The organism is Bradyrhizobium sp. CCBAU 45384, from assembly GCF_028128665.1.
Lineage (GTDB): Bacteria > Pseudomonadota > Alphaproteobacteria > Rhizobiales > Xanthobacteraceae > Bradyrhizobium > Bradyrhizobium manausense.
Genome location: NZ_LBIZ01000117.1, coordinates 343,556 through 458,898 on the forward strand (window position 1 = coordinate 343,556; position 115,343 = coordinate 458,898).

The 115,343-nt window shown below is 64.6% G+C and carries 104 protein-coding genes and 1 pseudogene (1 of these 105 cut by a window edge); 52 read left to right on the forward strand and 53 right to left on the reverse strand.

Annotation, left to right across the window (positions count from 1 at the left end):
* Positions 1–676 carry the 5' portion of a LysR family transcriptional regulator gene (locus XH80_RS33080; protein WP_271602221.1) on the reverse strand. 218 nt of this gene lie to the left of the window's left edge, so the window shows 676 of its 894 coding nt (coding positions 1–676); the start codon lies at positions 674–676; its stop codon lies beyond the left edge, outside the window.
* 222 nt (positions 677–898) lie between these two features.
* Between XH80_RS33080 and XH80_RS33085 the strand changes: the two genes are divergently transcribed.
* Genes XH80_RS33085 through XH80_RS33105 form a run of 5 tightly spaced genes read left to right on the forward strand, consistent with a single transcriptional unit; the run spans position 899 to position 6,894 of the window.
* A complete protein-coding gene (locus tag XH80_RS33085) occupies positions 899–1,399 on the forward strand; it encodes a formate dehydrogenase subunit gamma (RefSeq protein ID WP_271602222.1) in 501 nt (166 codons plus the stop codon).
* Entirely contained in the window at positions 1,396–2,952 is a 1,557-nt protein-coding gene (locus XH80_RS33090; RefSeq protein WP_271602223.1) for a formate dehydrogenase beta subunit, read from the forward strand. The genes XH80_RS33085 and XH80_RS33090 overlap by 4 nt, the downstream gene beginning before the upstream one ends.
* Positions 2,953–2,962: 10 nt before the next feature.
* Complete coding sequence (gene fdhF / locus XH80_RS33095; RefSeq protein ID WP_271602224.1) at positions 2,963–5,836, forward strand: formate dehydrogenase subunit alpha; 2,874 nt, start codon at positions 2,963–2,965, stop codon at positions 5,834–5,836.
* A gap of 4 nt (positions 5,837–5,840) precedes the next feature.
* Positions 5,841–6,671, forward strand: coding sequence for a formate dehydrogenase accessory sulfurtransferase FdhD (gene fdhD / locus XH80_RS33100; protein ID WP_271602225.1), 831 nt, complete (start codon positions 5,841–5,843; stop codon positions 6,669–6,671).
* On the forward strand, positions 6,658–6,894 hold the full coding sequence (locus tag XH80_RS33105) for a formate dehydrogenase subunit delta (protein ID WP_271602226.1): 237 nt from the start codon (positions 6,658–6,660) through the stop codon (positions 6,892–6,894). Before fdhD ends, XH80_RS33105 begins: the two co-directional genes overlap by 14 nt.
* Here XH80_RS33105 and XH80_RS33110 read toward each other — a convergent pair.
* The 15 genes from XH80_RS33110 to XH80_RS33180 all read right to left on the reverse strand — a co-directional run bounded on the left by XH80_RS33110 (position 6,860) and on the right by XH80_RS33180 (position 24,596).
* Positions 6,860–9,838, reverse strand: coding sequence for a bifunctional [glutamine synthetase] adenylyltransferase/[glutamine synthetase]-adenylyl-L-tyrosine phosphorylase (locus tag XH80_RS33110; RefSeq protein ID WP_271602227.1), 2,979 nt, complete (start codon positions 9,836–9,838; stop codon positions 6,860–6,862). The genes XH80_RS33105 and XH80_RS33110 overlap by 35 nt on opposite strands.
* On the reverse strand, positions 9,835–11,295 hold the full coding sequence (locus tag XH80_RS33115; protein WP_271602228.1) for a sensor histidine kinase: 1,461 nt from the start codon (positions 11,293–11,295) through the stop codon (positions 9,835–9,837). Before XH80_RS33115 ends, XH80_RS33110 begins: the two co-directional genes overlap by 4 nt.
* A 14-nt stretch (positions 11,296–11,309) precedes the next feature.
* Positions 11,310–11,663 (reverse strand): hypothetical protein, encoded by a 354-nt coding sequence (locus XH80_RS33120; RefSeq protein WP_271602229.1) that lies wholly within the window; start codon positions 11,661–11,663, stop codon positions 11,310–11,312.
* 20 nt (positions 11,664–11,683) lie between these two features.
* Positions 11,684–12,364 (reverse strand): response regulator transcription factor, encoded by a 681-nt coding sequence (locus XH80_RS33125; RefSeq protein WP_057753113.1) that lies wholly within the window; start codon positions 12,362–12,364, stop codon positions 11,684–11,686.
* A 294-nt stretch (positions 12,365–12,658) separates the two neighbouring features.
* Entirely contained in the window at positions 12,659–14,239 is a 1,581-nt protein-coding gene (locus tag XH80_RS33130; protein WP_271602230.1) for a Do family serine endopeptidase, read from the reverse strand.
* A 211-nt stretch (positions 14,240–14,450) separates the two neighbouring features.
* Positions 14,451–15,794 carry a methyl-accepting chemotaxis protein gene (locus tag XH80_RS33135; RefSeq protein WP_271602231.1) on the reverse strand — a complete coding sequence of 448 codons (1,344 nt, stop codon included), beginning with the start codon at positions 15,792–15,794 and terminating at the stop codon, positions 14,451–14,453.
* Positions 15,795–15,903: 109 nt separating this feature from the next.
* The gene (locus XH80_RS33140) at positions 15,904–16,386 is read right to left on the reverse strand and encodes a cytochrome c-type biogenesis protein (protein WP_271602232.1); all 483 of its coding nucleotides are present in this window, start codon (positions 16,384–16,386) and stop codon (positions 15,904–15,906) included.
* A 3-nt stretch (positions 16,387–16,389) separates the two neighbouring features.
* Positions 16,390–18,372 carry a heme lyase CcmF/NrfE family subunit gene (locus XH80_RS33145; protein WP_271602233.1) on the reverse strand — a complete coding sequence of 661 codons (1,983 nt, stop codon included), beginning with the start codon at positions 18,370–18,372 and terminating at the stop codon, positions 16,390–16,392.
* Positions 18,369–18,860 (reverse strand): cytochrome c maturation protein CcmE, encoded by a 492-nt coding sequence (ccmE, locus tag XH80_RS33150; protein ID WP_057753077.1) that lies wholly within the window; start codon positions 18,858–18,860, stop codon positions 18,369–18,371. Before ccmE ends, XH80_RS33145 begins: the two co-directional genes overlap by 4 nt.
* A gap of 37 nt (positions 18,861–18,897) precedes the next feature.
* Complete coding sequence (gene ccmI, locus XH80_RS33155) at positions 18,898–20,013, reverse strand: c-type cytochrome biogenesis protein CcmI (RefSeq protein WP_271602234.1); 1,116 nt, start codon at positions 20,011–20,013, stop codon at positions 18,898–18,900.
* Positions 20,014–20,144: 131 nt separating this feature from the next.
* Positions 20,145–20,414: a hypothetical protein gene (locus XH80_RS33160; protein ID WP_271602235.1), complete on the reverse strand. Its 270-nt coding sequence runs from the start codon at positions 20,412–20,414 to the stop codon at positions 20,145–20,147.
* A gap of 99 nt (positions 20,415–20,513) precedes the next feature.
* Positions 20,514–21,917 carry a hypothetical protein gene (locus tag XH80_RS33165; protein ID WP_271602236.1) on the reverse strand — a complete coding sequence of 468 codons (1,404 nt, stop codon included), beginning with the start codon at positions 21,915–21,917 and terminating at the stop codon, positions 20,514–20,516.
* Between the two features lie 149 nt (positions 21,918–22,066).
* Complete coding sequence (locus XH80_RS33170) at positions 22,067–23,443, reverse strand: sensor histidine kinase (RefSeq protein WP_271602237.1); 1,377 nt, start codon at positions 23,441–23,443, stop codon at positions 22,067–22,069.
* 94 nt (positions 23,444–23,537) lie between these two features.
* Positions 23,538–24,212 (reverse strand): response regulator transcription factor, encoded by a 675-nt coding sequence (locus tag XH80_RS33175; protein ID WP_014496705.1) that lies wholly within the window; start codon positions 24,210–24,212, stop codon positions 23,538–23,540.
* A 228-nt stretch (positions 24,213–24,440) separates the two neighbouring features.
* Positions 24,441–24,596: a hypothetical protein gene (locus XH80_RS33180; RefSeq protein WP_271602238.1), complete on the reverse strand. Its 156-nt coding sequence runs from the start codon at positions 24,594–24,596 to the stop codon at positions 24,441–24,443.
* 234 nt (positions 24,597–24,830) lie between these two features.
* On the opposite strand from XH80_RS33180, the gene ku reads away from it, so the two are divergent.
* From ku to XH80_RS33215, 7 genes are all read left to right on the forward strand, one after another.
* Positions 24,831–25,820 carry a non-homologous end joining protein Ku gene (ku, locus tag XH80_RS33185; protein WP_271602239.1) on the forward strand — a complete coding sequence of 330 codons (990 nt, stop codon included), beginning with the start codon at positions 24,831–24,833 and terminating at the stop codon, positions 25,818–25,820.
* A gap of 58 nt (positions 25,821–25,878) precedes the next feature.
* Positions 25,879–26,115: a hypothetical protein gene (locus XH80_RS33190; protein WP_220003847.1), complete on the forward strand. Its 237-nt coding sequence runs from the start codon at positions 25,879–25,881 to the stop codon at positions 26,113–26,115.
* A gap of 186 nt (positions 26,116–26,301) precedes the next feature.
* Positions 26,302–26,481 carry a hypothetical protein gene (locus tag XH80_RS33195; RefSeq protein ID WP_271602240.1) on the forward strand — a complete coding sequence of 60 codons (180 nt, stop codon included), beginning with the start codon at positions 26,302–26,304 and terminating at the stop codon, positions 26,479–26,481.
* Between the two features lie 180 nt (positions 26,482–26,661).
* A complete protein-coding gene (locus XH80_RS33200) occupies positions 26,662–26,826 on the forward strand; it encodes a Flp family type IVb pilin (RefSeq protein ID WP_057753070.1) in 165 nt (54 codons plus the stop codon).
* Between the two features lie 98 nt (positions 26,827–26,924).
* A complete protein-coding gene (locus tag XH80_RS33205; RefSeq protein WP_271602241.1) occupies positions 26,925–28,466 on the forward strand; it encodes a thymidine phosphorylase family protein in 1,542 nt (513 codons plus the stop codon).
* Positions 28,463–29,395, forward strand: a complete 933-nt coding sequence (locus XH80_RS33210; protein ID WP_271602242.1) for a ribose-phosphate pyrophosphokinase — start codon at positions 28,463–28,465, stop codon at positions 29,393–29,395. The genes XH80_RS33205 and XH80_RS33210 overlap by 4 nt, the downstream gene beginning before the upstream one ends.
* Positions 29,392–30,987 (forward strand): MBL fold metallo-hydrolase RNA specificity domain-containing protein, encoded by a 1,596-nt coding sequence (locus XH80_RS33215; protein WP_271602243.1) that lies wholly within the window; start codon positions 29,392–29,394, stop codon positions 30,985–30,987. Before XH80_RS33210 ends, XH80_RS33215 begins: the two co-directional genes overlap by 4 nt.
* Here the strand turns inward: XH80_RS33215 and XH80_RS33220 are convergent.
* Positions 30,947–33,511, reverse strand: coding sequence for a cation-translocating P-type ATPase (locus XH80_RS33220; protein WP_271602244.1), 2,565 nt, complete (start codon positions 33,509–33,511; stop codon positions 30,947–30,949). The two genes, XH80_RS33215 and XH80_RS33220, sit on opposite strands and share 41 nt — an antisense overlap.
* 406 nt (positions 33,512–33,917) lie before the next feature.
* Here XH80_RS33220 and XH80_RS43770 point away from each other — a divergent pair, with 406 nt between their 5' ends.
* The 5 genes and pseudogenes from XH80_RS43770 (at position 33,918) to XH80_RS33245 (ending at position 40,604) form a co-directional block, all read left to right on the forward strand.
* The gene (locus tag XH80_RS43770) at positions 33,918–34,142 is read left to right on the forward strand and encodes a hypothetical protein (protein ID WP_333968888.1); all 225 of its coding nucleotides are present in this window, start codon (positions 33,918–33,920) and stop codon (positions 34,140–34,142) included.
* 117 nt (positions 34,143–34,259) lie between these two features.
* Positions 34,260–36,005, forward strand: coding sequence for a thiamine pyrophosphate-requiring protein (locus XH80_RS33230; RefSeq protein ID WP_271602246.1), 1,746 nt, complete (start codon positions 34,260–34,262; stop codon positions 36,003–36,005).
* 122 nt (positions 36,006–36,127) lie between these two features.
* Positions 36,128–38,686, forward strand: a pseudogene (locus XH80_RS33235) (GAF domain-containing protein); the annotation flags it as partial.
* Positions 38,569–38,895 carry a response regulator gene (locus tag XH80_RS44140; RefSeq protein ID WP_442869193.1) on the forward strand — a complete coding sequence of 109 codons (327 nt, stop codon included), beginning with the start codon at positions 38,569–38,571 and terminating at the stop codon, positions 38,893–38,895. The pseudogene XH80_RS33235 and the gene XH80_RS44140, both read left to right, overlap by 118 nt.
* A gap of 77 nt (positions 38,896–38,972) precedes the next feature.
* Positions 38,973–40,604 (forward strand): alpha/beta hydrolase, encoded by a 1,632-nt coding sequence (locus XH80_RS33245; protein ID WP_271602350.1) that lies wholly within the window; start codon positions 38,973–38,975, stop codon positions 40,602–40,604.
* Between the two features lie 6 nt (positions 40,605–40,610).
* On the opposite strand, the gene XH80_RS33250 is transcribed toward XH80_RS33245, so the two are convergent.
* Positions 40,611–42,200 (reverse strand): MDR family MFS transporter, encoded by a 1,590-nt coding sequence (locus XH80_RS33250; protein ID WP_271602248.1) that lies wholly within the window; start codon positions 42,198–42,200, stop codon positions 40,611–40,613.
* 161 nt (positions 42,201–42,361) lie between these two features.
* Complete coding sequence (locus XH80_RS33255) at positions 42,362–42,877, reverse strand: YcgN family cysteine cluster protein (protein WP_271602249.1); 516 nt, start codon at positions 42,875–42,877, stop codon at positions 42,362–42,364.
* 295 nt (positions 42,878–43,172) lie between these two features.
* Here XH80_RS33255 and XH80_RS33260 point away from each other — a divergent pair, with 295 nt between their 5' ends.
* From XH80_RS33260 to XH80_RS43775, 7 genes are all read left to right on the forward strand, one after another.
* Complete coding sequence (locus tag XH80_RS33260) at positions 43,173–45,464, forward strand: transglycosylase domain-containing protein (RefSeq protein ID WP_271602250.1); 2,292 nt, start codon at positions 43,173–43,175, stop codon at positions 45,462–45,464.
* A 9-nt stretch (positions 45,465–45,473) separates the two neighbouring features.
* Positions 45,474–46,052 (forward strand): DUF1214 domain-containing protein, encoded by a 579-nt coding sequence (locus XH80_RS33265; protein ID WP_057753060.1) that lies wholly within the window; start codon positions 45,474–45,476, stop codon positions 46,050–46,052.
* Positions 46,049–46,633, forward strand: coding sequence for a DUF1254 domain-containing protein (locus XH80_RS33270; protein WP_271602251.1), 585 nt, complete (start codon positions 46,049–46,051; stop codon positions 46,631–46,633). The genes XH80_RS33265 and XH80_RS33270 overlap by 4 nt, the downstream gene beginning before the upstream one ends.
* Before the next feature lie 387 nt (positions 46,634–47,020).
* The gene (locus XH80_RS33275) at positions 47,021–47,299 is read left to right on the forward strand and encodes a metal-sensing transcriptional repressor (RefSeq protein WP_271602252.1); all 279 of its coding nucleotides are present in this window, start codon (positions 47,021–47,023) and stop codon (positions 47,297–47,299) included.
* Between the two features lie 126 nt (positions 47,300–47,425).
* On the forward strand, positions 47,426–48,478 hold the full coding sequence (locus XH80_RS33280; RefSeq protein ID WP_271602253.1) for an efflux RND transporter periplasmic adaptor subunit: 1,053 nt from the start codon (positions 47,426–47,428) through the stop codon (positions 48,476–48,478).
* 3 nt (positions 48,479–48,481) lie between these two features.
* Positions 48,482–51,730 (forward strand): efflux RND transporter permease subunit, encoded by a 3,249-nt coding sequence (locus XH80_RS33285; RefSeq protein WP_271602254.1) that lies wholly within the window; start codon positions 48,482–48,484, stop codon positions 51,728–51,730.
* A 5-nt stretch (positions 51,731–51,735) separates the two neighbouring features.
* Positions 51,736–52,419: a hypothetical protein gene (locus XH80_RS43775; protein WP_333968889.1), complete on the forward strand. Its 684-nt coding sequence runs from the start codon at positions 51,736–51,738 to the stop codon at positions 52,417–52,419.
* Positions 52,420–52,499: 80 nt separating this feature from the next.
* On the opposite strand, the gene XH80_RS33295 is transcribed toward XH80_RS43775, so the two are convergent.
* The 3 genes from XH80_RS33295 to XH80_RS33305 all read right to left on the reverse strand — a co-directional run bounded on the left by XH80_RS33295 (position 52,500) and on the right by XH80_RS33305 (position 55,500).
* Positions 52,500–53,681, reverse strand: coding sequence for an MFS transporter (locus tag XH80_RS33295; protein ID WP_271602255.1), 1,182 nt, complete (start codon positions 53,679–53,681; stop codon positions 52,500–52,502).
* Positions 53,682–53,765: 84 nt separating this feature from the next.
* Entirely contained in the window at positions 53,766–55,133 is a 1,368-nt protein-coding gene (locus XH80_RS33300; protein ID WP_271602256.1) for an NAD(P)-binding domain-containing protein, read from the reverse strand.
* A gap of 49 nt (positions 55,134–55,182) precedes the next feature.
* A complete protein-coding gene (locus XH80_RS33305; protein WP_057753110.1) occupies positions 55,183–55,500 on the reverse strand; it encodes an ArsR/SmtB family transcription factor in 318 nt (105 codons plus the stop codon).
* Between the two features lie 467 nt (positions 55,501–55,967).
* On the opposite strand from XH80_RS33305, the gene XH80_RS33310 reads away from it, so the two are divergent.
* Both XH80_RS33310 and XH80_RS33315 read left to right on the forward strand, forming a co-directional pair.
* Entirely contained in the window at positions 55,968–56,714 is a 747-nt protein-coding gene (locus XH80_RS33310) for a Crp/Fnr family transcriptional regulator (protein ID WP_271602257.1), read from the forward strand.
* A 243-nt stretch (positions 56,715–56,957) separates the two neighbouring features.
* Positions 56,958–58,415 carry an adenylate/guanylate cyclase domain-containing protein gene (locus XH80_RS33315; RefSeq protein WP_271602258.1) on the forward strand — a complete coding sequence of 486 codons (1,458 nt, stop codon included), beginning with the start codon at positions 56,958–56,960 and terminating at the stop codon, positions 58,413–58,415.
* A 339-nt stretch (positions 58,416–58,754) separates the two neighbouring features.
* Here XH80_RS33315 and XH80_RS33320 read toward each other — a convergent pair whose 3' ends face one another.
* From XH80_RS33320 to XH80_RS33345, 6 genes are all read right to left on the reverse strand, one after another.
* Positions 58,755–59,180, reverse strand: coding sequence for a hypothetical protein (locus tag XH80_RS33320; RefSeq protein WP_271602259.1), 426 nt, complete (start codon positions 59,178–59,180; stop codon positions 58,755–58,757).
* Between the two features lie 135 nt (positions 59,181–59,315).
* Entirely contained in the window at positions 59,316–62,486 is a 3,171-nt protein-coding gene (locus XH80_RS33325; protein WP_271602260.1) for an efflux RND transporter permease subunit, read from the reverse strand.
* On the reverse strand, positions 62,483–63,859 hold the full coding sequence (locus XH80_RS33330; protein WP_271602261.1) for an efflux RND transporter periplasmic adaptor subunit: 1,377 nt from the start codon (positions 63,857–63,859) through the stop codon (positions 62,483–62,485). Before XH80_RS33330 ends, XH80_RS33325 begins: the two co-directional genes overlap by 4 nt.
* Positions 63,860–63,942: 83 nt before the next feature.
* On the reverse strand, positions 63,943–64,335 hold the full coding sequence (locus XH80_RS33335) for a FixH family protein (RefSeq protein ID WP_271602262.1): 393 nt from the start codon (positions 64,333–64,335) through the stop codon (positions 63,943–63,945).
* 110 nt (positions 64,336–64,445) lie between these two features.
* On the reverse strand, positions 64,446–64,811 hold the full coding sequence (locus XH80_RS33340) for a hypothetical protein (RefSeq protein ID WP_271602263.1): 366 nt from the start codon (positions 64,809–64,811) through the stop codon (positions 64,446–64,448).
* Positions 64,812–64,989: 178 nt separating this feature from the next.
* Entirely contained in the window at positions 64,990–65,166 is a 177-nt protein-coding gene (locus tag XH80_RS33345) for a hypothetical protein (RefSeq protein ID WP_237859342.1), read from the reverse strand.
* Positions 65,167–65,312: 146 nt separating this feature from the next.
* On the opposite strand from XH80_RS33345, the gene XH80_RS33350 reads away from it, so the two are divergent.
* Positions 65,313–65,459: a hypothetical protein gene (locus XH80_RS33350; protein ID WP_245317157.1), complete on the forward strand. Its 147-nt coding sequence runs from the start codon at positions 65,313–65,315 to the stop codon at positions 65,457–65,459.
* 47 nt (positions 65,460–65,506) lie between these two features.
* Here the strand turns inward: XH80_RS33350 and XH80_RS33355 are convergent, their stop codons facing one another.
* Entirely contained in the window at positions 65,507–66,133 is a 627-nt protein-coding gene (locus tag XH80_RS33355; RefSeq protein WP_271602264.1) for a LysR family transcriptional regulator, read from the reverse strand.
* A gap of 131 nt (positions 66,134–66,264) precedes the next feature.
* On the opposite strand from XH80_RS33355, the gene XH80_RS33360 reads away from it, so the two are divergent.
* The gene (locus XH80_RS33360) at positions 66,265–66,951 is read left to right on the forward strand and encodes an L-2-amino-thiazoline-4-carboxylic acid hydrolase (protein ID WP_271602265.1); all 687 of its coding nucleotides are present in this window, start codon (positions 66,265–66,267) and stop codon (positions 66,949–66,951) included.
* A gap of 313 nt (positions 66,952–67,264) precedes the next feature.
* Here XH80_RS33360 and XH80_RS33365 read toward each other — a convergent pair whose 3' ends face one another.
* Genes XH80_RS33365 through XH80_RS33380 form a run of 4 tightly spaced genes read right to left on the reverse strand, consistent with a single transcriptional unit; the run spans position 67,265 to position 72,103 of the window.
* On the reverse strand, positions 67,265–68,029 hold the full coding sequence (locus tag XH80_RS33365) for a hypothetical protein (RefSeq protein ID WP_271602266.1): 765 nt from the start codon (positions 68,027–68,029) through the stop codon (positions 67,265–67,267).
* 2 nt (positions 68,030–68,031) lie between these two features.
* Positions 68,032–68,226 (reverse strand): hypothetical protein, encoded by a 195-nt coding sequence (locus XH80_RS33370; protein WP_271602351.1) that lies wholly within the window; start codon positions 68,224–68,226, stop codon positions 68,032–68,034.
* On the reverse strand, positions 68,226–68,669 hold the full coding sequence (locus XH80_RS33375) for a hypothetical protein (protein WP_271602267.1): 444 nt from the start codon (positions 68,667–68,669) through the stop codon (positions 68,226–68,228). Before XH80_RS33375 ends, XH80_RS33370 begins: the two co-directional genes overlap by 1 nt.
* 26 nt (positions 68,670–68,695) lie before the next feature.
* On the reverse strand, positions 68,696–72,103 hold the full coding sequence (locus tag XH80_RS33380; RefSeq protein WP_271602268.1) for a CHAT domain-containing tetratricopeptide repeat protein: 3,408 nt from the start codon (positions 72,101–72,103) through the stop codon (positions 68,696–68,698).
* Between the two features lie 141 nt (positions 72,104–72,244).
* Here XH80_RS33380 and XH80_RS33385 point away from each other — a divergent pair, with 141 nt between their 5' ends.
* Entirely contained in the window at positions 72,245–72,541 is a 297-nt protein-coding gene (locus tag XH80_RS33385) for a hypothetical protein (RefSeq protein ID WP_271602269.1), read from the forward strand.
* 329 nt (positions 72,542–72,870) lie between these two features.
* On the opposite strand, the gene XH80_RS33390 is transcribed toward XH80_RS33385, so the two are convergent.
* The 5 genes from XH80_RS33390 to XH80_RS33410 form a co-directional block, all read right to left on the reverse strand.
* Positions 72,871–73,050 carry a hypothetical protein gene (locus XH80_RS33390; RefSeq protein ID WP_271602270.1) on the reverse strand — a complete coding sequence of 60 codons (180 nt, stop codon included), beginning with the start codon at positions 73,048–73,050 and terminating at the stop codon, positions 72,871–72,873.
* 319 nt (positions 73,051–73,369) lie between these two features.
* The gene (locus XH80_RS33395) at positions 73,370–73,564 is read right to left on the reverse strand and encodes a hypothetical protein (protein WP_271602271.1); all 195 of its coding nucleotides are present in this window, start codon (positions 73,562–73,564) and stop codon (positions 73,370–73,372) included.
* Between the two features lie 332 nt (positions 73,565–73,896).
* Positions 73,897–74,703: a transglutaminase-like domain-containing protein gene (locus XH80_RS33400; protein WP_271602272.1), complete on the reverse strand. Its 807-nt coding sequence runs from the start codon at positions 74,701–74,703 to the stop codon at positions 73,897–73,899.
* A 359-nt stretch (positions 74,704–75,062) separates the two neighbouring features.
* Positions 75,063–75,824: a hypothetical protein gene (locus XH80_RS33405; protein ID WP_271602273.1), complete on the reverse strand. Its 762-nt coding sequence runs from the start codon at positions 75,822–75,824 to the stop codon at positions 75,063–75,065.
* A gap of 15 nt (positions 75,825–75,839) precedes the next feature.
* A complete protein-coding gene (locus tag XH80_RS33410; protein ID WP_057753048.1) occupies positions 75,840–76,028 on the reverse strand; it encodes a hypothetical protein in 189 nt (62 codons plus the stop codon).
* 257 nt (positions 76,029–76,285) lie between these two features.
* Between XH80_RS33410 and XH80_RS33415 the strand changes: the two genes are divergently transcribed.
* Positions 76,286–77,263 carry a DUF2336 domain-containing protein gene (locus tag XH80_RS33415; RefSeq protein ID WP_271602274.1) on the forward strand — a complete coding sequence of 326 codons (978 nt, stop codon included), beginning with the start codon at positions 76,286–76,288 and terminating at the stop codon, positions 77,261–77,263.
* Between the two features lie 148 nt (positions 77,264–77,411).
* Here XH80_RS33415 and XH80_RS33420 read toward each other — a convergent pair whose 3' ends face one another.
* From XH80_RS33420 to XH80_RS33430, 3 genes are all read right to left on the reverse strand, one after another.
* Positions 77,412–77,756 carry a DUF1491 family protein gene (locus tag XH80_RS33420; protein ID WP_271602275.1) on the reverse strand — a complete coding sequence of 115 codons (345 nt, stop codon included), beginning with the start codon at positions 77,754–77,756 and terminating at the stop codon, positions 77,412–77,414.
* 63 nt (positions 77,757–77,819) lie between these two features.
* Positions 77,820–78,545, reverse strand: coding sequence for a peptidoglycan-binding protein (locus tag XH80_RS33425; RefSeq protein WP_271602276.1), 726 nt, complete (start codon positions 78,543–78,545; stop codon positions 77,820–77,822).
* Positions 78,538–80,379 carry a PAS domain-containing sensor histidine kinase gene (locus tag XH80_RS33430; protein ID WP_271602277.1) on the reverse strand — a complete coding sequence of 614 codons (1,842 nt, stop codon included), beginning with the start codon at positions 80,377–80,379 and terminating at the stop codon, positions 78,538–78,540. Before XH80_RS33430 ends, XH80_RS33425 begins: the two co-directional genes overlap by 8 nt.
* A gap of 408 nt (positions 80,380–80,787) precedes the next feature.
* On the opposite strand from XH80_RS33430, the gene XH80_RS33435 reads away from it, so the two are divergent.
* Together XH80_RS33435 and XH80_RS33440 are read left to right on the forward strand one after the other, a co-directional pair.
* Entirely contained in the window at positions 80,788–81,225 is a 438-nt protein-coding gene (locus XH80_RS33435; RefSeq protein WP_271602278.1) for a DUF5330 domain-containing protein, read from the forward strand.
* A gap of 69 nt (positions 81,226–81,294) precedes the next feature.
* Complete coding sequence (locus XH80_RS33440; protein ID WP_057753043.1) at positions 81,295–81,723, forward strand: SufE family protein; 429 nt, start codon at positions 81,295–81,297, stop codon at positions 81,721–81,723.
* Positions 81,724–81,860: 137 nt separating this feature from the next.
* Here XH80_RS33440 and XH80_RS33445 read toward each other — a convergent pair whose 3' ends face one another.
* Positions 81,861–82,277: a MucR family transcriptional regulator gene (locus XH80_RS33445; RefSeq protein ID WP_057753042.1), complete on the reverse strand. Its 417-nt coding sequence runs from the start codon at positions 82,275–82,277 to the stop codon at positions 81,861–81,863.
* Positions 82,278–82,440: 163 nt separating this feature from the next.
* Entirely contained in the window at positions 82,441–83,367 is a 927-nt protein-coding gene (locus XH80_RS33450; protein ID WP_271602279.1) for a DUF308 domain-containing protein, read from the reverse strand.
* Positions 83,368–83,678: 311 nt separating this feature from the next.
* On the opposite strand from XH80_RS33450, the gene XH80_RS33455 reads away from it, so the two are divergent.
* Positions 83,679–85,328: a glycosyltransferase family 39 protein gene (locus XH80_RS33455; RefSeq protein WP_271602280.1), complete on the forward strand. Its 1,650-nt coding sequence runs from the start codon at positions 83,679–83,681 to the stop codon at positions 85,326–85,328.
* A 180-nt stretch (positions 85,329–85,508) separates the two neighbouring features.
* Positions 85,509–86,288 (forward strand): class II aldolase/adducin family protein, encoded by a 780-nt coding sequence (locus XH80_RS33460; protein WP_057753040.1) that lies wholly within the window; start codon positions 85,509–85,511, stop codon positions 86,286–86,288.
* 226 nt (positions 86,289–86,514) lie between these two features.
* Here XH80_RS33460 and XH80_RS33465 read toward each other — a convergent pair whose 3' ends face one another.
* The 3 genes from XH80_RS33465 to XH80_RS33475 form a co-directional block, all read right to left on the reverse strand.
* Positions 86,515–87,909, reverse strand: a complete 1,395-nt coding sequence (locus XH80_RS33465; RefSeq protein WP_271602281.1) for a M20/M25/M40 family metallo-hydrolase — start codon at positions 87,907–87,909, stop codon at positions 86,515–86,517.
* Between the two features lie 26 nt (positions 87,910–87,935).
* Positions 87,936–89,264 (reverse strand): glycosyltransferase family 87 protein, encoded by a 1,329-nt coding sequence (locus XH80_RS33470; protein WP_271602282.1) that lies wholly within the window; start codon positions 89,262–89,264, stop codon positions 87,936–87,938.
* A gap of 135 nt (positions 89,265–89,399) precedes the next feature.
* The gene (locus XH80_RS33475) at positions 89,400–91,019 is read right to left on the reverse strand and encodes a helicase HerA-like domain-containing protein (protein WP_271602283.1); all 1,620 of its coding nucleotides are present in this window, start codon (positions 91,017–91,019) and stop codon (positions 89,400–89,402) included.
* A gap of 356 nt (positions 91,020–91,375) precedes the next feature.
* Between XH80_RS33475 and XH80_RS33480 the strand changes: the two genes are divergently transcribed.
* The 11 genes from XH80_RS33480 to meaB all read left to right on the forward strand — a co-directional run bounded on the left by XH80_RS33480 (position 91,376) and on the right by meaB (position 101,661).
* Positions 91,376–91,741: a hypothetical protein gene (locus tag XH80_RS33480; protein ID WP_057753036.1), complete on the forward strand. Its 366-nt coding sequence runs from the start codon at positions 91,376–91,378 to the stop codon at positions 91,739–91,741.
* A 23-nt stretch (positions 91,742–91,764) separates the two neighbouring features.
* Entirely contained in the window at positions 91,765–92,172 is a 408-nt protein-coding gene (locus tag XH80_RS33485; protein WP_057753035.1) for a DUF4332 domain-containing protein, read from the forward strand.
* Positions 92,173–92,425: 253 nt separating this feature from the next.
* Positions 92,426–93,286 carry a dihydropteroate synthase gene (gene folP / locus XH80_RS33490; protein WP_271602352.1) on the forward strand — a complete coding sequence of 287 codons (861 nt, stop codon included), beginning with the start codon at positions 92,426–92,428 and terminating at the stop codon, positions 93,284–93,286.
* Positions 93,283–93,651 (forward strand): dihydroneopterin aldolase, encoded by a 369-nt coding sequence (folB, locus tag XH80_RS33495; protein ID WP_057753033.1) that lies wholly within the window; start codon positions 93,283–93,285, stop codon positions 93,649–93,651. The genes folP and folB overlap by 4 nt, the downstream gene beginning before the upstream one ends.
* A 1-nt stretch (position 93,652) precedes the next feature.
* The gene (gene folK, locus XH80_RS33500) at positions 93,653–94,144 is read left to right on the forward strand and encodes a 2-amino-4-hydroxy-6-hydroxymethyldihydropteridine diphosphokinase (protein WP_271602284.1); all 492 of its coding nucleotides are present in this window, start codon (positions 93,653–93,655) and stop codon (positions 94,142–94,144) included.
* A gap of 81 nt (positions 94,145–94,225) precedes the next feature.
* Positions 94,226–96,097, forward strand: a complete 1,872-nt coding sequence (locus XH80_RS33505) for a methylmalonyl-CoA mutase subunit beta (protein WP_271602285.1) — start codon at positions 94,226–94,228, stop codon at positions 96,095–96,097.
* Positions 96,094–96,558, forward strand: a complete 465-nt coding sequence (locus XH80_RS33510) for a GFA family protein (RefSeq protein WP_220003799.1) — start codon at positions 96,094–96,096, stop codon at positions 96,556–96,558. Before XH80_RS33505 ends, XH80_RS33510 begins: the two co-directional genes overlap by 4 nt.
* Before the next feature lie 17 nt (positions 96,559–96,575).
* The gene (gene scpA / locus XH80_RS33515; protein WP_271602353.1) at positions 96,576–98,732 is read left to right on the forward strand and encodes a methylmalonyl-CoA mutase; all 2,157 of its coding nucleotides are present in this window, start codon (positions 96,576–96,578) and stop codon (positions 98,730–98,732) included.
* Positions 98,733–98,751: 19 nt separating this feature from the next.
* The gene (locus XH80_RS33520; RefSeq protein WP_271602354.1) at positions 98,752–99,525 is read left to right on the forward strand and encodes an RsiV family protein; all 774 of its coding nucleotides are present in this window, start codon (positions 98,752–98,754) and stop codon (positions 99,523–99,525) included.
* Positions 99,526–99,642: 117 nt separating this feature from the next.
* Positions 99,643–100,629 (forward strand): tripartite tricarboxylate transporter substrate binding protein, encoded by a 987-nt coding sequence (locus tag XH80_RS33525; protein ID WP_271602286.1) that lies wholly within the window; start codon positions 99,643–99,645, stop codon positions 100,627–100,629.
* Positions 100,630–100,671: 42 nt separating this feature from the next.
* Positions 100,672–101,661 (forward strand): methylmalonyl Co-A mutase-associated GTPase MeaB, encoded by a 990-nt coding sequence (meaB, locus tag XH80_RS33530; protein ID WP_271602287.1) that lies wholly within the window; start codon positions 100,672–100,674, stop codon positions 101,659–101,661.
* A gap of 76 nt (positions 101,662–101,737) precedes the next feature.
* Here the strand turns inward: meaB and XH80_RS33535 are convergent, their stop codons facing one another.
* Positions 101,738–102,640 carry a haloalkane dehalogenase gene (locus XH80_RS33535; RefSeq protein ID WP_271602288.1) on the reverse strand — a complete coding sequence of 301 codons (903 nt, stop codon included), beginning with the start codon at positions 102,638–102,640 and terminating at the stop codon, positions 101,738–101,740.
* A 116-nt stretch (positions 102,641–102,756) separates the two neighbouring features.
* Here XH80_RS33535 and XH80_RS33540 point away from each other — a divergent pair, with 116 nt between their 5' ends.
* The 4 genes from XH80_RS33540 to XH80_RS33555 all read left to right on the forward strand — a co-directional run bounded on the left by XH80_RS33540 (position 102,757) and on the right by XH80_RS33555 (position 106,153).
* Positions 102,757–103,335: a CGNR zinc finger domain-containing protein gene (locus XH80_RS33540; RefSeq protein WP_271602289.1), complete on the forward strand. Its 579-nt coding sequence runs from the start codon at positions 102,757–102,759 to the stop codon at positions 103,333–103,335.
* 80 nt (positions 103,336–103,415) lie between these two features.
* The gene (locus tag XH80_RS33545) at positions 103,416–104,072 is read left to right on the forward strand and encodes a pyroglutamyl-peptidase I (protein WP_271602290.1); all 657 of its coding nucleotides are present in this window, start codon (positions 103,416–103,418) and stop codon (positions 104,070–104,072) included.
* A gap of 203 nt (positions 104,073–104,275) precedes the next feature.
* Complete coding sequence (locus XH80_RS33550) at positions 104,276–105,646, forward strand: TIGR03808 family TAT-translocated repetitive protein (RefSeq protein ID WP_271602291.1); 1,371 nt, start codon at positions 104,276–104,278, stop codon at positions 105,644–105,646.
* A 198-nt stretch (positions 105,647–105,844) separates the two neighbouring features.
* The gene (locus tag XH80_RS33555) at positions 105,845–106,153 is read left to right on the forward strand and encodes a GIY-YIG nuclease family protein (protein ID WP_271602355.1); all 309 of its coding nucleotides are present in this window, start codon (positions 105,845–105,847) and stop codon (positions 106,151–106,153) included.
* A gap of 121 nt (positions 106,154–106,274) precedes the next feature.
* On the opposite strand, the gene XH80_RS33560 is transcribed toward XH80_RS33555, so the two are convergent.
* The 4 genes from XH80_RS33560 to XH80_RS33575 form a co-directional block, all read right to left on the reverse strand.
* Entirely contained in the window at positions 106,275–106,964 is a 690-nt protein-coding gene (locus tag XH80_RS33560) for a TIGR03809 family protein (protein ID WP_271602292.1), read from the reverse strand.
* Between the two features lie 478 nt (positions 106,965–107,442).
* Positions 107,443–109,155: a S8 family serine peptidase gene (locus tag XH80_RS33565; protein WP_271602293.1), complete on the reverse strand. Its 1,713-nt coding sequence runs from the start codon at positions 109,153–109,155 to the stop codon at positions 107,443–107,445.
* A gap of 12 nt (positions 109,156–109,167) precedes the next feature.
* On the reverse strand, positions 109,168–109,860 hold the full coding sequence (locus XH80_RS33570; protein WP_271602294.1) for a hypothetical protein: 693 nt from the start codon (positions 109,858–109,860) through the stop codon (positions 109,168–109,170).
* The gene (locus XH80_RS33575; RefSeq protein ID WP_057753025.1) at positions 109,857–110,426 is read right to left on the reverse strand and encodes a sigma-70 family RNA polymerase sigma factor; all 570 of its coding nucleotides are present in this window, start codon (positions 110,424–110,426) and stop codon (positions 109,857–109,859) included. The genes XH80_RS33570 and XH80_RS33575 overlap by 4 nt, the downstream gene beginning before the upstream one ends.
* 437 nt (positions 110,427–110,863) lie before the next feature.
* Between XH80_RS33575 and XH80_RS33580 the strand changes: the two genes are divergently transcribed.
* Together XH80_RS33580 and XH80_RS33585 are read left to right on the forward strand one after the other, a co-directional pair.
* Positions 110,864–112,021 carry a GGDEF domain-containing protein gene (locus XH80_RS33580; protein WP_271602295.1) on the forward strand — a complete coding sequence of 386 codons (1,158 nt, stop codon included), beginning with the start codon at positions 110,864–110,866 and terminating at the stop codon, positions 112,019–112,021.
* A gap of 63 nt (positions 112,022–112,084) precedes the next feature.
* Positions 112,085–113,185, forward strand: a complete 1,101-nt coding sequence (locus XH80_RS33585; RefSeq protein ID WP_271602296.1) for a DUF2336 domain-containing protein — start codon at positions 112,085–112,087, stop codon at positions 113,183–113,185.
* On the opposite strand, the gene XH80_RS33590 is transcribed toward XH80_RS33585, so the two are convergent.
* Together XH80_RS33590 and XH80_RS33595 are read right to left on the reverse strand one after the other, a co-directional pair.
* Positions 113,182–113,820 (reverse strand): NrsF family protein, encoded by a 639-nt coding sequence (locus tag XH80_RS33590; RefSeq protein WP_057753022.1) that lies wholly within the window; start codon positions 113,818–113,820, stop codon positions 113,182–113,184. The two genes, XH80_RS33585 and XH80_RS33590, sit on opposite strands and share 4 nt — an antisense overlap.
* A gap of 2 nt (positions 113,821–113,822) precedes the next feature.
* Positions 113,823–114,368 (reverse strand): sigma-70 family RNA polymerase sigma factor, encoded by a 546-nt coding sequence (locus XH80_RS33595; protein ID WP_057753021.1) that lies wholly within the window; start codon positions 114,366–114,368, stop codon positions 113,823–113,825.
* Between the two features lie 288 nt (positions 114,369–114,656).
* Here XH80_RS33595 and XH80_RS33600 point away from each other — a divergent pair, with 288 nt between their 5' ends.
* Positions 114,657–115,331 (forward strand): hypothetical protein, encoded by a 675-nt coding sequence (locus tag XH80_RS33600; protein ID WP_271602297.1) that lies wholly within the window; start codon positions 114,657–114,659, stop codon positions 115,329–115,331.
* The last annotated feature ends 12 nt before the right edge of the window (positions 115,332–115,343 follow it).

The following is a 115,343-nucleotide window of genomic DNA, read 5'->3' on the forward strand; positions in this document are numbered from 1 at the left end:
GCACCAGCAGCGAATTCGATGTCAGCGTCGGCGTCGCCTCCGCGCCGACCGAGCGCAGCGCGCGGTCGATGATGCGGCGGTTCTGCATGTCAGGCGTCAGCAGGCACAGCGGCACCTGCCCGACCTCCTTCCAGGTCACCATCTCGCGATCGCCGAACATCCCATCGGGCGCGGTGAGCAGGCGATAGCTCTCATTGTAGAGCGGAATGGTGCGCACCTTGCCGATCGGCTCGTTCTCGATATAGGTCAGTCCCGCATCGACCTCGAGATTTTCGAGCAGCCCCAGCACCTCCGACGACGTCGTCGAGCGGATGCTGAAGCGCACCTCGGGATGCCGCGCACGGAACGGCGTCGTCAATGACGCGACCATGCCGAGCACGGTCGGGATCGCCGCAATACGGATCTCGCCGGAGAGCTGATGCTTCAGTCCGTTGATCTCGTCGCGCATCGCACGAGCATCGCCGACGATGCGACGCGCCCAGTCGAGCGCCCGCTCGCCTTCGGGGGTGAAACCCTGGAAACGGGAGCCGCGCTGGACCAGCATCACGCCGAGGATCTCCTCGAGCTGCTTCAGCCCGGTCGACATGGTCGGCTGGGTCACGCCGCAGGCCTCTGCCGCCCGTCCAAAATGCCGCTCCTTGGCCAGCGCCAGCAGCAGTTCAAGCTTGTCGATCAATCGTCCGTCCCTTCGGATTCCAACGTGGCATGCAAGCTATCACGCCGGGGCTGCACCAACACGCAAAAACCGGCAGCCGATACGAGTTTCATTACCTGACCGTATCGGTCGATTGCGCTTTCCAATCGATCCGAATTCGCAATCGCAGCATGAGACAGCTTTATTGATCTTCGAATGATTCCAAATAGTTTGCGGAAGGGACGCTCAATTTGAGAACGAAGAATGACAGTGGTTTTTGAGCCTTCATACGAGCCTTCATGCGAACCTTGGAACGAGATTCGCGGCGCCGAGATCATCGCCGAACATGCCAGCCAGGAAGGCGCAACGCTCGTCATCCTCCACGCGCTCCAGGCGGCGTTCGGCTACGTGCCGGAGGCCGCCATTCCCATGGTGGCGCAGGCGCTGAACCTGTCGCGCGCCGAGGTCCATGGCGTCTTCACCTTCTACCATGATTTCCGCCACAAGCCGGCCGGCCGCCATGTGCTGAAGCTGTGCCGCGCCGAGGCCTGCCAGGCCGCCGGCGGCGATGCGCTGGCGGCGCGCGCCGAGGCGAAGCTCGGCGTTTCGCTTGGCAACACCACTGCGGATGACCGCGTCACGCTGGAGCCGATCTACTGCCTCGGCCTCTGCTCGACCGCGCCGTCGGCGATGCTCGACGGCCGCCTCGTCGGACGGCTCGACGAGAAGCGCCTCGATGCGCTGGTTGCGGAGGCGCAGCGATGAATATGAAGATTTTTGTTCCTCGGGATGCGACGGCAATCGCCGTCGGCGCCGATGACGTCGTCACAGCGCTTGACCAGATCGCGCGGCAGCGCGGCCTGTCGATCGAGATCATCAGGACCGGTTCGCGCGGATTGCACTGGCTGGAGCCGATGGTCGAGGTGGCGACGCCTGCGGGCCGCGTCGCCTACGGGCCGGTGAGCGCCGAGGACGTCGCCTCCGTGCTCGAGTCCATGGCGAGCGACGGACCGCACGCGCTGCGGCTCGGCGTCACGGACGAGATCTCCTGGCTGAAGCGCCAGACCCGCCTCACCTTCGCCCGCTGCGGCGTGATCGATCCGCGTTCGCTCGACGACTATCGCGCCCATGGCGGCTACAAGGGTTTTGAGCGCGCGCTGTCGCTGGGCCCGGACGCGATCCTCGACGAAGTGACGACGTCGGGCCTGCGCGGCCGCGGCGGCGCCGGCTTTCCGACCGGCATCAAGTGGAAGACCGTGGCGCAGGCCAAGGCCGATCGTAAGTTCATCGTCTGCAATGCCGACGAAGGCGACAGCGGCACCTTTGCCGATCGCATGATCATGGAAGGCGATCCCTTCCTGGTCATCGAGGGCATGACCACCGCCGGCATCACTGTGGGGGCGACCAAAGGCTATATCTACATCCGCAGCGAATATCCGCACGCGGTCGAGGCGATGAATGCGGCCATCAAGGCCGCCAGGCGCGGCGGCTATCTCGGCGACAGGATCGGCGGATCGACCCATAGCTTCGACATGGACGTGCGCGTCGGCGCCGGCGCCTATGTCTGTGGCGAGGAGACCTCGCTGCTGGAAAGCCTCGAAGGGCGCCGCGGCCTGGTGCGCGCAAAACCGCCGCTGCCGGCGCATCATGGCCTGTTCGGCAAGCCGACCGTCATCAACAACGTGCTGTCGTTTGCCGCCATCCCCTTCATCCTCGCAGAGGGCGCCAAGGCCTATGCCGATTTCGGCATGGGCCGTTCGCGCGGCACCATGCCGATCCAGCTCGCCGGCAACATCCGCCATGGCGGCCTGTTCGAAACCGCGTTCGGCGTGACGCTGGGCGAGCTCGTCGACGACATCGGCGGCGGCACGTTCACGGGACGCCCGGTGCGCGCGGTGCAGGTCGGCGGCCCGCTCGGCGCCTACTTCCCCCGCGCCCTGTTCGACACGCCGTTCGACTATGAGGCCTTCGCCGCACGTGACGGCCTGATCGGCCATGGCGGCATCGTCGTGTTCGACGACAGCGTCGATATGCGCAAGCAGGCGCGCTTCGCCATGGAGTTCTGCGCCATCGAATCCTGCGGCAAGTGCACGCCCTGCCGCATCGGCTCGACCCGCGGCGTCGAGACCATCGAGAAGATCATCCGCGGCGAACGCGTTGCCGAAAATCTCGCGCTGGTCGAAGACCTCTGCAACACCATGAAATTCGGCTCGCTGTGCGCACTCGGCGGCTTCACGCCCTACCCCGTGCTCAGCGCATTGAAGCACTTCCGGGAAGATTTTGTCCCGGCCCCGACCACGCTTCAGGCCGCGGAATAGGAGAACGACAATGTCTCTGATCGAGGAAGTCGACTTCGGCACGCCGCGCTCCAAATCATCAACGATGGTCACGCTGACCATCGACGGCAAAGAGGTCACGGTGCCCGAGGGCACCTCGATCATGCGCGCCGCGATGGACGCCGGCCACCAGATCCCAAAACTGTGCGCGACCGACATGGTCGATGCCTTCGGCTCCTGCCGCCTCTGCGTCGTCGAGATCGAGGGCCGCGCCGGCACGCCGGCCTCCTGCACCACGCCCGTGATGAACGGTCTCGTGGTCCACACCCAGAGCGAGCGGCTGAAGCAGCTGCGCAAGGGCGTGATGGAGCTCTACATCTCCGACCACCCGCTCGACTGTCTCACCTGCGGCGCCAATGGCGATTGCGAATTGCAGGACATGGCCGGCGCCGTGGGCCTGCGCGAAGTCCGCTACGGCTATGAGGGCGAGAACCACGTCTTCGCGAAATCCAACGGCGAGGTCAACGCCGCCTGGATGCCGAAGGACGAGTCCAACCCCTATTTCACCTACGATCCCTCCAAGTGCATCGTCTGCTCGCGCTGCGTCCGCGCCTGCGAGGAGGTGCAAGGCACCTTCGCGCTGACCATCTCCGGCCGCGGCTTCGACAGCCGAGTCTCGCCGGGCATGAGCGAGAGCTTCCTCGGCTCCGAATGTGTCTCCTGCGGTGCCTGCGTGCAGGCCTGCCCGACCGCGACGTTGACGGAAAAATCCGTGATCGAGATCGGACAGCCCGAGCACTCCGTCGTTACCACCTGTGCCTATTGTGGCGTCGGCTGCGCCTTCAAGGCGGAAATGCGCGGCGAGGAAGTGGTGCGCATGGTGCCCTATAAGGACGGCAAGGCCAATCGCGGCCATTCCTGCGTCAAGGGCCGCTTCGCCTGGGGCTACACCAACCACAAGGAGCGCATTCTTAAACCCATGATCCGCGAGCGGATCGAGGACCCGTGGAAGGAAGTGTCCTGGGACGAGGCGTTCTCCTTTGCCGCCGCCAGGATGCGCGGCATCCAGAAGAAATACGGCCGCGATGCCATCGGCGGCATCACCTCGTCCCGCTGCACCAATGAAGAGACCTATCTGGTGCAGAAGCTGATCCGCGCCGGCTTCGGCAACAACAATGTCGACACCTGCGCCCGCGTCTGCCATTCGCCAACCGGCTATGGCCTGTCGCAGACTTTCGGCACCTCGGCCGGCACGCAGGATTTCGACTCGGTCGAGGACACCGACGTCGCCGTCATCATCGGTGCCAACCCCGCCTCGGCTCACCCGGTGTTCGCCTCGCGACTGAAGAAGCGGCTGCGCCAGGGCGCGAAGCTGATCGTGATCGATCCGCGCCGCACCGAGATGGTGGAATCGCCGCATGTGAAGGCGCTGCACCTGCCCTTGATGCCCGGCACCAACGTCGCGGTCGTCACGGCGCTGGCGCATGTCATCGTCACCGAGGGCCTGGTCAACGAAGCCTTCGTGCGCGAGCGCTGCGACTGGAGCGAATTCGAGGAATGGGCCGCCTTCGTCGCGCAAGCAAAGCACAGCCCGGAAGCCACCGCGATCCTCACCGGTGTCGATCCGAAGGTGCTGCGCGAAGCCGCCCGCCTCTACGCCACCGGCGGCAATGGCGCGATCTATTACGGCCTCGGCGTCACCGAGCACAGCCAGGGCTCGACCACCGTGATCGCGATCGCCAATCTCGCGATGGCAACAGGCAATATCGGCCGTCCCGGCGTCGGTGTGAATCCGCTGCGCGGCCAGAACAACGTTCAAGGCTCCTGCGACATGGGCTCGTTCCCGCACGAGTTGCCCGGCTATCGCCACATCTCGGGTGATGCCGTGCGCGACCAGTTCGAGGCGCTGTGGAACGTCAAGCTCAACCCGGAGCCGGGCCTGCGCATTCCCAACATGTTCGATGCCGCCATCGAAGGCACGTTCATGGGCCTGTACGTGCAGGGCGAGGACATTCTCCAGTCCGATCCCAATACCAAGCATGTGGTGGCGGCGCTGTCGGCGATGGAATGCGTCATCGTTCACGACCTCTTCCTGAACGAGACCGCGAACTACGCCCATGTCTTCCTGCCCGGCTCGAGCTTCCTCGAGAAGGACGGCACCTTTACCAATGCCGAGCGCCGCATCCAGCGCGTGCGCAAGGTGATGTCACCGAAGAACGGCATGGCCGACTGGGAGGTCACCATCGGCCTTGCCAAGGCGATGGGCTTCGAGATGAACTACAGCCACCCCTCGGAGATCATGGACGAGATCGCGGCGCTGACGCCGACTTTCACCGGCGTCTCCTATGCCAAGCTCGACGAGCTCGGCTCGGTGCAGTGGCCCTGCAACGAGAAGGCGCCCGAGGGCACGCCGGTGATGCACATCGACGGCTTCGTCCGCGGCAAGGGCAAGTTCATCGTCACCGAATATGTCGCGACCGATGAGCGCACCGGCCCCCGCTTCCCGCTGCTGCTCACCACGGGCCGCATCCTCAGCCAGTACAATGTCGGCGCGCAGACAAGGCGCACCGAGAACGTGGTCTGGCATGCCGAGGACCGGCTGGAGATCCACCCCCACGACGCCGAGCAGCGCGGTGTGCGCGACGGTGACTGGGTGCGGCTGGCGAGCCGGGCCGGCGAGACCACGCTGCGCGCCGAAATCACCGACCGCGTGTCGCCGGGCGTGGTCTACACCACCTTCCATCATCCGGACACGCAGGCCAACGTGATCACCACAGACTATTCGGACTGGGCAACCAATTGTCCGGAATACAAGGTCACGGCGGTGCAGATCTCGCCCTCGAACGGGCCGTCCGACTGGCAGAAGAGCTACGACTCGCAGGCGCGGCACTCCCGCCGCATCGCGCCGGCCGAGGCCGCGGAGTAACCGCATGCACGTACCGGTCCAGGCCATCGACCGCGAGATCTGGCGTTACGCTGTCGCGTCGGCAGGACCGCGGCTGATCCCCGAGGAGACCCCGCTGGCGCTGACCTATAATGGCGGCACCTATGCCGTCATGATGGGGACGCCGCAGAACCTGGAAGATTTCGCCGTCGGTTTCAGCCTGGACGAAGGCATCATCAGGTCCGTCGACGACATCAAATCGCTCGATGTTATCAGGCTCGACGACGGCATCGAGCTGCGCATGTGGTTGGAGTCAGAGGACGCCGCGCGCATCAGCGAGCGCCGCCGCCATATCGCAGGTCCCACCGGCTGCGGCATCTGCGGCATCGAGTCCATCGCCGAGGCTATCAGGCCCGCGGCGATCGTGCCGCAGGGTCAGATCTTCACGCCGCAACAGATCATGACGGCGATGCAGGCGATCGCTCCCCTGCAATCGATCAACATGCAGACCCGCGCGGTGCACGCCGCCGCCTTCTGGTCGCCGTCGCACGGCATCGTCGCCTTGCGCGAGGACGTCGGCCGCCACAACGCGCTCGACAAGCTCGCGGGCTCGCTCGCGCGCAGCCGGACGAGCGCAAGCAACGGCATGGTGCTGCTGACGAGCCGCGTCTCCGTCGAGATGGTGCAGAAGACGGCTGCAATTGGTGCGCCCGTGATGGTCGCGGTCTCCGCGCCGACCGCACTTGCAGTACGTACCGCGGAGGCTGCCGGCATCACCCTGATCGCGATTGCCCGCAACGACGGGTTTGAAGTGTTCACGCACCACGGCCGCGTCACGGCTCATTGTGAACAGGAGATCATCGATGTCGTCGCCTGACCGCCTCGTCTACATGGCCAACCAGATCGGCACTTTCTTCCGCAGTCAGGGCCACGACAGGGCCGTGCCGGGGATCGCCGACCACATCAAGAAGTTCTGGGATCCCCGGATGAAGCGCGCAATCTTCGCGCATCTCGACGCGGGCGGCGCAGGGCTGGAGCCGAACGTGCTCGAAGCCATCACCTCGCTCAAGCTGGCGACTTCCCTTCCAGCAGCGCGCTGAACACGCGCCGCACCTCGCTTTGCGTCTCCTTCACGCGTGCCTCCAGCGAGGAGAAATCCGGCGCATCGCCGGCGCGCGCCATCACCCGCTGCAGATCGGTGCCCGCGGTTTCCGGCTTGAAGCGGTCGCTGACGCAGAGCCGCAGGATCTGCGTCAGATCATGATAGAGCCGCGCGGCGGCGCGCAGGATTTCGGTTTCAGGTTGCCCGATCACACCGAGCCTGCATGCATTATCCAGCACCTGCAACGTGCTGACATCGAGAATCTCGGGCTTGTCGTGGGCGTGCACAAGTTGGAGGTATTGGGCGATAAAATCGATGTCGACCATGCCGCCTGAGGCGTATTTCAGGTCCCAATGGTCGGTCTCGCCCTTCTCTTGCGCGATGGCGCGGCGCATGTCGGCGACGTCGTTGGCGATGGTGGCCCGGTCGCGGCGGCGGGTCAGGACCTCGCGGATAATCTGCTCGATGCGCGCGGTGAATTCGCGCGACGCCGACACCACGCGCGCGCGCGTCAACGCCATGTGCTCCCAGGTCCAGGCCTCATTGGCCTGGTAGTCCGCAAAGGAGACAAGGCTCGACGCCACGGGACCCGCGCGTCCCGAGGGCCGCAGCCGCATGTCGATCTCGTAGAGCACGCCGTAATTGGTGCGGGTCGTGAAGGCGCTGATCAGGCGCTGGGTGAGGCGGGCGAAATAATGCGCGCCCTGAAGTGATTTCTCGCCGTCCGAGTCCGGATGGTCGCTGTCGAAATCGTAGAGCAGGATCAGATCGAGATCCGAGGACGCGGTCATTTCGCGGCTGCCGAGCCGTCCCATGGCGATGATCGCGGTCTCCTGCCCCCTGATCCGGCCGTGTTGCGCGGCAAAGCGATCGGCGACGAGACCGTGGACGGTGTGAACGATGCCCTCGGCGACGTCGGCAAAAGCCGTGCTGGCCTGCTGCGCCGAAACCGTGCCGGACAGGATGCGGGTGCCGATCAGGAACAGGCTCTCCTGTCCGAACAGGCGCAGCCGATCCAGAAACTCCTCATAGGAGCCCGCATCCTGCACCGTGGCCGCAAGCCGTGCCGACAGTTCCCGCCGATCCGGCATCGCGCCGAAGAAGCGCGGATCGATCAGGCCGTCCATCAATTGCGGTTGCCGCGCCAGCATCTCGCCAAGCCGGGGCGCGGCGCCAAGCACCAGCGCCACGAGCGCGACGAGATCGCGGTTCTGGCCGAGCAGCGTGATCAGCCGGCCGCCGCGCTGGAGCGCCCGGAGGAACTGATCGAATGCCGTCACTGCGCGGTCCGGCTCCTCCGCATGCGCCAGGCCATCGATCAAGGCCGGCACGAACTCGACGAAAGCGTTGCGCGTCTGCTTGTTGCGGAACACGCGATAATCCGCGGTGAGCCAGTCGCAGACGGTCTGCGCCACCGCCGCAGGCTTCTTGAAACCAAGCGTCGTCAAATGCTGGAGCAGACGCGGATCGTCAGGGCCGACCCGATAATCGATCGCCGGCAGGCTTGCCGTGCCGGTCGGATCATCGCCCTCGAACAGCTTTTCGTAGTGCCCCTGGACGATCTCGAGCTGGTGCATCAGGTCGCGCGCAAAGGCCTCGCGGCTGTCATAGCCGAAGAACCTGGCGAATCGTTCGACCGCCTCCTTGTCATCAGGCAGCGCATGAGTCTGCTCGTCGGCGATCATCTGGAGACGATGCTCGACCCGGCGCAGGAATTCATAGGCCTTGGTCAGCTCGTCGCGGGCGGCGGAGGTGATCCAGTTGCGCGCGGCGAGGACATTGAGCGCGGCCAGCGTGGGCCGCACCCGCAATTCCGGATGGCGGCCGCCGGCGATCAGCTGCTGGGTCTGGGCGAAGAACTCGATCTCGCGGATGCCGCCGCGGCCGACCTTGACGTTGTGCCCCTCGACCGCAATCTCGCTCTGGCCGCGATAGGTCTGCATCTGCCGCTTCATGTCGTGCACGTCGGCAAGTGCGGCGAAATCGAGATGCTTGCGCCAGACGAAGGGCGCGATTTCGGCCAGCAGCGCCTCGCCCGCTCTGGCGTCGCCGGCGCACGCCCGCGCCTTGATCATGGCGGCGCGCTCCCAGGTGCGCCCTTCCCGCTCGTAATAGTTCAGCGCTGCATCGCGCGAAATCGCGACTTGCGTCGAGGATGGATCGGGCCGCAGCCGCAGATCGACGCGGAACACGTAACCGTCATAGGTGCGCTGCTGGAGAATGCGCGCCAGGCCTTGCGTGACCCGCACGAAGAACGGCTGCGGCTCGATATCCGGCACAAGCGTCGCGGCATCGGGGTCGAAGAACACGATGAGATCGATGTCGCTGGAGTAGTTGAGCTCACCGGCCCCCATCTTGCCCATGGCGAGCACGATCAGGCCGCAACCGACCTCGGGCGCCTCGGGATCTTCAGGCAGGATCTTGCCGCGTGCGGCTTCCTGACGCAGCAGGTATTGCAGCGCCGCCTGTACCGAGGAGACCGCGAGATCGGTCAACGCCGCCGTCACCCGCATCACCGGCCAGACCCCGCCGATGTCGCACAGCGCGATCAGCAGCGCCGCCTCAGCCTTCATACGGCGAAGCAGCCGCATCACCTCGGCTTCATCAGGCGCGGCAAGTACCGCGCCCCTCGCCTCCGCGATCAGCGCGGCGAGATGCGCATCCGGCTCGCATTCGAGCAACCGAATCAGGCGCAGCGGATCGGCGCGCACCAGATCGAACAAATAAGGCGAGAATTGCGCGATGCCGGCCAGGATGTCGCGCGCGAAGGGTTGAGCTAGCAGCGCTTCCAGACGAGCCGATTGGGCCGGCTCGAGCTCGGCCAGCCAGCTGTCGAAACGTCGTTCGTCTGATGCGGAAACGGCAATATGGGGAGCCTCCGCGAAGCGTGCGGCAAGGCTCTCGCCAGTCTTGTCCGCGTTTCCCGGCGCGGAGTGGTTCATGCCACCTTCTGTGGCACATCCGGCATTGGCGGGGCAACCCTGTCGCCGGCACCGGCGCGCGCCGGCAGCACCAGCGTGGCGACGAGGCCGGGATGGGCATCGCCCAGGCGCAATTCGCCGCCATGCAATGTGGCAACGGCCGAGGCGAGGCTGAGGCCGAGGCCGGAGCCCGGCATGGTGCGGCTCGCTTCCAGCCGCACGAAGCGCTCGATGGCGTGTTTGCGATCGCCTTCCGGAATTCCGGGGCCGCGATCGGTGACGCTGAGCAGCACCTGATCACCTTCGCGCCTGGCCTCGATCGTGATCTGACGCGCGTCCATGCTGACCACTGACCCCGCCGACTGCGCGGCCGGCTTGCCATATTTGATCGCATTCTCGACCAGATTGGCGAGCGCCTGGCTGATCAATTCGCGATTGCCGTGAATGGGCGCTGCTTCCGTCTTGACCTTCAAGGTCATACCGTCGTCTTCGGCGAGCGGCTCGTAGAGCTCGTGAATGCCGGCCGCGACATCGGCGGCATCGAAATCATCCATGTTGCCGCGCGCCTGACCGGATTCCGCGCGTGCGATCATCAGAAGCGCGTTGAAGGTGCGGATCAGCCCGTCGGATTCCTCGATGGTCCGCTCCAGCGCGGCGCGATAGTCGGCCTCGCAACCGGATTTCGCCAACGCCTCCTCGGCGCGGTTGCGCAGGCGCGTCAGCGGCGTCTTGAGATCGTGGGCGATGTTGTCGGAGACCTCTTTCAGCCCCGCCATCAGCGCCTCGATCCGCTCCAGCATGGCGTTGAGGTTTTCGGCGAGGCGATCGAGCTCGTCGCCGCTGCGCCCGACCGGCAGGCGCTCGCTGAGATCGCCGGTCATGATGCGATGCGCGGTGCCGCTCATCGCGTCGATCCGCGTCAACACCCTGCGCGCGACGAAGACGCCGCCGCCGAGGCCGAGCACGACGACGATCAGGATCGACCATTGCGCGGCCTTGGCGACGATGCCGAACAGGCGCCGCCGCTCGGCGAGGTCGCGCCCGATCAGGAGGCGGAAACCATTTTCCAGTTCGATGACGCGAACAAGCGCCCGGTGGTCGCGGTCATCCGTATCCTCGATCCGCCGATAGGCGGTCTCCGACCAGCCGATGGTCGCCATCACGCCCGGCGCCAGCGAGCCGACATTGCCGGCGATCGCCTGGCCGGTGGGCGAGGTTATGAGGTAGAGATTGGCGCCCGGCCGCAACGCGCGGGACTCGATCGTGCGCGCGAGGCCGTACAGGCCGCGACGGCCGTAGATCTCGTTGATCTCCGAGGTCTCGGCATTCACCGTCTGCGTTATCTCTTCGGTGATCAGCCGCCGCGTGTTCCAGGCGAAATAGCCGAGCAGCGAAGCCGCGAAAATCGCAAACAAGAACAGGTAGACCAGTGTCAGCCGGAACGCCGTGGTGCGGACGAGTTTACCGAATGCCGTCACGGATCATACCCCGACTATCGCGACAGAAAGCAGCCGACTGCATCGCCATCGACGCCAAAACTAGTCAATTCGCTGCTCAGCCTACTCTTCGTGACAAGCATGAATTTCTGATCTTCGGGCTCAAAGACAAGCAGATAGCTTTTCTTGTCGTCCGCAACGACAGCACAGGACCTTCTTGTCTTGACGTCGTCGACAACCTCGATCCAATAAGGATCAACAAGCGCCTCTCTGAAGGTGCGAAGCTCCCGTTCCACTTTTTCGGGAGACCACGGATTGCCAAACGCGCCTTTGGGCACGTCATAGACGTACTCATCGATTTCACGCTCGACGGTCCGTCTTAGCTCCCGAAGGTCCAGTTGGTGGGGCATCAGACCTCAAGCCACCTTCTTTAGCGTATTCCGTCTCTTATCATGTACCCGGCGCCGCGGATCGTGTGCAGCAGCGGCCGCTCGAACCCCTTGTCGATCTTGGAGCGCAGCCGCGAAATGTGCACGTCGATCACGTTGGTCTGCGGATCGAAATGATAGTCCCAGACGTTCTCCAGCAGCATGGTGCGCGTCACCACCTGGCCGGCATGCTTCATCAGATATTCAAGCAGGCGGAATTCGCGCGGCTGCAGCGTCAGCTCGTCCTTGCCGCGGGCGACGCGGTGGGAGAGCCGGTCGAGCTCGAGGTCGCCGACACGGTAGAGCGTGTCCTCTGCAGGTCCGCCGCGTCGGCGCGACAGCACCTCGACACGGGCGAGCAGCTCGGCGAAGGAATAGGGCTTCGGCAGATAGTCGTCGCCGCCGGCGCGCAGACCCTTGATGCGGTCGTCGACCTGACCGAGCGCGGACAAGATCAGCACCGGTGTCGTGTCGCCCTTGTCACGCAGCGCGCCGATCAGCGACAGCCCGTCGCGCTTGGGCAGCATGCGGTCGACCACCAGCACGTCGTAATCGCCGCTCTCGGCCATGGCGAGGCCTTCCTCGCCGTCACCGGCATGGTCGGCAATGTGTCCGACCTCGCGAAACGCCTTCACGAGATAGTCGGCGGATTCGCGGTCGTCTTCGATGATGAGGAGGCGCATCGTGCGTTCGGCGGCGGTCAAGGAGGTCAACCTTCTCTAAACATGGCGCTAGCGGCAATCGCATGCAAGCCGAGCGGGCGAGACTTGGTCGAGAACTTGGGTGGGCAAAAAGGGCGGGCGGTGAAGCTGGGGGGACCTCACCGCCCTATGCCTTCCGACGGAGGGGGGCGTATTCCACCGGAAGGTAGGCTGGGAAGCGAAAATTACGCTGCTTCCCCGAAGAGCGCCGGCGGCGGGGGCGACTGATGCCGGCGACACCCTTCATGTCGTAAGCCTCCTGAGGCTCAGCCCTTGTCAGCCCTTGGCGATGGGCACCGCGACGAAGCGCGACTGGCCGCCGCTCTTCACGCGCATCAGGACGCTGTTCTTGTTGTCGGTCCGCGCCGTGTTGATGGCGTCGCGGACGTCGCCGGCGGTGCTCACGCTCTTGCCGCCGACTTCGAGGATCACGTCGCCTTCCTTGAAGCCGCGTTCGGCCGCGGCGCTCTTCGGATCGACTTCGGTGACCACGACGCCGTCCTTGCCGGCGCCGGCCACGGAGTTGGCGGGCGCAACGGTCATGCCGAGCTTCGGCACGTCGGTGCCCTTGCTGGCGCCCTTGCCGCTGTCGTTATCGATGTCGGCCTTGGCCTCGACCGTGTTCGGCAGCTGGCCGAGGGTGAGGTTCACGACCTTGTCCTGGCCCTTGTGCAGCACGTTGAGCTTCACGGACGCGCCGGGCGCCATGCCGCCGATGGTGCGGGCGAGCTCGCGCGCATCCTTGACGGCTTCGCCGTTGACCGACGTGATCACGTCACCGGATTCGATGCCGGCCTTCGCGGCCGGACCATCCTTCTGCGGCTCCGCCACCAGCGCGCCTTCGGCCTTCTTCATGCCGAGGCTGTCGGCGATATCAGAGGTCACGGGCTGGATCTGTACGCCGATCCAGCCGCGGCTGACCGAGCCCTTGTCCTTCAGCTGGGCGACGACGCTCTTCACCGTCGCGGCGGGGATCGAGAACGCGATGCCGACGCTGCCGCCGGAAGGCGAATAGATCGCGGTGTTGACACCCATCACCTCGCCGTTGGTGTCGAACGCCGGACCGCCGGAATTGCCCTTGTTCACAGGCGCGTCGATCTGAATGAAATCGTCATAGGGGCCGTTGCCGATGTCGCGGCCGCTGGCCGAGACGATGCCCGCGGTGACGGTGCCGCCGAGGCCGAAGGGGTTGCCGACCGCGAGCACCCAGTCGCCGATCCGCGGCTTGCTGTCCGCGAGCTTGGCGAACGGGAAGTTCGAGCCGCCCTCGACCTTGATCAGAGCCAGATCGGTACGCTGGTCGGTGCCGATCACCTTGGCGCTGTAGGTCTTGCCGTCGTCGGTGGTGACCTCGACCTTGTCGGCGCCGTCGACCACGTGGTTGTTGGTCACGGCATAACCGTCAGCCGAAATGAAGAGGCCGGATCCCTGGCCCTGCACGACGCGGCCACGACCACCGCCCTTCAGACCGGGGATGCCATCCGGACCGCCGAAGCGGCGGAAGAAGCGCTCCATCGGCGAACCCGGCTGGAACGGCGAGGCGTTATCATCGCCGTCGTCGTTGCTCGCAGTTTTCTCCTTGATGTTGACCTTGACCGAGATCACCGAGGGCTTCACGCGCTCGACGATGTCGGCGAAACCGATCGGACGTTCAACCTTCTTGACCTCGTTGTTGACCTGCGCGTGGGCCGGGCTCGAGAACAGGTCCGCGGGCGACGTCGACGGGCTGAAGCCGTGGACGGCGATGCCGAGACCGGCGACCACCGAGGCCATCAGCGCGATCCTGCGGGCTGATAATACCGAGCGGCGGGGCTGCCGGTAGGACGGAAGGTTGGTGAGATCGGAACGGTCGGTCATGCAGAGGTCTCCAGCGCCTTGAAATCCATGCGGTGCCTGATAGCGGCACCTTTACGGACCTGAACATGGGGACTTGCGCCTTACCGCGCGCTGGCTGGCAGGTTAAACTTTTGTAATAAAGACGGTGCCGGCGTGCGGCAGTTTAGCGCAGCCGGAAAATCGTGACCTTACAGGAACTTAACGCGGTTCCGGCAACCGGCGCCAGGCGCCTTCAGCTGGCCCGGACGCTGGCGATGAATTCATCGACTTCGCGCTTCAGGGTTTCTGCCTGCTGCGACAGGTCGACGGCGGAATCCCGGGCCTCAGCCGCCATTCGGCCGGTCTCCGCCGACGTCGAGGTGATCTGGACAATGTGGTTGGAGACGTCAAGCGTGCCGCGGGCGGCGTCCTGGACGCTGCGGCTGATGTCCTGCGTGGCGTTGCGCTGCTGGGCTGTATCCACCTCGATCCCGGACATGATCGACGAGATCTCCGACAGCGTCTTCGAGATGGCGTCGATCGCCCCGCGCGTCTCCGCGGTGATACCCTGGATGCTGGCGACGTGCGAGGTGATCTCCTCGGTCGCCTTGCTGGTTTGGTGCGCAAGGCTCTTCACTTCAGAGGCCACCACGGCAAAGCCCTTGCCGGCCTCGCCTGCCCGCGCCGCCTCGATCGTGGCATTGAGCGCGAGCAGGTTGGTCTGCGATGCGATCGCCTGCACCAGCTGGACGACCTCGCCGATCTTGTCGGCCGCATCCGACAGCGTATGGATGGTGTCGCGGCTCTTCTCGGCCTGGGTTGCGGCGCCTTCGGCGCGCTGGGTCGCATCCGTGACGCGACGGCTGATCGTGCCGATCGAGTTCGTCATCTCCTCCGCCGAGCCCGCCACCGTCTGCACGCTGGCGCTGGCCTGGCTCGCGGCGCTCGCGACCGCGTTGGCCTTGGTGCTGGTGTCGTTGGCGGTCTGCGACAGTGCCGCTGCGTTGCGTTTCAGGTGCACTGCCGACGATGCCACGCTGTCGACGACGCTGGCGACGAGTTCGTTGAAGCGCTTGATCCGTGCGTCCAGGAATTTCGACCGCTCGGCCTGGTGCCGGGCTTCATGCAGCTGCTGCTCGGTCAGGCGCCGCCGCTCGATCCCGTTGGTCTTGAACACCTCCAGCGCGCCGGCGAGCAGGCCGATCTCGTTGGTGCCGCCGAGGCCCGGAACCGGTGTCTCGAATTTCTGGTCGGCGACCTCGCGCATGGCGTGCACGATCGCCGCCAATGGACTGAGGATGCCGTTGCGCACGGCGAACCAGGTGACGAGGCAGATCGCGATCGCAACAACCGCGATCACAGCACAGGCGACCAGGAACCAGGAGAACGCGGTCTGGGCCTGCTGGTAGATCTGCATCGCGTGGTCGCGCGCAGGGCCGCTCAGCGCGGCAAAGTCAGACGACAGGCTGGTGATCTCGTTGTTGAGATAGAGCACCGCGACGAATCCGGTGCCGCCGCCGATGCCCAGCAGGAACAATAATGCAGCGACGACGGCGCCGACCAGAAAGCGGATCGTCAGATTGCTGTTTGTGAACATCGCTTGAGCACTCAAATTCTGGAATCGAATCTTACGACAAGCTTCCAGACAAAGGTCAACAGAGCATGAAACGCGCTCCGCCCGCGACCTTACGTATCACTGCGTAGGCTCAAGAGGACTTTGCGTCCTCGGACATCAACGCGGCGAGCTTCGCCTCCTCGTCCGGTGTCAGCGGCGGCGTCGGTACATCTGCACCTTCCCGCGCACGACGGCGGTTCTGCCGCCACAGTGCAAAGCCGCCCCCGGCGAGCAGCAGCGGCGCGAGCAGCCAGAGCAGCATGGTCTGCCGTTCGAAACGCGGCCTCAGCAGCACGAACTCGCCGTAGCGCGCGACCAGGAAATCGAGCACCTGCGAATTGCTGTCGCCGGCCGCGATCCGCTCCCGCACGAGCAGTCGCAAGTCGCGCGCGAGCGGCGCATCGGAATCGTCGATCGACTGGTTCTGGCAGACCATGCAGCGCAGCTCGCGCGACAATTCGCGCGCACGCGCCTCCTTGACGGGATCCGACATGATCTCGTCGGGTTGCACGGCATGCACCGCAGGCGCGGCCAGCAGCATCAGCGCTACGATCGCGGACATCATCCGACGCATCGATCACTCCGCCGGTTGCAGGCGCTGCTTGGCCCGCGCCGGCTTCGGCGCGCCGACGCGCAAGCGCCGGTCGGACAGCGACAGCATGCCGCCGAACGCCATCAGCACCGGGCCCCACCAGATCAGCAGCACGAACGGCTTGTGATAGATACGGACCGCGATGGCGCCCTCAGTGGTGACGTCACCGAGCGAGATGTAGAGCTGGCTCGCGCCGCGGGTCAAAAGCGCGGCCTCGGTGGTCGAGGAGCCGCGCGTCGTGAAGCTGCGCTTCGAGGGCGTCATGAGGCTGAGCGCTTCGCCGCCGCTGCTAACGTTGAACTGGGCGACCATCTCGCGATAGTTCGGCCCCTGGCGCTCGAGCAGGCCGTCGAGCTTCAACTCATAACCGGCGACCTTTGCGACGTCGTTCGGCTTCATCGTCGCGATATATTCGCTGTTCCAGGTGGTCTCGCAGACGATCCCGATCAGCGCGACGCCAAGACCGGCATGCGCAAACGCGGTGCCCCAGGCCGAGCGCGGCAGGCCGCGGGCACGGTGTAGCGTCGTCGCAAACGGCAGGCGAAACAGACCGGTTCGCTCAGCCATATCGGTCACGGCGCCGGCGATGACGAAGACCCCAAGTCCGATCGCGAGCGGCGCAAGCGCGCTGCCGCCGCGCGTCCAGGCCCAGACGATCGCGACCACGACAAGGCCGGCGGCCCCGGCGGCCAGCAGCCGCTGGGTGACACCGAGCAGGTCGCCGCGCTTCCAGGCCAGCATCGGTCCGAACGGCACCGCAAGCAGCAGCAGCGCGAACAGCGGCACGAAGGTCAGATTGTAGAACGGTGCGCCCACCGACATCTTGAAGTCCGCGAGCACTTCCATCGCCAGCGGATACAGCGTTCCGAACAGCACGACCGCGCAGGCCACCGTCAGCAGCAGATTATTCAGGACCAGCGCGCCCTCGCGCGAGATCGGCGCGAACAGGCCCCCCTGCTTCAGCGAGCTCGCGCGGCCCGCGAACAGCGACAGGCTGCCGCCGATGAACAGGCAGAGGATCAGCAGGATGAAGACCCCGCGGGTCGGATCGTTGGCGAAGGCATGCACGGAGGTGATGACGCCCGACCGCACCAGGAAGGTACCGAGCAGCGACAGCGAGAAGGTCAGGATCGACAGAAGAATGGTCCAGACCTTCAGCGCGTTGCGCTTCTCCATCACCAGCGCCGAATGCAAGAGCGCAGTGCCTGCGAGCCACGGCATCAGCGAGGCGTTCTCGACCGGGTCCCAGAACCACCAGCCGCCCCAGCCGAGCTCGTAATAGGCCCAGTAAGAGCCCATCGCGATGCCGAGCGTCAGGAAGATCCAGGCCACCAGCGTCCACGGCCGCACCCAGCGCGCCCAGGCCGCGTCGATCCGCCCCTCCAGCAGCGCCGCGATGGCGAAGGAGAACGAGATCGAGAAGCCGACATAGCCGAGATAGAGCATCGGCGGATGCACGGCGAGACCGATATCCTGGAGCACCGGATTGAGGTCGCGCCCCTCGATCGGCGGATTGGCGATGCGCAGGAACGGGTTCGAGGTGATCAGGATGAAGAGATAGAAGGCGCTGGCGATCCAGGCCTGGACGGCCAGCACATGCGCACGCAGCGACAGCGGCAGATTGTTGCCGAAGGCCGCGACCAGTCCGCCGAACAGCGCGAGGATCGACACCCACAGCAGCATCGAGCCTTCATGGTTTCCCCACACGCCGGTGATCTTGTAGATCAGCGGCTTCATGGAGTGGGAATTCTCGTAGACGTTGGCGACGGAGAAATCCGAGTTCACGTGCAACGTCACCAGCGCGATGAACGAGGCGCCGACGAACAGCAGCTGCGCCAGCGCGGTGGAGCGCGCCACGTTCATCAGCGCGGGATCGCGCAGGCGCGCGCCGATGACAGGCACGAAGGACTGGATCAGCGCCAGCGCGAGCGCCAGCACCAGCGCGTAATGTCCGGCTTCCGCGATCACCGCACCGCTCCCTGCGAATTGCCCTGCGCCGTCGCCGCCGCGGGCTTTCCAGCGTAATCGTCCTTCCAATGGCCCTGCTTCTTCAGGGCATCGGCGACGTCCTTGGGCATGTAAGTCTCGTCGTGCTTGGCGAGCACGGTGTCGGCCTTGAACACGCCGCTGGCATCGAGCGCGCCCTCGGCGACGACGCCCTGCCCTTCGCGGAACAGATCCGGCAGGATGCCCTTGTAGGCGACGGGCAGTTTGGCGCCGCCGTCGGCGACCTCAAACGTCACGGCGAGATTGTCGCCGCGCTGGAGCGAACCGGGCTGCACCAGTCCGCCGAGGCGAAAGCGCTTGCCGGGGGCGACATGCTTCTCGGCCACCATGGTCGGGGTCGAGAAGAACACGATGGAGTCGCGAAGTGCGTTGAGCACCAGCGCGGCCGCGAGCGCGAGCACGGCGAGCGAGCCGCCGATGATGGTCATACGTCGCTGCTTGCGCGTCATGGCGTATCCGTTCTCCGCTCGTCTTTCGCGGCGACGATCATCCGTCGAGCCCGAGATTCTTGAGGCCTTCATTGAGCTGGCGCAGCCGCTCGGCATCCCTGGCGACCGCCTGGCGGGCATCGGTCGTGGCACCAAGCGCCCTGTCGCGATCACCCATCACAAGATAAGCGCGAACCAGGCGCAGCCAGCCCTCGACGTCGTCGCCGTTCTGCTTGAGACGCGTGGCAAGACGTTCGACCATGCCGCGGATCATCGCGTTGCGATCGCCGTCGTTCATCTCCTTGGAGGCCGCGATGGTCTCGTCGGACAGCGCCGGCATCGTCACGTCACTACCGGCAAGGCGCGCGAGCGAGGTCTGCACCAGCGGCCGCCACGGCGCATCCGCCGGCGCCTTCGCCAGCAGCGCGCGCCAGATATTGGCCGCGTCCTCCTTGCGGCCGTCCTGCTCGGCGGCGAGCCCCAGGAAATAGTTCGCCTTGGGATCGTCAGCGCTCAGCGCATGTGCGCGCTCGAACTCGGCCTTGGCCTCCGCCGTCACCACGCCGCCTGCAGCGGCCGTGATCGCCTCACCGAGATCGGCGCGGCGCTCCGGGCTTTCGCCATTGTAGGTGATCGAATTGCGATAGGCGCGCACCGCCTCGTCGAAACGGCCGAGCCGCTCCAGCACCGGCGCAAGCACGTTCCAGCCGCGGCCGTCGGTCGGATTCTTCTCCAGGTGCTGCTGAACCTGCGCGACCAGGTTCTCGAGCGACTGTGCCATGCCGGGCCCCGCGCCGCGCTGTCGCTGCGCCAGCGGGAAATCACGAAGCGCAGGCGAGCCGAGCGGGACGTAGATCGCGACCGCCACCAAGGGCAGGCCGACAAGCGCGAGAACGGATGCCGCACGGCGCCATTTCAGGCTGGAATCCGGCGCGGGCATGGGCTCGCTGCCAGCAGCGGCGAGCAGCCTGCGGCTGATCTCGATTCGCGCCGCCTCGGCTTCCGGCGCCGCGATCAGTCCAGCGGCAAGGTCGCGCTCGATCTCGGCCAGCTGGTCCTTGTAGACCGCGACCTCACTGCCTTGATTGTCGGGACGCCCGCCACGGCCGAGCGGCCAGAGCACGGCGAATATCGCCGCGACCGTCATCAGCGCGAACACGAACCATAGCGTCATCAGGCAAGCTTCCGGCAGCGCGCGAACCGCGCCCGTACGTGGCTTTACACCACGGCCGGATGATGCGGCAATTGACAATTGTCAATTCAGCGCGAGCCCACACCGTCCCGAAATAGTGAAGATCCAACGGCTTAGCCGATCTCGAAGTCCGCGCTCCGAGCAGCGTCCTCGCCGTGCCCGTTGAAGGCCCTCAGGAAGTATGTTCCCGGCTCGATGGCCTCAGGCAGTCTGATCCGCAAGGCTCCGACCGGAACAGGCGATGCAACTCGGGTGACCGTCTCAGCCAGTTGCCGACCGCTCGCCTTTTCGACCAGCACCATCTTCGCGCCGACCATCAGCCTCCGATATTTGGCAACAATGACGCGGTTCTCAATTTCGATCGAGCTGATAATGGGTTTCATGCGCCGACAAATAGAATTCCAAAAACCTGCACGGCGAGCGTAGGGCTCACAAGCCACACGGTCAACCACAAATTGTGATTGCGAAGAGATGCGCTTGAATCAGCTTGCGCGCGTCGATTTGCGCTCGCCTGTCGCGGCGTTCTCCGCGGCGCGGCTCATCAGGGAGGCGTAATCGTCGCCGAACAGCACCTGGCAGAAGCGGATTGCGGCCTGCACCTGCTGCTGCCGGTAGGCGCGGACCTTGTGATCTGCGCCGCGCAGCGACTGCACCGCCTGCTCGGTCGAGCGTTCGACATATTGCTGGAGGTCGGAATAGGTGCGCAGCGTCACCTCGTTGATGGCGAGTTCGCTGGCATAGTTGCGGCAGGTCGCGACGAAGTCGATCAGCGCCACGGTTTCCTCGACGTCGGTGGTGTCGATCCGTGCCCCGGGCGGAATGTCCTTTTCGGGGCGCTGGCGCAGGATACGGCGAACCCGGCCGGGAACGCTGTCGATTTCCGATTGCAGGGCATTGGAGATGTCGGCCCGGATTGCAGTCAGTTGCTTGCCCCAGGCCGAATCGTTGCGCAGGTCGAGTTCGGTGCGCAGGCCGCGCACGCCATCATGCAGCGCTTTCAGATTGTCGGCGACGGTCTCGAATTGGCCGCGCTTGATGTCCATGCGCAGATTGGCGGCAACGCGAGACAGATCGTGCAGCGCCATCGTGACGGCGACGCCATACGGGGTCGCCGCGACGCGAATCTCGTCGTCGGACGCGGCGATCTTGATGGCGAGACGAATGATCTGCCAGGGCGCGGTCATGCGCTGGACCACCACGGACAATGCAAAGGGCAGCATTTGCGGCGTCTGCAGCACGGGAATGTTGAGCGCCGCGGTCACCGAGGCGATCTGGGGATCGCCGAACTGGCGCAGGAAGCGCGGCAGCTTTTCATTGAGCGTGCCGAGGGCCTCGCGAACGGCGAGCACCGCACCGATCGAATAGAGGTCCTCGATCACGCTGGGCGGACCGACCCGGGCGAGCGCACGCGACTTGTCGCCGCCGCCCGGTCCCGTCAGCTCGAAGATGGCGTCCGCGGCTACGGCCTGAAGCTTGAGCGCCAGCGCCTCGACCTGCCCCGAATTGTCTGTCGCCGGCATGCGCGCCAGCGCCACCTCGAATTCGCTGATCTTGCCGGGGGCACCGTCGCGGCCAAGCCATTGCCAGATCGGATGCAGCGAGGAGCGGCGGATCTGGCCGACCCGGATCGGGGCTCCGGCCTCCACCAGGAACGGTTCCAGCACCTGGAACAGCAGCCGTGACAGATCATCGGTACGCGGCGGCGCAGCTTCGTCGGCTTCGGTCTTGCGCACGATCTTGCGCAACTGCTCGAGCACGAGGGTCGCGACAGCCGTGTCCTGGCCGCGCTCGAGTGCGCGTTCGAACTCCCGCATCAGCAGCGCCTGCGCCTGCGGCGGGAGCTGTGCGAGATATTCCCTCAGCCGCTCGATCGATGTCTGGCTCATGCGCCCGGGTGATGCACGGTAAAATGGCAGACGTGGGATGCGTCCGCCCCTGATCATAGGCGGGCGCGCCTTAAGAAGCCGTTGAGGAAGTGGTTCCGAAACCATCCGGTTTGCACCGGAAGCCCAAATAATCGAGCCAGATCAGAGGATTAAATTCCCGGCAGCACCAGCTCGGCCCGCAGGCCCCCGATCGGGGCGCTGCCGAGCGAGAGGCTGCCGCCGTAGAGCGCGGCAAGGTCGGTCACGATCGAGAGCCCGAGCCCTGAGCCCGGCTTCGATTCGTCGAGCCGCTGGCCGCGCCGGGAGACCTGGGCGCGCTCGGCCTCCGAGAGGCCGCGCCCGTCATCATCGACGATCACCCGTAGCCGGGGCCCGGCGCCCGCGTGAGCGGGTGGCTCGACCAAGACCTCGATGAAGACCCGCGAGGCCGCCCATTTGCAGGCGTTGTCGACGAGATTTCCGACCATCTCCTCCAGGTCCTGGCGCTCGCCCCGGAATTTCGCCGACGGTTCGGCCTTGGCCTCGACCGCGACGCCGCGGCCGCGATAGATCTTCTCCATGGTCCGCCGCAGCGCCTCGATGGCGGGGGCGACCTCCGTCACGGTGCCGACGATCGAGACCCTCGCCGCGATGCGGGCGCGCTCCAGATGATGCGCGAGCTGGCTACGCATGACGTCCGCCTGCTCCATCACCTTGGCTGCGAACGGATCGGCCGCGTGCGTTCCGGCCTCGTTGACGATCACGGACAGCGGCGTCTTGATCGCATGGGCGAGATTGCCGACATGGGTGCGCGCCCGCTCGACGATCTCCCTGTTGGCGTCGATCAGCGCGTTGGTCTCGCGCGCCAGCGGCGCAATCTCGACCGGAAATTCGCCCTCGAGCCGCTCGGCCCTGCCGGAACGAATGTCGGCGATGGCTTCCGAGATACGCTTGAGCGGTGCGAGACCGAAGCGGACCTGGAATACGGTGGTCAGCAACAGCACGATGCCGAGCGCGGTGAAGGTGCCGCCGAGGTAATAGTCGAAGCTGCGGGTCTCATCGAAGATCTCGGTGGAATCGCCGGCGACGCTGACGAGGTATTTGCCGTCGGCGCCGAGATCGACCGGACGCTCGACCATGCGCAGGTTCTGCCCCTCCGGCCCGTCGACATAGGCCAGGCGAATGCCGGCGGCCGTGAGCTCGACGCCCAGATCTTCCAGCTTCGGCAGCTTCTTGTCCCACAGCGAGCGCGAGGAGCGCAGCTCCGGCTTCTCGGTGTCGGTGCGCGTGATCTGCCAGTACCAGCCGGACAGCGGCAGCTCGAACAGGGGCTCGCCGAGCGACTGGAACTGGCGGTCCGGCGGCTCGTCGGGGGTGGCGACCTCGGCAATGAGGGTGCGCAGATAAAGGTTGAGACGGCGGTCGAAGGCCCGCTCGGTCGCGTTCTTGTAGACCGACGACAGCACCACGCCCGTGATGGCCAGGATCACCACGAGCCAGGCGGTCGCCGACAGGAACAGGCGGTTCGCAAGCGAGCTGGCGGGCATCGGGATGATCCCGGTGGCGCGAGGTGGTGGCATAGCGTCGGCGGTCATATCAGGACCAAGGCCCGCCTCGGGCCGCCCGTCAAGCCTGCACTGCTCAGGCGCCGGGGGCCGGCGGCGGGGTCAGGAGATAGCCGAGGCCACGGACGGTCTGGATGATGTCGACGTCGAGCTTCTTGCGGATGCGGCCGACAAAGACCTCAATCGTGTTGGAGTCGCGGTCGAAATCCTGGTCGTAGAGGTGCTCGACCAGCTCCGTACGCGACACCACGCGCCCCGAATGGTGCATGAGGTAGGCCAGAAGCCGATATTCGTGCGAGGTCATCTTCACGGGATTGCCGGACACGCTGACCCGGCCAGTGCGGGTGTCGAGCGTGACGGGTCCGCAAGAGAGCTCGCTCTGGGCATGGCCGGTGGAGCGGCGCAGCAGCGCGCGGATGCGCGCCAGCACCTCCTCGAGGTGGAACGGCTTTGGCACGTAATCATCGGCGCCGGCATCGAAGCCCTGTACCTTGTCGCTCCAGCGATCGCGAGCGGTGAGGATCAAAACCGGCATGGTGCGGCCGTTGCGGCGCCAGGCCTCCAGCACCGAGATGCCGTCCTTCTTGGGCAGGCCGATATCGAGCACCACGGCGTCGTACGGTTCGTTGTCGCCGAGATAGTGCCCCTCCTCTCCGTCGAAGGCGCGATCGACGACGTAGCCGGCGTCCGTCAGCGCCTTGGTGAGCTGGCGATTGAGATCAGGGTCGTCCTCAACAACAAGCAGGCGCACGCTTCTCTCCAGAAATAGGCCGCATCAACACCGCACCAGATGAGCAATTCCGGCGTGAACTGAATATGAACGCCGGGAACCGGCCGCGTTACTTTTTGGTCATATACCGAGGGCCTCAGTCAATGCGACTGCGCCCGTCAGGCCGGCGGCATGACGGGCGCAATGTGCCGCATCTTGCGGCTATTCGGAAGGTCCGCCCTTCCTGTCAATTTGCCATCGACCTCGCCATCAGGTCCGGAAAAACACGAACCAGACAACGGCGAGGATCAGGACCGCAAGCCCGGTCGAAATGGCGAGCAGCGCGGCCACCGACGGCCCAGGTTCGCCCTGGCGTGCCTCGGTCGCTGTTTCGACGATCTGACGGTCCTCGCGCGTGGTTGCCATGGTGACCTCAATCCTGGATGCCGTTTGCGATGGCCGCGACCTCCTTACGGCCCTCTATCCCGAGCCAACGCCCGATCCGATTTGATGTTCCGGCATTTAGGACTGGATCGGTCCGAACCGCCGGGGTGAGCGACTGGTTAACGCAGTTGCAAGATTCCGACCGAACCTCTGTATGATTCGGTGTTCCCCGATGGTATCCTTATAGGTCTGTCCCTGTTGCGTTTGGAGTAGCCCATGGCCCCCCGCGCCAATTGGAAGGGTTTTCTGCGTCTCTCGCTCGTGACCTGCCCGGTTGCGCTGTATCCGGCCACGTCGGATACCGAGAAGGTCTCGTTCAACCAGATCAATCGCAAGACCGGCCACCGGATCAAATATCTGAAGGTCGACGCCGAGACCGGCGACGAGGTGACCTCCGAGGACATCGTCAAGGGCTACAAGGTCGATACCGACACCTATATCGAGGTCACCAAGGACGAGCTCGACGACATCGCGCTGGATTCGACCCATACGATCGAAATCGACGAGTTCGTGCCGAAAGCCGACATCGACAATCGCTACCTGATACGCCCCTATTATCTCGTGCCCGACGGCAAGGTCGGCCACGACGCCTATGCGGTGATCCGCGAGACCATCCGCAGCATGGACAAGGTGGCGATCGGCCGCGTGGTGCTGACCAACCGCGAGCACATCATTGCGCTGGAGCCGCTCGAGAGCGGACTTATGGGCACGCTGCTGCGCTACCCCTACGAAGTGCGCAGCGAAAAGGAATATTTCGACGACATCCAGGACGTGAAGCTGACGAAGGATATGCTCGACCTCGCCAAGCATATCGTCGAGAAGAAGTCCGGCGCGTTCGAGCCCGAGCTGTTCGAGGATCACTACGAGACCGCGCTGATCGATCTCATCAACAAGAAGCGCGCCGGCACGCCGATCGCGGCCAAGGCCACGCCGAAGAGCGGCGGCAACGTGATCAACCTGATGGACGCGCTGAAGAAGAGCCTCGCAAACGAGAAGGACGCGGCGCCCGCGGCGAGGGCTGCCAAGGAGACTGCCAAGGAAACCGCAAAGGCCAAGAAGCCGAAGAAGCGGGTCGAGGGTCAGCGCGAGATGCTGCTGCCGATCTCGGGCAAGGGCGGCAAGGAGGCCGCAGCCAAGGAAGCCGCGCCGAAGAAGGCCGACAAGCCGGTGCGCGCGACGACGGCACGGACCAAGAAGGCCGGCTGACCGCATCACACCGCCGGCCGCGCCGTGACGTCTTCCCTTTCCGATCGAGCGGACTGACATGCCCTGGTCGACGCCGTTCGCCGATCCGATCGGCTTGCGCGGCGGACGCAGCCTGCGCACGCTGCAGGAGGCCGCTGACTTCATCATGCGGCTGCCTGAGGAGGAGCAGCAGGAGCCGCGCTGGCAGACCGCAATCGAGATGCTGATCAACGCGGCGGAGAGCGGCGGCGGCTGGCTGCTGTTCGCCCGCATCGGCATGTTGCGCGCGTTGAATGGGAACGGTCGGCGCGATTGAGGCCATGATCGGCATGCTTGCCGACCGGTTGACGAACAGCCTCAACGAACCCTTAAGCGGCCGGATCTTTTTTGGCACGACGATGCCAACTTGCCGCACCGGGTATTCCTACGGGACGGAAAATTAACCGCTGATTGCCTTTGCGCGCACCATGGTTCCATCGATTGAGCCAGGGTTCGCACCTCCGTGCCGCAACAGGACGCCAGGAAGAACTACATCGGCATCGTGAGTGAGGCCGAGGACGAGCGCATCGCCGACACGGTGCTGCGGGCGCGGTCGCTTGTCATGCGCGATCTGTTCGGACGCCTCGCGGCAGCGCTGGGACGTCCGCGCAAGGGCGCGCCGGGACACACCACCAGCAATTGAGGCTGGCCGCTTCCGCTCATTTGCAGCGGATAATGAAACCTTCGTTTAACGGCTGCCGCGTTAAGACACGGCTGGTCGGCCGGACCCGCGAATTTGACGCGCGAACAGCGCCTCTTCGATCGCTTTACCAGTTTGATAACGACGCGCGGCTACATTGGACCGGATGAACAGGAGTTGGCGATGATTGTGCTCAGGTCTTTTCTTGCCGATGAAAGTGCCGCCACCGCGATCGAGTATGGCCTGATCGCCGCCGGCATCGCGCTCGCCATCGTCACCATCGTGACCAACACCGGCAGCGTCCTCCTGAGCAACAAATTCAACTCGATCAGCGCGGCCACGAAGTAGGCTCGCAATCGGCAGCCGATCTTGCGGACCATGATCTGAGTCAAGCCCGCCGAGACAGCGGCAGCTAAGCATGACGGACCCAGCTTTGCGGTCCGTCCATGAATCCTGATCTGTCACCCTTCCCGCTCAAGATACGCCGTGTCCATCTCGATACGGGCCGCGAAAACGTCGTCGTCATTTCCAGGCGGTCAAAGGCGCTGCGTGCCGATATCTTTCGCGGCTTCAGCCGCGTCGAGCTTCGGCTGGACGACAAGACGGTGCTCGCGACGCTACTGATCACCGATGACGACGCATTGGCAGCCCAGGACGAAATCGGTCTTTCCGAGCCTGCGTTCCACCGCTTCGGCAAGCCGGTCGGCACCTTGGTCACGGTGGCGCCGGCCGCGCCGCCGGAGAGCCTCGAGGCGGTGCGCGCCAAGATCCGCGGTCGAACGCTGGATCAGGCGGAAATCGGCGCGATCATCAACGACCTCGCCCATTTTCGCTATTCCGACATGGAGATCGCCGCCTTCCTGATCGGTTCGGCAAGCTTCATCACAAGTGACGAACTGCTGGCCCTCACCGGCGCCATGGCCCAGGTTGGCACGCAGCTGGTGTGGCCCGACCCGATCGTGGTCGACAAGCATTGCATCGGCGGCATTCCCGGCAACCGCACCTCGATGGTGGTGGTGCCGATCGTCGCGGCCCACGGCCTGCCGATTCCGAAGACCTCCTCGCGCGCCATCACCTCGCCGGCCGGAACGGCCGACACCATGGAGGTGCTGGCGCGGGTGAATGTCGGCGTCGAGGAGATGAAGTCGATCGTCTCCTCCTGCAACGGATGCCTGATCTGGGGCGGGCACGTGAACCTGTCGCCGGCCGACGATGTGCTGATCTCGGTTGAGCGGCCGCTCAGCCTGGACACCCGCGAACAGATGGTCGCCTCCATCATGTCCAAGAAGATCGCGGCGGGATCGACGCATCTGCTGATCGACATTCCGGTCGGGCCAACCGCGAAAGTCACCAGCGCCATCGACGCGATGCGGCTGCGAAAGCTGTTCGAATTCGTCGGCGACCGGTTCGGCCGCTCGGTCGAGGTGATCACGACCGACGGCCGCCAGCCGATCGGCAACGGCATCGGCCCGGTGCTCGAAGCCAATGACGTGATGGCGGTGCTCGGCAACGAGGTGGATGCGCCGCACGATCTGCGCGAGAAATCGCTGCGCCTCGCCGCCCATCTGCTGGAATACGATCCGAAGCTGCGTGGCGGCGCCGGCTATGCACGTGCGCGCGAACTGCTGGAGAACGGCGCCGCGCTGAAGCAGATGCAGAAGATCATCGACGCCCAGGGCCCGTCGAAATGCAGCGCCGAGCTCGGACCCATCAGCTTCGACGTCAAGGCGGCACATGACGGCGTGGTGTCCGCGATCGACTGCCTGCGCCTGAACCGTCTCGCCCGCACCGCGGGTGCGCCGCTCGACAAGGGGGCCGGCATCCGCCTGTTCAAGAAGATCGGCGACCGTGTCGAACAGGGCGAGCCGCTCTATCGCGTCTACACCTTCGACGGACCCGAGCATGATCTGGCCGCCTCGGCCGCCCGGCAGGAGACCGGTTACGTCCTCAACGGTCATGAGCCTCTCCAGAGCAGGACGCCGTCGTGAGCGCGATCGCGCTTCAAGCGCTGCCCTCCGGCACCGGCGCGGCAAAACGGCTTGCGGCGCGGCTTGACTCCGGGTCTGGGCTTGGCTGCGGCGAAATCGCCCTGCACCGCTTTCCGGACGGCGAGCTACGCGTCACGGTCGCGCCGGCAGCAGACACCACCATCCTTTTTGCCCCGCTCGATCAGCCCAATGACAAGCTCATCGCCCTGCTGTTCGCCGCGGAGGCGCTGCGGCGCGATGGCGCCAGGCGGCTGGTGCTGGTCGCGCCCTACCTCTGCTACATGCGGCAGGACATCGCGTTTCATCCGGGCGAGGCCATCAGCCAGCGCGCCATGGGCCGCCTGCTCGCAACGCTGGTCGACCGCGTCGTCACCGTGGACGCTCACTTGCATCGCACGTCCGACATCAGGTCCGTATTTCCGGACATCGAGGCGGAGAACCTGTCCGCGATGCCGGCGATCGCGGATGCCCTCGCCGCCGATGGCATCGATCCGGCGACGGTCGTGATCGGTCCCGACGCCGAGTCCGAGCCCTGGGTGAGCGATCTGGCGAGCCGGCTGCGGCTGCAGCACACGGTGGCCCGCAAGAGGCGGCATGGCGATCGCTCCGTCGAGATCGATTTTGCCGATCCGACGCTGCTCGCAGGACGACCGGCGCTGATGGTCGACGACATCGTTTCCTCGGGAACGACATTGATGGTCGCAGCGCGTGCGCTGCGTGCGATGGGCACAACGGCCGTCGATGCGGTCGTGACGCACGCGCTGTTTCCGGCCGCGATGGCCACCGCATTCACCGACGCCGGCATCCGGTCGATCCGTTCGACCGACAGCGTGCCGCATCCGACCAATGCGATCGCGCTCGACGAGATTCTCGCCGCCGCCCTGCGGTCCGAACTCGGCACGACACGTTCGCGGGAGACGACGAGATGAGCATCACTATTCGCTTCTGCGGGGCTGCCCGCACCGTCACCGGCTCCAGCTATCTGTTCCAGACCGCCGCCGGCGGCTTTCTGGTCGATTGCGGCCTGTTCCAGGGACAGAAGACGCTCAAGGAGCTCAATTACGGCGTCTTCCCGTTTCGTCCCGCCGACATCCGGACAGTCCTGCTCACGCACGCCCATATCGACCACAGCGGCCTGCTGCCGAAGCTCGTGCGCGAAGGCTTTGCGGGGCAGATCCTGGCGACGCGCGGCACGATCGACCTCTGCTCCTATATGCTGCCGGACGCCGGCAACATCCAGGAGTCCGAAGTCGCGCAGCTGAACCGGCGCAACAAGGCTCGCGGCCGCAGGGAAGTCGAGCCGATCTACACACAGGCCGACGCGGTCGCATCGCTGCAATCGTTTCGCGCGGTCGATTATGAACACTGGACCAGTGTGATCCCGGGGGTCCGCGCACGCTACTGGAACGCCGGCCATTTGCTCGGCTCCGCCTCGATCGAGCTCGAAATCGCCGAGCAGGGCTCGCCACGCCCGCTTCGCGTGCTGCTCTCCGGTGATGTCGGGCCGGAGGCCAAGCTGCTGCAGCCCGATCCCGAAGCGCCTGTTGACCTCGACTATGTCATCTCGGAATCCACCTATGGCGACCGCGTGCGAGCCGCCACGACACCTGCGCTCCGCCGGCAGCATCTCGCCGCCGAGGTGCGCGAGGCGGCGGCGGGTGGAGGCGCACTGCTGATCCCCGCCTTCGCGGTCGAACGCACCCAGGAGCTGATCGTCGACCTCGTCGACCTGATGGAGCACGGCGAGATTCCGACCGCGCCGATCTTCCTCGATTCTCCGCTGGCGATCCGGGCCACCGAAGTCTTCCGCCGGCACGCCGCGAGCCTCGACCCGAGCGTCGACGCCGACCGCCTGCTCAACTCGCCACATCTCAAATTCACCGAAACCGCCGACGAGAGCAAGGCGATCATGCGGCTCAGCGGAATTCACATCATCATCGCGGCAAGCGGCATGTGCGATGCCGGACGCATCCGCCATCATCTGAAGCGGTGGCTCTGGAACGAACGCGCGACCGTGCTGCTCGCCGGCTTCCAGGCCAGCGGCACGCTCGGCCGCTTCCTGCAGAACGGCGCGAAGGCCGTTCGTATCCAGGGCGAGGAAATCCGGGTCGCGGCCCGAATCCGCATGATCGATGAATATTCGGGTCATGCCGACGGCCCCGGCATGGCTGGCTGGATAGCGGCACGCCGCCCCATTTCCCGCGGGCTGTTCCTGGTCCACGGCGAGGAAAGCGCCATCGCGGGCCTGGCCGAGCGCGTCGCCGAACGCATCATTCCGGCGGCGAAGGTCTACCAGCCGATGCTGGACGACATCTATGAACTCGCCGCCCCCGAACCGCGCGTGATCGACGTCGATCACCGCCGGCGGCTCGCGCCCGAGGCCGTGACCCGCCTCGACTGGCACAACGAGATGTCGGAGCTCACGCTCGACATCAACGACAGGCTGGCAGCAGCCGCCGACGACCGCGCCCGCGGCGTCATCATCCGGCGACTCCGCCGCGCCCTGGACGAGAAGGCATAAGCGTGCCCGCCCCTGAAGTCGGCACGCGGCGACGCAATGGATATTTCGATAGTTCCAGCAACACGAGGCAGACGAGCGCGACCGCGGCCGTGACGGCGAGATCATCCGCATGCAGGGGACCAAAGCGGAACAGGTCGGCCGCGGCCGGCCACAGCAGGCTCAGGGCGAGCACCGACGTCACGAACATGACGATGATGACGAGCATGCGGTTCGGCCGGGTGAACGCTTCGACCAGCGAGGTCGAGAACGAGCGGTTGACGAAGATCAGGCTGACGATCACCAGCACCAGCGAAAAGAACGTCAGCGCACGGACCTCGCTCGCCGGCATGCCGTAGCGGTTTGCCGTCACCATCACGCCGCCGGTGAGGGCCAGAGCCAGGCCGCCCTGCAATGCCGACCAGATCAGCAGCGACCTTGGCAAGAGCGGCTCGTCAGGCGAACGCGGCGGCCGCCGCATCACGTCGCTCTCCTCGGTCTCGGCTTCGAAGACCAAAGAGCAGACGGGATCGATGATCATCTCGAGAAACGCGATGTGAACGGGGCCGAACAGCAGCGGCATCCCCGTGAGCAGCGGCAACAGCGCAAGTCCTGCGATCGGAACGTGGACCGCGAGAATGAAGCTCATCGCCTTGCGCAGATTGTCGTAGATCCGGCGGCCGAGCCGGATCGCCTTCACGATCGACCCGAAATCGTCGTCGAGCAGAACGATCGATGACGCCTCGCGCGCCACGTCGGTGCCACGACCGCCCATGGCGATGCCGATATGGGCAGCCTTCAGCGAGGGGGCGTCATTGACGCCGTCGCCCGTCATGGCGACGATCTCGCCGGCGTCCTTGAGCGCATTGACGATGCGCAGCTTCTGGGCCGGTGCTATTCGCGCGAAGACGGCCCGTCCCCGCGCCGCGCCGGCGAGTTCGGCATCGCCCATGGCTTCGACATCCGCTCCAGTCACGACACGTTCGGGATCGAGGCCGGCCCGCATCGCGATTGCCGACGCGGTTGCGGGATAATCGCCTGTGATCATGACCACGTGGATGCCTGCGGAGCGGCATTCGGCCATGGCGTCCTTGACTTGCAACCGCAACGGATCGGCAAAGCCGATCAAGCCGCAAAAGCGAAAAGGGAAGCCGTGTTGCGTCTCGGGAAGATCGGTCTCCGTCCAGCTCGCCCGCGCCACGCCGAGCACACGGAGCCCTTCCCGCGCCAGCGCGTCGATGCGCGAGCGCAATTCAGCCAATTCTTCCGCACTCATTCCGCAAAGCATGCCGATCGTCTCGGGCGCGCCCTTCGCCGCGACAATGCAGTCATCGCCGCACCACACGTTCGACATGGCGAGCAGATCGGGACGCAAGCCATAGCTCTGCACGAGCCGCCGGCCCGCGCCGGCGTCAGCGGCCAGCGCATGCAACGCCTTCTCCATCGGATCGAACGGCTCCCGGACACAGGCCAGCACGCCGGTCTCGATCAACCGGTCGAACGCGGGCGCCGCGCGGACCGCGGTATCAGGCGTGTGTTGCGTGCCGTCAGGCAGCACCAGGCGCGCAACGGTCATGCGGTTTTCCGTCAGCGTGCCGGTCTTGTCGGTGCAGAGCACGGTCGCGGCGCCCAGCGATTCAATGGCCGAGGCGCGCCGCGTCAACACGCGCGCCTGGGAGATGCGCCAGGCGCCCATGGCGAGGAACACCGTCAGGACAACAGGGAATTCCTCCGGGAGCATCGACATGCCGAGCGCGATGCCGGCCAGTACGCCCTCCAGCCAGCCGCCGCGGTAAAGCCCATACAGGAGAACGGTCAACCCGATCACGAAGGCGCTGGCGACGGCGAATGTCGCCACCAGCCGCGTCGTCTGTTGTTGCAAGCGGGGCGCTTCTGTCGCCAGCGAATGCAGCGATTGCCCGATCTTGCCGATCTCGCTCAGGACGCCGGTCGAGGTCACTTCGGCCACCCCGCTGCCGCGAACCACAAGCGTGCCGGAGAACACGAATGGCTGGTCATCGCCGCCGGCGTGCGACGCTATCGATGTTTCGGGTGACGGCAAGGCCTGTTTTCTGACTGGAACCGATTCCCCCGTCAGCAGCGATTCATCCAGCAGGAGATCGATGGTTTGAACGACCGTGGCGTCGGCGGCCACGCGATCCCCCTCTGAGAGTACGATCAGGTCACCGCGAACGACCTCACGACCGGGAATCCGGATGCGCTCGCCGCCCCGGATGACCAGTGCGCGCGGGCTGGTCAGATCGCGTAGCGAGTCGAGCACACGCTCGGTGCGGGCCTCCTGCACGATGGTGATGACGATCGAGATCGATGCGAAGGCAAGAAGCAGCAACGCCTCGGCAAGATCACCCAGAACGAAATAGATCAGGCCGCCGGCCAGCAGCAACAGCAGCATGGGCTCGCGCAGCACCTCGACGATGAGGCGCAGGATCGTCCGCCGGCCCGTGCGCGGCAGCTCGTTGAAGCCGTCGGCCTTCAGCCGGGCCTGTGCTTCGGACGCGGTCAGCCCCTGCATCGCCGGCAATCTCATGGAAGTTCCCAGGGGTCCTTGCTCGATGAGGATGCGTCATCCCCGTCACCACCATCATCTTGCCATGCCGCAACCAGCCACCGGCTTGACGTGGGTCAAACGTTGCAACGCGACAAGCGACATCCCGTTCGGATAGCTCCCATTTCCGTCAAGTTTGACGCGCATGTCACGGCTGTTATTCTTCCCGGCGCGGCTCGATGAACCCCTCAATCGCTGAACCAAGGCTATTTGAAAGATGCAGACGAGACGCAATTTGCTCCTGGCTCTCAGCCTCATCTTGATCGGCGCCTGGTCACAAGATCGCGCGAGAGGACAGAACTCGGCCACGCCGCCGGTTTCGTTGGCTCCGCCCAATGCGTCGGCGCCGCATGCGAGGACGAAGAATTCGCCGAGAACGTCCGCCGGCGTGCCGTCGACGCCGCCGACCAGCGGGCTTCCGCAACTGCCGAGCCCTGCAGCCGCCGCCGACTACGATGGCTTCAGCGTCGGTACTGACGACCGCGACGCACCAAGCCAGGTGACGCCGCCTGCGAGGTCGCGCGCGGCAAACGGCCTCGACCCGCAGTCGTTGGTCGATCAGGAAGACGAGGCGTTGAAGCGCAAGCTGACGATTTGCAAGAACTGCAAGTAGGACCGGTCGCCAAACTTGAGCCCGGATGGAGCGAAGCGAAATCCGGGGAGCAGATCCGGCGGGTGCAGCCATCCCGGATTACGCTCTCGCTCCATCCGGGCTACAGTAGCGCACTGCATGGCTGACCTACCGCGAACATCCCTCACCCGTGCTTTACCCTCCCCCAATTTCCTGATCCTCTCTCCCCAACAGCCGGAGCAACCGGCCAGGCCCAGGGAGAGAGACGCCATGAAGCTCGGCACCGCCATTGCGGAAATCATGCGGCGCGAGGGGATCGAGATCCTCTGCGGGTATCCCGTCAATCATCTGATCGAGCACGCGGCCAACGCCGAGATCCGGCCCGTGATGGTGCGGCAGGAACGCGTCGGCGTGCACATGGCGGATGCCATCTCACGCGTGACGTCGGGGCGTATGATCGGAGCATTCTGCATGCAGCACGGCCCCGGCGCGGAGAATGCAATGGGCGGCGTGGCGCAGTGCTTCGGCGAATCCGTTCCCGTGCTGGTGCTGCCGATGGGCTATCAGCGCCGGCTTGCGCATATCGAGCCGAACTTCAATTCCAGCGAGGCGATGAAGCCATTCGCGAAATCCTCCGAGCCGATCATCCTGGCCGCCGAGGTCGCCAACATCTTTCGCCGTGCCTTCACCAAATTGAAGAACGGGCGCGGCGGGCCGGTCATCGTCGAAATCCCCTCCGACATGTGGAATGAGGAGGTGCCCGAGCCGCTGAACTACACGCCGGTGCTGCGCACCCGCTACGGCGCCGACCCCGTGCATGTGAAGGAAGCAGCAAGCCTGCTGCTCAATGCCAAGCGTCCGGTGATCTATGCCGGCCAGGGCGTGCACTACGCGCAGGCGTGGCCGCAACTGAAGCGATTGGCGGAACGGCTGGCCATTCCTGTCACCACCAGCCTGGGGGGCAAATCGTCATTCCCCGAGACGCATCCGCTCTCGCTCGGCTCCGGCGGTCTCGCCGTGCCGCGCGCCGTGCCCAAATTCCTGGCCGAAGCCGACGTCATCTTCGGCATCGGCTGCTCCTTCACTGAGACCAGCTTTGGCATCGCGATGCCGAAGGGCAAGACCATCATCCATTCGACGCTCGATCCGAACCATCTCAACAAGGATGTCGAAGCCAGGATCGGCCTCGTCGGCGATGCCGGCCTCGTGCTCGATGCATTGCTGGAGGAGATCGGCAAGACCGTCACTGCCGACCGCGACGCCTCGGCGGTCGCGGCCGAGATCGCGGCTTCGCACAAGGAGTGGCTGGCCAAATGGATGCCAAAGCTCGCCAGTAATGACGCGCCGCTCAATCCCTATCGCGTGCTGTGGGATCTGCAACACACCGTCGACATCGACAACACCATCATCACCCATGATGCCGGCAGCCCGCGCGACCAGCTCTCGCCGTTCTGGAAGGCGGTGACGCCGCTCTCCTATCTCGGCTGGGGCAAGACGACGCAGCTCGGCTACGGCCTTGGCCTTGCGATGGGTGCAAAGCTGGCAAGGCCCGACAAGCTCTGCATCAACGTCTGGGGCGATGCGGCCATTGGTTTCACGGGCATGGATTTCGAGACCGCAGTGCGCGAGCGCATCCCGATCATGTCGATCCTGCTCAACAATTTCTCGATGGCGATCGAGCTCAAGGTGATGCCGATCTCGACCGAGAAATATCGCTCGACCGACATCTCCGGCGACTACGCCGCGATGGCGCGCGCCTTCGGCGGCCATGGCGAGCGCGTGACGAGGCCCGAGGACATCATCCCCGCGATCAAGCGCGGTATCCAGAAGACCAGGGAAGGCGTGCCGGTGCTGCTGGAGTTCATCACCAGCAAGGAGACCGAGGTGTCGCGGCCGGGCACGTGAGCGGTTCCACGGGGCTGCTTTCGATATGCACTGCGACAGGGCTGGTCGAGACGGTGCGGGAATGGAATAATCCGGCTTTCAGCGAATGGGGCCCCGCTGGGGTCGGCCCTATGGATTTCCGGATGATCGCCCTCGTGCAGAACGTGGTGGCCGAGCTCAAAGCCAGGATTGCCGAGCTCGAGCAGCAATTGCAGGCGAGTACGGCGGCCAATGCGCGGCTCTCCAACGAGGCGCGGGAAGCGCTGGAGCAACAGACCGCCGCGTCGGAAGTCCTGCGCATCATCAGCAGTTCCGGCGGCGACCTCGCGCCGGTGTTCGACACCATGCTCGGCAAGGCCATGCAGCTGTGCGGTGCGGACTTTGGCGTCCTCAACACGTATGATGGCGAGCGCTTTGAAACTGCCGCCACCCGTGGGCTTCCGCGCGCTTACGACGAATACCGCGGGAGCCGCCCCATCGATTATGGCCCGGGTACCGCGCCGGTGCGCCTGCTGCAAGGCGAGCCCTACGTGGAACTGGTCGACCTCATGGATTCGGAGGCCTATCGCACGGGCGAACCCAACCGTCGCGCTCTGGTCGATCTCGGCGGCGCGCGGGCGGTGCTGGCAGTCCCGCTCGTCAAGGACGAGCGCGTGGTCGGTAACGTCATGATCTTCCGGCAGGAGAACCGGCGCTTTTCAGACAAGCAGATTTCGCTGCTCAAGCAGTTTGCTGCGCAAGCCGTCATCGCCATCGAGAACACGCGACTGCTTCGCGAACTGCGCACAAGCACGGACGATCTGCGGGAATCACTCCAGCAGCAGACCGCCACCGCCGACGTGCTCAAGGTCATCAGCCGCTCGGCGTTTGACCTGCAAGCCGTTCTCGAAACGCTGATCAAATCCGCCGTCGAGTTGAGCGGCGCCAATCGTGGTTCGATCTTTCTTCGCGAAGGGGACGTGTTTCCGCTCAAGGCGGCATCCAGCACCACTCCGGAATTCCTGCAATATTGGGCGGCAAATCCGCCGCGGTCGGGCCGCGGTTCGGCGACCTCACGCGTCATCGCCTCGGGAAGGGTCGAAATCATCCCGGACGTTCTCGATGATCCGGAAATGCAAATGCCGGCCGGCTCGCTGGTCAAGATCCGTGCGGCGCTGGGTGTGCCGATGCTGAGGGACAACAAGGTCGAAGGCGTGCTGGTCTTGACGCGACCCGAACCGGGGCCGTTTACCAAAAGCCAGATCGATCTGGTGCAAACCTTTGCGGACCAGGCGGTCATCGCCGTCGAGAACGCCCGGCTGTTCGAACAGGTGCAAGCCAAGACGCGCGACCTGGAGGAATCCCTGCAACAGCAGACCGCCACTGCCGATGTGCTCAAGGTGATCAGCCGATCGGCGTTCGACCTGCAGGCCGTGCTGGATACGCTTGTCGAATCCGCGGCGCGTCTCTGCGAAGCCGATATGGCCGCCATCACCCGGAAGAGTGACGAGGTCTTCTACAGGGCCGGCTCATACGGCTTCCCGCATGAATTCGTCGAATACGCCAGGTCAACGCCCGTCAATCCCGAACGTCGTACCATCACCGGGAGGACGCTGCTGGAGGGACGCATCGTTCACGTGCACGACGTCCTCGCCGATCCCGAGTATGATTTCGAAGGGCAGCAGCTCAGTGGCAATCCCCGCACCTTTCTCGGGGTGCCGTTGCTGCGCGAGGGGACGCCAATCGGCGCGCTGACCTTGACCCGGTCAGTCATCAGGCCGTTTTCCGACAGTCAGATCGAACTCGTCTCGACATTTGCCGACCAGGCCGTGATCGCCATCGAGAACGCGCGGCTGTTCGACGAGGTCCAGCAGCGCACGGCCGAGCTGTCGAAATCGCTCGAAGATTTGCGCGCCACGCAAGACCGCCTGGTCCAGACCGAAAAGCTGGCCTCGCTCGGCCAGCTCACGGCCGGCATCGCCCACGAGATCAAGAACCCGCTCAACTTCGTCAACAATTTCGCGGCGCTGTCGAGCGAGCTGATCGAGGAGCTGAACGAGCTGTTGCAGACCACCGCACTCAACGACAAAACCAGGGAGGACGTCGGCGAGCTGACGCATTTGCTGAAGGACAATCTCCAAAAGGTCGTCCAGCACGGCAAGCGTGCCGATTCCATCGTCAAGAACATGCTGCTGCATTCGCGCGAAGGCAGCGGCGAGCACCGGCCGACCGACGTCAACACGCTGGTCGAGGAGAGCCTCAACCTCGCCTATCACGGCGCCCGCGCCGAGAAGTCGCAGTTCAACGTCACGATCGAGCGCGACCTCGATCCCGCGGCCGGCACGATCGAAGTGTTCCCGCAGGAGATCACCCGCGTGCTGCTGAACCTGATCTCCAACGGGTTTTACGCGGTCGTCACGCGCAAGGCCGAGAGCGGAACGGGGGACTACGAGCCGGCCCTGATCGCGCAGACGCGCGGGCACGACAGCCATGTCGAAATCCGCATTCGCGACAACGGCACCGGCATTCCGCCGGACGTCCGCAAGAAGATGTTCACCCCCTTCTTCACCACCAAGCCTGCCGGCGAGGGAACCGGGCTTGGCCTATCCATGAGCCACGACATCATCGTGAAACAGCATGGTGGCACGATCGACGTCGACACCCTGCCGGGCGAATTTACCGAGTTCACGATCCGATTGCCGCGCAAAAGCAATTTTCACGAGACCAGAGGCTAGCCGTGACCGTGATCGAGATGCTGCCGAAGGTGAAGGAGATACGCCCTGACGTGCCTGCCATCATGATTACGGCCTATGGCGATGCCGACACGCGCGGCAGGACGTTGGCCCGCGGCGCAAGCGGACTGTTGACCAAGCCGATCGACTTCGCTCTGCTGCGCGAGGAGATCGACGCGCGGCTCGCGCAGGCGGGATAGCGTCGCCCGGGAGGGCTCTGGTGAATCTGGCGCTGACGGTTCGGCGACAACTGCTCTCACTGTCCGGCGTCGGCCTCATGCTGGGCGCGCTGTTCTTCGCAGCGGCGCTGACGCCGACGCTGATTCCGCGCAGCTATCTCACGCAAGGAGCGCTGGCCGGCGGCTGCTTTGCGATCGGCTATTTCACCGGCGTGCTGTGGCGCCGGCTGTGGCATTATCTCGAACTGCCCGAGCCTTCGGCGCGCGCAAGGTCCGTCGCGAACGCGCTTGTCGCTGCCGGCTGCCTGCTCGTCGTCATCGTCGCGCTCTGGCGCACGACCGCATGGCAGAACGCGATCCATAGCGTGATGAAGATGGCGCCGGTCGAAACCGCGCATCCGCTCAAAGTGTGCCTCATCGCGCTGATCACGTTCGTCGTGCTGCTGGTGCTGGGGCGGTTGTTCGCACTTTTGGCCTACATTCTCGCTGTCGGCGCGCGGCGTATCATTCCGCGCAAGGTCGCCACTGTCATCGGCGTGATCGTCGCAGGCCTGCTGTTCTGGTCGATCGCGAACAATCTCCTGATCCGCACCGCCTTCAACGCCCTCGATTCCTCCTTCCGCGAACTCGACGTCCTCTTCGAGCCCGAGCGGGCGCAGCCGACCTCGGCCGGCAAGACAGGAAGCCCGGCATCCCTGGTGAAGTGGACGGAGCTCGGGCGCATGGGGCGCCGGTTCATTGCCTCGGGTCCGACCGCAGCCGAGATCAGCACCGTCACGGAGCATCCCGCGCAGGAGCCGGTGCGCGTCTATGTCGGCCTCGCGGCCCGCGACACGGCGCAGGCACGCGCGCGGCTTGCGCTCGACGAACTCAAGCGCCAGCGGGGTTTTGAACGCAAGATTCTGATCGTCATCACGCCGACCGGCACGGGCTGGATCGATCCGGCAGCGATGGATACGGTCGAGTATCTCCATCATGGCGATGTCGCCAGCGTCGCCATGCAGTACTCCTATCTCAACAGTCCGCTGTCGCTGCTGTTTCAGCCCGAATACGGCGCAGCAGCCGCGCGTGCCCTGTTCGCCGAAATCTACGGCTACTGGACGACGCTGCCGAGGGACCAGCGGCCGAAACTGTATCTGCATGGGCTCAGCCTCGGCGCCATGAACTCGGAGAAATCAGCAGAGCTGTTCGAGACGATCGGCGATCCCATTGCCGGCGCGCTGTGGAGCGGTACGCCGTTCGAGAGCCGCATCTGGCGCTCGATCACCGACAACCGCAATCCTGATACACCGGCCTGGCTGCCGGAATTCCGCGACAGCCGCTTCGTGCGCTTCATGAACCAGAACGGGCCGACGGTGCCGCCGGACAGGCCCTGGGGAGCGATGCGGGTCGTCTATCTGCAATATGCCAGCGACGCGATCACGTTCTTCGCCTACCGCGACGCCTATCAGGCGCCTGCCTGGATGAACGCGCCGCGCGGGCCCGACGTGGCACAAGAGTTGCGATGGTATCCCATCGTCACCATGCTGCAGCTCGCGCTCGACATGGCGGTCGCAACTCACACGCCGATGGGCTTTGGCCATGTCTACGCGCCCGAGCATTACGTCGATGCCTGGGTCGCGGTCACTGATGTCAATGATTGGTCGGCTAAGGCGCTGGCGAAGCTCAAGAGCCATCTTGCTGCCCGAGCACGACAGGCACCTGGCGACGATCCCGATCGCGGCGGATAAAGCGCCCTACTCCGCCATCTCCACCGGTTGCGCCTTGGAGGGACCGGCCAGCGGCCGCTCCTCCATCAGGATCAGGCAGAGCGAGGCGGTGGCCATCAGCGCGGTCGCAGCGGCGAAGACGTAGCGGAACGCGTGCCGCATGTCGTCGGCCGGGATCGCCGGGATGCTGCCTGCGGCGTGATGCTCGCCTGCCAGCGGAATGTCGGCGCCGAGCGCGATCAGCAGGATGGCGGCGAAGGCTGCGACCGTGAAGGACGACATCAGCGAGCGGAAGAAATTCATCGCGCCGGTGATGGTGCCGACCAGCGGACGGGCGACGGAGTTCTGCAGCGAGACCACGCAGACCGGAAACGTCGTGCCGAGGCCGAGCGCGAACGCGGCCATCAGCGTCAAGAGGCCCCACAACGGCAAGGTCGTCAGCGTGAGGCCGAGTGCGCAGATCGCGGCCCAGGACGTGCCGATGATGGCGACGCGCTTGTAGTGCTTGGCGCGCGCCATGGTGCGACCGGCGACCGCCGCACCTATGGTCGAGACCGCCGCGAGCGGAATCAGTGCAAGTCCCGCCTCGCTGGCGCTGAGGTGATAGACCGACTCGTAATAAAGCGGCAACTGCACGGTGAGGCCGGTGATGGCGCCGAGGCCGCAGCCGCCTGCGGTCAGCGCAAAGGGCGCAACCGATCCGCTCAGCAACGGCAACGGCAGGAATGGCTCGTCGGCGCGGCGCGCGTGCCAGACGAAGGTGAACGCGAGCGCGATTGCACCGCCCACCATCGACAGCACGGTCGGCGACAACCACCTATAGCGCGTGCCGCCCCAGGTCAGCACCAGCATGAAGACGACAGCGGAGGCCATCAGCAGCACGCCGCCGAGCCAATCGACCTTGCGCTTGCGGTGGAACACCGGGATCTTCTTCATCTTCGGCAGCAGCAGCGCGAGCGCTGCGGCTGCGAGCGGCAGATTGATCCAGAAGATCATCGACCAGTGCAGATGCTCGGCGAAGACGCCGCCGATGACGGGGCCCAAAATGCCGCCCACCATCCAGACGCTGGAGAAATAGGCCTGATACTGGCCGCGCTCACGCGGGGAGACGACGTCGGAGATCACGGTCTGCACGACAGGCATGATGCCACCGCCGCCCAGTCCCTGAAGACCGCGCGCGAGAATCAGCATCGGCATGCTCGGCGCGATCGCGCACAGGATCGAGCCGGCGACGAACAGGCTCAGCGACACGATGATCATGGCCTTGCGGCCGTAGATGTCGCTCAGCGTGCCGAATACCGGCGCAACCGCGGTCGAGGCGAGCAGATAGGCGGTGATCACCCAGGACAGGTTCGAGACGTCCTGGAACTGGCGCCCGATGGTCGGCAGCGCGGTCGCGACGATGGTCTGGTCGAGGGCGGCCAGGAACATCGTCAGCATCAGGCTGATGACGATGGTGCGAACCTCATCTGAGGTGAGCGGCACCGGCGGCGAGATCGGGGGCGCGTCGCTGACGCTGATGACCTCGCCCGGAAGACGGGTCAGTTCCTCGGCGATGTCGTCGGGCAACGTCTGGATATCGGCAGCCTGGCTGCTCTGCCGTGTGAACTGGTTCATCTCGGACTGTCGGATCGGGCGTGTTGCGGTGCAATGCCGCGAAGGATTCGTTCTATCAGAACAATCTAGACAGCAAACTTCTCCTCAGGCAGGCATCGCGGCGCATGGGTGCATCCCGCGTCGCGGCCATCCCGAACACGTGATGAGAGTGGGCCGGCCGATCAGTCCTTGGGGCGTCGCTTCAGGCGTGCCCGCTTCGGCACCTGCCCCGGCCATTGCACCAAATAGTGCTCGAGCTCGGTGTCCGGAATCTCGTCCTCGGTGCCCGCGACGCGGCCGCGCACGGAGACGCCGGCCTCGTGCACCGTATTGGGATCGCCTGAAATCAGCGGGTGCCACCAGTAGAGATCGCGGCCTTGCGCGACCAGCCTGTAGCCGCAGCTCGGCGGCAGCCAGGACAAAGTGCGGACCTTTTCCGGCGTCATGACAACGCAGTCCGGCACGAAGTCGAAGCGATTCGCGTAGTCCTTGCAGCCCGCCGTGCAGGAATCGAGCATCTTGCAGCTGACATCGGTGAAATAGATCTCGCCGGTATCCTCGTCTTCGAGCTTGTTCAGGCAGCAGCGGCCGCAGCCGTCGCACAGGCTCTCCCATTCGGCCGTCGACATCTCCTCCATCTTCTTGGTTTTCCAGAAGAATCCATCCTGGTCCGAAGGTGGTTTGCGTGCTGCGGTCATGCGCCTGATACTAATCCAAAGAGCTAGGGCGAGCGCCATCTAGGGCGCGCGGCTGTGAGACTGCAAGGAACACCCTTGCGGGGCCCGTATTGAACCGGGGTTCAATTAGGCCTGTTGTTCAAAATTGCGAGCCTGACCATTGGTTTATAGGCCCCGCTCGGCTAGAAGAACAGCAAGTCCCCTTTGGTGCGCGAAACCGGGCGCCTTGGGTTTGCCGCAACAATCCCGCAAGACGTCTCGATGCCGCCCCGGCCGGGTGCTTGAACGCTTTCGAACCGAGCCTCAAGGGTTCTAGGTGGTCCAGAACACACCATCCAACTGGAAGAGTCGTATCAGGAACTTCTTCCTGGACCTCGATGCACGCATCGACTCCTCGCTGTTCTCCTCGGCGAAGGGCATCCGCGAGCTCTACGAGCGCTACTCGACCTTCATGGACCGCTTCTATGTCGGGCGGTGGAAGCGCTGGTTGTTCATCGAGCCGCTGTCGGAAGCCGCAACCATCGGCCTCGGTGGCATGGTGCTGATGCTGATCCTCGCCATCCCTGCCTTCCGCGAGACCGCAGACGAGGACTGGCTGAAGAAGTCCGATCTCGCGGTGACGTTCCTCGACCGCTACGGCAACCCGATCGGCAGCCGGGGCATCAAGCACAACGATTCGATCCCGCTGGAAGATTTTCCTGACGTCCTGATCAAGGCGACGCTGGCGACCGAAGACCGCCGCTTCTACGAGCATTTCGGCATCGACATCGCCGGCACCGCGCGCGCGCTCGTTACCAACGCGCAAGCCGGCGGCGTCCGCCAGGGCGGCTCCTCGATCACCCAGCAGCTCGCCAAGAACCTGTTCCTGAGCAACGAACGCACCATCGAGCGCAAGATCAACGAGGCCTTCCTCGCGGTCTGGCTGGAATGGCGCCTGACCAAGAACGAGATCCTCAAGCTCTATCTCGACCGCGCCTATATGGGCGGCGGCACGTTCGGCGTCGACGGCGCTGCGCATTTCTACTTCAACAAGTCGGCGCGCGACGTGACGCTTGCCGAGGCGGCGATGCTCGCCGGCCTGTTCAAGGCGCCGACGAAATACGCGCCCCACATCAACCTGCCCGCCGCGCGCGCCCGCGCCAACGTCGTGCTCGACAACCTCGTCGATGCCGGCTTCATGACCGAGGGCCAGGTGTTCGGTGCCCGCCGCAACCCCGCCTTCGCCGTCGACCGCCGCGACGAGGCTTCGCCGAACTATTATCTCGACTACGCCTTCGACGAGATGCGCAAGCTGGTCGACACCTTCCCGAAATCCTACACCGAGCGCGTCTTCGTCGTCCGCCTCGCCATCGACACCAACGTGCAGAAGGCGGCGGAAGACGCGATCGAGAACCAGCTGCGCCAGTTCGGCCGCGATTACCACGCAACGCAGGCCGCGACCGTCGTCGCCGATCTCGACGGCGGCATCCGCGCCATGGTCGGCGGCCGCGATTACGGCGCGAGCCAGTTCAACCGCGCCACCGACGCCTATCGCCAGCCGGGCTCGTCGTTCAAGCCTTACGTCTACACCACCGCGCTCCTGAACGGCTTCACGCCGAACTCGGTCGTGGTCGACGGTCCTGTTTGCATCGGCAATTGGTGTCCGCAGAACTATGGCCATTCCTATTCCGGCGCGGTGACGCTGACGCAGGCGATCACCCGCTCGATCAACGTCGTGCCGGTGAAGCTGTCGATCGCGATCGGCCAGAAGGAGCAGCCGAAGGCGCCGAACCCGGCCAAGATCGGCCGCGCCAAGATCGTCGAGGTGGCGCGCCGCTTCGGCATCAAGGCGCCCCTGCCCGACACGCCGTCGCTGCCGATCGGCTCGGACGAAGTCACCGTGGTCGAGCACGCGGTGGCCTATGCGACCTTCCCGAACCGGGGCAAGTCGGTGACGCCGCATTCGGTGCTGGAAGTGCGCACCGGCGCGGGCGATCTCGTCTGGCGCTGGGACCGCGACGGCCCGAAGCCGAGGCAGGCCATTCCCGCCAATATCGCCGCCGACATGGCCGGCATGATGAGCCATGTTGTCAGCGAAGGCACCGCGCGCCGCGCCGCGCTCGACGGCATTCCGACCGCCGGCAAGACCGGCACGACGAATGCGTATCGCGACGCCTGGTTCGTCGGCTACACCGGCAATTTCACCTGCGCAGTCTGGTACGGCAACGACGACTACTCGCCGACCAACCGCATGACCGGCGGCTCGCTGCCGGCGCAGACCTGGCACGACATCATGGTCGCCGCGCATCAGGGCGTCGAGGTCAGGGAGATCCCCGGCATCGGCATGGGCCAGAAGCTGCCGCCGCAGCAGATTGCGAACGCGCAGGCCAATGCAGGACCGAAGGTGCTGGAGACCAAGCCCGGTCCGCCGCCGGTGCTGACCAAGCGCGGCGCCGACATCCTGGTGCGCGTCGAGAAGCTGCTCGACGACGCGGCCAAGACCGCGACCAAATCGACCGACAACAACGGCCAGCCGGCCAAGCCGGCATCGTCGACGAGCGCGCTTGCCTTCCCGCAGAATTATGCGGCGGAGGAGAACGCGGGCGCATCCACCCCGCGCAAGAACTGATCTGATCCCGTGCGGCTGCTCCTGATCACATTGACGGCCCTTCTGCTCGCGACCGTGGTCGGCTTGGGTGCGACCTGGATGACGACGACGCGCGGCACCGAGATCGGCGCGCTGACCATCGGCGCCTGGACCGCGCGTCCGCGCACCGGCACCGCCGACGTCGATCCCTATTCGCGCGCCACCATCGTGCGCAACGGCGAGCTGCCGATCGGCACCGGCGACGGCGTCGCCTTCACCGCAACGACCGACGACAAGAAGAAGGCGCTCGACGGCCGCTGCGACGTGGTCGTGTCGGGCGTGACCCCGCCGGCGCGGTTCTGGACGCTGACGCTGTACGATCGCAAGGGCCATCTCGTCGCCAACTCGCTTGCCCGCTACGGCTTCACCAGCCAGGAGATCGTGCGTGCCTCCGACGGCTCATTCGAGATCCACATCGCCGCGCGCTCGCGCGCCGGCAACTGGCTGCCGACCGGCGGCATCGAGCGCTACGCGCTGATGTTCCGCCTCTACGACACGCCGGTCGGGGTTGCGACGCGCACCCAGCGCGATGCGCCGATGCCCAGCATCTCCACGGTGGGCTGCTCATGATCCGCCTCGCGTTCACCATTGTTGCCGGCGTGGTGCTGGGCCTCGTGGTCCATCTCGTCAGCGTGCTGGCGCTGCCGCGGATCGCGACGCAGGACGCCTATTCGCGCCTGACGCCGATGACCAAGCTCAACGGCGTGACCCAGCTGCCGCTGGCCGATCCGCAGACCTCGCCGATGCCGTTCATGGACCCGGCCTTCGCGCTCGCGATCTGCCGCTATGATCTTTCGGGCGGGCCGATCAAGCTCACCGTGCCGGTGAGCCAGGCCTACACGTCGGTGTCGTTCTACACCCGCAACGAGATCGCCTATTACGCCATCAACGACCGCTCGGCCGGCAAGAAGGTGATCGAGCTCGATTTGATGACGCAGGCGCAGCACGATGCATTGCCTGAGGACGAAGAGATCACCGCGGCCGACCGCCTGATCATCGACTCTCCCAGCACGACAGGCCTGATCCTGATGAAGGCGCTGGCCGCCGAGCCCGGCCTGATGCCGCAGGCGCAAGCGACGTTGCAAGCAGCGACCTGTGCGCCGCAGACCGAGGCGCCGACCAAGGCAGAGACGCCGCGCGGTCGGCGCTGACGCGCGGGCGTTGAGACGCCCTCGAAGCCAGACTTTCGAAAACAACCCCATGCACAGTAGCGGGACATTGAAGCGACTGGCAATTTCGACCTCGCGCCGAAGCGGGCGTGTGCAGGGTCGAGGCATCGCCCTGCCCGCCGCATTTTTCCGCTTTGACACGTCGGGCAAAACACTGGCAGAATGGCATCATCGAAATTCGTAGCACCCGCGCGGAGCAATCCGCTGCGGGTTTTTTCGTGTCTGAGCACACAGTGAGTTCTGCGTCGCCTGTCCTCGCGTTCATGAATAGGAGTGCCCTCTCTCGCGCTGCGGCAATTCGCCCTGCGGAAAGACTTGGCTGTCGGGTCGATATCGTGAGATATCCCCTCCCAGGGGATAGGATCATTCATGACACAGCACATCCACGAGAGCCATCCTGACATCGTCAAGCGGCTGAAGCGCGCCGAGGGACATTTACGGCGGGTCATCGGTATGTTCGACGACGGACGGTCCTGCCTGGACCTCGCCCAACAGCTCCACGCCGTCGAGAAGGCGATCTCTGAGGCCAAGAAGGCCCTCATTCACGATCACGTTGACCATTGCCTGGATGCGGCCGCCAACGGCGGCTCGGGCAAGTCGACCAAGAACGTCCTCGCCGAGTTCAAGGCGATCTCCCGATACCTTTAGGCGGAGCTTTCGATGTTTTCGGCCAATCGTTCGGCCGCCGCGATCCTGTCGGTCCTGCTCGCGGCGACCGATCTCACTTCGCAGGCGTTTGCACAGCCCGCGAAAGCGGATATTGGCAAGCCGGCCATGATCGCGATGGACGACGAGCGCATCAAGCTCGCCGAGATCGAGCTGCGCCCGGCCGGTCCTGCTCCGATCTCAAGGCGACTGACCGTACCCGGCACTATCGTTCCTGACTCAGGACGGGTCGCCCACGTCTCGGTCAAGCTTTCGGGCACGGTGGCCGAACTGCGCAAGAACATCGGAGACGATGTCGTCAAGGACGAGATTCTGGCCGTTCTCGAAAGCCGCGAAGTGGCCGACGCCAAGAGTGAATACCTCTCGGCGAAACTGTCCAATGAATTGCAACAGGACCTGACTGCCCGCGACAAGTCACTGTGGGAGGGCCGCGCGGTTCCCGAGCAGCAATATATCAAATCGCGCAATGCTGCGGCGCAGACCGAAATGCGCTTCGGTATCGCCCGCCAGAAGCTGATGGCCCTTGGGGTCACGGATAACGAGATCGCGAGCTTGCCGCGGGCCCCCGATGGCACATTGCGCAGTCAGAACATCCGGGCTCCGATCTCGGGGCGTGTCGCCGAACGCAAGGTCGAAGCAGGAACCGCCGTGGGGCGCGATAGTCTCGAAACGGAACTGTTCGTCCTCGTCGACCTGAGCCGCGTCTGGGTCGAACTGGCGGTCTCAACGACCGATCTACCGCTGGTGAAGGAAGGCCAGTCGGTCGACATCGCGCTGCGGGGCACGACGGAACCCGGCTCCGGCAAGATCGTGTTCGTCAGCCCCCTCCTCGACAAGGAAACGCGCGCAGCCCGCGTCGTGGTTTCGCTCGGAAATACCGACGGCCTCTGGCGGCCGGGCTCGTTCGTCACCGCGGGCATCGCGGTCGAACGTCGCGACGTGCCGGTCGCCGTGCTGTTCTCTGCCGTTCAGACGGTGGATGGCCGCAAGGCAGTCTTTGTCCGCACCAAGGAAGGTTTCGAGAAGCGCGACGTCACGCTGGGGCGGCGCGACGGACCCATGGTCGAGATCGTCTCGGGGCTTTCCGCCGGCGAAACGGTCGCCAGTTCGAACACCTTCTCCCTCAAAGCCGAGCTCTCCAAACCCGGCGACGAGGACTGAGCGATGATCGAACGGATCGTCGAATTCTCAGTGCGGCGGCGTTGGCTGGTCCTGCTCGCGACCCTTGTTTTGGCTGCGACCGGATTCTGGTCATTGACGCATCTTCCGATCGATGCTGTGCCCGATGTCACCAATGTTCAGGTCCAGATCAACGCGGCCGCGCCGGCACTAACGCCAGTCGAAATCGAGAAACAGGTGACGGTCGCGCTCGAGACGGCGCTCGCGGGCATGCCTGGTTTGGAGGCGACGCGGTCCTTCTCGCGCAACGGCTTTGCGCAGATCACGGCCGTGTTCGCGGATCGCACCAACATCTATTTTGCACGGCAGCTCGTGGCGGAACGTCTGAACGAAGCCAAGGACAGCCTGCCTCCGGGCGTCGATGTCCGGATGGGACCGGTCTCGACCGGCCTCGGCGAAATCTACTGGTGGGCCGTCGAGTACAAGAAGCCTGGTGCTTCCGCACCGGTCCGGGACGGACAGCCGGGGTGGCAGAGCGACGGCAGCTATCTCACGCCGGAGGGCGAGCGGCTGACCGACGATTTCCAGCGTACCGTTTACCTGCGCACCGTGCAGGACTGGATCGTTCGGCCGCAGATGAAGACTGTTCCCGGCGTCGCCGGGGCAGACGCCATCGGCGGCTTCGTCAAGCAGTTCCAGGTACAGCCGGATCCGGCAAGGCTGGTCGGCTACGGTCTCTCTTTCAAGCAGGTCGTGGACGCCATCGAAGCGAACAACAGCAGTCGCGGGGCGAACTACATCGAGCAGAACGGCGAAGGCCTTGTCGTTCGGGCCGCCGGCCGCGTCGAAAACCTCGAGGACATCGAGCAGATCGTCGTGACGACGCGCGGCGGCGTCCCAGTGCGGATCAGAGATCTCGCAGATGTCTCGATCGGAAAGGAATTGCGCACCGGCAGCGCCAGCGTCAACGGCCGCGAGGTCGTGCTCGGCACCGCCTTGATGCTGATCGGCGGCAACAGCCGCACCGTGGCTGCCGCTGCTGATGCCAAGATCAAGGACATCAGCAAGACGCTGCCACCGGGCATCTATGCCCGCACTGTCCTCAACCGGACGCAGCTCGTCGATGCCACGATCCATACCGTCGCCAAGAATCTCGCCGAGGGCGCGCTGCTGGTGATCGCCGTGCTGTTCCTGATGCTCGGCAACTTTCGCGCTGCCCTCGTCACCGCCTTCGTCATTCCCATCACAATGCTCATCACCGCGACGGGGATGCTGGAGGGGCGCATCAGCGCCAATCTGATGAGCCTCGGTGCACTCGATTTCGGCCTGATCGTCGATGGCGCCGTCATCATCGCCGAGAACAGCCTGCGCCATCTTGCAGAACGCCAGAGGGAGCTTGGCCGGGCGCTATCCCTGGACGAGCGTCTCGACACAGTGAAGGTCTCGACCTCAGAGATGATCCGCCCGTCAGTCTACGGCCAGATCATCATCATCCTGGTCTACACGCCGCTGCTCGCTTTCACGGGCGTCGAAGGCAAGACTTTCGAGCCCATGGCCCTGACGGTGATGATCGCGCTGGCGGTGGCCTTCGTCGTGTCGCTGACATTCGTTCCGGCCGCCGTGGCCATCGCAATCACCGGAAAGGTCAACGAGCACGAAAACATCCTCGTCCGGACGCTGAAGCGCTGGTACGCGCCGCTGCTCTCGGGTGCCATGGCGAGGCCGCTGCCCGTGGTCGCTGTCGCCACCCTCTTGTTTGTCGGTTCCGTGCTCCTGTTCATGCGGCTCGGTCAGGAATTCACGCCGACGCTGGACGAGAAGAACATCGTCATGGAAGTGAAGCGCGTGCCGAGCACCGCACTGGCACAGTCGCAGGCGATGCAACTTCTCATCGAGCGCCAGATCAGCGGCTTGCCCGAGGTGGCCTTCGTGTTCTCGCGCACCGGTACCCCCGATCTCGCCGCCGATCCGATGCCGCCGAACGCGTCCGACACCTACATCATCGTCAAGTCGCAGGACGAATGGCCCGATCCCTCCGTGACGAAGGAGGACCTCATCAAGAAGATCGAGGCGGAGGCTGGAAAGCTGCCCGGCAACAAGCTGGGATTCTCGCAGCCCATCGAGATGCGATTCAATGAGCTGATTGCCGGCGTCCGCGAGGATCTGGCAGTCAAGGTGTTCGGCGACGATTTCGTCCAGATGCAGCAGACCGCGGGCCAGATCGCCGACGTCATCCGCAAGATCGACGGCGCCGAGAACGTGAAGGTCGAGGAGACCTCGGGACTGCCGTTCCTGGAGATCAAGATCGACAAGGCGGAGATCGCGCGGCGCGGCCTCAGTCTCGCGGCCGTGCAGAACCTGATGCAGACCGCCATCGGCGGCACGGATGCCGGCCTGGTCTTCGAGGGCGACCGCCGCTTCAAGATCGTGGTGCGCCTCGCCGATCCCCTGCGGAACGACATTCCGACCCTGGAAGAGCTGCCAATTCCCCTTCCCCGCGCCAATCCTGACGCGCCGGCTGCCTCAATCCCGCTGCGGACGATCGCCTCGTTCGAGCAGACCACCGGCTACAACCAGATCAGCCGCGAGAACGGCAAGCGCCGCGTCGTCACCACCACCGAGGTCCGCGGCCGTGACATCGGCTCGCTGGCATCCGAAGCCCAGGCGAAAGTCGCCGAGCAGGTCAAGCTGCCGCCCGGCAGCTATCTCACCTGGGGCGGCCAGTTCGAGAATTTTGCCGTCGCCCGGCAGCGGCTGGTGCTGGTGGTGCCTGCGGTGTTCGCCTTGATCTACCTGTTGCTGTCCGGAGCGCTCGGCTCGGTGCGCGACGCGCTTCTCGTGTTCAGCGCCGTGCCGCTCGCGCTCACCGGCGGAATAGCGGCTCTGTGGCTACGCGGCATGCCGTTCTCGATCTCGGCGGCCGTCGGCTTCATTGCCCTGTCGGGCGTTGCCGTCCTCAACGGGCTCGTGATGCTGACGCAAATCCGCAAGCTGATCGCCGACGGTATGGAGCCGAAGAGAGCGATCGATGAGGGTGCGTTGACGCGCTTCCGCCCGGTCGCGATGACCGCGCTCGTTGCCTCGCTCGGTTTTGTCCCGATGGCGCTTGCGACCGGCACAGGCGCCGAGGTTCAGAAACCATTGGCGACAGTCGTGATCGGCGGGCTCCTCACCGCGACGCTGCTCACACTTGTCGTGCTGCCGGCGCTGTACGCGCGGTTTGCCGTGCCACGCACGCCAACCGCACGCAGCAGTGCGCCGCCGGCCCTCGTCCACGACCACGCCGCCGAGTAGTGGCCATGCTGTCTGTTCTCGCCGGCCGGCTGGGATCGAAGGCGGGCCGCGGGCCCACGGTGTTCGTGCTGACCGCAGTGTCGCTGGCCGGCACTGTCCTGGCCGGCCGGCTCCGGCCTGCGGCCGATATGGTCAGCCACGCACATCCCGATCTCGCCACCGATCATCCGCATCTGACCGGCAGCGACGGCAGGCACGCCCATTCCTACGTCATCGACGACCTTCATCCAAAGTGGCCGTGCTCTCTTGTTCCTCGGCCCGGCATGATGGCATCATCGAGAGATCGTCACACACCCGCGCGGAGCAATCCGCTGCGGGTTTTTTCATGTCGGAGCGATCGATGGATTGCTATCATGTTGCTGATCAAGAGGACCAAGCGGGCCACATCGCATTGGTACGTTCGTGACCTGCTGCCCCTGATGGGCGCCACGCTCAAGGCAGATCGCGTCGTGGAAGATCGCAATCGTCTCACTGCTGGAGGTGTGACGTCCGGGATCGATTTTGGGCTGGCGCTCGCAGCCCGCCTCGCTGACGAGGACACGGCCAAACGGATACAGCTTCTGATCGAATACGACCCCAAGCCGCCTTTCGCCCTGGTAGCCCCGAGGAAGCTGGCCCGGCGCTGGCGCACGAGATACTTCAGCGCCGTGCACCTCTTGTCGCATCGGCTCGAAAAGAGGCCGAGATAGCCAAAGAGAGGCTGGGTATCTAGTGCCTCAGACACATAGGAACGGGATCAATTCGAAAGGGGGCGATGAAACACCCGCGCTCACGATGGCTGCTTTTCCCGGCGAGCCATTCGCGCCCACAGCAGCGCCAATGGTCCGAGCAGAATTCCAGCCGCAAGAACGATGAAAACCAGCAGCCAGCCACGCGCACTCTGCGGGCCGCCTGCGGCGTCGAGCGCGACGCCCGTCCCCCAGGCACCGAGGGCAGAGAGTCCGAAGCCGACGGTGGAATGCAGGGCCAGCGTGGCGCCACGATGCTCGGATACGGCCGCAGCGGACATGCCGGCCGTCAACGCGCCGGAATCCGCCGGGACCGTCAGGCCATAGATCATCAGCAACAACGCAACCACCCACGCCGGCGCGGACGCGTTGAAACCGATGATGATCGCGACGCAGGCCGACGCAAGCATCACGATCGTGATGGCGCGATGTCGTCCGAATTTCAATGCGGCCTCGTTGCCGAGGATGCTGGCCGGCATCGAGATCACAGCAAAGCAAAAGCTCATCAGCACGGGCGTCAACCACGAGGGTGCGCTTTGACGCGCAACGACGAAGGTCCAGAAGCCAACCAGCCAGGTGCGGATGCCGTAGAGCTCGAAACAATGCGCGCCGTAGCCGAAGATGTAACCGAGCGCCTCGCGGTTGGCGAAGACGGGCACGAAGTTGAGCAATCGCCCTGCCTTCGGGGCGGGTTGCTGCTCCCGCAGCAAGAAAAGGCACGCCACGACCATCGCGACGGGACCGAGCCCGGTCACCACAAAGGCGGTCCGCCATCCCCAGCGATCGGCGATCAGCTGCGCCGCCAGGAACGACAGGCCGACGCCGACCGAAAAGCTCGACGTGTACAACGTGACGGCCCGCGAGGTGTCGCCGGCTGGCAGCCGGTCCGTCAACGCCTTCAAACCGGGCATGTAGGCGCCAGCAAATCCGAGTCCTGCGAGGGACCAGATCGCCGCGCCCGACCAGAATCCTTGTGCGAAGATGCCAAAGGCCACGGTCGCAAGTCCGCTGGCGATCGAGCCCCAGAGCAGCACGAGCCGCGCATCGATGCGGTCGGTCAACGTTGTCAGCAGGGGCACCGCGAGCATGTAGCCGAAGGCATAACCACTCGCCATCAATCCACCTTCGGCGGCGGAGAGTCCCCACGCCGGCATCAGATGCTGCGCCAGATTCGCGGACAACGTGACGTGCGGCAGCAAATTGCCGACCTGGCCGATGCACATGACCGCGATCAGAGACCGACCGCTCAGACTATGAATAGCTTCCCCCTCTTGCGACCAAGACGACGGCGTCCCAACCGGCATGGCTCATGCGCAACCACAACCGGATGCGCCGGCCTTCTTTGCCGTTTCATCGGCGGCACAGCAGGCCGACGCCTCTTGCTTCGCCGGCCCGCCGCAGCATCCCGCGGCACTCGTCGTCTCGACGCCGCCGCGGGTGCAGACACCGGTTTCCGGCAGCACAAGCTCGACTCTCGCCGCGGCCCTCTTGTCGCCGGCGATGTCGGCCGCAATCGAGCGCACCTGCTCGTAGCCGGTCATCATCAGGAAGGTCGGCGCGCGGCCATACGACTTCATGCCGGCAAGGTAGAAGCCCGGCTCATCATGGGAGAGCTCGCGCGCACCATGCGGGCGCACGGTGCCGCAGCTGTGCTCGTTGGGATCGATGAGCGGCGCCAGTGCGACCGGCGCCTCGATGGCCGGATCGAGCCGCAGGCGCAGCTCGGACAGAAACGAAAAGTCGGGACGGAAGCCGGTCGATACGATCAGCTCGTCCACGACCATGCTTCGCGCAGCGCAGCCGGCGCCGGCCGAGACCTTCAGGCGGCCCTCGGACTCCGTAAGATGCGTGACGCCGAACTCGGTCTCGACCCTGATCTTTCCTGACGTCACGAGCGCGGCAAAGGCATTGCCAAGCTCACCGCGCGCGGCAAGCTTGTCGTCGCGACCGCCGCCGAAGGCCTTTGCCGGGTCAGCGCCGCGCAACAGCCAGACAGGCTGCGTTTCCGGCACCTCCTCGGCGAGTCGAGCAAGATCGATCAGCGTGCCGACCGCGGAGTGGCCGGCGCCGAGCACAGCAACTTTCTTTCCGGCATATCTGGAACGATTGAGACCTCGCACGTCGGGCATGCCATAGGCAACACGGCTGGCGCACTCCGCCTCGCCGATCGCCGGCAGGCCGTTGCTGCCGGCCGGATTGGGAGAGAACCATGTGCCTGACGTATCGATCACGGCATCAGCGCGCAGAACCTCCGGCCCCTTGCCGTTCTGGTAGCGGATTTCGAAAGGCGCCTGCTCCCTGCCCTTCGTCTTCGCCTTGTCGAAGCCGACGCGGCTGACGGCCGAGACCTGGCTCGAGGTGCGGATCACCTCGCGCAATGGCGTCCGCGTGACGAGCGGCTTGAGATATCCCTCAAGCAGTTCGCCGCCGGTCGGATAAGCCTGGGGGTCAGGCGAATTCCAGCCCGTCGGCGCGAGCAGACGCGCTGCGGCCTTGTCGACATTGTATTCCCAAGGCGAAAACAGCTGGACGTGCTGCCACTGGCGGATGGCATGTCCCGCCTCCGGCCCGGCTTCCAAAACGATCGGCGACATGCCGCGCTCCAGCACGTGCGCGGCCGCCGCGAGGCCGACAGGCCCGGCCCCGATGATCGCAATCGTCTTCGCTTCGCTCATTTCGTTAGTCCCATCATTCTAGAATTATCGAACAACCGAGCAAAAAAAATCAGGCCGCCGATTGAGAGCCTCCGCATCCGATTTCGTCCGCACAGCACTCCGCCGCCAGGAAATCCACCAGCCCGCGCATCGCGTCGAAGTTCGCGTGACAAACGAGGGTCGTGGATTCCCTGATCTGGCTGACGAGCCCGACCGCAACCAGAGACTTGATGTGGTGGGACAGCGTCGATGCCGGGATCTTCAGCCTGTCCTGCAAGCGGCCGACAGGCATGCCGGAGTGTCCTGCCCGAACCAGGGCACGATAAATCTGCAGCCGGGTCCGATTACCCAAAGCTTCCAAGCGCGCCGCTGCATCGTCGATCTTCATGACGACCATAGTGCGCCCGTCCAGACTAGCTGTCAACGGTATTTCTAGAATATCGGAAATATAAATTCGAACCGCGCCCTGAGATTTTCGGAATTGTCGGTCCCGAAGGCTGATGCCAGCTTTTGGGCCCGTCTAAAGCGCGATGAGAATAGGATGAATCGTCATCGCGCTTTAGGTATTGTTTGAGCATGATCTTTTCGGAAAACTGCTGCGCGCTTTTCCGGATCATGCTTTAGCCTGACCTGCTTCTGGCCCTTTGACCCAACACGACTTGAGCGCTTGGCGTATTCTTACCCAAATGAGTAAGCTGAGCGCTTCTCCGCTGCCCTCGCCGCCGTCGAAAGTCCTTTGAAACAACACGACTTGTGCTAGTTTACCGGTATCACCGGCCAAGGCTTTGCCATAGGCGTCGGTGGCTGAGAGACCGAGCGTGCTCCCGCCTGCTTCTGCAACGGGGAGCGCTGCCAATGCCGCACCAAAAGCTCATTGAACGTTTGCTTGCAGTCAGCAGGCTGTCGAATGGCGAGCAGAAAGCGCTGGTCGGTTTGCCGTACGCCGTGCGCAATCTGGCCGACGGAGACATTGTCGTGCATCAGGGTGATCGCGCCTCCTGCTGCACCGTATTGATGACCGGCTTCCTGTCGCTGCAACGGGTCATTTCAGACCGAAATCAGATATCGGCTTTTTACGTGCCCGGCGATATCCCGGATCTTCACGGTTTGCATGTACCGACCATGGATCACGATCTGTGCAGCACGGGCCCCTCGACGATCGCCACCGTCAGCCACGTTGCGCTGAGGCAGGTCTTACGGGATTTCCCTGCACTCGCTTACGCTCTCTGGGGAGAGACCGTTATCCAAGCGGCAATTTATCGAAACTGGGTGGAGAACCTCGGAGCACGCGCTGCCCTTCCGCGCGTTGCCCATTTACTCTGCGAACTTGCGACGCGACTGCAGCAGGTCGGCTTGGCAATCGGTGGCAGAATGAACTTGCCATTCACACAAGCTGACTTTGCCGATGCTTGCGGCCTTTCGACCGTGCACGTCAATCGCACAATCCAGGAACTGCGACGTCGGCGCTTGATCGACTGGCAAAGCCAAACGCTGGAATTGCTGGAGCGTGCAGAGCTGGAATCCATTGCGGAGTTCAATCAAGACTATTTGCTTGGAAGATCGAAGCTCGCCCCGGACAGAAGCGCGCTGAGATTGGGTTGAATCGTCATCGCGCTTTAGCTCTTTGTTTGAGCATGATCTCCGCGCAAACGCGTTCCGCGTTTGTCGCGAGGGAAAACCGCTTCGCACTTTTCCGGATCATGCTCTAGCGACGAAGACGGCCCTGTCCGACCGGATTGGTGCACAGCAACGTATTGCCGTTGTGTTATGCTTGGATCGCCAGCCGGATCGCCCCGCGCTGCGAGATTGATATTTTTTGCAGATCGGCACCGTCAGGAGCTGTCGATGACATCCATTGACGAACGGCTTCTCGAAAGCAAGATGACCCAGATCGAGCAGGCCAGGGCCTGGAGCCCCCGGGTCATTTCCAAGTTTGAAACCCTGATCCGTAGCGGCGACGAGGTCAGCATCTTCCGCGCCAACCCCTTGGCGTTCGCTCGAGATCGCGGTGTGGCTGAGCCGGAAGCGATCGACCTGTTCCTCCACGCCGCTCGCGCCGGACTGGTCGACCTGCATTGGGACATCCTGTGCCCCCATTCCGGCCTGGTACTGGAAAGCTTCGGCAAGCTGCGAGCACTCCGGAGTCATTTCGTCTGCGGGCTGTGCGATATCGACGGTCAGACCGACCTCGACGACTTCATCCAAGCTTCTTTCTGCGTCTCGCCGCAAGTACGGCGCCTCGCATTGCACGACGTTGACAACCTCTCGATCGAAGACCTGCATTGGAAGCTGAAATTTGCTGACAGCGGGCGGCTGCCCGGCGGACAAACCCGATTTGTTGATGTTCTGCGCACTCTCGTGCGCGGCATGACATATCTGCCACCAGGCGTGACCACGACCCTGCAGACCGAGATTAACCCCGGCGCCCTCTCAGGCGTTAACGTCCAGACGCAGGCCGGCTTTGCACTTCCAGTCGCGGACTCCTCGGCACCCCCGCCCAGCACTCCGACAGTCATTCGCATCACCTACGATGGGCAACGCTTCACATCCGCTGTTTCGGCTGTGCCGTCGGGACGTGCCGTCTTCGAGATCAGCAATACGGGCACGAAGCGCGGCTCGGTGCTCTTGGTTAACTGGCCACCTGAGATCGTAGCTATGCCAGAGAAGCCGACACTCGAGTTTGACCCCTACGTGTCTGGCGGCATGCTGCTGACGCGGCAGACTTTCCGCAAGCTCTTCCGCTCCGAGCGGGTGGACGAGGAGGAAGGCCTCGGCGTCCGGCAGGTGACCCTCCTGTTCACCGACCTGAAGGGCTCGACCGCTCTTTACGAGCATCTCGGAGATCTCAACGCCTATGCGCTGGTCAGGGAACATTTCGCTCTGCTCGACGCAATCGCCCAACGGCATGCTGGTGCTATCGTGAAGACCATCGGAGATGCCGTCATGGCTGCGTTCTCCCGGCCGGCAGACGCAGTCGCAGCCGCGCTCCAAATGTTGCAAGGAATCGGCCAGTTCAACTTCGAGCGAGACCAGCCCGCCATTGTCCTCAAAATGGGCGCACATTGCGGGCCCTCAATCGCGGTGACCCTCAATGAAAATCTCGACTATTTCGGCCAAACGGTAAATATAGCGGCGCGGGTGCAGTCGTTCGCGGATGCCGGTGAAATCTGTCTGACGGAAGCGCTCTACACGGCGCCTGGTGTTCGCCAGTTGCTGACGGGACACGACGTCGAGGAATTCGATGCGCCATTGCGCGGCGTGGAAGGTAACGCACGAGTCTATCGCATCACCGGTCGATCGTAGCCAATCGCTCGGGTCAAATTTGAGGTCTCCTCGAGGGCTGCATGAGCGTTGCACGCACCGCCATGGTGCGGCATCCGGGTTCAGACCTTCGTTGCGGCCGGGCGATCGTTAAGTGAGACCGCGGAGGAACAACTTGATATTTGTTAGGTTGACCCAGCGCCATCGCAGTGGGGCGCGCAATGCCAGAAGACGATTTATCCAACAAGGCAGAGCGGGCCCTCGTGGCGATTGCACTGAGCACCGCGATGCTCATCATGTGCCTCGCATCCCTGCTATACAGATAGGGCACGCATTCGGGGATGGATGACCTCCGGACAGCGCGGCTCGCACCGCGTCATCCTACCGCTCCTCGGTCGGATGAACCCATTTGTACGGCGTGATGCTCCGCGCTTCCGTCAGCTTGATCATGTGGACGGGCGGCGCGGACCGGCCCTTGCGACATGAGCGGCACTTCAGCGAGGCCTCCAGCTTCCAGATCGGCGTATCGCGGGGACGGCGGATCGCATCGAGCGGCAGGCTCGCGCGCGACTTGCACCTGATGCACTCGACCTCGAGCCAGCCCATGCCGCCATTGAGGCACTGCCCGATGGTCGGCGAGGGCTGCGCGGGACCGCCGTAACCTTCCATGCGCACCGACCAGGCTTCGGCCTCGGCACGATCGGCCTCGCGCACCGCCTTCTTCGCTTGCTCCCGCGCATGCTTGGCGGAAATCTCCGCCCCCATGATGCGGCCGCTCCAGATGACCTCACGTGATTTGGTGCTCATGCCGCGATCAAAGCAACGTGACCGCGCGTTGGCAAATTATCGATGGCTGGTAGGTCGGATCCGCAAACCGCCACTGCGTATCGTGGCTGTGGACAACTGGCGCAGTGGTGACATCGCCGTGACCGGAGGATCGGTCTATTCGGCCGCCTCCGCGGCCTGCACGGGACGATCATCATGAAGAGCCGGTCGCTCCCCCGGAGGAAGCCCCCGCCCCTTCACCAGGCCGAAGATGGCGGGGATCACAACGAGCGTCAGCACCGTCGACGACATCATGCCGCCGATCATCGGCACCGCTATGCGTTGCATGATTTCCGATCCGGCCCCGCTGCTCCACATGATCGGCAGCAGACCGGCGGTGATGGCGACCACCGTCATCATCTTGGGCCGCACCCGTTCGACTGCGCCCACCATGATGGCATTGTGGAGATCGTGGCGTGTCAGCGGCCTTCCCTCGCTGCTGCACGCGGCTTTCACCTCTTCCAGCGCATGATCGAGATAGATCAGCATCACGACGCCCGTCTCGGCGGCAACGCCGGCGAGCGCGATGAAACCGACCGCGACGGCGACTGACAAATTGAAGCCGAGCCACCACATCATCCAGATGCCGCCGACCAGCGCGAACGGCAGCGACAGCATCACGATCAGGGTCTCGGTCATGGCGCGAAAATTCAGGTAGAGCAGCAGGAAGATGATCGTCAGCGTCACCGGCACCACTATTCTGAGCCGGGCGGCGGCGCGCTGGAGATATTCATACTGCCCGCTCCAGACCACGTAATAGCCCGCGGGAAACTGGATGCTTTCCGTCACGGCGCGCTGCGCGTCAGCGACGTAGCTGCCGATGTCGCGATCCCTGATGTCGACATAGATGTAAGTCGCAAGCTGGCCGTTCTCAGTGCGGATCGACGTCGGACCGCGCGCGGGCTCGACCTTGGCCACCTCGCCGAGCGGCACGGCACCTCCGAACGGCATCGGCACCAGGACATCGCTGGCGATGGCCTTGGGATTGTCGCGCAAGTCGCGCGGATAGCGCATGTTAACCGTGAAGCGCTGGCGGCCCTCCACTGTCGTCGTGACCGTCTGGCCACCGAGCGCGGCCGCGATGGTGTCCTGGACGTCCTGGATCAGGAGGCCATAGCGGGCAAGCGCCTCGCGATCGGGGACGATCTCGAGATAATAGCCGCCGATGCCGCGCTCGGCGTAAGCGGACGACGTCCCTGATACGGTCTTGATGACGCGTTCGATCTGCTTTGCCAGCCTGTCGATCTCGATGAGGTCCGTACCCATCACCTTGACGCCGACAGGCGTGCGGATGCCGGTGGAGAGCATGTCGATGCGCGCCTTGATCGGCATGGTCCAGGCGTTGGAGACGCCGGGAAACTGCAGGGCCTTGTCCATCTCGGCGATCAGGCTGTCGACGGTGACGCCGGCGCGCCACTGCTGCTTCGGCTTCAGATTGACGACGGTCTCGAACATCTCGGTCGGCGCCGGGTCGGTCGCAGTCGCAGCGCGTCCCGCTTTGCCGTAGACCGAAGCGACCTCGGGAAACGATTTGATGATGCGATCCTGCATCTGCATCAGCTCGGCCGCCTTGGTGACGGAGATGCCGGGCAGCGTCGTCGGCATGTAGAGCAGCGTGCCCTCGTTCAGAACAGGCATGAACTCGGTGCCGAGCTGGCGCGCCGGCCATATCGTGACGGCGAGAACGGCGACGGAAGCCAGGATCACCAGCGTCTTGGCGTGCAGCACGCCTTTGATGACGGGGCGATAGATCCAGATCAGAACGCGGTTGATGATGTTCCTGCTCTCCGGGACAATCCGGCCGCGGACGAAGATCACCATCAGCGCCGGCACCAATGTCACCGACAGAAGCGCTGCTGCCGCCATCGAAAAGGTCTTCGTGAACGCCAGCGGGCTGAACAGCCGCCCCTCCTGCGACTCCAGCGTGAAGATCGGCATGAACGACACCGTGATGATCAGCAGGCTGAAGAACAGCGCCGGCCCGACCTCGGATGCGGCGTCGATCAGGACCTGGATGCGCCGCTGATCGGGCCTGGCACGTTCGAGATGCTTGTGGGCGTTCTCGATCATGACGATGGCGGCATCCACCATCGCGCCGATCGCGATCGCGATGCCACCCAAGCTCATGATGTTGGAGCCGAGTCCGAGCAGCTTCATGGCGCCGAAGGCCATCAGCACGCCCACCGGCAGCATCAGGATCGCGACCAGGGCGCTGCGGACATGCAACAGGAACACGATGCAGACCAGGGCGACGACGACGCTCTCCTCGAACAAGGTATGCTTGAGCGTATCGATCGCCGCATAGATCAGATTGGACCGATCGTAGACCGGCACGATCTCGACCGATTTCGGCAGGCTGCTCGCGATCTCCTCGAAGCGCTTCTTGACGTTCTCGATGACATCGAGGGCGTTGACGCCGAACCGCTGCAGCACGATGCCGCTGGCGACCTCGCCCTCGCCGTTCAGCTCGGCGATGCCTCGCCGCTCGTCAGGGCCAAGCTCGACAGCGGCGACGTCCCGCAACAGCACCGGCGTGCCGTTGCTGGTCTTCAGGACGATATTGCCGAGATCGTTGACGCTCTTGATATAGCCTCTGCCGCGGATGACATACTCGAACTCGGAAAGCTCGACGGTCCGGCCGCCGACATCGGCATTGCTGGCACGGATCGCCTCACGGATCTTTGCCATGCTGATGCCACGGTCGCGCATCCGCTGCGGGTCGAGCACCACGTTGTACTGCTTGACGAAGCCGCCGATGCTGGCGACCTCGGCAACGCCTTCGGCCTTGGCCAGCGCAAACTTCAAATTCCAGTCCTGGATCGTGCGCGTATCCGCAAGGTTCAGCTCCTTGGACATCACCGCATATTGGTAGACCCAGCCGACGCCGGTCGCGTCGGGTCCGATGGTCGGGGTGACGCCGGCCGGAAGCCTGGACGACGCGCCGTTGAGGAATTCCATCACGCGCGAGCGCGCCCAGTAGATGTCGGTGCCATCCTCGAAGATCACGTAGACAAACGACACGCCGAAGAAGGAGAAGCCGCGGACCACCTTCGATTTCGGCACGGTCAGCATCGCCGTCGTCAGCGGATAGGTGACCTGGTCCTCGATCACCTGCGGCGCCTGACCGGGATATTCGGTGTAGACGATAACCTGCGTATCGGAGAGATCGGGGATCGCATCAAGCGGAAGATGGACCAGCGCATAGAATCCGGCAGCGGCCGCGAAACCGGTGCCGAACAAGACGAGCAGCAGGCTGCGCGCCGACCAGGCGATGATGCGGGCGATCATTTGCGATCTCCCATCGCGCCGGCATCAAAGCCCTTCAGCGCCGCCTTCAGATTGCTTTCCGCATCGATCAGGAAGGTGGCGGAGGTGACCACCGCCTCGCCATCCGCAAGCCCTTCCCGCACTTCGATATAGCCGCCACCGCGACGGCCGAGCTTGACCGGCCGCGGCTCGAAGCGCCCCTCCCCCTTGTCGACGAGAACGGCTTGCCGGCTGCCGGCGTCGAGCACCGAACTGTCGGGCACCGCCAGGACGGGCGCGGCGTCCGCCGTGTCGATGTCGGCATCGACATACATGTCCGGCAGCAGCACGGCATCGGGATTGGCGAGTTCGACCCTAATGCGAACGGTGCGGGTATCGCGATTGACCTGCGGATAGACGATCGCGATCTTGCCGGCGAACGTCCGGCCGGGAAAGCTGCGCGCCCGGACGGCCACCGACTGCCCGACCGCGACGGCGCCAAGATCGCGTTCGGCGATGTCAATCAGCGCCCAGACGACCGAGGTGTCCGCGATGCGGAACAGCACATCGCCGGGATTGGCGCGCATGCCTTCGATGACGTTGCGTTCCAGCACGATCCCGTCGCGCGGCGCCGACCAGCTGATGGTGACCGGCGCTGTCCGCGTCCTCTCCATCTCCGCGATAACAGGCTCCGGCACATCGAGATTGACCAGCCGCTGGCGCGAACCGCGGCCATACATCTCGACACCGCCGACCACCTTGGAGGTGATCGTCGCAAGATATTCCGCAGCAGCCGACGCGACGGCCGAGCTGTAGATGTCCATCAGCGGCTGGCCGGCCTTGACGCGGGTACCTGTGGTGACGTCGGCGACCTTCTGCACAAAGCTCTCGGCGCGCATCGCGACGACCGAGACGCGGCGCTCATCGAGCTGGATCGTGCCGGGCGCCTTCACGGCGACGCGAATCGCGCGCCGTTCGACCGGCTCGGACTTGACGCCCGTGCGCTGGATCCTGCCCGGCGACAGTTTTACGGCGCCGTCGTCGGTGTCGTCGCCTTCGTAGACGGGGATGTAGTCCATCCCCATCGAATCCTTCTTCGGCATCGGCGAGGTGTCGGGCAGGCCCATGGGATTGCGGTAGTAGAGGATTTTCCGCGAGGACGGCGCCTGCTGCGGCGGCTTCGCCTGCGATGCGGCCGCACGATCGTCGTCGTAGACCGGCAGATAGTCCCGCCCCCGGTCATCCTTGTTTGGACCCGATGACCAGAGTGGCGCGCCGCTGGGATCGCGATAATAGAGCGGCGTTCGGTCCGCGGCCGATGCGCTCGGGGCGAACTCCCCGTTCGAATAGCTGTCAGCGATCAAGGCAAGGCCAGACCCCAGCGCAACGGCCGTCAGAAGACGCAGCGTTTTCATGGCGTGTCTTTCGCGCACCCGGGAGCGCGCGTCCGTGTGAATGGAGAGGGACTATCGGGCGCCGACTCGCAGCGCCCGATGGTTCACTTGGTCGCCGTGACGATCACCTTGCCGGTGACGGTCTCAGCTTCGCCCTGCACCTTCGCGGACAACGTCATCTGGTAGCGGCCCGGCATCGGCAGGTCCGTCCTGAAGGCGTATACGCCCGGCTCCTTCGACGGCAGCGGCGCAACCGCCGATTCCATCTCGGCCATGCCGTCGGGCGCCATATCGACGCGAGTCTTGAAGATCACCGCGTCCGGCACCGGCTTGCCTGATAGCTTGTTGGTCAGGCGAACGGCGAGCGTGACGTCATCGCCCTTCTTCATCTCCGCCTTGATGGGCTCGAACGTGTAGTCGCCCGCGCCCGCCATCGCGGCGGAAGCGGCAAGCGAAACGATGGCGGCAAGAGCCGCCGTCTTGAATTTGGAAAGCATCTTTCTGTCCTCATGAATTGATCTTCCGCCGTGGCGCAGGGCGCGCGCACGTCAGTCGTCGTCGCGAGCAGCGGTCATCGCTTGCCGCTCACGTCTCAGGCTTTGCGGGATCAGATTCGAGGAGGTCGGAAGGGAGGACTGCCGCCACGGTAAGAGGCGACCTGATCCTCAGGAAGGACCATCTTGCCGGCGACGGCAGCGAGATATGCAAAGGCGACCGGCCTGATGTCAGCGAGCATGATGATCCCGCCGACGCAGCAGAAGCCCATACCGCATTTGGCGCCGCCGGTATGAGAGCCCGTTCCCTTCATGTCGGGACAGCAATCGTCCATCGACATGTCGGCATCGCCGCTCATGTGCATGCTCGTCTGCATGTCGTCCGACGACATCGCGATGCTAGACGCGGACGCGCCAACCGGCAGCATCGCCAAGGATATGGCGATGACGAAGGCCAGTAGGGTACGGACAAACTGCATCGAAAACGACGTGCCTCTCGGGCCGGGACCACGGCCTCAGTACCATATCCGGGCCGGGAAACCAGTCATTGATTATGATCAAGGGCTCGTGACCGAGGCAGAGATCGCCGTGCACCGCTTTCCGCTCATACGAAACCGCCCCTGACACGGGTCAAGGGCGGTTTCAAAACAAGAGGGATCAGTGGCCGGTGCCCGGCTTGGTGGTTTTCGGCGGCTTGCCGTCTTCCATCCGACCTTCGTTGCGAAGATCACGGCCCTCCTGGGCCTTGCGCTGGCTGTTCGGATCCTTGCCGTGCTCGTTCATCTCTTCCTTGATGTAGCCGGCGCCTTCCTTGATCTTGCCTTCAACGCTCACGACGTTCTCCTTCGATATCGGAGTTAACGCGTGGGCGAAGCTGGCGTTCCGGCGCTGCAGATCCTGTGACCTGGGAACGCAAGGGCCTATCCTGCGTTACGGACCAAATGAGCCAGGTCCGACGAAGAATACGGCAGGAGAAGACGTTGAGCGAAAGGCTCGCGGAGGCTGCGCGCGAAGCCCGCGCGCAGGCGCAGCTGCTGCCGGATGGACAATTGCGAGATGTTCTCCTGGAAAAGGCGCGCCAGTACGAAGCGCAAATACCGCTCAATGCATTTCTGGGACAGCGATGATCAATCCGGACTGCCGTGCTCATGGCCGGTCTCATCGCCGATAAGAATCAGCGTCCGACGCCCCCGACCAGCCGCGGCTGGCGGCTTGCGCGCGCCTTCTCATTCATCACGGCGCGCAGCCATTCGCGAAAGCTGACGACCTCCGGGCAATCTGCGGTGCCCTCGGGGGCGATCAGCCAGTCGCCAAGCCCTGTCCCCTCGGTGACCCTGTCACAGCGGTAACCAGGATGATGGCCAAGGCTGCGGGCGATCAGGAGATCGACCTTGCCCTCGACCAACTCATGCAGGCCGGCGGGCTGGAGCACGCGCAAGCCGATCTCCGCATGCGCACTCCGAAATGCCGCGAGATCAAGACGGCGCAGATCAAGGCTGGCGTGGACGCCCAGCTGCAATAGCACCGCACCTTCGGGCTTCAATTGCGAGGTCGCCTCCGCGATGTGGCGAAAACCTGCGGACACGCCGGGCAGATAGGCCTGACCTGCCGCGGTCAAAACGAGTTGCTTATGCAGCCGCTCGAACAGCTGCACGCCGAGGCGCGCCTCCAACGCCTTCACCTGCTGCCCAACGGCGGCGGGCGTCACGTGCAGCTCGTGCGCAGCCAGCTTGAAGCTGAGATGCCGCGCGGCGGCTTCAAAAGCACGGAGCGCGTTGAGTGGCGGAAGGGCATAGGTCATCGCGGTGCAAGTTTGACACCGATGGGCGGTCGTCTTGCAATAGATTTTCTTGCGCTGAACTGCAGGAATGATGCTTTGCGCAGCAGTGATGTCGCCGGATACGGTCGGTCCGCAACATCAGGAGATCCCCCTTGGCCGAGATCCATCCCTTCTACGAACAACATCGCGGCGCAATGGAATCCGCCATGCGCCAGCGCCTCGACCTGGCCGGGCCGATGCTGCACGAGCGCACGCATTTGTCCGACGTCGACGCCGTCAGGCAGGAGGTGATGGACGAGTTCGCCATCGTGCTCACGCAGATGCCCTATGTCGGCGGCGCAGCCAGCCGCATGAGCGATTTTTTCATCCGCCTCACCGGCTTCATGGCCATCAGCCGCGTGCTGCGGCGGCACGGTGTGCCGGTGCCCGTGATCGGCGAGATCGAGCGGCAGACCTACAAGGCGCAGTTGCTCACTGAGCCGGAGGCGGAACGCCTCGCCGCGGGAGATCAGTTCATGTCGCCGGAGAACCAGGCCTTGCTGCGCGGGCAGGCGGCGAAGAGCACGAGCGAGAGCCATCAGGCCGCATTTCCGGAGGATTTTGTCTACGATTTCGTCGAGCCCGCGCCGGGTGACAAATTTGAATTCGGAATCAACTACCGGGCCTGCGGCTTCTGCAAATTCGCCGGCCGCCACGGCGACGAGGAGATCCTGCCGAATATTTGCGGGCTCGATTTCGACGCCTATGCCACGCGCGGCATCCGTCTGGAACGGACGCAAACACTCGCCGGCGGCGCGAGCCACTGCAATTTCCGCTTCTCGCGATTGCAACATGACTGATGACGTCGCACGGGACCCGCGTCGCGCGTTCGTGAGCCGCGCCAAAGCGCGATGAAATGAGGATTTGATTGCCGCAACGACGGAGGTGGGCTCCCGCTCGCCGGAGAGAGTCGGGGAGAGGGTTTTTCCGCAACGGGACAATCCCCAGGAGGGGAAAGCCCTCACCCGGCGCTTCGCGCCGACCTCTCCCGCAAGCTGCAGAGGTGAACAAGCCGGCGCAATCGATTCAATCTCCATTCCGCTTTAATGCGCGCCGCAGCGCCGGCGCGCAAAGCCCCGCAACCAGTCCAGCCGCCGGCGCAACCAGCAATAACTATCCGAGCAAGCCCTTCAGGCCGGCATAGATCGAGCCCACCGCGGTCGCGGCGACGCCGGCCAGCGGGCCGATGGTCTGCATCAGGTCCTGAATCAGGCGGGCGCGGCGGCGGAGCTGTTCCTCGCCGACATGCTGCCCGAGCAGGCGCGCCATCTTGAAGGCGAACGCATTGGGCTTGCCGCCCTGGCCCAGGACGCGCGGCAAGACCTGAAAGATCACGACCCCCAATATGTTTCCGGACACGAAGGCGAGCAGGATGCTCGCGCCGTATTCGAACACTTCGCGCCACTCGACCCACACCGTCGGCAGGATCGGAACGTCGTCGTGAAATCCGGTCACCGTCAGCATCGCCTGGATGCTGACGCTGGCGAGCAGCAGCGCCAGCACGAACGCCCCCCATGTCGAGACCCGATGCAGGGGATAGGCTGCGAACCCGAACAGCAGCGGGATGACGATCGAGGCGATGCGGAGCGGAATTGGCGACAGATTGAAGGTGATGGTGATTAGAACATGCGCGAGCGTGAGCAGGACGGACGGAATGACGACGTAGAGAACGGCATGCGTCCCGTAATAGCGCAGCGGATTCTTGTAGCGCTCGAGCCGGACATTGACGCGATCGAGATCGCGCCTCAGCCTGTCCAGCTCGGCAACGATGTCGTCGATCTCCAGCAGCGTCGGCCGCACCACGCGCAGATCACGCGAGCAGTGCTTGCACGCGATGGCCTCGTCCTTGATCGTCTCGGCGCAGAATGGACACTCCATCGTCAGCGCGACGTCCTGCGCCGCATGATGGTCTCGATCTCTTCTCTGGCGCGCGCCAGCTCATCGCGCAGCTGGTCGCGCTTGCGCAGGAGATCGTCGCGCTCGGCAATCAGTGTCGCCGGCACGGCGATGTCGCGCGAACAGGACGCACAGACCAGCGCGCGATCGGCATTCTCGGCCTGGCAGTAGGGACACATCACTTGGGTGCGACCTTGAGGGTGAAGATGGCCGTGCCGGGCCGCCCGTCACTGTCCTTGATGTCGACCCGCATGGTGTAATCGCCGGGCGGCAATTCCGCGTCCAGCATGTTGATGCCGTCGGCCCGGACGAACGGCTTGATGCGGGGCGTCAGATCGACGTTCGGCGTGCGGAGGAAGATCACCTTGACCGATTCCGGATCGATCTTGGCCCCGCCGAACGACTCGAATTTCAGTTGCAGCTTCAAGGGAGAGGCGACGGACTCTCCGGGCGAGACGACCTCCACCTTGGGACCGCGCAGGATGCCGCGCCGGTCAGCCGCGACCGCGCCCTTCGGTGGCGGCAGTTTTGCTTCTTCTTCCGTGATCAGTTGTGTCGCCCGCGAGGTTCCTGAAAACAACAAACCAGCGGCAACAAGCCCAAGCCAGATATCCCGCGTCATTGTCCTTCCAACCTTCCCCACGTCAATCATCGCACGCCGCCATCACCGATGATCGTATACGGCGCCCAGAACAGCGGGTGCGCGTAGGCGAACTCGGTCTTGCCCTCGCCGTTCAGGTAACCGGGACCATCGACCAGAGCCATCATTGCCTGCCGCAGCGCTTCGCTCCGCGACAATTTTGCATCGTCGGCCTGCCGCTTGAACAGATCGGTCACGAGCTGGCGGGCCGATTGCGAATGCACCGACCAGTTGGTGACCAGCAGCGCGCGCGTTCCCGCATAGAAGAACGCGCGGCCAAGGCCGGAGGCCGCCTCGGCACCGGCGCCTGCCCCGGCGCCGGTATTGCAGGCGGACAGGATCACCCAGTCGGCGTCGAGCTTCAGGCCCAGGATCTCCTCCATGGTGAGGAGGCCGTCTCCGCCCTCGCCCGTCACCGCCGGCGACGACAATGCGAGAGCGGGCTGCGTCAGGCCGTTGAGCTCGCCCGGCACGAGACCGTGGGTGGCGAACGCCAGAATCCTGAAGCCGGAGAGATTCATCGTCTTCACCGCGCTCTCGGTCGCATTCTTGCCGAGGAACAGCACCTTGGAGGGATCCGCCTGCAAGGCCAGCGCGATCGATTTGAGCTCGTCGGCCGTATCAGGGAGACGAGGCAAGAGCCCGAGCTCGGCGCTGTCGACGCCTTCGAGCTTCGGGCTGCTGCGACGCTTCAGCGGCATGCCGCGGGTGACATTGCCGCCGACATCGGCGACCTGCACCTTGCCGTCGGCGCTTTCTGCCTCGGCCTGCTGATCCTTGTTGAAATAGGGATCGCCGAATGCCACGAGATCGCCGCGGCCGGGCTTGCCGGGCGGCAGCTGCCGCAGCGTGCGCAGCGCCGCGGCCGATGGCACGGTCGAGACGGCATGGGTCCGCGCCAGCCACGGCACGTTGCGATAGCCGACGAACAGCGGATCCTCCTCCACAGCCACCTCTGCGGGTGCGGTCGGCAGCAGCGACAGCGGCAGCAGGCCGAGCGCGCCGTTGGTCACCACAATCAGGTTCTTGGCGGGCTTCCATCCGCTCTCGACCGGCTTGAGCAACAGCTCGTAGAGCTCATAACCGAGCTTCAGGTCGAATGGCGGAATGTCCGAGATCATCGCCGCCTGCGGCTCCAGCGCCTCGCGCAGCTTGCGGACCTTGGTCTCGATGTCGCCGCCCCTGGCATTGACGGCGGCAAAGGCCACCGGGCCCGATTTCGGCACGGCCCAGACGAAGCTGCCGTTCTGGCCGAAATAGAACGACAACATCGCTTCGTTGTCGGCGAGCGTGGCGCGGATCTCGGCAACGCTCGGCGGCTTCGGCGAAACCAGATCGGCATAAACAGGGAATTTCTGCTTGATCTCCTGGCGCGCCTTGTCGCGTTCACCGCGCAAGGCCGCGATCGACGCCTGGATCTGCTGCGCCCCCTTCTCGTCGCGCTCCGCCGAGGGAATGGCGAGGACGTTGTTGAGCGTGCCGAGCTGGGCGTTGACCTGTTTTGTCAGATCCTGCTCCTTGCGCACGAGCTCGGCCAGCGCGGGATCCTTGGCGGCGGCACGCGCGCTTGAGGCCGCGAGCGCCTGCTGCACGGAGCGGCCACGGATGGCATCGGCAAGACTGAACGTCTCCTCGCCCACGGCGCCGCTGGTGCCCTCGGCCCGCGCGAGCAGCAGCAGGTAGCTCTCGACGATGGTCTGCAGCCGCTGGCTGCGCGCGGCCACCACGGTCGTGTTCTCGTCGTCGGCGTTCTCGTTCGCATTTGCCATCATGATCGGAATGGCGGCCTTGAACTCCCTGATGGCGTCGGTATCGCGCCGTGCGCGCATCAGGCCGATCGCCAGGGTGCCGCGCGCCGACGCCGCATCGAAATGGTTCTCGCCGACCCGCCCGACCTGCTTCTTGACCAGTTGCTCGGCGGCGGCGATGCCGGCGTCGAGCTGGCCGGAATTGTAGAGCGCCAGAATGCGCGCCGGATTGAGCTCGATGACCTGGCGGCGCTGCGGATCCCAATTGGCGACCGCCTTGTCGATCCGCGCAAACAGGTCGCTGGCTTCGGCATTGTTGCGCCGCAGGTTGAGAATGCCGGCGAGCTGCGACAGCAGCTGCACGGTCGATTGCGAGTCTTCCGGCACGCCGACCGTCTTGTTGATCTCCAGCGCGACGCGGCCGAGCTGCTCCGCTTCCTCGTAACGGCCCTCGTCGACCAGGATGCCGGCCAATCCCATCACATAACGCGGCGTCACCGGATTGTACTTGCCGGTGTCCTTCAGGCGCGACAACAGCGCCCGGCGCGCGTCGACCTCGGCTTCGGCGAGCCTGCCCTGCCGCGCCTTCATGCGCGCCTGGCTCAGAACCAGATAGTCGATGGTCTGCAAGACGACGGTTTCAGCGGGAGGATTGTCCGACTCCATCACGGCCTTCATGCCGGCGCGCTTGCGCTGCTCGGCCAGACGATAGGAGGCTTCGGCTTCCTTGAACTGCCCGCGCGCCTCGAAGATCATGGCGCGGGTGCTCTCGATTTCTCCCTCCCAATTCTGCCCCATCTTCGCATAGGAGGCGCGCCATGCGGGGAGGCCGCTGGTGCGAGCCTCCTGGATCCCGGCCAGGCTGCGGCGCAGATAGGCTTCGGCCTGCGGGATGTCGCCCATTTGAATGAGAATGCCTGCGATCGAGCGATTGGCGTTGAATAGATACCCCTTCGCGCCCGGCGCGGTGGCGACCTCGCGCAACTGCCTCTGCATGATCTCGTGTGCACGCTTGGGATCGCCGGCGTTCGAATATTGCAGGGCGGCAAGCTGTGTCAGCCGACCCATCATGTTTGCGCTGATGGCGCCGCGTCCGACCTCGATGGCCTTGTTGGCGTCAGCGATGGCTTCGGCAAGCCGTCCGAGCTGGGCGCGCGCATTGGCGCGATCGAAATAGAACTGGGCGAGATCCTCGCGGGACTCCTTGCCCGTGGGCGTCGAATCCGCGTCCGCTTTCAGCTCCGCAATCAGCTTCTCGTTCGGCTTTTCGCTGTCGAGGATCGCGGTGATGTCGGAGATGGTGCGCGGCGGCGCGATGAAATCCTTGGGCAGCGCAGTCCCCGGCGCCAGCTTGGGCGCCTCTTCCTTCGGTACCTCGACCGCGACATTGGCGCGGCCGTTGGCGGCATTGAGCGCCGCCATCACGCAGGCTTTGACCTGCGGCGAGGCCTTGGCGCGGCATGCTTCCCGATCGGCACCGCCGCCCGCATGCATGCAGGCCTGCACGATCGGCTTGCCGACGGTCATCCTGCAATTCTCGATTGCCGCCTCCTTGGTCAGCGCGGCAGCCGTCCCGGTCGATCCCAGCAGGAGGGCAAGGACCAGAAGTTTTCGCGAAGGCGTGGAATTTCGACGGGTGTCACGCAGCGTCCCGGAACTGTTGCTCATCCCAAAAGACCTTCGTGCAAAATGACTTAGATAACAGCCCAATCCTATCGATATGGCTTGGGAGAACAAGCGCCAATCAGGGCTGTTCGACCATATGCTGAACGGCAAGGGCTGCGGCGGGTACAGGTTCCTGGGGCGCCCGTGCAGGCGGACCGCGGGTTATCGGGCTGGTTGCTGCTGCGGGTCTCGCAAAGCGAAGCGGACGTGCCAGAATGGACGGCAGCGGCCTGGGATACCGAAGCTGTCTACCGCAGGGCAACAATCGCCCCCAACACCTTGTTCTCGAATGTGCTTCATGAAGGCGGGCTGCCGTGGTGCTTGACTGCCTCCCTGTCAGCTTCCAACGATTCGATGGCACATCGGATCATGACCAAGCTGAGTGCTTCCATTCCCGGCGATATCAGGCGACGGAGCTGTTCAGTTTCAATCTCGATCTGATCGCACCTACTGCACACGTGCATCCCGCAGCTTGGAGGCGGGAGCAATCGCTCTCAGTCACCGATAATAGCCCGGGGTCCGAAAAGGTGATGACCCTCAAAGCCGCCTCTTCGACAACGTTCCCAAACGCAATCAAAAAATTGCTCTCGTCAGCCGCGGTATCGCTGCAGGAGCGTCACCGCAAACAAAAACGCCGCCCGCTTAAATAGAGCGCAGGCGGCGGGTTACCAGCCCCGGGAGGGTGAGAGTAAAATCCCGATGAAGGTTGGTCTCGACGTCACGTACAAAAGTTCATCGCGTCGGGCAAAGCCGCTGCGAACCGAGCGTGCTTATTGGCGCTGCCGATCTCTGAGCAATTGGCCGATCGCGCGTTGAGCTGCGGTGATGGCCTCCGCTCGGTCGAAGGCGATTCCGGTTTTGGGGGACCGACCATCTCGCTCAAACGACCATTTCCAGCCTGACGGATTGATCGTCTGGACGACCGTGTATTCAATGCCCTGATGTTTCATGCGCTATCATAGCTCCCGCGAGCGGCGAACCTCAGCAACCGCGGCATATGTTCTTCAGCTTTGCGGCGGTTCGGGCCTCTTCCACAAGGAAGGGGTCTTTGTATCCCGACGACGCGGCGATACCGTTTTCGGCAGGTTTCGTGATCTTTGGTGGAAACGCCGCATCGTAACAGGAGAGTCGCGCACTGGTGCTCTCGATCGCACGGCAATTCGGTTCCGCAGCGGAAGCCGCTAACGCGGATTCGCCCGAAGCCGATACAAGCAAGAGGGCCGCTAGCCAGGTGGCTGGTCGAACTTTCTTCACGCCGAAGTCCTATCGCTATTTGCTCTTGCTGGCCCAGGACGGATGCTCGCCGGTCCAGGCCGGAAGAGCATCCCACTCGGACCAACGCATCCGGCGTTCTTCGCCTCCGACCCGCACGAAAACAAAGGGCGCATCCTCTCGGCCCGTTTTCGAGCCGACAAAGATTGCCGGAACCCCGTAGGCATCCCTGATGATCGCGGTGTTTGCCATTGTCGGCTCCCGTCTGGCTGGAACTGGCCCCGGCGCCCCGGTCTGCTGTTTCGACGTGTGCTGATTGAACGGACTTGCCACTATAGATTGGCCGCGACGGCAATCAGCAATACGAGAAAGATCGGCACCAACAACGGTGGTACAAGCCACTCACGAATGTCGAACTTGTCGGGATTTGACATCTCTCCGCCTCCTCTTGGGCTCAGGCGGGAGCGCAACGCTCTCAGTCACCGATAACAGCCACGAAGCGCGCGGTGATGCCAGTTGTCTAGCAGTCTTCTCGCCAACTAGCGAGATCAATCTCAAACAATCGGCGCCGCGGGGCGAGCGCCTTACGCAAGCTCATCAGTCCACACCTTGAAGCTGACGAGCGTGCTGGGTCCGAAAGTCTGGGTAATCGGAACATCTGCCGCATCGCGGCCGTGAGCGATCAGCACGCGACCAATTCGCGGAGTGTTGTTGCGCGGATCGAAAGTATACCAGCGACCGCCAAGATAAGCTTCGAACCAGCCTGCGAAGTCCCCGGGGGCGTGGGGCGGCGGGATGCCGATGTCGCCGAGATAGCCGGTGCAATAGCGCGCCGGAATGTTCATGCATCGGCAGAATGCAACAGCAAGATGGGCATAGTCGCGGCAGACGCCTTTGCCCTCGTTGAATGCTTCCCATGCCGTCTTTGTGGCGCGCGCGTGCTCGTAGCCGAACGCGACGTGATTATGCACGAAATTGCAGATCGCCTGGACCCGTGGCCAGCCCGGCGGGGCTTTCTCGAACAGCTTCCATGCGATGTCGGAAAGACGATCGGTTTCGCAATAGCGGCTGCCAAGCAGATAAACGATGGTATCAGGTGGCAGATCCTCAACCCGATATTGCGTGGCGGAAGGCGCGATCACGTCAGGCAACCCGCTGTCGCGCAATGTCCCGTTGGCCGAAAGACGCATGCGGCCGGCAGGCGCGACGAGCCGACTGCACCAGTTTCCGAAGCCGTCGCGATAGGGCGTGATCGGTACGGAAGGCTCGGTGATGAGGTAATCCGGCACAATGACGTCGGATGCCCGGGTAAAATGCGTGCCGACCACAGCAATCAACGGTGTGACCTGCTCGAAGTCGTAGATCATTTCGAAGCCAACACCGATTTTCATGCTTGGGGCCTGACTCCGACTGCACTGGCTCGAATTGCCGTGCCGATGTTGTGTGCTGGCAACGGCGGCTGCCGATCCGCTATTTCAAAGTAGCGGCTTCCTTGATGACGGCCGAAATCGAGCTGCCAGACTTGCGAACGACGCTGGTCAACTGTTCATTCGACACCTTGAGCCGCTTGCGACAAGCTCGAATGCTTGTGCAGGACCCTGACCTGCACCTTATCTCTTAAATCCAGCGAGTTGCAGAAAAAGATCGGCTTGTGTCCGTTCATGCGTTTCTTTGGCGATGAGGGGATCGGCAGGATCGCGACCAGCGGGCGTCACGCCACCCCGGCCGCGATGGTGACCGCGATCCGCGCTCAGCCCTTCGAGACGACCGCGCGGCCGTAAGGCGGCTGCGAGATGACAGGCGGATTGGCGGTTTGCGCGGCGAGTTCGCCGATCAGGCGGTCGGCGTCGGCGGCCATGCCGTCCGGCGCCTGGATCACCAGCCGCTCCAGCGCCCAGCGATAGGACGAGACGCGCTGCTCGAGGCTTTGCTGCACCCACTGGACGATCAGCGAGTTCTCCTGCATGCGCGCGACGGCGTCCGCCTTTTCCTGTGGCGACAGCGCGGAGACCCGCGCCATGCTGGCGTCCCGCTTTCTGTCGAGATCGATGACGCGGATCGCGCAGGCAAAGAACGGCTCGAAGCGGGTGATGTCGTTGCGCACGTCCTCGATCAGCTGCGCATAGCGCGAGGCGTGCGAGCGATGCGGCTCGTCGATCAGCGTACGGCCGTACATGGTGCGGTCGAACACGACCTTCTGGCGCCACGGTGCCGGCAGGGCCTTGTAATCGCCGAACACGCTTTTCCAGGCCGGCCGGGACAGCGGCGGCTCGATCATGGGATAGGCGAGGTCGCGAAGCTGGCGCTCCTCGTCGGTCAACTGGAATTGGGAGGACTTCAGTCCGAGGCTCCCGGTGGCCTCAAGGCCGAGCCAGCCGTGCATATCGTCGCTGCGCATGTCGGCGCGGGTGCGGCCGAAATCACCGCCGCTGCAGCCAGCGAGCGCGGTGCCCAGGGCTGCGAACAGAATGGCCGATCGAATGGTGCGGATCTGATGGATGGAGCCCGGCATTGCAAAAGCCGCAATTCAGCGGCGACGGCGGCGGCGCCCCGGCGCGGTGCCCTGCTCCGGTCCACGGTCGCCGCTGGTTTCGTCGCTGTCGCGCTCGATGCGGATGACGGGAAGGATCAGGATCGTTCCCATGTCCGCGCGCGGTGTGACGTCCCCCGACGAGCCCACCCGGCGACCGGCCGGAAATTCGATGATGGTCCCCATGTCAGCTCTCTCAACTGCCGCGCGGCCGAACGCGCCCCAGCAACATGGGGGTCATTAGGATCAGTTTATGGTTAACGGGGTGTAAACACGGCTCTCGGACCGTAACCGCACGGACCGTTGCCTCGCCGCCGTCCCGCAGCGAGACGAGATAGCTTGAATTGAGCGGGTTTGCTTCACATTTCGTTTTCCTTAAGCAACCTTTAAAGGAACCCTTGATAGGCTGAGACGACAGTTCTTCCGAAGTTGCGTACGCCTCCATGACCAAGTCGCTGTTTCCCGGATTCGACGGGCTGATGACACTCTCCCGCCGCGAGGGCGTCGATGTTCGCCCCACCCTGTTGCGCGTGTTGACCGATCTCTATGTCCAGGCCAGCACCCACACCGAGGACGAGCAGCGTCAATTCATCGAGCTTGCGACGCGGCTGATCGATCAGGTCGACGACGCGACGCGCGCGGCCGTCAAGGCGAAGCTTGCGATCTATCCGCACACGCCCGTGCCCGTGCTGCAAAAGCTCGGCCTGGTCGCGGCGCAGGAAGGCCGCCGCGTGCCGCTCGCGCGCACAATCCCGGAAGCTACGCTTGCCCCCTCGCCCGCCCGCGCGCCGACGGACACGGAGGCGCACATGGCCGCCAACATGGCGATGCAGCCGAAGGAAGCGGCCGAGATCCACGACACGTTCTTCAGCGCCGATGCGAGCCAGCGCGCGCTGATGCTGCAAAACCTGGCGCAGACGCCGCTGAAGGCCGCGCCGCGGATTCCGACCGTGCATGCCAAGCGCGCGATCCAGGTCCTGGAGATGGCGGCTATCGCGGGCGATGTCGACAGCTTCACCTACGAGCTCGGCGACACGCTGATCCTGCCCTCGCGCGTCGCAACGCAGATCGTCGAGGACGCCGGCGGCGAGGCGCTCGCGGTTGCCGCGCGCGCGCTCGACATGCCGAGCCCGAACTTCCAGCGCATCCTGCTGTTCTTCAAGCCCGCGATCGGCACCTCCGTGAACGAGGTCTATCGGCTATCGCGGCTCTATGACCGCATCAGCGACCGCTCGGCGCTGGTGATGCTCGCCGCCTGGCGCGGCTCGACGCTCGCCGTCACGCGCACGAAATATCAGCCGTCGCTGCATGACAGCGACCGGCAGCGCGCACGCGGCGCGTCCAGCCCGTCGCGGCCGAGCGTGCAGCCGGGATCGAGCCCGGCGGTGCGCACGGGCTCAGGCGGGGCGTCGGAGCGATAACGCCTGCCTCTTCAGGCACCGACGTTTGGTAACGTACCGCGCTCTAACCACGTCATTGCGAGGAGCTCTTGCGACGAAGCAATCCAGAATTCCTCCGCGGAAAGATTCTGGATTGCCTCGCTGCGCTCGCGATGACGGTGAGGATGGATCAGGTCTTCGCCAGATCAAGAAAGTGCCGCCCGGCGCGGTCTTCGGTCTCGACGATCCAGGCATCCGGATCGAAGCGGAGCTCCTTGGTCAGGCGTTCTTCGACGGCAGACTCAGGCACAGGCTGTGGCGCAATCGGCACGAAGAAGCGATCGACCGGGCGGCCGTCGTCATAAGAGGTCTGCGGAGCCGGCACGTAAAGCATCGCGTTGCCGTCCAGCAGCGACACCTTGACGAACACCGCGCCCGCCTCCTCGGCGCCGCGATGGCGCACCGCGCCGAACACGCCCTCGGTCTGGCACCGGCGCAAGTAAGCTGAGACCCAGATATTCGATTTCAAACGCATGGACGCACGATAGGCGAGTGCCGCGCGCGGCACCAGCCTTCAAACTTCGCGAAACGCTGACGATTATTCGACGGGATGACCGATCGCGGCGGCGAGCTCGCGCAGCAGGCGGTCCGACACCTGGCCGGTGACGGGCATCTTGTGCTGGCGCTCGAAGGTCTGGATCGCCGACTGGGTCTCGCCGCTCATCGTGCCGGTGATCTTCAAATTGCCATAGCCGTATTCGGACAGCGCGCGCTGCACGCCGGCGAGGCGACGCGCCGCCGGGCTCTGCTGCGGGATCGGCGCCGGCGGCCGCGCGACGGCAACCGAGGACGGGGCCGGCGTCGGTGCCGTGGCCTTGATCACCAGATTGGTCATGGGATCGCCCGAGCGCGGCGTCGAGGCGGTCGTCTCGGCGGGTTTCTCCGGCGCCTTCTCGGCAGGCTTCTCGGCCGGTTTGGGCTCGACGCGAAACTCGGTCGCCTTCGGCTCGAGCGGCGAGGTATCGGCGCCGACGGGGCGCGGCCGCGGCATGGGGCTCGAGAGCGACGCCGGCGACGGCGCAGGAAGATTGATCACGGTGCCGAACATCGGCGCCGGATGCCGGCCGGTCTGCAGGAACAGCGCGTTGGCAACGATAGCGCTGATGGCGGCGGCGGCGACGAGGCCGGCCAGCGTGTCCTTGGGACTATGCAAGAGCACGCGCAAGACGAGGTTGCGCTCGGTCTCGACATCGATGACCGCAGCCTTGGCCTTGGCGCCACGGCGGCGCGGAGCGGCTTCGTCGTTGGCAGACTTCTTAGGCACTTTTCTTCACCAGAGCAGGTTGGTCCTGAACGTCATGACGCAGCACCGGCGTCAACGTCGCGATCTTGCTCGCCACCGGCTTTGCTTGCGGCGGCGTGTAGACGAGCGGCAGCTTGACCGTGACGGCGGTGCCCTCGCCGAGCTTGCTTTGTACCGTCAATTCGCCGAGATGCAACGCCACCAGGCTCTTCACGATCGAAAGCCCAAGGCCAGTGCCTTCGTGCCGGCGCTCATAGGTCTTGCCGCACTGGAAGAACGGCGCGCCGATGCGCTTGAGGTCGTCGGGCGCGATGCCGACGCCGGTGTCGCTGATGCGCAGGGTCAGCTGCGAAGCCGATGCCGACGCTGATACCGTGACCTGGCCGCCGCGCTCGGTGAACTTGACGGCGTTGGCGACGAGATTGAGCACGATCTGCTTGAAAGCGCGGGGATCGCCGGTCATCACGGGCAGATCCTGCGGCGCGTCGGTGATGAGGTCTATGCCGCTCTCGCGCGCCTTGAGCGCGAGCAGATTGCAGCAATGCATCAGCGCGGCGCGCGGCGCGAACGGCTCGGAGGCGATCTCGAAATTGCCCGATTCCATCTTCGACATGTCGAGGATGCCGTTCACCACCGACAGCAGATGCTGGCCGGAGGCGTTGATCAGCTCGGCATATTCCTTGCGCTGGCCTGCGGCCAGCATCAGGGTCTGCTCCTGCGCGATCATCTCGGAGAAGCCGATGATGGCGTTGAGCGGCGTGCGCAGCTCATGGCTCATGGTGGCGAGGAAGCGCGTCTTGGCGGCGTCGGCGGCTTCCGCCGCGCTACGAGCCTGATCGAGCGCCTGCTCCGACAGCTTGCGATCGGTGACGTCGCGCATCACCGCGACGACCTCGAGCTCGGCGGTGACGTCGCCGTAAGGATTCCTGCGCTGATCCTGGTCGAGCGGGCGGCAGCGCATCTCGACCCAGATGAAGTCGATCTGGCCGCGCTCGGAACCGGTGGGATCGCGCCGCAGCCGGAATTCGACGCTGCGGACCTCGCCACGCGCGGCGTCCGACAGCGCGGTGAGATAGGCCGGACGATCGGCGACATGGACGCGATCGAACAGGCCGTGGCCGAGCAGTTGCGCGACCGGCATGCCGAGCATGGCTTCCGCGGCCGGCGAGATGAACTGCACCGCGCCGTTGCGCTGATGCCGCGAGATCACATCGCTCATGTTGCGCGCGAGCAGGCGATAGCGCTCCTCCTCGCGCGAGAGCAGCGTGACGCTGGTGCGCGCAAGCGACTCGGCGCCGAAAGCAAGGCCCGCGGCATAAAGCGTCGCCGAGGCAACGCCGAGCGCCATCATCACGCCGCGCTGGGTTCCGCTGAGCTCCCCAGAAGGCAGCCAGCCGAGCAAGCTGAGCAGGATCAGGACGGCCGCGCAGGACAATGCGAGCAGCGAGGCGAAGGCCGCGACACGGCGCGAGGCCGACAGGGCGGCCTCCAGGGGAACCACGACCAGCCAGATCGCCGCGAAGGATTCGATACCGCCGGTCGTGGCCGCGATGGCCATGATCAGCCCGGCAAGCGCCAGCGACGACAACACATGGGCGCCCTCATAGCGCCCGGTGCGCGACAGGAACCAGGACAGCAGAATCGGCGCGATCAGCCAGGCGAGGGCCGCGACCTCGATCGCGCTCGGCGCGCCGCGCAGGACAAGATAAACGGGAAATGCGGCAAAAGCGGCCAGGCTTCCAAGAAGCCGCGGCGCCATGAAGGCCCGATGCCGCGCACGCGTCAGCGCATCGTAGCGCGCGGAGGGATGCAGCAGTGCATCGAGACAATCGCGGATGATACTCAAAACTGTCACGGGTCTCGCGCTTCGGCTCACTCGTCAAAAGACGCGCCGGAACGCCTCCTTGTCGTTGAGCCACCGTGTCAGAGCGACCTTAAACGAGTGCTAAGGCGGATCGGCGCGCGGCCGGACGCCGTATTTTCGTTGAGATTTTTAGGCGATTTGGCGATGTCATCATCGGTGATGGTGAACACAGGGTTTCGCCTTGCCCTTCATGGTTTCGAATTGGTGGACGTGCAGGTCCGGGACACCACGGACGGGCCGATCAATCGAAAATTGACGCGACCTCGCCCTGCGAAGTTTTTTGCGTAAATTTTCTGCGAATTAAGCTCAAGGCAATCACTTGCGATTTATCGAGAGTTGCTAGGTCACTGGCGCCGCGCGGAGATCGCCGCGTGCCAGATCTAACTACAGGTCGATAAGATGCGCTTTCTGCTTCGCATCACATTCTGGCTCGGGCTGGTGCTGGTGCTCCTGCCGCGGGACAAGACGCCCGAATCGGGCAAGCTGCCGAACATCGGCGCTGCCGACGCGGTGCAGGCCGCGACCGCGGCCGTCTCCGACATGAGCCAGTTCTGCAAGCGCCAGCCGGCGGCCTGCGAGGTCGGCGGACAGGCCGCAACCATCATCGGCCAGCGGGCGCAGGACGGCGCGAAGAAAATCTACCAGATCATCAACGACAAGAAGGAGCAGATCACCAACGACAAGAATGAGAAGACCGACAAGAAGGCGCCCGACCATACCGGCTCGATTGCGGTGGCAGGCGAAGGCGATGCCATGGCGATCGAGGCGCCTCGCGACACGCTGACCCAGGACGATCTTGCGTTGGAATGGCGCGGCCCCGAGGCGACGGCGAATTAGGCCCCGAATCCTATCGATTTCGACGCCTCGCGTGCCTATATTGGCCTGAACGGGAACCACAGGCCATCAATGACTTCGATCGACGATATCCGCGAGAATTTCGAGCTTCTGGACGATTGGGACGACCGTTACCGGTACGTCATCGAGCTCGGCCGCACCCTGGAACCGATGCCCGAGGCGGAACATTCGGCCGAGAACAAGGTGCAGGGCTGCGTCAGCCAGGTGTGGCTCCAGAAGCTGGTCGAACGCGACGGTGGTGCACCGATCCTGCGGTATCGCGGCGACAGCGACGCGCATATCGTGCGCGGGCTCGTCGCGATCGTGCTCGCGCTTTATTCCGGCCGCACCCCGCAGCAGATTCTCGAGACCGATGCGATTTCCGTGTTCAATGAGTTCGGCTTCCGCGATCACCTGACGCCGCAGCGCTCCAACGGCCTGCGCTCGATGGTGGAGCGGATCAAGACCGATGCGAGAGAGGCGTTGGCGGAGGCGTCTTGAAGAGGCTCCCGTAGGGTGGGTTCGCTGCCGTAGGGTGGGCAAAGCGGAGCGTGCCCACCATTTGCGTGTGACGGAGAGAATTCGTGGGCACGGCGCAAGTGCGCCTTTGCCCACCCTACGAGATCCAGCGCGCTGCCCTACTTCCCCTTCTTCCGCTGCTGCTGTCCCAGGCCCATCTTCTTTGCCAGTTGCGAACGGGCCACCGCGTAGTTCGGTGCGACCATGGGATAGTCGGCCGGCAGGCCCCATTTCTCGCGATATTGCTCCGGCGTCATGCTGTACTGGGTGCGCAGATGGCGCTTCAGCGACTTGAAGCGCTTGCCGTCTTCCAGACACACCAGATAGTCCGGCGCGATCGACTTTTTCAGCGACACCGCGGGCTTTGCCGGTTCGAGCGGCGCCTCGACACGGCCTGACGACACCCGCGTCAACGCACCGTGCACCTGGCTGATCAGGTTCGGAATCTCGCCGGCAGGCGTCGGGTTATTGCTGAGATAGGCCGAGACGATGTTCGCCGTCAGCTCGATGAAATTCTTGCCCGCGGCATCCGACATGGCGCGACCTCTCTCCAATCCGGCTCCGTCGCGCTGCATTGGCGGCGATGAAGTATTCTCTGTCAACAATACGTTTGGCCGAAATACGACGACTGGCGAATATGAGCCGATTACTGATCTGGCGACAATAGCGGCGAGGCTTTACTTGAAATGGGAGATACTTTCAGCCACCGCGCTGGTCGAGATGGGCGCGCAGCTCGTCGATCGAGGCAAAGCGCATCATGCCCTCGGGCATCTGCGCCTCGATCGAGCCGTCGGAATAGAGCGAATAGGCCATGCCATCGACGATGCCGGATTTCAGCACCGTCACCTGCGGCTGTTCGGCTGGCGGCTCGGACGCAGGCGAAGCTGCGGTGGGTTGAGGCGCAGCCGGCTCGAACGTCGATGACGGGCGCGGCGGCGGGGGCGGCGGCGGCGGTGGACGACGCGCCGCCGGTGGCTCCGGCGGCCGCGCGCGGTCCGGCTTCGGCCAGGCATCGTCGAAGCTCGCATGCGGCGCATCCGGCGCGGCGGGCTCTGCGGGGGCAGGAGATGCCTGCGGCGGTGCGCTCTCGGCGGCTTTCGCCTCGGCACGCTCGCGCTCCTTGCGCGAGCTCGAGGCGAACAGCAGGTTCCGCTTGCGCGGTGTTTCCGGCGCTGCTGAGGGTAGCGGAGGTGCTTCCGGCTCGGCCGTCGGCTCGACACGGGGGCGCGCGGCCGCTTCGGCCTGCCAAGGCGGCGCAGCCAGAGTGGGCGGCGCAGCCAGAGTTGGCGGCGCGGCCGGCGATGGCGGCGGCTCAGCCCGCATTGCCGGAGCGGGTTCCGGCGCAGACGCACCGAGCCCGTTGGGCGATGCCAGGCCCGGCGGCAGCACCGGCCTGACGCGAACATCCGAGGCCGCGGCTGCGCCGGCCAGCCTGCGAGCGATGGCCCGTAGCTCGAGCAGCACGACGTAGAGGCCTATCAGTAGCATACCGGAGCAGACGCCGATCGTTCCGCTCGTTATGAGCGTGCTGCCGAGGCTGAAATCCCTGATGGAATAGCCAAACGCGACCGCAAGGAGGCCCGCCAGAATGGCGAAAATCCCAGCGATCAACAGAGCCACACTCATCGAACACACCCCCGGCGCGCAACCATGCGCGATACCCGCTACGCCACGATACCGTCTTACTGCGTTCCACGCCAACGACCAAATTGCCGCCACTGTTCCTAAAGGGAAGGATATCAGGGACTTATTCACATTCCCTTCAGCAATGCTCCGCTAGCTCTAAAGGGCTGCCAAAGTTGGAAATTGCTGCGTTGCATCAGGAATTTAGCCATAATGCCCAATTACTTGGTCATGGAACTGCGCTATAGGGAGTCCGGGGTTGAGGCCCGCGCGCACCAGCTGGGCCACGAGGGGATTCCGGGTCACCAATTGCCATGACATCCATTACGACTTCGGCGATCGACACGCCTCAGCGGCGCTCGGTTGAACGGACCTGTGACGACCTTGCCATGCTGGTGCTGGCTGCCGTCGCCGTCATCGCAGGCTTGACCTTCCGCGACTACGGGCTCGGTTGGGACGACTACACCCACGCAGAATATGCCGACCTGCTGCTGCGCATGTATGGCTCCGGCTTCAGCGACACCTCCGCCCTCTCCTTCGCCAATCTCTATATGTATGGCGGCGGCTTCGACATGGCCGCGGCGCTGCTGCACAAGATCATTCCGCTCGAGCTGTTCGAGACGCGACGCCTGGTCGGCGCCGTTGTCGGCGTGATCGGGCTTGCGGTGACGTGGCGGCTCGGCCGTCGCATCGGCGGACCTCTTGCCGGCCTCGCCGCGCTGCTGCTGCTGGCGCTCTGCCCGATCTTCTATGGCCACATGTTCATGAATCCGAAGGATGCGCCCTTCGCGGTGGCGATGATCATCCTGATGCTCGGCCTCGTCAGGCTCGCCGAGGAATATCCAAAGCCCTCGCCGCGCACGATCCTGATCGTCGGCCTGGGAGCCGGGCTCTCGATCGGCTCGCGCATTCTCGGTGGGCTCGCGCTGGTCTATGCCATGATCGGCTTCGTGCCCCTGTTCCTGGAGGAACTGCGCAGCGAGGGCGTCCGCGAGGCTGTCAGGCGTTTTGCCCATGTCGTCTACGTCCTGCTGCCCGGCCTTGTGCTGGGCTATCTCGTGATGGGCCTGATCTGGCCGTGGTCGATCATGGAGCCCGGCAATCCCTTCGAGGCCTTGACCTATTTCTCGCACTTCTTCGAAAAGCCCTGGAAGGAAATGTTCGACGGCGCGATCGTGTCCGTGCCCGACATGCCATGGTCGTATCTGCCGACGCTGTTTGCCCTGCAACTTCCCGAAGTGATGCTGGTGTTGATGGCCGGCGCCATGTTCAGCACCTTCGCCATGCTGCCGCGCCGCGAGGTTCCGGCGCGCCGCAAGACCATCCTTTTGATGCTGACGCTGGCGGCGACCCTGCCGCTCGCGATCGCGATGGTGAAGCGGCCGGCGCTCTACAATGGCATCCGCCATTTCGTGTTCGTGATCCCGCCGATGGCGGTGCTTGGCGGCGTCGCCTTCGCCTGGACCATGGAGCGCCTGCGCGTCAGCCATCGCGCCTGGCAACCGGCCATGCTTGCACTGTTCTGCTTCGGTCTCGCGCTGCCGCTGGCCGAGATGATCCGGCTGCATCCTTATCAATACACCCACTTCAACCACATCGCCGGTACCGTGCGCGCCGCCGACGACCGCTTCATGCTGGACTATTGGGGCCTCGCCTTGAAGCAGGCCTCCGACGAACTGCGCGAGCAGCTGGTCGAGCGCCAGGAAGTCCCGCCGCGCAATCGCAAATGGAAGGTCGCGGTGTGCGGTCCGCAGCGCCCGGCGCAAGTCGCGCTCGGTCCTGATTTCACCATCGGGTGGGATTCCAACGCGGCGGATTTCGCAATGACGCTCGGCGAGTTCTATTGCAAGGGACTCACCGCCCCCGTGATGGTCGAGATCAAGCGCGACGACGTGGTGTTCGCCCGCGTCTACGACATCCGCGGCCGCAGCATTTCCAGCCTGCTGTCGATCCCGGCGCCGTAATAGTTTTCTCCGGATCCGTAGCCCGGATGGAGCGGAAGCGAAATCCGGGGACAGCGGCCCCGCATTCCGCTTCCGCTCCATGCGGGCTACGCTTGGCTGCCGCGATTTCGTCGGCTTGCTGCCGGCTTCACCCGAGACTACGCTCCCTCTCCACAACAACGAAGTTCGGAGAGATTTGCCATGTCGCCAGCGGAAGCCCGCCTGAAGGAAGTGCCGTCTCATATGACGGAGGCCGAGTGGCAGCAACGGATCAATCTCGCCGCCTGCTATCGCCTCGTCGCGCTGTATGGCTGGGACGATCTGGTCGACACCCACATCTCCGCGCGCGTGCCCGGCCCTGATCATCACTTCCTGATCAACCCCTATGGGCTGATGTTCGACGAGATCACGGCCTCGAGCCTGGTCAAGGTCGATTTGCACGGCAACCAGCTCTCGGAGAGCGAGTACAGCATCAACCCGGCCGGCTTCACCATCCATTCGGCGATCCACGAGGTGCGCGAGGACGCCATCTGCGTGCTGCATCTCCACACCCTCGACGGCACCGCGGTGTCGAGCAGCGCCGAAGGGCTGTTGCCGCTCAACCAGACCGCGCAGCTCGTCACCCACGACCTCGCCTATCACGACTATGAAGGCATCGCGCTCGATCATGACGAACGGCCGCGGCTGCAGAAGGATCTCGGCGATCACAACCATATGCTGCTGCGCAATCACGGCACGCTGACCGTCGGCCGCTCGGTCGCCTCCGCCTTCGAGCGCATGTACCATCTCGAGCGCGCCTGCTCGATGCAGGTGCGCACGCGTGCGCTGGGCACGCCAGTCTATCCGGTCGAGCAGATCGCGATCGAGAAGAACACCGAGCTGCTCGCCAACCGCGACCGCGCCGAACTGCGCGCGAACAACCTCGTCTGGCCGCCGCTGCTGCGCAAGCTCGACCGCGAGAGTCCGGGCTACCGGTCTTGAGATTTTCATGAATGTGAGGTAGTGTCTTTGTCGAACTACCTCTGCACGTTCTAGAATGAAACGCCGTCCAATCCCGGGCGGCGTTTTTATTTTGGCGCTTCGTAGGTTGGGTTAGCCGAAGGCGTAACCCACCAGGCACCCACGCCTGCCGAACCAAGTTGGTGGGGTACGCCCAGCAACTGCGCTTCGCGCAGTCGCAGGGCAACCCACCCTACGGCAGCTCGGCCTACTTCACTTCCGCCAATGCCGCGATGATCCGCGCCCAGGAGCGGATGCCCTTCTGGAAGCTGCGCAGATCGTACTTCTCGTTCGGCGAGTGGATGTTGTCATCGTCGAGGCCGAAGCCGACCAGCAGCGAGTCGAGCCCAAGAGCGCGCTTGAAATCGGCGACGATCGGGATCGAGGCGCCGGAGCCCATCAGCACGGTCTCCTTGCCCCATTCCTCGGTCAGCGCTTGTTTGGCCGCAGCCAGCGGCTTCATGTTCCAGTCAAGCGCCACGGCGGGCGCGGCGGAATGATCGCCGAACTCGACCTTGCAGTCGCCGGGAATCCGGGCGGTGACGTAATCGCGGAAGGCCTTGCGGATCTTTTGCGGGTCCTGTCCCTGGACGAGTCGGAACGAGACCTTGGCCGAGGCATGCGACGGGATCACCGTCTTGGAGCCCTCGCCGATATAGCCGCCCCAAATGCCGTTGACGTCACAGGTCGGACGCGTGGACGCCTGCTCGACCATCAAGCGCCCCTTCTCGCCCGCGGGAATCGACAGGCCGACCGGCTTGAGAAAGGTCTCGGGCGTGAAGTTGAGCTTCTTCCACTGCTCCAGGATCTCCGGCGGCGTATCCTTCACGCCGTCATAAAAGCCGGGAATCGTGATCCGATTGTCGTCGTCGAACAGCCCGCCCAGGATCTTGGTGAGCACGCGGATCGGGTTCATCGCGGTGCCGCCGAATACGCCGGAATGCAGATCGCGACTGGCCGCGGTGATCTTCACCTCTTCATAGAGCAGGCCGCGCAGCGCCGTGGTGATCGCCGGCGTGCTGGGGTCCCACATGCCGGTGTCGCAGACCAGAACGTAATCGGCCTTGAATTCGTCCTTGTGGGCCTCGACGAAGGGCACGAAGTTCTTGGAGCCGACCTCTTCCTCGCCTTCGATCAGGAATGTGACGTCGATCGGCAGCGAGCCCGTCACTGTCTTCCAGGCGCGGCAGGCTTCGACGAAGGTCATCACCTGACCCTTGTCGTCCTCGGCGCCGCGCGCGACGATGATCTTGCGGCCGTCTGCGTGATCCGTGACTGCAGGCTCGAACGGCGGACGGTGCCAGAGCTCGAGCGGATCGACCGGCTGCACGTCGTAATGGCCGTAGAAGATCACATGCGGCCGTCCGCCCGCCTTGACCTTGCCGACGACAGCGGGATGGCCGGCGGTCGGCCTCACGTCGGTCGCGACGCCGAGGCTCGCAATGTCCTTGGCCAGATGCTCGGCTGCTGCCTTGCAATCCCCGGCATAGGCCGGATCGGCGGAAATCGACTTGATCCGCAGCAGCGAGAACAGGCGCTCGAGGCTGTTGTCGAAGTCCTTGTCGATGTGGTCGAGCACGGATTGAAGCTGCGCATTGGCCATGGTCGGATGTTCCGCTTGTTGGAGTCTCAAGATGGCTGCGATTTTAGCTCCGCCGCAGCGTCGGAGCTAGCCGCTTCAGGCGGATGCCGGATGTGCCAGGCGAGCGTAACGGCGAGAATAGCCGTGGCAGCAAGGTTGTTGCCCCAGGCCTGAATGGCATTGGGAAATGGCGGCAGCGACAGCAGCATGAGGATGCCGGCCGCGCCAAGCGCAAGCCAGCTTCCCAGCTGCACCTTCGGCCTGACGTCGAAGGCGGCCCGATGCATCAGCACTGTCAGCGGGAAGAACAGCCACATGAAGTAATATTGTCGTGCCAGCGGCGAGGCCACCGTCATCAGGCAGAACAGAATGCCGAGCTCCTCGGCATCCGATCGCGCCGTTCGTTGCCGCTGTGACGGCATCACTGCGATGAAGCCGAACCCGAGCAACACCGATACCGCGAGCACGATCCAGTTCGCCGTCTTGTAGTCGACGTCGATGATATTCATCGTGCGCACCGGCTTGCTGGGATCCTCCAGATTGAAGTTGATCGGGCGGACCAGGCGGTGCGTGACGGCGATGATGGACTGGTTGACCCACGACCAGTTCTGCTCGTCGCGCTGGCCAAAGCCCTTTTCCGAGCTCGAGCCGACCATGCCCTGGTACCAGGTGTTGAGCTCGGCGGCATTGCGCTCGAAGCCGCGGATCGGTGCAGGCACGACGTAGAGCAGGATGCCGATGAAGGCGAGCATGCTGACGACCGCCGCCCATTGCCGGCGCCAGACCAGATAAGGCAGCACCGCGACCGGAAACACCTTGATGGCGGTGGCGAGCGCGAACATGAAGCCCGCAGACCAGGACCGCCGATGCTGTAACAACCGGAAGCCCCACAGCATCATCGCCAGCAGAACAAGGTTCGGCTGACCGAGATCGAACATGTCGAACACGAAGGTCACGGTGACCAGTGCCGGCAGCGCTTCGAGCCACGGGCCCGGCTTGCGGTCCGCCCCGGTCATCGCATTGGAGAGCATCCCAGTGTACCACCACGCCACGGCGTTCAGGATCGACAGCACGACGTAGAGCGGGATCTTGCCGAACCAGCTTGGGATCGCCAGCAGGATCGCGGGCAATGGCGGATAGATGAACTCGAACTGGTTGCGGATGTCGCTGGGATAGAGCGCGCCGCCATGCAGCACCTGCTGCCCGGCCCAGTACCACAGGGCATAGTCCTTGGTCTTGCCGTGACCGAAGATTTCCGGCCCGAGGACATCGGCGGTCAGGATCAGGCAGCAGAACAGGAAGAGCAGGTCGAGCGGCGCACGTAGCGAAAGAGCTCGGAGTGCGCCGGGTTTGTTGGGCGAACGGGCTGTGGTCACAATGCCTTCAATCTGCGGCCGGGAGAGTGTCGATATATGTCTACCGACACACAGGCCGCAAGTCTGCCCCTCTCCTCACAGGCGCAAGAGGAGCTGCAGCGGCCCAGAAATCCGCTTCAACTATGCCCTGCCTGCCTACCGTCGGAGCAGTCCGCCGAGCGCGCCGCGGACCAGCGCGCGGCCGACCGAACCGCCGAGTTGGCCGCCGACCGATTTGCCGAGATCGGCCACGACGCCGCCGACAACCTTGTCGGTGACCGTGCGCGTGACGTCGCGCGCGATGCGCTGGCCGGTCGTCAGCCGGTTACGCCCGGTATTGGTGCCGAAGACGGTGCCGACGATCGAGCCGATCTGGCCGAGGAGACCGCCACCGCTACCCGCCTGACCATCGGCCGGGGCCGCGGTGCCCGCGATCCGCTTCTGGATGATCTCATAGGCCGACTCGGCATCAACGGCGGTGTCGTATTTGCCCTTGAGCGGGCTTGCATCCATGATCGCCTTGCGCTCTTCCGGGGTGATCGGCCCGATGCGAGCCGATGGCGGCCGGATCATGACCCGCTCCACCATCGCCGGCGTGCCATTGCCTTCGAGGAATGACACCAGCGCCTCACCCTTGCCGAGCTCCATGATGACCTTGGCGGTGTCGAGCTTCGGATTGGGCCGGAAGGTCTGGGCGGCAGCGGCGACCGCCTTCTGGTCGCGCGGTGTGAAGGCGCGCAAGGCGTGCTGCACCCGGTTGCCCATCTGCCCGAGCACACGGTCGGGCACGTCGATCGGATTCTGTGTGACGAAATAGACGCCGACGCCTTTGGAGCGGATCAGGCGGACCACCTGCTCGATCTTGTCCATCAGCGCCTTCGGCGCATCGTTGAACAACAGATGCGCCTCGTCGAAGAAGAACACCAGCTTGGGCTTGGGCAGATCGCCGGCCTCGGGCAGTTCCTCGAACAGCTCTGACAGCATCCACAGCAGGAATGTCGCGTAAAGCCGTGGGCTCTGCATCAACTTGTCGGCGACGAGGATGTTGACCATGCCGCGGCCGTCGCGGTCGGTCTTCATGAAGTCCTTCAAGGTCAGCGCCGGCTCGCCGAAGAACTTGGTGCCGCCCTGGTTCTCCAGCACCAGGAGCTGGCGCTGGATGGTGCCGACGGTGGCCTTGGTGACGTTGCCGAACCCTTGCGCCGCTTTCCGGATCGGCGCGAGCGGATCCTCTTCCGCCTCCGGCCCCTTCTTGCCGCTGTCGGGCACGATGGCATCGAGCAACGCCCGCAGATCCTTCAGGTCGATCAGGGCAAGGCCATTGTCGTCGGCGACGCGGAAGGCGACGTTGAGCACGCCCTCCTGAACGTCGTTGAGATCGAGCATGCGCGCGAGCAGCAGCGGCCCCATCTCGGTAATGGTGGCCCGCACTGGATGGCCCTGCTCGCCGAACACGTCCCAGAACACCGTCGAGAACTGGTCAGGCTGGAAATTCAGTCCCATCTCGCTGGCGCGCTTGACGATGAAGTCTTTTGCCTCCCCGACCTCGGAGATGCCGGAGAGGTCGCCCTTGATGTCGGCTGCGAACACCGGAACACCGGCCCGCGCAAATCCTTCCGCCATCACTTGCAGCGTCACCGTCTTGCCGGTTCCGGTGGCTCCTGTGACGAGGCCGTGGCGATTGGCGAGCGCCAGCGTCAGCCAGGCCAGCTCGTCTCCCTTGCCGACGAAAATCTTGTCGTCGGTATCGCCGAGCTTGTTGTCCTGCGCCGTCATCACACTCTCTATTGTCGGTTTTATCGTTGGTTTCGCGTATCGAAAACTCGAACCCGCCAGTTCCGCAGTTTAACGCATGTCGCACGTCGATTGAAACCTTTCAGGGCGCCGTCGACATGCGACATCGTCGGAGACTCCGCGCGCGGCGGGCGCCAAAAGTCGGGCGCGCGCATCGATCCGCGGCGATTTTTCGTGAATTTCGTCTCCGCTCTTGCATTGCTGCAACACTTCTCCTGTCTTCGAGAGTGAATCGGGATGTTGCATGCGTTCATTGCTTGTATTTCACATCGCACGGGCTCAAGATCACTTTTCGAAAATAATCTCCGGCATGTGAACCGGCTGAGGGGCGGGTCAATATGGACGAGCTGATCGGACGGCTGGCGACAAACGCCAGCATAGATAGTGCTGTCGCTGAAAAGACCGTCGGCATTATTCTGGGATTCCTCCGCAGTGAAGGTCCTTCCGACAGCGTGCAGGCCCTGATCGACCAGATCCCTGGTGCGGAAGGAGCGATCGAGGCGTCCAGGAGCGGCGGCGGGCTGTCGCGGCTGATGGGCGGCGGCCTGATGGCGGTCGGCACGCGCCTGATGGGCCTCGGGCTTGGCATGTCCGACATCCAGACCATTGCCCGTGAACTTTTCCGCTTCGGCCGAGACAAAATCGGAGCGGATCAGATGGGCAAGATCATCGCGGGGACGCCGGGCCTCAGCCAGTTCGCCTGAGCGACGCTTTTATACCGAGTATCATGACATATCCGATCTCCGAGATTGAGAGCCTGCCGGCCTTTGCCGCCAACAAGTTGAAGGCGCAGGGTATCCGCACCACCGACGCACTGCTGGAAGCCGCAAGCACCGCCAAGGGCCGCAAGGCGCTCTCGGCCAAGACCGGCATCAGCGAGCAGCAGCTGCTGGAGTGGGCCAACGTCTCCGACTACATGCGTATTCCCGGCATGGGCAGGGCCAAGGTGGGCCTGGTCCGCGCCGCCGGCGTCACCACGGTGCGCGAGCTCGCCTATCGGAATCCGGCAAGATTGGCGCAAAGCATGCGCGAAGCCAACGACCGCAAGAAGCTTGTCCGCATCCTGCCTTCCGAGAAGTCGGTCGGCGACATCATCGCCAAGGCCAGGAAGCTGCCGCCGAAGATCACGTATTAGCTCTCTCTCGACATACGATCTGCAGCGCTAGCCCTCGGTGTCATACCCCGCGACCCGGCTACGCCAAGGCTTCGCCGAGGTTTCAGTCTTGGGCGCGCCGAAGCCTTAGCGCAGGCGGCAAGCAGGGTATCCAGTACGCCGCAGCTGCTCCGCCTCATGGCACGGCCTCGGAATACTGGATTGCCCGCCTCCGCGGGCAATGACAGGAAGGGTGGTCTTGACTCCCCCTGCCCGACCGCGCAAAGCCACGCGCATGAATGCCTCGCCCTCCCCATCCGTCCCGCCGGCCGGCTCGGCCGGGCCAGATGTGCTGCGGACGCTCGTGGGCCGGCCGCTGCCGGCGGTGATGGGCGTGCTCAACGTGACGCCCGACTCCTTCTCCGATGGCGGCGATTTCATCGCACCGGATCAGGCGCGGGCGCGGGCGCGGGCAATGATCGCCGATGGCGTCGACATCATCGATATCGGCGCCGAATCCACCCGGCCCTACAAGGGTGCGCAGCCGGTGACGGCCGCGGACGAGCTGGCCCGGCTGAAGCCGGTGCTGGCAGACATCGTTGCACTCGGCGTGCCCGTTTCGATCGACAGCATGAAGGCGGAGGTTGTCGCCTTTGCGCTCGACCAGGGTGTCGCCATCGCCAACGATGTCTGGGGCCTGCAGCGCGACGCCGGCATGGCGCCGCTGCTGGCCGCAAGAGGCGTCCCTGTCATCGTCATGCACAACCGCGAGAGCGTCGATTCCGCCATCGACATCGTTGCTGATATGAAGGCGTTCTTCATGCGCTCGCTGGACATTGCCGCGAAGGCCGGCATCGCGCGGGACAAGATCGTGCTCGATCCCGGCATCGGCTTCGGCAAGACCGCCGAGCAAAGCATGATCGCGTTGGCGCGCTTGCGCGAGCTCGAGATGTTCGGTCTGCCGATCCTGGTCGGCGCCTCGCGCAAGCGTTTCATCGCCTCGGTGTCGCCGTCGGAGCCGAAAGAGCGGCTGGCCGGCTCGATCGCCGCGCATCTGATTGCCGCGCAGAAGGGGGCGAAGATCATCCGGACCCATGACGTCGCCGAGACCTTGCAGGCCCTGCGGGTCGCCAACGCAATCGAGAGCAAGCTATGACCGATACGATCTTCGTCACCGGCCTGTCGATCCATGCGCGCCACGGCGTGCTGGATCACGAAACCGAAGTCGGCCAGCGCTTTGTCATCGACCTCGAGCTCTACACCGATTTGTCGGAGCCTTCGCGCAGCGACCGCCTGGTCGATACCGTCTCCTATGCCGACGTGGTGGCGACGACGACGGCGGCGTTCAAGAATACCAATTACAAGTTGCTGGAACGCGCGGCCGGTGCGGTCGCCGATGCCATCCTGTCGCACTTTCCGCGCATCCGCGCGGTGAAGATCACCGTGCACAAGCCACATGCGCCGATCGCGGCGATCTTCGACGATGTCGGCGTCATGCTGACGCGCTCGCGGCATCACTGATATGGCGAGCGTGCTGATCGCGCTCGGCGGCAATGTCGGCGATGTCCGCACGACATTCAAAAAGGCGATCGCCCATATCTGCGGCATGGCGCAGGCCACGGTGATCGCCCGCTCTTCGGACTATGCGACGCCGCCCTGGGGCGACGAGAACCAGGATCCCTTCGTCAATGCCTGCGTCGAGATCGAGACCGGTCTCGATCCGCACGCGCTGCTGTTCGTGATGCAGAAAGTCGAGCAGAAATTCGGCCGTACGCGCGACCAGGATCGGCGCTGGGGCCCGCGCACGCTCGATCTCGACATGATCGCCTATGACGATGTGTCGATGAACAAGCCCGACCTGACCCTGCCGCATCCGCGCCTGTTCGAGCGCGCTTTCGTGCTGGTGCCGCTGGCCGAGATCGCACCGGAGCGCGTGATCTCGGGCATTCGCGTGCGTGATGCCCTCGCCAGCGTCTCGACGCAAGGCATTGAGCAGCTTCCGGATACCGGTTAACCAAAATCGACCGTTTGCAGGAGCGGGCCGCCGTGGCAAATTCGCCTGCGCATGTCGAGATGTTCGGGAGCCCTTGTCCTTATGACCTCCGTGACTGACGATCTGCCGCTGGCCGCCGATTTTCCCAAGGCGACGGACGCGGACTGGCGCAAGCTGGTCGACGGCGTGCTGAAGGGCGCGCCGTTCGAGAAGCTGGTCGGCAAGACCTATGACGGCCTCAAGATCGAGCCGCTTTATCCGCGCGCGAGGGGGGCAGCGCCGGTGGCGGGACGGCCGGCGGCCGCGCCCTGGCAGATCATGCAGCGGATCGATCATCCCGATGCGCTTGCAGCAAACGCGCAGGCACTGACCGATCTGGAGAACGGCGCCACGGGCCTCTCTCTGGTGTTCGCCAGCGGCAATGGCAGTCACGGCTTCGGCCTGGAACCTTCGGCCGATGCGGTCGCAAAGGTGCTGAAAGACATTCACCTCGACGCCGGCATCGGCCTCGAGCTTCAGGTCGGCCCGGAATCGCGGATGGCTGCGATCCATGTCGCGGAATATGTGAAGAGCAATGGCATCGATCCCGCCGCCTGCGACATCCGCTTCGGGCTCGATCCGCTTGCGGCCTGCGCAGTGTGGGGTCACAGCCCTTACACATGGGAACAGATCACTCCTGCCGTCACCGGCGGCATCAAGGGCCTCGCAGCGCTCGGCTTCAAGGGACCATTTGCATCCGCTGATGGCCGTGTGATCCATGATGCCGGCGGCTCCGAGGTCCAGGAGCTGGCCTTCGTGCTCGCCTGCGGATTAGCCTATCTGCGCGCGATTGAAGGGGCCGGCGTTCCGCTGGAGCAGGCGCAAGGCATGGTCTACGCGCGGCTCACCGCGGATGCCGACCAGTTCCTGACCATGGCGAAGTTCCGCGCGCTGCGACTGCTCTGGGCGCGCGTCGAGGCCGCCTGCGGCCTGACGCCGAAGCCGCTGTTCATTGCCGCCGATACGGCCTGGCGCATGCTGACGCAGCGCGACCCCTATGTGAACATGCTGCGCGCGACCATCGCGACCTTCGCAGCCGGGCTTGCAGGCGCCAATGCGATCACGGTGCTGCCGCATACGCTGGCGCTCGGGCTGCCCGATCCGTTCGCGCGGCGCGTCGCGCGCAATACCCAGCTTCTGCTGCTCGAAGAAAGCAACCTCGCCAAGGTCAGCGATCCCGCGGCCGGATCCGGCGGCATCGAGACGCTCACGGCGCAGCTCTGCGAGGCCGCCTGGGCGCTGTTTCAGGAGAGCGAAAAGGCGGGCGGCGCCTTTGCCGCACTTCAGCAGGGCCTGTTCCAGGGCAAGGTCGCAGCAACGCGCAAGGCGCGCGAGGCCAACATCGCCAGGCGCCGCGACGTGCTGACCGGCGCCAGCGAGTTTCCGAACCTGCATGAAAGCGAGACCGCGGTGCTGAAGGCGACGCCCATCGTGCTGCCGCCCTATGGCGAGGCCAAATACAAGTTCGATGCGCTTGCGCCGATTCGCCTGGCGCAGCCGTTCGAGGCGCTGCGCGACAAATCCGACGCGACGTTGAAGGCGCGCGGATCTCGGCCCAGCGTATTCCTGGCCAATCTCGGCACCCCCGCCGATTTTACGGCACGTGCGACATTCGCAAAAAGCTTCTTCGAGGCAGGCGGTATCCAGGCCATCGACAGCGAAGGTTTCGCCGATCCGGCCAAGCTCGCTGCGGCCTTCAGGGCTTCGGGCGCGGCGCTCGCCTGCCTTTGTTCCAGCGACAAGGTCTATGCGGAACGCGCCGAAGCCGCGGCAAAGGCCCTGCAATCGGCGGGCGCGCGACATATCTATCTGGCAGGCCGTCCGGCCGAGGCGGAGGCGAGATTGCGCGCGGCCGGTGTCACGGGCTTCGTATTTGCCGGGGGCGATGCGCTGGCGACGCTGCAAGAGGCTTATGTTGTGATGGAGTTGGCATGACCGACGCGAGCAAACCCGTTCTCACCGGCGGCTGCCAATGCGGCGCGGTGCGCTTTGCGATTTCGGCAACACCCAACAAGGTGTCGATCTGTCACTGCCGGATGTGCCAGAAGGCGAGCGGCGCGCCGTTTGCTTCCTTTGCCGACATCAACCGCACGGACTTCGCCTGGACCAAGGGCACGCCGGCCGCGTTCCAATCCTCCACGATTGCGATGCGCGACTTTTGTGCGGCCTGCGGCACGCCGCTGAGCTTCCGTCGCATCGATGGTCCGCGCATCGAGATCATGACCGGCGCGTTCGACCGGCCTGACCGGCTGGTGCCGACCCGACAGTACGGAACCGAGTCCCGCCTCGGCTGGGTCGTCGGAATCTCGAACCTGCCGAGCCAGACCACGCAGCAGAATTACGGGCCGGAGAAGATGGCGACCATCGTCAGCCATCAGCATCCGGATCATGATTGAATGATATGGTTGAAGCCATGAGCCGCATTCCCAATTTCGCCGATATCGCGTTCGAGCGAACCGCTGCCGCCGCGCCATCAGGCAGCGCCGAGCCGTGGCTGACGCCCGAGGGCATCCTGGTAAAGCCTGTTTATGGCGAGGCCGATCTCGCCGGGCTCGACTTCCTCGAGACCTATCCGGGCATCGCGCCGTTCCTGCGCGGCCCCTACCCGACCATGTATGTCAACCAGCCCTGGACCATCAGGCAATATGCCGGCTTCTCCACGGCGGAGGATTCCAACGCGTTTTATCGCCGTAATCTCGCAGCCGGGCAGAAGGGCCTCTCGGTGGCCTTCGATCTCGCCACCCATCGCGGCTATGACTCAGATCATCCGCGCGTCGGCGGCGACGTCGGCATGGCCGGCGTTGCGATCGATTCCATCTACGATATGCGCACGCTGTTCGCAGGGATTCCGCTCGACCAGATGAGCGTGTCCATGACCATGAACGGCGCGGTGCTGCCGATCCTCGCGCTCTATGTCGCGGCCGCCGAGGAACAGGGCGTTCCGCCGGAAAAACTCTCAGGCACCATTCAGAACGACATTCTGAAAGAGTTCATGGTGCGCAACACCTACATCTATCCGCCCGCGCCCTCGATGCGGATCATCTCGGACATTTTTGCGTACACCTCGCAGAAAATGCCGAAGTACAACTCTATTTCCATCTCCGGCTATCACATGCAGGAGGCCGGCGCGACGCAGGATCTCGAGCTTGCCTATACGCTCGCCGACGGCGTCGAATATCTACGCGCCGGGCTTGCCGCCGGTCTCGACGTCGACCGCTTCGCGCCGCGGCTGTCGTTCTTCTGGGCGATCGGCATGAACTTCTTCATGGAGGTGGCCAAGCTGCGCGCCGCGCGCCTGCTCTGGGCGAAGCTCTTGAAGCCCTTCAATCCGAAGGACCCGCGCTCGCTGTCGCTGCGCACGCATTCGCAAACATCCGGCTGGTCGCTGACCGCGCAGGATGTCTTCAACAACGTGATGCGCACAACGGTGGAGGCGATGGCGGCGACCCAGGGCCACACCCAGTCGCTGCACACCAATGCGCTCGATGAGGCTTTGGCGCTGCCGACCGATTTCTCGGCGCGGATCGCCCGCAACACCCAGCTCTTCCTGCAGCAGGAGAGCGGCACCACCCGCATCATCGATCCCTGGGGCGGCTCCTATTATGTCGAGCGCCTGACCCGTGACCTCGCGGCGAAAGCGTGGGGCCACATCCAGGAGGTCGAGGAGCTCGGCGGCATGGCCAAGGCGATCGAGGCCGGCCTGCCCAAGCTGCGCATCGAGGAAGCCTCCGCCAAGACGCAAGCCCGCATCGATGCCGGCAAGCAGGCGGTGATCGGCGTCAACAAGTACAAGCCGACCGACGAGGCGCCGATCGAGATTTTGAAGGTCGACAACACCAACGTGCGCCGGCTCCAGATCGACAAGCTGACGCGGCTGAAATCCGAGCGCAACCAGAAGGACGTCGACGCCGCGCTCGCCGCGATCACGCGCTCGGCCGGCGAAGGCAACGGCAACCTGCTCGCGCTCGCCATCGATGCTGCGCGGGCCAAGGCGACCGTCGGCGAAATTTCGGACGCGATGGAAAAGGTGTTCGGCCGGCACCGCGCCGAGATCAAATCGATCACCGGCGTCTACAAGCGGGAGGCGTCCAGCATGGGCAACCAGGTCGAGAAGGTTCAGGCGCTGATCGACGCTTTCGAGGAGGCCGAAGGCCGCCGCCCGCGCATCCTCGTCGCCAAGATCGGCCAGGACGGGCACGACCGCGGCCAGAAGGTGATAGCGTCTGCCTTTGCCGATATCGGATTCGACGTCGACATCGGACCGCTGTTTGCCACCGCCGACGAGGCCGCACGGCAGGCGGTCGAGAACGACGTCCACATCCTTGGCGTCTCCTCGCTCGCAGCCGCTCACCTCACTGCCGTGCCTGAACTCAAGGCCGCGCTGAAGAAGCAGGGTCGAGAGGACATCATGATCATCGTCGGCGGCGTGGTGCCGCCGCAGGACTACGAGGCGCTCTATGCGGCCGGCGCCGAGGCCATCTTCCCGCCGGGCACCGTGATCGCAGAGGCGGCCGAGGAGCTGATCCGCAAGCTCAATGCCCGGCTCGGGCATAGCGAGGCGGCGGAGTAGGAGCGCATCCTTGAAGTTCATGACCGGTTTGAGCGTCGCCCTGGCGCTGAGCGCAACATGTGCGTTTTCCGCCCTCGCCGCCGATCCCAAGCCCGACGCCGCGGTCAAGAACAAGAGCATCGACGCACGCGTCTTGCTCGACGACAGGATCAAGGCCGACGCGCCGCTCGCAGCCGATTGCCTGGCCGAAGGCAAGAAGTGGCTCGACAAGAACGCAGGCGACGCCGCGGCCTCACGCAAGCAGGAGCCGCAATTCTTCAAGGACGGCGGCTGGGATTTCGAGCGCAAATATTCGACCCGCTCTGTGGTTGCCGATCGCTATGTCAGCATCCTGCGCGACGACTACATGGACACCCATGGCGCCCATCCCAATTCGGACGTGAACACGATCCTGTGGGACAAATTCGAGAATAAGCGCATCTCGATCCGCCCGTTCTTCACCGAAACCGCCGACATTGGCGCGACCATGAAGGCGATGGTGCAAGCCGTGATCGCCTCGCTGAAGATCGAGAAGAAGAAGCGCGACAGCGGCGAGACCGCGACCGAGGAATGGTTCAAGGGCCTTGAGCCGAGCCTGCTCAAGATCGGCGCCGTGACGCTGGCGCCATCGACGGAGACAGGCAAGAGTTCCGGCCTGACCTTCCACTACCCGCCCTATGCCGTCGGCCCCTACGCCGAGGGCCAATATGTCGCCTTCGTTCCGTGGGAGACGTTGAAGCCCTATCTCACGGCGGAAGGCGTACGCATCTTCGGCGGCGCACGGCCAAAGGCCGATGCCGACGAACAACAATAGCAACGGAACCCGTTGCACACGGCGGCACGGGGCTGCCGCTTGCGACATCCGCGCAAAGCTGCGTAGCATGTTGCGATGACGCGAGCCCGATTCCCGAGGGCGATGCCGGGAACGTCAATGCCAGGAATTACGCGCCGCGTTTTCGCGGCCTCTTCAGTAGCCGCAGCTACATCCGCGCTCCTCTCGCCTGCGCGCGCGCAAGCCTATCCCGCGCGGCCGGTCACCGTGATCGTGCCCTGGGGAGCGGGTGGCGGCACGGATGCGACCGCGCGCTTCATCGCGACGCTGCTCGAGAAGGAGCTCGGCCAGCCGTTCAATGTCGTGAACCGCACCGGCGGATCCGGCGTCGTCGGCCATGCCGAGATCGCAACGGCGCCGCCGGATGGCTACACCATCGGCATGCTGACCGTGGAAATCGCGATGCTGCATTGGCAGGCCGTGACGCATCTAGCGCCGCGGAACTTCATGCCGCTGGCGCTGATGAACGAAGATTCGCCAGGCATCCAGGTTGCCGCCTCCTCGCCGTACAGGACAGTCAAGGAGCTCGTGGACGCCATCAGATTGGCGCCACCGGGACGGTTCAAGGCGTCGGGCACCGGACAAGGCGGCATCTGGCATCTCGCGCTCGTCGGCTGGATGCAGGCGATGGGGTTGCCGACGAATCAGGTCACCTGGTCGGCGTCGAATGGTGCAGCACCGGCCATGCAGGACCTCGTCGCAGGCAGCGTCGATTTCACCACCTGCTCGTTGCCGGAGGCACATGCGACCATCGAGGCCGGCCAGGCCCGGAGCCTCGCGATCATGGCGCACGCGCGCAACCCGAGCTTTCCTGACGTCCCGACGCTGAAGGAGGCGCTCGGCGTCGACTATTCCACCAGCTCATGGCGCGGCATCGGTGGTCCCAGGGGTCTGTCTGCGGAGATCGCAACCAGGCTGACCGCAGCTTTGAAGACGGTGTACGACTCCTCCGCATTCAAAGACTTCATGACCAGGCGTGGCTTTGGCAGCGTGTGGCGGGATGCAAGCGATTTCAAAACCTTCATGGAAGAGGCTGACAGCCAGATGGGCCAGGCCATGAGGGCCGCCGGCTTTGCCAAGGCCTGAGGGGGCTCTCGCCTGCCTGCTTCCGCCGTTGTAAAGCAAGGCATGGTTGAGAAGAAGTCTTCGCTCGATATCACTGCCCTCGCCCGCGACCTCCGCGCCGGTCATCGCGCAGCGCTCGCGCGCGCCATTACCCTGGTGGAGAGCCGGCGCAGCGACCATCAGGCGCAGGCGCGCGAACTGGTGCAGATGCTGCTGCCCCACACCGGCAAGGCGGTTCGCGTCGGCATCACCGGCTCGCCCGGCGTCGGCAAATCCACCACCATCGATGCGCTCGGGACCTATCTGATCGAGCAGGGCAACAAGGTCGCCGTGCTCGCGGTCGACCCGTCCTCGGCTCGCAGCGGCGGCTCGATCCTCGGCGACAAGACGCGGATGGCGCGGCTGTCGGCGTCCAGCGATGCCTTCATCCGCCCCTCGCCGTCCTCGGGCACGCTCGGCGGCGTCGCCGCAAAGACACGCGAGGCCATGCTGCTGTGCGAGGCCGCCGGTTTCGACGTCGTGCTGGTCGAGACCGTCGGCATTGGCCAGTCCGAGACCGCGGTCTGCGACATGACCGATTTCTTCCTCGCGCTGATGCTGCCGGGCGGCGGCGACGAACTGCAAGGCATCAAGAAGGGCCTGGTCGAGCTCGCCGACATGATCGCGATCAACAAGGCCGACGGCGACAATCTCAAGCGCGCCAACGTCACCGCCGCCGACTATCGTGGCGCGTTGCATATCCTCAGCCCGCGGTCCGAGCATTGGCATCCGCCTGTCATCACCTATTCGGCGCTGGCCGGCACCGGCATCGCGGAGCTCTGGCAGAAGGTTCTGGATCACCGCAAGGCGATGAATGCGTCAGGTGAATTCGCGGCGCGGCGGCGCGATCAGCAGGTGAAATGGATGTGGTCGATGCTGGAGCAGCGCATGCTGTCGCGGCTGCGCAGCGAGGCGTCGGTGCGCGCCAGGGTGAAGAAGATCGAAACCGAGGTCGCCGACGGCCACCTCACGCCGGCACTCGCCGCCGAGGAGATCATGAAGCTGCTGCATTGAGACCGGTACACCTCTTCTCATCGGCAAGAGGTGAGCCGAAGTCCGATCTTGCGACCGAACTCGGTCTCACGACGGCCTAACTGATCTGCCCGGCCAGCACTTTCGAGACGAAGCGCGCGGTCGCCTCGCCGACCTCGCGAGGCGCCTCCTCCTGCAGGAAGTGCGATCCCTTCACCAGAACGGTCTCCTGATTGGGCCAGGCCCGGCAGAACTCGCGCTGCGCGCCGATCAGGAAGCCTGCCGGCTCGGCATCGATGAACAGTTTCGGGATCCGGTTCTTCGACATCCAATCGGCGTAGGCCTCGACGATCGCGACCACGTCGGCCGGCTCGCCTTCAATCGGCAATTCGCGCGTCCAGCTCAGCATCGGCTGACGGCTGGGACCGGGATTGCGGTAGTAGTGGCGATAGACCTCCAGCGCCTCCGGCGCGATATGGCGCAGCGGCAGCAGATATTCGATGAACAGGTTCTTCTGCAGGATCAGGTCTTCGCCTTGCGGGCTGCGTTGGCCCTGGAAGAAGGCGCGCGTCGCATCGGGCCATTCGTCCCAGGAGCGGAACGGCCGGACGATGCCTTCCATATAGACGATGGCCTTGACCTTCTCCGGATGGCGATAGGCCCAGTGAAAGCCGAGCGCCGCGCCCCAGTCGTGCACGACGAGGACGACATTCTCCGTCAGGCCCAGCCCATCGAACCAGGCGTCGAGATAGCGCCGGTGATCGACGAAGCGGTAGGAGCCGTTCGGCGCCGCGCCCGAATTGCCCATGCCGACGAGGTCGGGCGCGAGGCAGCGACCATAGGGCAGGAGATAGGGAATGATGTTCCGCCAGAGATAGGACGGCGTCGGAACGCCGTGCAGGAACACGATCGGGTCGCCCGCGCCGACATCGACATAGGCCATCTGGGTATCGAGGACCTCGATGTATTTCCGGTAGGAGACTTCCTCGGTCGAGATCGGGGGATGGTTGACCTGCAACATGATGGAACTCCGTTCTCTCTCTTGCACACCAGTAAACGATCTATACCCGTTACTTGTTTCAACCGGTAAACAAGATTAAATGGTGTTTCATGTCCAGGGAATCGCGCAAGTTCCATGTGCCGGACGCGCTGGCGAATCTCTACGATTTCGCCAACACGCTGGATCTGCGGCACTTCACCCATCACGGCGTCCAGCATCAGCAGGCGGATGCATTGCAAAATCCCGCCGCGCTCGGCGAGTGGATGCATCAGCATGGGCTGATCCACCGTGCGGCCGTGCCATCGCGGAAGACCTTCGAGGCCGCCTTGCGGCTGCGCGCCGCGATCCGCGCCTACCTCAAATGCGATCCGGCGGAGCGCCACCGCAAGCCAGCCGTCACCGCCCTGCTCGGCGCCGCGATGGAGCCGTTTGCACTGCGCGTCGCCGTCGGCGGCAAGGATGGTTTTGCACTCAGGCCGGTGATGAGCGATGCGCAGGCGGGCCTGTCGGCGATCGTCGCCGAATTGTACGACGCGGCGTCGGCCGGCACGCTCGCGCGCCTGAAGATGTGCGCCGCCGATGAGTGCCAGCGGGTGTTTTTCGATCGCTCGAAGCCCGGCACGCGGCGCTGGTGCCAATCCACCCTGTGCGGTAACCGGGAAAAGACCCGGACCTACCGCGAGCGCCACAGGCACGATCCCACCTCGGAGATCTGAGGACCTGCGCGCTTGGAACACGGCCCGCCCCGGTGTTTACTGGATGCGAGCGTCCGACAGGATCGAGAGGATCACATCCATTGCCCGACAAGCTCCGCATTCTCCTCACGGGCTTCGGCCCGTTTCCCGGCGCGCCGCATAATCCGACCCAGCCGCTGGTGGCGCGGCTGGCGCAGCTGCGGCGTCCCGCCCTCGATGATGTCGAGCTGTCGCGCCACATCTTTCCGGTGACCTATGCCGCGGTCGACCGGCAATTGCCTGACGTGCTGGCAAAGGTGAGGCCGGATGCGATGCTGATGTTCGGGCTCGCGGCGCGTACGCCTTACCTGCGCATCGAGAGCCGTGCGCGCAACGCCGTCACCATGCTGTGGCCGGACGCCGCCAACACCCGCTCCAGCAAGCGAGGCATTGCCGGCCATGCCGATGCGATGAATTTCGGCCCGCATACGGCAAGACTGCTGCGTGCCGCGCGCCTCACCGGCATCGATGCGCGGCCCTCGCGCGATGCCGGCGCCTATCTCTGCAACTATCTGAGCTGGCGCGCGATCGAGAAGGTCAGAGCTGGCGGGCCGAAGCTTGCCGCGTTCATCCACGTTCCGCTGCTTGCCCGCAGCGGCGCCGTGCGGCGCAAGGGCGCTCCGCGGATTACGCTGGAGGAGCTGGTAGATGCGGGAGAAGCGATGTTGATGGAGATGGTAGCGTTGGCAAGGAAGGCACGGAAGACACCGCTCTCGTAGGGTGGGCAAAGGCGCCCTTGCGCCGTACCCACGTGCATCCTTTGCCACAAAACGTGGGTACGCTTCGCTTTGCCCACGCTACGGCAGCTACGGCATCTCGTTCTCGGTAAACATTTAACCCTACCGCGAACAATCCTCACCGCCCCACCCGCCCTGCGCTACCTAACTGTCGCGGACACCCCGCGTCCGCCGAAGGACGCGTCATGGACCTCAATCGCCGTCATCTCATCGGAGCTTCGACTGCCGGCATTGCCGGTGCGCTTGCCTTGCCCTCAGACGCCGCGCGCGCGGCGCCGCTGACGTCGCTGCTCGGCCGTGACGCGACCCAATATGGCGTGCGCCCCGGCAGCAGCGAGGACCAGACGCGCGTTCTCCAACGCGCCATCGACGAAGCTTCGCGGGCGCAGCTGCCGCTCGCGCTGCCGCCCGGAATCTACCGCACGGGCCCTCTACGGCTGCCGAATGGGGCGCAGCTCATCGGCGTGCGCGGCGCGACGAAGCTTGTCTTCACCGGCGGGGCCTCGGTGATCCAGAGCGACGGCTCTGATTCAATCGGCCTCACCGGTATCACCTTCGACGGCCGGAGCATTCCGCTGCCGGCGCGGCGCGGGCTGATCCATGTGCTCGGTGGCCGCGACGTGCGCATCACCGATTGCGAGATCACGGCATCCGGCGGCAGCGGCATCTGGCTGGAGCAGGTGTCGGGCGATATCTCCGGCAACATCTTGACTGACATCGCCGTGACGGCGGTGGTCTCGTTCGACGCCAGGGGCCTCAGCGTGTCCCGCAACACCATTGTCGGCACCAATGACAACGGCATCGAGATCCTGCGCACCGCCATCGGCGACGACGGCACTCTTGTCGCCGACAACCGCATCGAGGACATCAAGGCCGGCGCGGGCGGCTCGGGGCAGTACGGCAATGCCATCAACGCCTTCCGCGCCGGCAACGTAATCGTGCGCGGCAATCGCATCAAGAATTGCGACTACTCCGCCGTGCGCGGCAACTCGGCATCGAATATCCATATATCTGGCAACAGCGTCAGCGACGTGCGCGAGGTCGCGCTCTATTCCGAGTTTTCGTTCGAGGCCGCCGTGATTGCCAACAACACGGTCGACGGCGCCGCCGTCGGCGTCTCCGTCTGCAATTTCAACGAGGGCGGGCGTATTGCGGTCGTTCAAGGCAATATCATCCGCAATTTGATCCCGAAGCGCCCCATCGGCACCGCGCCTGACGATGATGCCGGCGTCGGCATCTATATCGAGGCCGACACGTCGGTCACTGGTAATGTGATCGAGAACGCACCGTCCTACGGCATCGTTGCCGGCTGGGGGAAATATCTGCGCGATGTCGCGATCACGGGCAATGTGATCCGCAAGGCGCTGGCCGGCATCGGCGTCTCCGTCGTATCAGGCGCCGGCACGGCGCTCGTCAACAACAACATGATCTCGGAAACCCCGCGCGGCGCGGTGGTCGGGCTGGACCACGCACGCGCCGTGACGGCGGATCTGTCCGCGGACGGCGCGCAGCGCTTTGCGCAGGTGGTGGTGGGCGGCAACGCCGTGCGGCAATAGGTGTGCGCAGTGGCAGCTGGGCCGTGCATCCTTCGAGGCCCTCCATGGGACGCGATGCGTCCCATGCTTCGCGCCTCAGGATGACGGACAACCCATAGGTTGTTTCAGAAACACTTGACAACCAGAGCACCGCCGTCATCCTGAGGTGCGAGTGGCGTGATGCAAAGCATCGCGCCGGGAGCCTCGAAGGATGATGTTGTGGGCATCTACGTCTACATGCTGCGATGCGCGGATGGCTCATTCTACATTGGAAGCGCCACCGGCGAAGACACATCCAAGCGTGTCGAAGAGCACAACACCGGTGCTTATCCAGGATATACCTATTCGCGGCGCCCGGTTGTCCTGGTGTGGTCTGAATATTTCGACCGGGTCACCGACGGCATCGCGGCCGAACGGCAACTCAAGGGCTGGAGCCGCGCGAAGAAGGAAGCACTCATTAAGTCCGATTGGAAGGTTGTGAGCCAGCTTGCTCGGCGGCGCGCTGGGGCGCCTAGGTCCAAGATGTAAACGTGGTGCGGCGGGCAGTGGGGCCGTTCATCCTTAGAGGCTCCCCATGGGACGCGCTGCGTCCCATGTCTCGCACCTCAGGATGACGGATTGGACGTGGCGCGTCTCGGGAACGCGGATCTCAGAACGTATTCCGCAGCAGCGGGTACTTGGCTTCGATGCCGTCGAGGCTGAAGGTGAACTCGACGACGCGCTCGGGGGCCGCGACGATGTCGTCGGCAGGCGGCGTGAAGGTCTGCAGGAACGATGCGATCGACGGAGCGGCAGGTGCGATCGGATCCACCAGCGTAGCCTCCCGGGCGACTGGCGCAGGCGGAGCTGCGGGCGCCATGCGAGCGACAGGTGCTACTGGGGCAAGCGGTACAATCGGGGCCTCGACGATGTCAGCGAGGATAGCCGGCTCGGGCTCGAGCCTGACCGGAATGGAGGTCTCTGGCGCGATGTGTATGGTCTTGGGCTGCAAGGTCTTGGGCTGCAAGGTCTTGGGCGGCAAGGTCTTGGGCTGCACCGTCTCGGCCTGTTCGCGCGGAAACACCCGCGGCATGGTCGCCGGCGACCAACCGAATGCAGAGGTCACGCTCGCGGCGGCTGCGGCGACGTCCTCGCCATTCGCAAGCGCGCGCCAGGTCTGGACCGCGCGCTTGGCTTCCTGGATGTTTTCGAGAAATGCGAGCTCGGAATGGTAGCGGCGCCACCGCCCGGTCTCGAACATTTCAGAGAGATGCTCCAGCCGCTGCTCTGCGAGAGCGCACCAGCGTGCCGCAATTTCACGGCCGGCCGCGCCTCGGCCAGCGTCATGGCGATGAGTCATTAATCAGCCCGTCAGGAGAAAATTGCGGACGCGACGCAATGCACACGAATCAATCTAGAAGCGACGGGAATATCTTGTGGAAAAGTTTTGACTTGTCCAGCAACGACACGGCTCCGGTCACACAACACCGTAGTCACGCGGAGTTTTCAGCGATTAGGGAGTCAAGCTTCGCACAAGCATGGCGGACCTGCCGTGCAGCGTCGCTGAGTGATCACAGCGACGCGCCGGCGGCCTCAACCGCAAGCTGATCATCGCGCCTCAAGAAACCGGACGCCCCAAAAGAAAAGACCCGTCCGGGGGGACAACCGGACGGGTCGAGCCATATGGGCGCTTGGGGTGGATGGGCGCTCGCGCCTGATATGACTGATGGGGAGGGATGACCGCTCCCACATTATTTGGTCGTGGCAGCAGGCTGAACGTTCAACCCGGGTGTTCGATTTTTTAACCCTTTGGCCCACGCGCAAGGATGTCGCAGGCGCTAGCGCGCCGCCGGCCTATCCGCCTGAGAAACCGTGGATTTATCGTCGGCGCTCGACAGCGAAGGCTGCTCGATCGCGCGGATGTTGGGGTCATCGCGCCGCTTCTCGGCATCTTCACGTTTAGTTGTACCCGACGCAGCCGCGACCGGCGTCGTGCTGTCGGCCGGAACGGCCATGACCGCGGCAAACGCATCGGGCTCGCCGTCGCCGAACAGATCATCACGCCCGGGTGAACCGAGGTCGCGTGCCGTCTTCGCCAGCGTCATGCGCAGCGCTTCCGGCTTCAGGGTGTAATTGCGCTCGAGCAGCAAGGCCGCGACGCCGGAGACATAGGCCGCCGAGAACGAGGTGCCCGACGTGATCTGATATTTGCCATCAGGCGCCGGCAGGAAGATGTCGACGCCGGGCGCGGCCAGCGCGATGTAATTGCCGCGGTTGGATGCGGTGAACAGCTTGTCCTGCTGGTCGGTCGCGCTGACGGCGATCACGTTGGGATTGGCGGCGGGATAGAGCGGCGGCGATTTGGCGCCGGCATTGCCGGCGGCCGCGATCAGCACCAGGCCGCGCGCGGCGGTTGCCGCGATCGCACGCTCGATCACGGCGTCCTTGGGACCGGCAAAGCTCATATTGACGATCTGGGCGCCGTGCTCGGCGGCGTAGTTGAGCGAGCGCAGGATGATGTAGGACGAGCTCTCCGCACCGCCGGTGGTGCCGCCGAAGGCCCTGATGGCGATGATGCGCGCTTCCGGCGCGCTACCCATCAGCTTCGCATGGGCCACGATGGCACCCGCAATGCCGGTGCCATGGACGTGAGCGCCCTCGCTGCTGCCGAGTGCGTCAAAGACATCGGCGATGGAATTGGCGAGTTCGGGATGCTTTGCATCGATGCCTGAATCGATCACCGCAATCGTGACATTGGCGCCGTGCACCAGGGTGTGCGCCTGCGGCAGGCGCAGCTTGGACAGCGCATATTGCGCCGGATCGCCTTCGGTCGGGACCGCAGGCCTCTGGTCTTGCAACACGTAGCGGAAGTTCGGCTGAAGCGAGCGCACGCTCGCGTCGGCCGCGAACTCGCGCCGCGCCGTCTCGTAAGGGCGGCCGTCGGTGATGCGGAACAGGCCGACCGTGGCCCCGATCAGCGGGAAGTTTTCAGATGACAGGCGCGTCAGGCCGTGGCGCCGGGCGAGTTCGTCGGCCTCGGTCGGCGACAGCGCGCTGTCGATCTCGGCCAGGAATTCATTGGCGAAACTGCGCGAGATGATGGCGACTGGCGTAGCGTTGCCACGCCCCTTGCCGGCGCTCTTCCTGGCCGTCTTGCCGGAGCCGTCGCCGCCCCCCTTCGGCTGGCCGAGGCATTCGCCATCGGCATCGCGATAGGCGTTAGAACAGGCCGGATAGAGATTTGGCGAGTAGCGCGCGTAGGGCAGCACGGGGTTGACGGAACTTGGCGCGATCCGCGCAATGGTATGAACCGTCGGCGTTATGTGCGGACCGTGATCGCCGCCGCCCACGGCTCTCGCCGCGCCATTGACGGAGACCGCGCCATTGACAGAGAGCGTCGGCGTGCGCGTGGGAACGCTGATCGTCGGCGTGCGCATGATCGCCTGGGCGTGGGCCACTCCGATGCCAAGACAGGCGGCGAGCAGGAGCGCGGCTCCAGCCGAGGAGGCATAGGCACCGGCTCGCAACTTACTCTCGGACTTGCGTATCATTGGTGCAGGCGCCTAAGGCGCCGCCACGGCGAGGTTGACGAACTTTTCGCGCTGCATTCTGGCGAGCAGCGCTGCGAGCTCGTCCTGGCTCATCGCCTTGTCGAACTGCAGGCGGAACATGCCGCCTTTGGCATCGCCGATGATCGAGGCCTGATAGCTGTCGAGCAACGCGGTGATGTCGGCGACACGCGCCTCCGGCGTGAAGCGTACCAGCGCCCGCGAAGGCGCAGCCGCCCCGAGCTCGCGCGTAATCGGCGCGCCGGTCGAGAGCGATGCGGTCTGGAAAGTCGCGGTCTGCGTCTTCATCAAGACAGCCCCGATGATGCCGGCCTGCAGCAGCAATGCGATGGCGCCCAAGCTCGCCGACCAGGCCAGCGTGCGCGGCGACAGGCTCGCAAAGAACGTGGCGATGCGTGCCGACAGCGGCAGCGAACTGGTCGCGCGCGCCGGCTCGGCGTCGATCGCGGCGAACAGCTTCTGCATCGCGCGCGCCGACGGTGCACCCAGGCTTTCGTTCAGGTGGATGGTCTCTTCGTATTCACCGCGGATCACCCCATATTGCTTTGCGAGCTCCGGATCGCTGGCGAGCGCTTCCTCGACGCGGCGCGCATCGCGCGCGTTCAGCGTGCCGGCGGCATGCCACGGCAGCAGCAACTCGATCTCACTGGGCTCTTGCTCCAGCATCTTCTTGCTCAAAGCCATCATGGCCAGCCTCGCTCAACGCCGGCTGCCTTCAGCAGTTCGGCCAATTTCTTGCGCGCGTAGAACAAGCGCGTCTTTACCGTGTTCTCCGGAATCCCGACGATTTCGGCCACTTCCTCCACGGACTTCTCGTGGTAGTAGACGAGGTCGACGATTTCCCGATGGTCCGGCGAGAGGCCCGTCAGACACTCCCGCAACGCTTCACTGGTATCCTTCTTCTGCACCACCGTTTCCGGATCGTCGGACGAATCCTCGATCGCGTTGGCGGCTTCGTCGTCCAACTCAAAATCCTTCCTGCGCCGAAGCGCAGACAGGGCCTTGAATCGGGTGATTGCCAAGAGCCAGGTGGAAACGGCGGACCGGCCCTCGAACTTGCCGGCCTGACGCCAGACGTCGAGAAACACCTCGCTGATGAGGTCTTCTGCCGTCTGCTCGTCCCGCACGAGCCTGAGCCCGAACCTGTACACCCTGACATGGTGCCGCCCGTACAGCACCTGCATGGCGAGCCGGTCGCCTTGGGCGATCCGGGCGATCAGGACCTCGTCCGTAGCCGCCTGTGTCACGCTCAAGGCACGTCTCGCAAGATTGGTCGGGTCGATGCGGGGGACGGTTCGACGGGAGAGGTGAAATTCTTCAACCTACCGCAGTCACACGGGGACTTGTGTGATCTACCACACATACGCGCAATTTCCTTGTCCCACCCGTGGCGGTCGGCCGTTTGGCTCCAAGACGGTAACATAATACAGAAACACTCTCTCGCGGACTTGCCGTAGGCCGGCGCGGTTGGCTCGGTCGAGCGTCTCTATCACGGCCCCGTGCACATTATGTCGCACGGCGCAGGATTTGGTCCGCGATATCGGCCGCAATGGCTAACTGACCGCCAAATTCCATGCCGCTCGAGGCCCTCACGCACGCGGCGTCGCGTTGGGATTCGGCTCAAAAGGATACCAAACCTAAAGGCTTGCCACGTAGATTTTTTCGGCTGACATCCACCATTGGCGGGACCATGAACACGGCTGCGACGTCCTTTCCTGAGAGGAGTGCCGCAGAGGCCGCCGATCTCGTCCTCACGCGTGAGGAGGCCGCGCCCGGAGTGCTGGCGCGCCGGATCCGTCAGCGCCGGCAGATGTATGTCGGCCAGGTCGCGAGCTATTCGCTCGGCGCCTTGGTGCTGCTGCTCTATGCCTATGACGGCGCCATCCGTAGCACCGTACCATCGCTGTTCTGGATCGGCGGCGTCACGATCATCGGCATCTTCGTCGTGATGTCGGAGGCCGGCGTCGGCGACAGGCACCACGACCACTATCTCACGGTCTTCCAGATCTCGGCGCATATGGCGCTGCAATTCGTCTTCCTGGTGTCGGTGCCGACGATCGGGATTGCCTTCATCAGCGTGCTGTTCCTGATCTTCGCCTTTGGCACGCTGCGCATGACCTCGGTCCAGGCGATGCTGACCTCGGCCATCGCGACCTGCGCGCTCGCGGCCGTCTTCCTCGCCTCCGACCTGCCGATCGGTATGCCGGTCGCGACGCGACTGCAGCGGATTGCCTCGATGCTGTGCTTCGTGCTGGTGATCGGCCAGTGCGCGTTTCTCGGCCTGTTCGGCGCCACGCTGCGCAAGATCCTGTACCGGCGCAGCATCGAGCTGAAGGCCGCCTATCGGCGCATCGAGGAGCTGGCCGAGCTCGACGAGCTGACCGGCTCCTACAATCGCCGCTGCATCATGGGACTGCTCGACGCCGAGATCGAAAAGTCGCGGCAGGCGGGCGCTCCCTGCGCCATTGCGCTGATCGACCTCGACTGGTTCAAGCGCATCAACGACGCCCACGGCCATCCCATCGGCGACGAGGTACTGCGGACCTTTGCCATCACCATCTTCGCCAACATCCGGCCCGACGACCGTTTTGGCCGCTATGGTGGCGAGGAATTCCTGCTGCTGCTGCCCGGCACCGCAAGCGAGGCTGCGACGCGCATGCTCGATCGGCTGCGCAGCATCGTCGCCGAGCTCGACTGGAGCGCATTTTCGCCCGGCATGCGCGTGACGATTTCCGCCGGCGTCGCGACGCTGCGCGCCAATGATACTGCCGACACGTTTCTCGCGCGCGCCGACAGCGCGCTCTATTCCGCCAAGGCGCAAGGGCGCAACCGCATTGCTACGGGCTGACCAATCGATTTGTCGCCGGCACGTGAGAACACGCCGCCGGACCGAACGCTCCAGGACAGGGCTATGAGATCCAAAACCGTCATGTCATCCGCCAATTTGCTCGAGGAATTGCAGTCGGTGCTCGCGCACGGCACCGTCGCGCGCCGGGTCGAGACGCTGCGGCGCGTCACTGACCTGTTCGTGGGCAACGCGGTGGACTATTCGGACGACCATATCCGCGTGTTCGACGACGTCTTCCAGTGCCTGATCGAGCAGATCGAGACCTCGGCCAAAGCCTTGCTCGCCGACCGCCTCGCACCGATCGCAGCCGCACCGCCGCAGATCATCCGCACGCTGGCGCTCGACGACGTCATGGAAGTCGCAGGCCCCGTCCTGACGAAGTCGGAACGGCTGGACGAGACCACCCTGATCGAGATCGCGCGCAGCAAGAGCCAGGCCCATCTCAAGGCGATCTCGCTGCGGCGAGTGCTGTCGGAGGCGCTGACCGACGTGCTGGTGAGCCGCGGCAACGAAGACGTGGTGCAATCGACCGTGAGCAATCCGGGCGCGCAGCTCTCCGAAGGCAGCCTCACCGATCTCGTCACGCGCGCCGAGCGCGACGACGACCTCGCCACCTGCATCGGCCGGCGGCCCGATCTGCCGCGGCATCATTACCTGAAGCTGGTCGCCAAGGCCTCCCTGAGCGTTCGCAGGAAGCTGGAAGCAGCTCATCCCGAGCTCGCCGGCGAAGTGCCGAGCGCGGTCCAGGAGGCGGCGCAGCGCGTCCGCGCCGCGGCCATGACGAGACAGACCGAAATGGCGCGGGCGCTGGTGAAATCGCTGCACGAGGACGGCCGCCTCACCGAGTTCCAGGTCGCGACCTTCGCCGAGCAGGGCAAGTTCGACGAGGCCAATGCCGGGCTCGCGGCGCTCGCCGGCGTTTCGGTCGAGACCGCCGAGAACATGATGATCGAAAGCCGCACCGAAGGCCTGATGATCCTCGCCAAGGTCGCCGGCATGCAATGGTCGAGCGTGCGCGCCATCATCGCCATGCGCGAGAAGCTCTCGGGCGGCTCGCAGACCGACATGCTGGCGCTGCGCGATACCTACGAGGCCCTGCGCTCCTCCACCGCACAGCAGGTGCTGCGCTTCCACCGCATGCAGAACGTGACGTCCGCGGCTTAATATCTCAGGACTCGCGATCCGACAGCGGCGCCGATGGCTGTGACGACCGCGGTCGCGATCGTGTACCAGGTCGCGACGAACAGCGGCGAGTCGTCGGTGCAATGCGAGGCGTAGAGCGTGGCGGCGAGCCCGGCCGACAACAGACCGGCGAGCGCGCCGGCCTGCGCCGGTCGCGACGGCGCGCCATGGCGCAGGCCGAACAATGCACCCGCGAGAAGCGGCAGCGACATCGCGGGGATCGCGAGCATGCACCAGCGCGAATTCTTTCCGACCAGCCGCATCGTCATCGGCATCGCCGGCGCCATCATCGCCTCGCTGCCGATCGCCACCGCAAGCAGTCCGACGGGCAGCAGCAGGAGCCAGCCCCAGCCCCGCATCAGGGCTTCGGGCCGCGACAGATGCAGGCTGATGATGATGGCGGGAATCGCGAGCGACAAAGTAACCGCGAACTTCGCATCGAAGAACGGGTTGTGCATCGCTGTCATCACGTCCGGCCGCACGCCCAGGAAGGTCGCGAAGATCAGGATCGAGAACGGCGCCGCGACCAGCAGTCCCGTGGTCAGCAGTGCGCCGACGCGCGGGACGCGGTGGGCGTTGTCGGCCGCGAGGGTGCGAATCAGTTGATCGGTATCCATGACTAATGGTCCCGTAGTTTGGCGGTCAGGGCCGCAAGCCCCCGATGCAGCGCGACCCGCACCGCACCTTCGCTCATGGCGTATTTCGCCGCGGTATCCTTGATCGAGGCACTGTCGACCGCAATCGACTGCAATACGTCGCGCTGGCGCTGCGGCAGCGTGTTGAGCTGCGCCGTCACCTCGCCGGCCGAGGCCGTCTCCTGCGGCGCCTCGCCGGGCAGCGTCTCGGCAAAATCGTCGATATTGACGAAGACGCGCCGGCCGCGGCGCCTGAGCGCATCGATCAGCTTGTTGCGCCCGATCGCGAACAGCCAGGGGGCGAAGGGGGCTTCGCTGTCCCAGGTGTGCCGCTTCAGATGCACCGCCAACAAAATCTCCTGCACGATATCCTCGGCCTGGTCAGGAGGCTGCCCGGCACGTGCCAGGCCACGCCTCGCAGCAGCGCGCAGCACCGGCGTGACCGCTCTCAACAGGCGATGATACGCCGCATCATCCCCTGCCATGGCCGACCGCATCAGGTCGGTCCATTCGTCCTCACGTCCGCGCACGCGCGCTCCTACACGGCAATTCGGCCGCTCTTTCAATTTGTTACATCGCCAACCCTGAAATCACGAAGTCGTGATCAGAGCGCAGCCAGGGAATCCGGTCCCACCCGGAAAGACCGGAGGCTCATAACACCGATCGGTCCGTCTCGCATCCGGGAGCGCGGCGGCGCTCGCCAGTTTGCCGCCTTTTTGCCCCCTGTGGCCCGAAGATTCCCATTTTTTGCCCCGCTGTCGTCATGCCCCGGGGTCTCTGTTCGCACCCGGGACGGGCGAATTGGGGAGATAATCAACATGATGAAAGCCAGCGGGCGCGCGGCATGGATTGTTCTGGCCGGGCTATTTTTGCTGTCCGCAGGCGCGGCACAGGCCGCGCCGAGCTCTGCCGCGAGCGCCAAGCCGGACAGCGCGAGCAAACAGGCCGATGCGGACAAGCAGCGGCACCACGCCTCTCGCCGCCATAGCGATAGCAAGACAGCGCAGAAATCCGGCGACAAGACTGACAAGACCAACAACGCGGACGCAACGCCGCAGGCTGGCGAGGTCAAGGTCGACAACAAGGCCGACAATAACGTGCCGGCCTCGAGCCAGATGCCGCCGGAAGTCGCCAACGCCAACGCGCAGCTCGCTGCCGGCGACACGCCGCCTGCGGCTGCAGCCTCGGCGATGACCGGGCGCGCCAACGACAATGTTCAGGCCGCAGCCGATACCAACGCAGCGCCCGCCGCCGAGAACCAGGTCGTGCCGCCCGACCAGCCCAACGACCTCGACCGCGCCCTGCAACAGGACAACCCGTCTGCGCAGAAAGCGGTGATCGCCGCGACCGACGCGCAGCCGCGCCCAGCACCGGTCATGGCGAGCAGCCATCCGAGCTCGGCCTGGGACCAGAGCTCCCTGATCGGCAAAATATTCATTGGTGTTGGCACGCTGCTGACATTGGCCTCGGCCGCGCGCATGTTCATGGCCTGATTGGCGCGTTCC

Bases quoted from the DNA above. Each gene is read 5' to 3' on its own strand.
- XH80_RS33585 (WP_271602296.1), top strand. From the start codon at position 112,085: ATGAGATCCAAAACCGTCATGTCATCCGCCAATTTGCTCGAGGAATTG.
- XH80_RS33410 (WP_057753048.1), bottom strand. From the start codon at position 76,028: ATGGGGACCATCATCGAATTTCCGGCCGGTCGCCGGGTGGGCTCGTCG.
- XH80_RS33270 (WP_271602251.1), top strand. From the start codon at position 46,049: ATGATCCGCCTCGCGTTCACCATTGTTGCCGGCGTGGTGCTGGGCCTC.
- fdhF (WP_271602224.1), top strand. From the start codon at position 2,963: ATGTCTCTGATCGAGGAAGTCGACTTCGGCACGCCGCGCTCCAAATCA.
- ccmE (WP_057753077.1), bottom strand. From the start codon at position 18,860: ATGACGCGCAAGCAGCGACGTATGACCATCATCGGCGGCTCGCTCGCC.
- fdhD (WP_271602225.1), top strand. From the start codon at position 5,841: ATGCACGTACCGGTCCAGGCCATCGACCGCGAGATCTGGCGTTACGCT.
- XH80_RS33590 (WP_057753022.1), bottom strand. From the start codon at position 113,820: ATGGATACCGATCAACTGATTCGCACCCTCGCGGCCGACAACGCCCAC.
- XH80_RS33085 (WP_271602222.1), top strand. From the start codon at position 899: ATGACAGTGGTTTTTGAGCCTTCATACGAGCCTTCATGCGAACCTTGG.
- XH80_RS33465 (WP_271602281.1), bottom strand. From the start codon at position 87,909: ATGGCCAATGCGCAGCTTCAATCCGTGCTCGACCACATCGACAAGGAC.
- XH80_RS33355 (WP_271602264.1), bottom strand. From the start codon at position 66,133: ATGACCTATGCCCTTCCGCCACTCAACGCGCTCCGTGCTTTTGAAGCC.
- XH80_RS33600 (WP_271602297.1), top strand. From the start codon at position 114,657: ATGATGAAAGCCAGCGGGCGCGCGGCATGGATTGTTCTGGCCGGGCTA.
- XH80_RS33370 (WP_271602351.1), bottom strand. From the start codon at position 68,226: ATGTGTCCCTACTGCCAGGCCGAGAATGCCGATCGCGCGCTGGTCTGT.
- XH80_RS33275 (WP_271602252.1), top strand. From the start codon at position 47,021: ATGACACAGCACATCCACGAGAGCCATCCTGACATCGTCAAGCGGCTG.
- XH80_RS33295 (WP_271602255.1), bottom strand. From the start codon at position 53,681: ATGTGCATCGGCCAGGTCGGCAATTTGCTGCCGCACGTCACGTTGTCC.
- XH80_RS33120 (WP_271602229.1), bottom strand. From the start codon at position 11,663: ATGCCCCACCAACTGGACCTTCGGGAGCTAAGACGGACCGTCGAGCGT.
- XH80_RS33165 (WP_271602236.1), bottom strand. From the start codon at position 21,917: ATGAGCCAGACATCGATCGAGCGGCTGAGGGAATATCTCGCACAGCTC.
- XH80_RS33255 (WP_271602249.1), bottom strand. From the start codon at position 42,877: ATGACCGCAGCACGCAAACCACCTTCGGACCAGGATGGATTCTTCTGG.
- XH80_RS33315 (WP_271602258.1), top strand. From the start codon at position 56,958: ATGACATCCATTGACGAACGGCTTCTCGAAAGCAAGATGACCCAGATC.
- folK (WP_271602284.1), top strand. From the start codon at position 93,653: ATGGCGAGCGTGCTGATCGCGCTCGGCGGCAATGTCGGCGATGTCCGC.
- XH80_RS33205 (WP_271602241.1), top strand. From the start codon at position 26,925: ATGAATCCTGATCTGTCACCCTTCCCGCTCAAGATACGCCGTGTCCAT.
- ku (WP_271602239.1), top strand. From the start codon at position 24,831: ATGGCCCCCCGCGCCAATTGGAAGGGTTTTCTGCGTCTCTCGCTCGTG.
- XH80_RS33550 (WP_271602291.1), top strand. From the start codon at position 104,276: ATGGACCTCAATCGCCGTCATCTCATCGGAGCTTCGACTGCCGGCATT.
- XH80_RS33090 (WP_271602223.1), top strand. From the start codon at position 1,396: ATGAATATGAAGATTTTTGTTCCTCGGGATGCGACGGCAATCGCCGTC.
- XH80_RS33110 (WP_271602227.1), bottom strand. From the start codon at position 9,838: ATGAACCACTCCGCGCCGGGAAACGCGGACAAGACTGGCGAGAGCCTT.
- XH80_RS33325 (WP_271602260.1), bottom strand. From the start codon at position 62,486: ATGATCGCCCGCATCATCGCCTGGTCGGCGCGCAGCCTGCTGCTCGTC.
- XH80_RS33450 (WP_271602279.1), bottom strand. From the start codon at position 83,367: ATGAGTGTGGCTCTGTTGATCGCTGGGATTTTCGCCATTCTGGCGGGC.
- XH80_RS33390 (WP_271602270.1), bottom strand. From the start codon at position 73,050: ATGAAACATCAGGGCATTGAATACACGGTCGTCCAGACGATCAATCCG.
- XH80_RS33310 (WP_271602257.1), top strand. From the start codon at position 55,968: ATGCCGCACCAAAAGCTCATTGAACGTTTGCTTGCAGTCAGCAGGCTG.
- XH80_RS33405 (WP_271602273.1), bottom strand. From the start codon at position 75,824: ATGCCGGGCTCCATCCATCAGATCCGCACCATTCGATCGGCCATTCTG.
- XH80_RS33485 (WP_057753035.1), top strand. From the start codon at position 91,765: ATGACATATCCGATCTCCGAGATTGAGAGCCTGCCGGCCTTTGCCGCC.
- XH80_RS33170 (WP_271602237.1), bottom strand. From the start codon at position 23,443: ATGCCCGCCAGCTCGCTTGCGAACCGCCTGTTCCTGTCGGCGACCGCC.
- XH80_RS33130 (WP_271602230.1), bottom strand. From the start codon at position 14,239: ATGACCGACCGTTCCGATCTCACCAACCTTCCGTCCTACCGGCAGCCC.
- XH80_RS33320 (WP_271602259.1), bottom strand. From the start codon at position 59,180: ATGAGCACCAAATCACGTGAGGTCATCTGGAGCGGCCGCATCATGGGG.
- XH80_RS33300 (WP_271602256.1), bottom strand. From the start codon at position 55,133: ATGAGCGAAGCGAAGACGATTGCGATCATCGGGGCCGGGCCTGTCGGC.
- XH80_RS33570 (WP_271602294.1), bottom strand. From the start codon at position 109,860: ATGATGGCTTTGAGCAAGAAGATGCTGGAGCAAGAGCCCAGTGAGATC.
- XH80_RS43775 (WP_333968889.1), top strand. From the start codon at position 51,736: ATGCTGTCTGTTCTCGCCGGCCGGCTGGGATCGAAGGCGGGCCGCGGG.
- XH80_RS33400 (WP_271602272.1), bottom strand. From the start codon at position 74,703: ATGAAAATCGGTGTTGGCTTCGAAATGATCTACGACTTCGAGCAGGTC.
- XH80_RS33340 (WP_271602263.1), bottom strand. From the start codon at position 64,811: ATGCAGTTTGTCCGTACCCTACTGGCCTTCGTCATCGCCATATCCTTG.
- XH80_RS33445 (WP_057753042.1), bottom strand. From the start codon at position 82,277: ATGTCGGATGCCGCGGGCAAGAATTTCATCGAGCTGACGGCGAACATC.
- scpA (WP_271602353.1), top strand. From the start codon at position 96,576: ATGAGCCGCATTCCCAATTTCGCCGATATCGCGTTCGAGCGAACCGCT.
- XH80_RS33510 (WP_220003799.1), top strand. From the start codon at position 96,094: ATGACCGACGCGAGCAAACCCGTTCTCACCGGCGGCTGCCAATGCGGC.
- XH80_RS33220 (WP_271602244.1), bottom strand. From the start codon at position 33,511: ATGAGATTGCCGGCGATGCAGGGGCTGACCGCGTCCGAAGCACAGGCC.
- XH80_RS33565 (WP_271602293.1), bottom strand. From the start codon at position 109,155: ATGATACGCAAGTCCGAGAGTAAGTTGCGAGCCGGTGCCTATGCCTCC.
- XH80_RS33250 (WP_271602248.1), bottom strand. From the start codon at position 42,200: ATGAACCAGTTCACACGGCAGAGCAGCCAGGCTGCCGATATCCAGACG.
- XH80_RS33135 (WP_271602231.1), bottom strand. From the start codon at position 15,794: ATGTTCACAAACAGCAATCTGACGATCCGCTTTCTGGTCGGCGCCGTC.
- XH80_RS33505 (WP_271602285.1), top strand. From the start codon at position 94,226: ATGACCTCCGTGACTGACGATCTGCCGCTGGCCGCCGATTTTCCCAAG.
- meaB (WP_271602287.1), top strand. From the start codon at position 100,672: ATGGTTGAGAAGAAGTCTTCGCTCGATATCACTGCCCTCGCCCGCGAC.
- XH80_RS33285 (WP_271602254.1), top strand. From the start codon at position 48,482: ATGATCGAACGGATCGTCGAATTCTCAGTGCGGCGGCGTTGGCTGGTC.
- XH80_RS33560 (WP_271602292.1), bottom strand. From the start codon at position 106,964: ATGACTCATCGCCATGACGCTGGCCGAGGCGCGGCCGGCCGTGAAATT.
- XH80_RS33245 (WP_271602350.1), top strand. From the start codon at position 38,973: ATGCTGGGCGCGCTGTTCTTCGCAGCGGCGCTGACGCCGACGCTGATT.
- XH80_RS33420 (WP_271602275.1), bottom strand. From the start codon at position 77,756: ATGCGTTTGAAATCGAATATCTGGGTCTCAGCTTACTTGCGCCGGTGC.
- XH80_RS33180 (WP_271602238.1), bottom strand. From the start codon at position 24,596: ATGGCAACCACGCGCGAGGACCGTCAGATCGTCGAAACAGCGACCGAG.
- XH80_RS33330 (WP_271602261.1), bottom strand. From the start codon at position 63,859: ATGAAAACGCTGCGTCTTCTGACGGCCGTTGCGCTGGGGTCTGGCCTT.
- XH80_RS33435 (WP_271602278.1), top strand. From the start codon at position 80,788: ATGCGCTTTCTGCTTCGCATCACATTCTGGCTCGGGCTGGTGCTGGTG.
- XH80_RS33125 (WP_057753113.1), bottom strand. From the start codon at position 12,364: ATGCGCCTCCTCATCATCGAAGACGACCGCGAATCCGCCGACTATCTC.
- XH80_RS33380 (WP_271602268.1), bottom strand. From the start codon at position 72,103: ATGAGCAACAGTTCCGGGACGCTGCGTGACACCCGTCGAAATTCCACG.
- XH80_RS33525 (WP_271602286.1), top strand. From the start codon at position 99,643: ATGCCAGGAATTACGCGCCGCGTTTTCGCGGCCTCTTCAGTAGCCGCA.
- folB (WP_057753033.1), top strand. From the start codon at position 93,283: ATGACCGATACGATCTTCGTCACCGGCCTGTCGATCCATGCGCGCCAC.
- XH80_RS33200 (WP_057753070.1), top strand. From the start codon at position 26,662: ATGATTGTGCTCAGGTCTTTTCTTGCCGATGAAAGTGCCGCCACCGCG.
- XH80_RS33230 (WP_271602246.1), top strand. From the start codon at position 34,260: ATGGCTGACCTACCGCGAACATCCCTCACCCGTGCTTTACCCTCCCCC.
- XH80_RS33480 (WP_057753036.1), top strand. From the start codon at position 91,376: ATGGACGAGCTGATCGGACGGCTGGCGACAAACGCCAGCATAGATAGT.
- XH80_RS33535 (WP_271602288.1), bottom strand. From the start codon at position 102,640: ATGTTGCAGGTCAACCATCCCCCGATCTCGACCGAGGAAGTCTCCTAC.
- folP (WP_271602352.1), top strand. From the start codon at position 92,426: ATGAATGCCTCGCCCTCCCCATCCGTCCCGCCGGCCGGCTCGGCCGGG.
- XH80_RS33105 (WP_271602226.1), top strand. From the start codon at position 6,658: ATGTCGTCGCCTGACCGCCTCGTCTACATGGCCAACCAGATCGGCACT.
- XH80_RS33455 (WP_271602280.1), top strand. From the start codon at position 83,679: ATGACATCCATTACGACTTCGGCGATCGACACGCCTCAGCGGCGCTCG.
- XH80_RS33305 (WP_057753110.1), bottom strand. From the start codon at position 55,500: ATGAAGATCGACGATGCAGCGGCGCGCTTGGAAGCTTTGGGTAATCGG.
- XH80_RS33520 (WP_271602354.1), top strand. From the start codon at position 98,752: ATGACCGGTTTGAGCGTCGCCCTGGCGCTGAGCGCAACATGTGCGTTT.
- XH80_RS33280 (WP_271602253.1), top strand. From the start codon at position 47,426: ATGATCGCGATGGACGACGAGCGCATCAAGCTCGCCGAGATCGAGCTG.
- XH80_RS33415 (WP_271602274.1), top strand. From the start codon at position 76,286: ATGACCAAGTCGCTGTTTCCCGGATTCGACGGGCTGATGACACTCTCC.
- XH80_RS33475 (WP_271602283.1), bottom strand. From the start codon at position 91,019: ATGACGGCGCAGGACAACAAGCTCGGCGATACCGACGACAAGATTTTC.
- XH80_RS33365 (WP_271602266.1), bottom strand. From the start codon at position 68,029: ATGGAGTGTCCATTCTGCGCCGAGACGATCAAGGACGAGGCCATCGCG.
- XH80_RS33140 (WP_271602232.1), bottom strand. From the start codon at position 16,386: ATGCGTCGGATGATGTCCGCGATCGTAGCGCTGATGCTGCTGGCCGCG.
- XH80_RS33335 (WP_271602262.1), bottom strand. From the start codon at position 64,335: ATGCTTTCCAAATTCAAGACGGCGGCTCTTGCCGCCATCGTTTCGCTT.
- XH80_RS33215 (WP_271602243.1), top strand. From the start codon at position 29,392: ATGAGCATCACTATTCGCTTCTGCGGGGCTGCCCGCACCGTCACCGGC.
- XH80_RS33190 (WP_220003847.1), top strand. From the start codon at position 25,879: ATGCCCTGGTCGACGCCGTTCGCCGATCCGATCGGCTTGCGCGGCGGA.
- XH80_RS33395 (WP_271602271.1), bottom strand. From the start codon at position 73,564: ATGGCAAACACCGCGATCATCAGGGATGCCTACGGGGTTCCGGCAATC.
- XH80_RS33580 (WP_271602295.1), top strand. From the start codon at position 110,864: ATGAACACGGCTGCGACGTCCTTTCCTGAGAGGAGTGCCGCAGAGGCC.
- ccmI (WP_271602234.1), bottom strand. From the start codon at position 20,013: ATGACGCTATGGTTCGTGTTCGCGCTGATGACGGTCGCGGCGATATTC.
- XH80_RS33160 (WP_271602235.1), bottom strand. From the start codon at position 20,414: ATGAAACCCATTATCAGCTCGATCGAAATTGAGAACCGCGTCATTGTT.
- XH80_RS33375 (WP_271602267.1), bottom strand. From the start codon at position 68,669: ATGACGCGGGATATCTGGCTTGGGCTTGTTGCCGCTGGTTTGTTGTTT.
- XH80_RS33440 (WP_057753043.1), top strand. From the start codon at position 81,295: ATGACTTCGATCGACGATATCCGCGAGAATTTCGAGCTTCTGGACGAT.
- XH80_RS33460 (WP_057753040.1), top strand. From the start codon at position 85,509: ATGTCGCCAGCGGAAGCCCGCCTGAAGGAAGTGCCGTCTCATATGACG.